General features: G+C 71.8%; 113 protein-coding genes (1 of these 113 only partly in view). 41 read left to right on the top strand and 72 right to left on the bottom strand.

What is annotated here, in order from left to right; translation table 11 throughout:
- Positions 1–6: 6 nt before the first annotated feature.
- Positions 7–342, bottom strand: coding sequence for an ArsR/SmtB family transcription factor (locus A4R43_RS07900; protein ID WP_113691715.1), 336 nt, complete (start codon positions 340–342; stop codon positions 7–9).
- A gap of 66 nt (positions 343–408) precedes the next feature.
- On the opposite strand from A4R43_RS07900, the gene A4R43_RS07895 reads away from it, so the two are divergent.
- Positions 409–2,346 carry a heavy metal translocating P-type ATPase gene (locus tag A4R43_RS07895; protein ID WP_113691714.1) on the top strand — a complete coding sequence of 646 codons (1,938 nt, stop codon included), beginning with the start codon at positions 409–411 and terminating at the stop codon, positions 2,344–2,346.
- Here the strand turns inward: A4R43_RS07895 and A4R43_RS07890 are convergent.
- The 4 genes from A4R43_RS07890 to A4R43_RS07875 are packed head-to-tail and all read right to left on the bottom strand — an operon-like array spanning position 2,343 to position 4,616.
- A complete protein-coding gene (locus tag A4R43_RS07890; protein ID WP_113691713.1) occupies positions 2,343–3,185 on the bottom strand; it encodes a class I SAM-dependent methyltransferase in 843 nt (280 codons plus the stop codon). The genes A4R43_RS07895 and A4R43_RS07890 overlap by 4 nt on opposite strands.
- Before the next feature lie 16 nt (positions 3,186–3,201).
- On the bottom strand, positions 3,202–3,579 hold the full coding sequence (locus A4R43_RS07885; protein ID WP_113691712.1) for a hypothetical protein: 378 nt from the start codon (positions 3,577–3,579) through the stop codon (positions 3,202–3,204).
- 3 nt (positions 3,580–3,582) lie between these two features.
- Positions 3,583–3,705 (bottom strand): type B 50S ribosomal protein L36, encoded by a 123-nt coding sequence (gene ykgO, locus A4R43_RS07880; protein ID WP_037360975.1) that lies wholly within the window; start codon positions 3,703–3,705, stop codon positions 3,583–3,585.
- Positions 3,706–3,728: 23 nt separating this feature from the next.
- Positions 3,729–4,616, bottom strand: a complete 888-nt coding sequence (locus tag A4R43_RS07875) for a GTP-binding protein (RefSeq protein WP_113691711.1) — start codon at positions 4,614–4,616, stop codon at positions 3,729–3,731.
- 137 nt (positions 4,617–4,753) lie between these two features.
- On the opposite strand from A4R43_RS07875, the gene A4R43_RS07870 reads away from it, so the two are divergent.
- The 3 genes from A4R43_RS07870 to A4R43_RS07860 are packed head-to-tail and all read left to right on the top strand — an operon-like array spanning position 4,754 to position 9,556.
- Positions 4,754–6,550, top strand: a complete 1,797-nt coding sequence (locus A4R43_RS07870; RefSeq protein ID WP_113691710.1) for an ABC transporter ATP-binding protein — start codon at positions 4,754–4,756, stop codon at positions 6,548–6,550.
- Positions 6,547–8,298: an ABC transporter ATP-binding protein gene (locus A4R43_RS07865; RefSeq protein ID WP_236808833.1), complete on the top strand. Its 1,752-nt coding sequence runs from the start codon at positions 6,547–6,549 to the stop codon at positions 8,296–8,298. Before A4R43_RS07870 ends, A4R43_RS07865 begins: the two co-directional genes overlap by 4 nt.
- A gap of 19 nt (positions 8,299–8,317) precedes the next feature.
- On the top strand, positions 8,318–9,556 hold the full coding sequence (locus A4R43_RS07860) for a TetR/AcrR family transcriptional regulator (RefSeq protein WP_113691709.1): 1,239 nt from the start codon (positions 8,318–8,320) through the stop codon (positions 9,554–9,556).
- A 6-nt stretch (positions 9,557–9,562) separates the two neighbouring features.
- Here A4R43_RS07860 and A4R43_RS07855 read toward each other — a convergent pair whose 3' ends face one another.
- The 3 genes from A4R43_RS07855 to A4R43_RS07845 form a co-directional block, all read right to left on the bottom strand.
- Complete coding sequence (locus A4R43_RS07855; RefSeq protein WP_205215266.1) at positions 9,563–10,609, bottom strand: quercetin 2,3-dioxygenase; 1,047 nt, start codon at positions 10,607–10,609, stop codon at positions 9,563–9,565.
- Entirely contained in the window at positions 10,606–11,508 is a 903-nt protein-coding gene (locus A4R43_RS07850) for an alpha/beta hydrolase (RefSeq protein WP_113697418.1), read from the bottom strand. The genes A4R43_RS07855 and A4R43_RS07850 overlap by 4 nt, the downstream gene beginning before the upstream one ends.
- A gap of 79 nt (positions 11,509–11,587) precedes the next feature.
- Positions 11,588–12,457, bottom strand: coding sequence for a LysR family transcriptional regulator (locus A4R43_RS07845; RefSeq protein WP_113691708.1), 870 nt, complete (start codon positions 12,455–12,457; stop codon positions 11,588–11,590).
- Positions 12,458–12,525: 68 nt separating this feature from the next.
- Here A4R43_RS07845 and A4R43_RS07840 point away from each other — a divergent pair, with 68 nt between their 5' ends.
- The gene (locus tag A4R43_RS07840; RefSeq protein ID WP_113691707.1) at positions 12,526–13,110 is read left to right on the top strand and encodes a CGNR zinc finger domain-containing protein; all 585 of its coding nucleotides are present in this window, start codon (positions 12,526–12,528) and stop codon (positions 13,108–13,110) included.
- Positions 13,107–13,541 carry a protein-tyrosine phosphatase family protein gene (locus A4R43_RS07835; RefSeq protein ID WP_113691706.1) on the top strand — a complete coding sequence of 145 codons (435 nt, stop codon included), beginning with the start codon at positions 13,107–13,109 and terminating at the stop codon, positions 13,539–13,541. The genes A4R43_RS07840 and A4R43_RS07835 overlap by 4 nt, the downstream gene beginning before the upstream one ends.
- 12 nt (positions 13,542–13,553) lie before the next feature.
- Here the strand turns inward: A4R43_RS07835 and A4R43_RS07830 are convergent, their stop codons facing one another.
- The 7 genes from A4R43_RS07830 to A4R43_RS07800 form a co-directional block, all read right to left on the bottom strand.
- Complete coding sequence (locus A4R43_RS07830) at positions 13,554–14,141, bottom strand: L-2-amino-thiazoline-4-carboxylic acid hydrolase (protein WP_113691705.1); 588 nt, start codon at positions 14,139–14,141, stop codon at positions 13,554–13,556.
- 100 nt (positions 14,142–14,241) lie between these two features.
- The gene (locus A4R43_RS07825; RefSeq protein ID WP_113691704.1) at positions 14,242–14,739 is read right to left on the bottom strand and encodes a DinB family protein; all 498 of its coding nucleotides are present in this window, start codon (positions 14,737–14,739) and stop codon (positions 14,242–14,244) included.
- Positions 14,740–14,947: 208 nt separating this feature from the next.
- Positions 14,948–20,044 (bottom strand): RHS repeat-associated core domain-containing protein, encoded by a 5,097-nt coding sequence (locus A4R43_RS07820; RefSeq protein ID WP_236808832.1) that lies wholly within the window; start codon positions 20,042–20,044, stop codon positions 14,948–14,950.
- A gap of 46 nt (positions 20,045–20,090) precedes the next feature.
- Positions 20,091–20,912 carry an IclR family transcriptional regulator gene (locus A4R43_RS07815; protein WP_236808831.1) on the bottom strand — a complete coding sequence of 274 codons (822 nt, stop codon included), beginning with the start codon at positions 20,910–20,912 and terminating at the stop codon, positions 20,091–20,093.
- Positions 20,913–20,924: 12 nt separating this feature from the next.
- Complete coding sequence (locus A4R43_RS07810) at positions 20,925–21,833, bottom strand: PDR/VanB family oxidoreductase (RefSeq protein ID WP_113691703.1); 909 nt, start codon at positions 21,831–21,833, stop codon at positions 20,925–20,927.
- Complete coding sequence (locus A4R43_RS43190) at positions 21,830–22,003, bottom strand: hypothetical protein (RefSeq protein WP_113691702.1); 174 nt, start codon at positions 22,001–22,003, stop codon at positions 21,830–21,832. The genes A4R43_RS07810 and A4R43_RS43190 overlap by 4 nt, the downstream gene beginning before the upstream one ends.
- On the bottom strand, positions 22,000–23,043 hold the full coding sequence (locus tag A4R43_RS07800; RefSeq protein ID WP_113691701.1) for an aromatic ring-hydroxylating dioxygenase subunit alpha: 1,044 nt from the start codon (positions 23,041–23,043) through the stop codon (positions 22,000–22,002). The genes A4R43_RS43190 and A4R43_RS07800 overlap by 4 nt, the downstream gene beginning before the upstream one ends.
- 157 nt (positions 23,044–23,200) lie before the next feature.
- Between A4R43_RS07800 and A4R43_RS07795 the strand changes: the two genes are divergently transcribed.
- Positions 23,201–24,655, top strand: coding sequence for an MFS transporter (locus A4R43_RS07795; protein WP_113691700.1), 1,455 nt, complete (start codon positions 23,201–23,203; stop codon positions 24,653–24,655).
- Here A4R43_RS07795 and A4R43_RS07790 read toward each other — a convergent pair.
- A complete protein-coding gene (locus A4R43_RS07790) occupies positions 24,645–25,604 on the bottom strand; it encodes a GlxA family transcriptional regulator (RefSeq protein WP_113691699.1) in 960 nt (319 codons plus the stop codon). The genes A4R43_RS07795 and A4R43_RS07790 overlap by 11 nt on opposite strands.
- Before the next feature lie 105 nt (positions 25,605–25,709).
- Here A4R43_RS07790 and A4R43_RS07785 point away from each other — a divergent pair, with 105 nt between their 5' ends.
- Positions 25,710–26,345 carry an isochorismatase family protein gene (locus A4R43_RS07785; RefSeq protein WP_113691698.1) on the top strand — a complete coding sequence of 212 codons (636 nt, stop codon included), beginning with the start codon at positions 25,710–25,712 and terminating at the stop codon, positions 26,343–26,345.
- 4 nt (positions 26,346–26,349) lie between these two features.
- On the opposite strand, the gene A4R43_RS07780 is transcribed toward A4R43_RS07785, so the two are convergent.
- Positions 26,350–26,937, bottom strand: a complete 588-nt coding sequence (locus A4R43_RS07780; protein WP_113691697.1) for a TetR/AcrR family transcriptional regulator — start codon at positions 26,935–26,937, stop codon at positions 26,350–26,352.
- 95 nt (positions 26,938–27,032) lie between these two features.
- Here A4R43_RS07780 and A4R43_RS07775 point away from each other — a divergent pair, with 95 nt between their 5' ends.
- Positions 27,033–28,067 carry an NAD(P)-dependent alcohol dehydrogenase gene (locus A4R43_RS07775; RefSeq protein ID WP_113691696.1) on the top strand — a complete coding sequence of 345 codons (1,035 nt, stop codon included), beginning with the start codon at positions 27,033–27,035 and terminating at the stop codon, positions 28,065–28,067.
- On the opposite strand, the gene A4R43_RS07770 is transcribed toward A4R43_RS07775, so the two are convergent.
- The 3 genes from A4R43_RS07770 to A4R43_RS07760 are packed head-to-tail and all read right to left on the bottom strand — an operon-like array spanning position 28,064 to position 30,196.
- Positions 28,064–28,285, bottom strand: coding sequence for a hypothetical protein (locus A4R43_RS07770; RefSeq protein WP_113691695.1), 222 nt, complete (start codon positions 28,283–28,285; stop codon positions 28,064–28,066). The genes A4R43_RS07775 and A4R43_RS07770 overlap by 4 nt on opposite strands.
- 55 nt (positions 28,286–28,340) lie before the next feature.
- Complete coding sequence (locus A4R43_RS07765) at positions 28,341–29,351, bottom strand: YdcF family protein (protein WP_236808830.1); 1,011 nt, start codon at positions 29,349–29,351, stop codon at positions 28,341–28,343.
- Positions 29,348–30,196 carry a phosphatase PAP2 family protein gene (locus A4R43_RS07760; protein WP_236808828.1) on the bottom strand — a complete coding sequence of 283 codons (849 nt, stop codon included), beginning with the start codon at positions 30,194–30,196 and terminating at the stop codon, positions 29,348–29,350. The genes A4R43_RS07765 and A4R43_RS07760 overlap by 4 nt, the downstream gene beginning before the upstream one ends.
- A gap of 190 nt (positions 30,197–30,386) precedes the next feature.
- Here A4R43_RS07760 and A4R43_RS07755 point away from each other — a divergent pair, with 190 nt between their 5' ends.
- Positions 30,387–32,012 (top strand): GMC family oxidoreductase, encoded by a 1,626-nt coding sequence (locus A4R43_RS07755; protein WP_113691694.1) that lies wholly within the window; start codon positions 30,387–30,389, stop codon positions 32,010–32,012.
- Between the two features lie 13 nt (positions 32,013–32,025).
- A complete protein-coding gene (locus A4R43_RS07750; RefSeq protein WP_113691693.1) occupies positions 32,026–33,600 on the top strand; it encodes a succinic semialdehyde dehydrogenase in 1,575 nt (524 codons plus the stop codon).
- Here the strand turns inward: A4R43_RS07750 and A4R43_RS07745 are convergent.
- From A4R43_RS07745 to A4R43_RS07735, 3 genes are read right to left on the bottom strand one after another with little or no spacing between them, the layout of a single operon-like run.
- Positions 33,593–34,774 (bottom strand): amidohydrolase family protein, encoded by a 1,182-nt coding sequence (locus tag A4R43_RS07745; RefSeq protein ID WP_113691692.1) that lies wholly within the window; start codon positions 34,772–34,774, stop codon positions 33,593–33,595. The two genes, A4R43_RS07750 and A4R43_RS07745, sit on opposite strands and share 8 nt — an antisense overlap.
- The gene (locus A4R43_RS07740) at positions 34,771–35,418 is read right to left on the bottom strand and encodes a response regulator (RefSeq protein WP_113691691.1); all 648 of its coding nucleotides are present in this window, start codon (positions 35,416–35,418) and stop codon (positions 34,771–34,773) included. Before A4R43_RS07740 ends, A4R43_RS07745 begins: the two co-directional genes overlap by 4 nt.
- Positions 35,415–36,593 carry a sensor histidine kinase gene (locus A4R43_RS07735; RefSeq protein WP_113691690.1) on the bottom strand — a complete coding sequence of 393 codons (1,179 nt, stop codon included), beginning with the start codon at positions 36,591–36,593 and terminating at the stop codon, positions 35,415–35,417. Before A4R43_RS07735 ends, A4R43_RS07740 begins: the two co-directional genes overlap by 4 nt.
- Before the next feature lie 208 nt (positions 36,594–36,801).
- Here A4R43_RS07735 and A4R43_RS07730 point away from each other — a divergent pair, with 208 nt between their 5' ends.
- Complete coding sequence (locus A4R43_RS07730) at positions 36,802–37,350, top strand: GlcG/HbpS family heme-binding protein (RefSeq protein WP_113691689.1); 549 nt, start codon at positions 36,802–36,804, stop codon at positions 37,348–37,350.
- 101 nt (positions 37,351–37,451) lie between these two features.
- Entirely contained in the window at positions 37,452–38,102 is a 651-nt protein-coding gene (locus A4R43_RS07725) for an ankyrin repeat domain-containing protein (protein ID WP_113691688.1), read from the top strand.
- Here A4R43_RS07725 and A4R43_RS07720 read toward each other — a convergent pair.
- The 4 genes from A4R43_RS07720 to A4R43_RS07705 all read right to left on the bottom strand — a co-directional run bounded on the left by A4R43_RS07720 (position 38,090) and on the right by A4R43_RS07705 (position 42,397).
- Positions 38,090–39,145, bottom strand: a complete 1,056-nt coding sequence (locus A4R43_RS07720; protein ID WP_113691687.1) for a DegT/DnrJ/EryC1/StrS family aminotransferase — start codon at positions 39,143–39,145, stop codon at positions 38,090–38,092. The genes A4R43_RS07725 and A4R43_RS07720 overlap by 13 nt on opposite strands.
- Before the next feature lie 7 nt (positions 39,146–39,152).
- Positions 39,153–40,535, bottom strand: a complete 1,383-nt coding sequence (locus A4R43_RS07715) for a glycosyltransferase (protein WP_113691686.1) — start codon at positions 40,533–40,535, stop codon at positions 39,153–39,155.
- A gap of 135 nt (positions 40,536–40,670) precedes the next feature.
- Entirely contained in the window at positions 40,671–41,828 is a 1,158-nt protein-coding gene (locus A4R43_RS07710; RefSeq protein ID WP_113691685.1) for an NADH:flavin oxidoreductase, read from the bottom strand.
- Entirely contained in the window at positions 41,825–42,397 is a 573-nt protein-coding gene (locus A4R43_RS07705; RefSeq protein ID WP_113691684.1) for a TetR/AcrR family transcriptional regulator, read from the bottom strand. The genes A4R43_RS07710 and A4R43_RS07705 overlap by 4 nt, the downstream gene beginning before the upstream one ends.
- 103 nt (positions 42,398–42,500) lie before the next feature.
- Here A4R43_RS07705 and A4R43_RS07700 point away from each other — a divergent pair, with 103 nt between their 5' ends.
- The 3 genes from A4R43_RS07700 (at position 42,501) to A4R43_RS44435 (ending at position 44,506) form a co-directional block, all read left to right on the top strand.
- Positions 42,501–43,172: a DNA alkylation repair protein gene (locus tag A4R43_RS07700; RefSeq protein WP_113691683.1), complete on the top strand. Its 672-nt coding sequence runs from the start codon at positions 42,501–42,503 to the stop codon at positions 43,170–43,172.
- Complete coding sequence (locus tag A4R43_RS07695) at positions 43,169–43,396, top strand: hypothetical protein (RefSeq protein WP_113691682.1); 228 nt, start codon at positions 43,169–43,171, stop codon at positions 43,394–43,396. The genes A4R43_RS07700 and A4R43_RS07695 overlap by 4 nt, the downstream gene beginning before the upstream one ends.
- 246 nt (positions 43,397–43,642) lie before the next feature.
- Entirely contained in the window at positions 43,643–44,506 is an 864-nt protein-coding gene (locus tag A4R43_RS44435; RefSeq protein ID WP_113691681.1) for an Asp23/Gls24 family envelope stress response protein, read from the top strand.
- 209 nt (positions 44,507–44,715) lie between these two features.
- Here the strand turns inward: A4R43_RS44435 and A4R43_RS07685 are convergent, their stop codons facing one another.
- Entirely contained in the window at positions 44,716–45,585 is an 870-nt protein-coding gene (locus A4R43_RS07685) for a manganese catalase (RefSeq protein WP_113691680.1), read from the bottom strand.
- A gap of 105 nt (positions 45,586–45,690) precedes the next feature.
- Here A4R43_RS07685 and A4R43_RS07680 point away from each other — a divergent pair, with 105 nt between their 5' ends.
- Complete coding sequence (locus tag A4R43_RS07680) at positions 45,691–45,921, top strand: hypothetical protein (RefSeq protein ID WP_113691679.1); 231 nt, start codon at positions 45,691–45,693, stop codon at positions 45,919–45,921.
- Between the two features lie 3 nt (positions 45,922–45,924).
- Here A4R43_RS07680 and A4R43_RS07675 read toward each other — a convergent pair whose 3' ends face one another.
- From A4R43_RS07675 to A4R43_RS07660, 4 genes are all read right to left on the bottom strand, one after another.
- Positions 45,925–46,656 carry a GAF and ANTAR domain-containing protein gene (locus A4R43_RS07675; protein ID WP_113691678.1) on the bottom strand — a complete coding sequence of 244 codons (732 nt, stop codon included), beginning with the start codon at positions 46,654–46,656 and terminating at the stop codon, positions 45,925–45,927.
- Positions 46,657–46,668: 12 nt separating this feature from the next.
- Positions 46,669–47,403 carry an ANTAR domain-containing protein gene (locus A4R43_RS07670; RefSeq protein ID WP_236808826.1) on the bottom strand — a complete coding sequence of 245 codons (735 nt, stop codon included), beginning with the start codon at positions 47,401–47,403 and terminating at the stop codon, positions 46,669–46,671.
- Between the two features lie 30 nt (positions 47,404–47,433).
- Entirely contained in the window at positions 47,434–47,733 is a 300-nt protein-coding gene (locus A4R43_RS07665; protein ID WP_113691677.1) for a DUF3040 domain-containing protein, read from the bottom strand.
- A gap of 78 nt (positions 47,734–47,811) precedes the next feature.
- Positions 47,812–48,639, bottom strand: a complete 828-nt coding sequence (locus tag A4R43_RS07660; RefSeq protein ID WP_113691676.1) for an SDR family oxidoreductase — start codon at positions 48,637–48,639, stop codon at positions 47,812–47,814.
- Between the two features lie 158 nt (positions 48,640–48,797).
- On the opposite strand from A4R43_RS07660, the gene A4R43_RS07655 reads away from it, so the two are divergent.
- Positions 48,798–49,493 carry a methyltransferase gene (locus A4R43_RS07655; protein WP_113691675.1) on the top strand — a complete coding sequence of 232 codons (696 nt, stop codon included), beginning with the start codon at positions 48,798–48,800 and terminating at the stop codon, positions 49,491–49,493.
- Positions 49,480–49,683: a CDGSH iron-sulfur domain-containing protein gene (locus A4R43_RS07650; RefSeq protein WP_113691674.1), complete on the top strand. Its 204-nt coding sequence runs from the start codon at positions 49,480–49,482 to the stop codon at positions 49,681–49,683. Before A4R43_RS07655 ends, A4R43_RS07650 begins: the two co-directional genes overlap by 14 nt.
- Here the strand turns inward: A4R43_RS07650 and A4R43_RS07645 are convergent.
- Both A4R43_RS07645 and A4R43_RS07640 read right to left on the bottom strand, forming a co-directional pair.
- Positions 49,672–50,658, bottom strand: a complete 987-nt coding sequence (locus A4R43_RS07645; protein WP_113691673.1) for an iron-containing redox enzyme family protein — start codon at positions 50,656–50,658, stop codon at positions 49,672–49,674. The genes A4R43_RS07650 and A4R43_RS07645 overlap by 12 nt on opposite strands.
- Positions 50,655–51,731, bottom strand: a complete 1,077-nt coding sequence (locus tag A4R43_RS07640; RefSeq protein ID WP_113691672.1) for a carboxylate-amine ligase — start codon at positions 51,729–51,731, stop codon at positions 50,655–50,657. The genes A4R43_RS07645 and A4R43_RS07640 overlap by 4 nt, the downstream gene beginning before the upstream one ends.
- A 72-nt stretch (positions 51,732–51,803) precedes the next feature.
- Between A4R43_RS07640 and A4R43_RS07635 the strand changes: the two genes are divergently transcribed.
- Positions 51,804–52,928: an ANTAR domain-containing protein gene (locus A4R43_RS07635; RefSeq protein WP_236808825.1), complete on the top strand. Its 1,125-nt coding sequence runs from the start codon at positions 51,804–51,806 to the stop codon at positions 52,926–52,928.
- A 45-nt stretch (positions 52,929–52,973) separates the two neighbouring features.
- Positions 52,974–53,768 carry an SDR family NAD(P)-dependent oxidoreductase gene (locus A4R43_RS07630; RefSeq protein WP_205215265.1) on the top strand — a complete coding sequence of 265 codons (795 nt, stop codon included), beginning with the start codon at positions 52,974–52,976 and terminating at the stop codon, positions 53,766–53,768.
- 3 nt (positions 53,769–53,771) lie between these two features.
- On the opposite strand, the gene A4R43_RS07625 is transcribed toward A4R43_RS07630, so the two are convergent.
- The 14 genes from A4R43_RS07625 to A4R43_RS07565 form a co-directional block, all read right to left on the bottom strand.
- Positions 53,772–55,052, bottom strand: a complete 1,281-nt coding sequence (locus A4R43_RS07625) for an aldehyde dehydrogenase family protein (protein ID WP_113691670.1) — start codon at positions 55,050–55,052, stop codon at positions 53,772–53,774.
- 9 nt (positions 55,053–55,061) lie between these two features.
- Positions 55,062–56,369 (bottom strand): UDP-glucose dehydrogenase family protein, encoded by a 1,308-nt coding sequence (locus A4R43_RS07620; protein ID WP_113691669.1) that lies wholly within the window; start codon positions 56,367–56,369, stop codon positions 55,062–55,064.
- Positions 56,369–57,304, bottom strand: a complete 936-nt coding sequence (locus tag A4R43_RS07615) for a glycosyltransferase family 9 protein (RefSeq protein WP_113691668.1) — start codon at positions 57,302–57,304, stop codon at positions 56,369–56,371. The genes A4R43_RS07620 and A4R43_RS07615 overlap by 1 nt, the downstream gene beginning before the upstream one ends.
- Positions 57,301–57,987 (bottom strand): SDR family oxidoreductase, encoded by a 687-nt coding sequence (locus A4R43_RS07610; RefSeq protein ID WP_113691667.1) that lies wholly within the window; start codon positions 57,985–57,987, stop codon positions 57,301–57,303. The genes A4R43_RS07615 and A4R43_RS07610 overlap by 4 nt, the downstream gene beginning before the upstream one ends.
- A gap of 29 nt (positions 57,988–58,016) precedes the next feature.
- Entirely contained in the window at positions 58,017–59,384 is a 1,368-nt protein-coding gene (gene rfaE2 / locus A4R43_RS07605; RefSeq protein ID WP_113691666.1) for a D-glycero-beta-D-manno-heptose 1-phosphate adenylyltransferase, read from the bottom strand.
- Positions 59,381–59,953, bottom strand: coding sequence for a D-sedoheptulose-7-phosphate isomerase (locus tag A4R43_RS42605; protein ID WP_162788362.1), 573 nt, complete (start codon positions 59,951–59,953; stop codon positions 59,381–59,383). The genes rfaE2 and A4R43_RS42605 overlap by 4 nt, the downstream gene beginning before the upstream one ends.
- Positions 59,950–61,005, bottom strand: coding sequence for a glycosyltransferase family 9 protein (locus tag A4R43_RS42600; protein ID WP_162788361.1), 1,056 nt, complete (start codon positions 61,003–61,005; stop codon positions 59,950–59,952). Before A4R43_RS42600 ends, A4R43_RS42605 begins: the two co-directional genes overlap by 4 nt.
- Positions 61,002–62,465: an HAD-IIIA family hydrolase gene (locus tag A4R43_RS07595; RefSeq protein WP_113691665.1), complete on the bottom strand. Its 1,464-nt coding sequence runs from the start codon at positions 62,463–62,465 to the stop codon at positions 61,002–61,004. The genes A4R43_RS42600 and A4R43_RS07595 overlap by 4 nt, the downstream gene beginning before the upstream one ends.
- Positions 62,462–64,084: a carbamoyltransferase family protein gene (locus tag A4R43_RS07590; RefSeq protein WP_113697411.1), complete on the bottom strand. Its 1,623-nt coding sequence runs from the start codon at positions 64,082–64,084 to the stop codon at positions 62,462–62,464. The genes A4R43_RS07595 and A4R43_RS07590 overlap by 4 nt, the downstream gene beginning before the upstream one ends.
- Before the next feature lie 187 nt (positions 64,085–64,271).
- A complete protein-coding gene (locus tag A4R43_RS07585; protein ID WP_113691664.1) occupies positions 64,272–65,480 on the bottom strand; it encodes a glycosyltransferase in 1,209 nt (402 codons plus the stop codon).
- Between the two features lie 19 nt (positions 65,481–65,499).
- On the bottom strand, positions 65,500–66,462 hold the full coding sequence (locus tag A4R43_RS07580; RefSeq protein WP_113691663.1) for a glycosyltransferase: 963 nt from the start codon (positions 66,460–66,462) through the stop codon (positions 65,500–65,502).
- Positions 66,463–66,513: 51 nt separating this feature from the next.
- Positions 66,514–67,401 (bottom strand): glycosyltransferase family 2 protein, encoded by an 888-nt coding sequence (locus A4R43_RS07575; RefSeq protein WP_113691662.1) that lies wholly within the window; start codon positions 67,399–67,401, stop codon positions 66,514–66,516.
- Positions 67,398–68,225, bottom strand: a complete 828-nt coding sequence (locus A4R43_RS07570) for a glycosyltransferase family 2 protein (RefSeq protein ID WP_113691661.1) — start codon at positions 68,223–68,225, stop codon at positions 67,398–67,400. The genes A4R43_RS07575 and A4R43_RS07570 overlap by 4 nt, the downstream gene beginning before the upstream one ends.
- Positions 68,222–69,109, bottom strand: coding sequence for a polysaccharide pyruvyl transferase family protein (locus A4R43_RS07565; protein WP_113691660.1), 888 nt, complete (start codon positions 69,107–69,109; stop codon positions 68,222–68,224). Before A4R43_RS07565 ends, A4R43_RS07570 begins: the two co-directional genes overlap by 4 nt.
- Positions 69,110–69,151: 42 nt before the next feature.
- On the opposite strand from A4R43_RS07565, the gene A4R43_RS07560 reads away from it, so the two are divergent.
- Both A4R43_RS07560 and A4R43_RS07555 read left to right on the top strand, forming a co-directional pair.
- Positions 69,152–70,138: an NAD-dependent epimerase/dehydratase family protein gene (locus A4R43_RS07560; RefSeq protein ID WP_113691659.1), complete on the top strand. Its 987-nt coding sequence runs from the start codon at positions 69,152–69,154 to the stop codon at positions 70,136–70,138.
- A complete protein-coding gene (locus A4R43_RS07555) occupies positions 70,135–70,329 on the top strand; it encodes a DUF2795 domain-containing protein (RefSeq protein ID WP_113691658.1) in 195 nt (64 codons plus the stop codon). Before A4R43_RS07560 ends, A4R43_RS07555 begins: the two co-directional genes overlap by 4 nt.
- A 55-nt stretch (positions 70,330–70,384) precedes the next feature.
- Here the strand turns inward: A4R43_RS07555 and A4R43_RS07550 are convergent, their stop codons facing one another.
- A complete protein-coding gene (locus A4R43_RS07550) occupies positions 70,385–70,855 on the bottom strand; it encodes a DUF4383 domain-containing protein (protein WP_113691657.1) in 471 nt (156 codons plus the stop codon).
- Positions 70,856–70,980: 125 nt separating this feature from the next.
- On the opposite strand from A4R43_RS07550, the gene A4R43_RS07545 reads away from it, so the two are divergent.
- Positions 70,981–71,223 carry a hypothetical protein gene (locus A4R43_RS07545; RefSeq protein WP_113691656.1) on the top strand — a complete coding sequence of 81 codons (243 nt, stop codon included), beginning with the start codon at positions 70,981–70,983 and terminating at the stop codon, positions 71,221–71,223.
- A gap of 13 nt (positions 71,224–71,236) precedes the next feature.
- Complete coding sequence (locus A4R43_RS07540; RefSeq protein ID WP_113691655.1) at positions 71,237–72,412, top strand: zinc-dependent alcohol dehydrogenase; 1,176 nt, start codon at positions 71,237–71,239, stop codon at positions 72,410–72,412.
- Positions 72,413–72,416: 4 nt separating this feature from the next.
- On the opposite strand, the gene A4R43_RS07535 is transcribed toward A4R43_RS07540, so the two are convergent.
- Genes A4R43_RS07535 through A4R43_RS07520 form a run of 4 tightly spaced genes read right to left on the bottom strand, consistent with a single transcriptional unit; the run spans position 72,417 to position 75,719 of the window.
- The gene (locus A4R43_RS07535) at positions 72,417–73,562 is read right to left on the bottom strand and encodes an NAD(P)/FAD-dependent oxidoreductase (protein ID WP_113691654.1); all 1,146 of its coding nucleotides are present in this window, start codon (positions 73,560–73,562) and stop codon (positions 72,417–72,419) included.
- Between the two features lie 26 nt (positions 73,563–73,588).
- Entirely contained in the window at positions 73,589–74,299 is a 711-nt protein-coding gene (locus A4R43_RS07530) for a GntR family transcriptional regulator (RefSeq protein ID WP_113691653.1), read from the bottom strand.
- Between the two features lie 26 nt (positions 74,300–74,325).
- Positions 74,326–74,844 (bottom strand): hypothetical protein, encoded by a 519-nt coding sequence (locus A4R43_RS07525; protein WP_113691652.1) that lies wholly within the window; start codon positions 74,842–74,844, stop codon positions 74,326–74,328.
- Between the two features lie 29 nt (positions 74,845–74,873).
- The gene (locus tag A4R43_RS07520; RefSeq protein WP_113691651.1) at positions 74,874–75,719 is read right to left on the bottom strand and encodes an SDR family oxidoreductase; all 846 of its coding nucleotides are present in this window, start codon (positions 75,717–75,719) and stop codon (positions 74,874–74,876) included.
- A gap of 90 nt (positions 75,720–75,809) precedes the next feature.
- On the opposite strand from A4R43_RS07520, the gene A4R43_RS07515 reads away from it, so the two are divergent.
- The gene (locus A4R43_RS07515; protein WP_113691650.1) at positions 75,810–78,458 is read left to right on the top strand and encodes an AAA family ATPase; all 2,649 of its coding nucleotides are present in this window, start codon (positions 75,810–75,812) and stop codon (positions 78,456–78,458) included.
- Positions 78,459–78,461: 3 nt separating this feature from the next.
- Here the strand turns inward: A4R43_RS07515 and A4R43_RS07510 are convergent, their stop codons facing one another.
- From A4R43_RS07510 to A4R43_RS07490, 5 genes are read right to left on the bottom strand one after another with little or no spacing between them, the layout of a single operon-like run.
- Positions 78,462–80,867, bottom strand: coding sequence for a sugar-binding protein (locus A4R43_RS07510; RefSeq protein ID WP_113691649.1), 2,406 nt, complete (start codon positions 80,865–80,867; stop codon positions 78,462–78,464).
- A 27-nt stretch (positions 80,868–80,894) separates the two neighbouring features.
- The gene (locus A4R43_RS07505; RefSeq protein WP_113691648.1) at positions 80,895–81,701 is read right to left on the bottom strand and encodes a carbohydrate ABC transporter permease; all 807 of its coding nucleotides are present in this window, start codon (positions 81,699–81,701) and stop codon (positions 80,895–80,897) included.
- On the bottom strand, positions 81,698–82,558 hold the full coding sequence (locus A4R43_RS07500) for a carbohydrate ABC transporter permease (protein WP_236808824.1): 861 nt from the start codon (positions 82,556–82,558) through the stop codon (positions 81,698–81,700). Before A4R43_RS07500 ends, A4R43_RS07505 begins: the two co-directional genes overlap by 4 nt.
- Positions 82,545–83,870 carry an extracellular solute-binding protein gene (locus tag A4R43_RS07495; RefSeq protein WP_205215264.1) on the bottom strand — a complete coding sequence of 442 codons (1,326 nt, stop codon included), beginning with the start codon at positions 83,868–83,870 and terminating at the stop codon, positions 82,545–82,547. Before A4R43_RS07495 ends, A4R43_RS07500 begins: the two co-directional genes overlap by 14 nt.
- Positions 83,867–84,931, bottom strand: coding sequence for a carbohydrate kinase family protein (locus A4R43_RS07490; protein ID WP_205215438.1), 1,065 nt, complete (start codon positions 84,929–84,931; stop codon positions 83,867–83,869). The genes A4R43_RS07495 and A4R43_RS07490 overlap by 4 nt, the downstream gene beginning before the upstream one ends.
- Before the next feature lie 167 nt (positions 84,932–85,098).
- Here A4R43_RS07490 and A4R43_RS07485 point away from each other — a divergent pair, with 167 nt between their 5' ends.
- On the top strand, positions 85,099–85,872 hold the full coding sequence (locus A4R43_RS07485) for a DeoR/GlpR family DNA-binding transcription regulator (RefSeq protein ID WP_236808823.1): 774 nt from the start codon (positions 85,099–85,101) through the stop codon (positions 85,870–85,872).
- The gene (locus A4R43_RS07480; RefSeq protein ID WP_205215263.1) at positions 85,869–87,203 is read left to right on the top strand and encodes a 6-phospho-beta-glucosidase; all 1,335 of its coding nucleotides are present in this window, start codon (positions 85,869–85,871) and stop codon (positions 87,201–87,203) included. The genes A4R43_RS07485 and A4R43_RS07480 overlap by 4 nt, the downstream gene beginning before the upstream one ends.
- Positions 87,204–87,260: 57 nt before the next feature.
- Here A4R43_RS07480 and fahA read toward each other — a convergent pair whose 3' ends face one another.
- The 7 genes from fahA to A4R43_RS07445 are packed head-to-tail and all read right to left on the bottom strand — an operon-like array spanning position 87,261 to position 94,008.
- Positions 87,261–88,424, bottom strand: a complete 1,164-nt coding sequence (gene fahA, locus A4R43_RS07475; protein WP_113691645.1) for a fumarylacetoacetase — start codon at positions 88,422–88,424, stop codon at positions 87,261–87,263.
- Complete coding sequence (locus A4R43_RS07470) at positions 88,421–89,206, bottom strand: hypothetical protein (protein ID WP_113691644.1); 786 nt, start codon at positions 89,204–89,206, stop codon at positions 88,421–88,423. The genes fahA and A4R43_RS07470 overlap by 4 nt, the downstream gene beginning before the upstream one ends.
- Positions 89,203–90,510: an MFS transporter gene (locus A4R43_RS07465; protein ID WP_113691643.1), complete on the bottom strand. Its 1,308-nt coding sequence runs from the start codon at positions 90,508–90,510 to the stop codon at positions 89,203–89,205. The genes A4R43_RS07470 and A4R43_RS07465 overlap by 4 nt, the downstream gene beginning before the upstream one ends.
- Positions 90,511–90,547: 37 nt before the next feature.
- The gene (locus A4R43_RS07460; protein ID WP_113691642.1) at positions 90,548–91,960 is read right to left on the bottom strand and encodes an FAD-dependent oxidoreductase; all 1,413 of its coding nucleotides are present in this window, start codon (positions 91,958–91,960) and stop codon (positions 90,548–90,550) included.
- Complete coding sequence (locus A4R43_RS07455; protein WP_113691641.1) at positions 91,957–92,751, bottom strand: SDR family NAD(P)-dependent oxidoreductase; 795 nt, start codon at positions 92,749–92,751, stop codon at positions 91,957–91,959. The genes A4R43_RS07460 and A4R43_RS07455 overlap by 4 nt, the downstream gene beginning before the upstream one ends.
- Positions 92,744–93,577, bottom strand: a complete 834-nt coding sequence (locus A4R43_RS07450) for an SDR family NAD(P)-dependent oxidoreductase (protein ID WP_113691640.1) — start codon at positions 93,575–93,577, stop codon at positions 92,744–92,746. The genes A4R43_RS07455 and A4R43_RS07450 overlap by 8 nt, the downstream gene beginning before the upstream one ends.
- A gap of 29 nt (positions 93,578–93,606) precedes the next feature.
- Positions 93,607–94,008 carry a nuclear transport factor 2 family protein gene (locus A4R43_RS07445; RefSeq protein WP_113691639.1) on the bottom strand — a complete coding sequence of 134 codons (402 nt, stop codon included), beginning with the start codon at positions 94,006–94,008 and terminating at the stop codon, positions 93,607–93,609.
- A gap of 95 nt (positions 94,009–94,103) precedes the next feature.
- Between A4R43_RS07445 and A4R43_RS07440 the strand changes: the two genes are divergently transcribed.
- The 4 genes from A4R43_RS07440 to A4R43_RS07425 are packed head-to-tail and all read left to right on the top strand — an operon-like array spanning position 94,104 to position 96,963.
- A complete protein-coding gene (locus A4R43_RS07440; RefSeq protein ID WP_236808822.1) occupies positions 94,104–94,808 on the top strand; it encodes an IclR family transcriptional regulator in 705 nt (234 codons plus the stop codon).
- Positions 94,809–94,832: 24 nt separating this feature from the next.
- Positions 94,833–95,336, top strand: coding sequence for a GNAT family N-acetyltransferase (locus tag A4R43_RS07435; RefSeq protein ID WP_113691638.1), 504 nt, complete (start codon positions 94,833–94,835; stop codon positions 95,334–95,336).
- 33 nt (positions 95,337–95,369) lie between these two features.
- The gene (locus A4R43_RS07430; protein ID WP_113691637.1) at positions 95,370–96,119 is read left to right on the top strand and encodes a polysaccharide lyase family 7 protein; all 750 of its coding nucleotides are present in this window, start codon (positions 95,370–95,372) and stop codon (positions 96,117–96,119) included.
- A gap of 46 nt (positions 96,120–96,165) precedes the next feature.
- Complete coding sequence (locus A4R43_RS07425) at positions 96,166–96,963, top strand: SDR family oxidoreductase (RefSeq protein ID WP_113691636.1); 798 nt, start codon at positions 96,166–96,168, stop codon at positions 96,961–96,963.
- 104 nt (positions 96,964–97,067) lie between these two features.
- Here the strand turns inward: A4R43_RS07425 and A4R43_RS07420 are convergent, their stop codons facing one another.
- Positions 97,068–97,979, bottom strand: coding sequence for an NmrA family NAD(P)-binding protein (locus tag A4R43_RS07420; RefSeq protein ID WP_113691635.1), 912 nt, complete (start codon positions 97,977–97,979; stop codon positions 97,068–97,070).
- A 104-nt stretch (positions 97,980–98,083) separates the two neighbouring features.
- Between A4R43_RS07420 and A4R43_RS07415 the strand changes: the two genes are divergently transcribed.
- Positions 98,084–98,656 carry a TetR/AcrR family transcriptional regulator gene (locus A4R43_RS07415; protein ID WP_113691634.1) on the top strand — a complete coding sequence of 191 codons (573 nt, stop codon included), beginning with the start codon at positions 98,084–98,086 and terminating at the stop codon, positions 98,654–98,656.
- On the opposite strand, the gene A4R43_RS07410 is transcribed toward A4R43_RS07415, so the two are convergent.
- Complete coding sequence (locus A4R43_RS07410) at positions 98,634–100,127, bottom strand: CocE/NonD family hydrolase (protein ID WP_113691633.1); 1,494 nt, start codon at positions 100,125–100,127, stop codon at positions 98,634–98,636. The genes A4R43_RS07415 and A4R43_RS07410 overlap by 23 nt on opposite strands.
- Positions 100,128–100,367: 240 nt before the next feature.
- Here A4R43_RS07410 and A4R43_RS42595 point away from each other — a divergent pair, with 240 nt between their 5' ends.
- The 3 genes from A4R43_RS42595 (at position 100,368) to A4R43_RS42590 (ending at position 102,085) form a co-directional block, all read left to right on the top strand.
- Complete coding sequence (locus tag A4R43_RS42595) at positions 100,368–100,826, top strand: bestrophin-like domain (protein ID WP_162788360.1); 459 nt, start codon at positions 100,368–100,370, stop codon at positions 100,824–100,826.
- Complete coding sequence (locus tag A4R43_RS07405; RefSeq protein WP_162788359.1) at positions 100,823–101,155, top strand: bestrophin-like domain; 333 nt, start codon at positions 100,823–100,825, stop codon at positions 101,153–101,155. Before A4R43_RS42595 ends, A4R43_RS07405 begins: the two co-directional genes overlap by 4 nt.
- Positions 101,156–101,473: 318 nt before the next feature.
- The gene (locus A4R43_RS42590) at positions 101,474–102,085 is read left to right on the top strand and encodes a hypothetical protein (protein ID WP_162788238.1); all 612 of its coding nucleotides are present in this window, start codon (positions 101,474–101,476) and stop codon (positions 102,083–102,085) included.
- A 3-nt stretch (positions 102,086–102,088) separates the two neighbouring features.
- Here A4R43_RS42590 and A4R43_RS07395 read toward each other — a convergent pair whose 3' ends face one another.
- Genes A4R43_RS07395 through A4R43_RS07380 form a run of 4 tightly spaced genes read right to left on the bottom strand, consistent with a single transcriptional unit; the run spans position 102,089 to position 105,793 of the window.
- Complete coding sequence (locus A4R43_RS07395; RefSeq protein WP_113691630.1) at positions 102,089–102,721, bottom strand: GOLPH3/VPS74 family protein; 633 nt, start codon at positions 102,719–102,721, stop codon at positions 102,089–102,091.
- Between the two features lie 17 nt (positions 102,722–102,738).
- Positions 102,739–104,175, bottom strand: a complete 1,437-nt coding sequence (locus A4R43_RS07390) for an alpha/beta hydrolase (RefSeq protein WP_113691629.1) — start codon at positions 104,173–104,175, stop codon at positions 102,739–102,741.
- Positions 104,172–104,891, bottom strand: a complete 720-nt coding sequence (locus A4R43_RS07385) for an ABC transporter permease (RefSeq protein WP_113691628.1) — start codon at positions 104,889–104,891, stop codon at positions 104,172–104,174. Before A4R43_RS07385 ends, A4R43_RS07390 begins: the two co-directional genes overlap by 4 nt.
- 14 nt (positions 104,892–104,905) lie before the next feature.
- Positions 104,906–105,793 carry an ABC transporter ATP-binding protein gene (locus A4R43_RS07380; protein WP_113691627.1) on the bottom strand — a complete coding sequence of 296 codons (888 nt, stop codon included), beginning with the start codon at positions 105,791–105,793 and terminating at the stop codon, positions 104,906–104,908.
- A 174-nt stretch (positions 105,794–105,967) separates the two neighbouring features.
- Here A4R43_RS07380 and A4R43_RS07375 point away from each other — a divergent pair, with 174 nt between their 5' ends.
- A complete protein-coding gene (locus A4R43_RS07375) occupies positions 105,968–107,077 on the top strand; it encodes a sensor histidine kinase (RefSeq protein ID WP_113691626.1) in 1,110 nt (369 codons plus the stop codon).
- Positions 107,074–107,676, top strand: a complete 603-nt coding sequence (locus A4R43_RS07370) for a response regulator transcription factor (protein WP_113691625.1) — start codon at positions 107,074–107,076, stop codon at positions 107,674–107,676. Before A4R43_RS07375 ends, A4R43_RS07370 begins: the two co-directional genes overlap by 4 nt.
- Positions 107,677–107,680: 4 nt before the next feature.
- On the opposite strand, the gene A4R43_RS07365 is transcribed toward A4R43_RS07370, so the two are convergent.
- Positions 107,681–108,013, bottom strand: a complete 333-nt coding sequence (locus tag A4R43_RS07365; RefSeq protein ID WP_113691624.1) for a VOC family protein — start codon at positions 108,011–108,013, stop codon at positions 107,681–107,683.
- Positions 108,014–108,120: 107 nt separating this feature from the next.
- Between A4R43_RS07365 and A4R43_RS07360 the strand changes: the two genes are divergently transcribed.
- The 3 genes from A4R43_RS07360 to A4R43_RS07350 form a co-directional block, all read left to right on the top strand.
- Positions 108,121–108,696, top strand: a complete 576-nt coding sequence (locus A4R43_RS07360; RefSeq protein WP_162788358.1) for a DUF3558 family protein — start codon at positions 108,121–108,123, stop codon at positions 108,694–108,696.
- 79 nt (positions 108,697–108,775) lie between these two features.
- Complete coding sequence (locus tag A4R43_RS07355) at positions 108,776–109,861, top strand: hypothetical protein (RefSeq protein WP_113691622.1); 1,086 nt, start codon at positions 108,776–108,778, stop codon at positions 109,859–109,861.
- Between the two features lies 1 nt (position 109,862).
- A protein-coding gene (locus A4R43_RS07350; protein WP_113691621.1) for a hypothetical protein crosses the window boundary here: on the top strand, positions 109,863–110,086 show its 5' portion. Its footprint extends 157 nt past the window's final position; the window shows 224 of its 381 coding nt (coding positions 1–224); the start codon lies at positions 109,863–109,865; the stop codon falls past the right edge of the window.

Raw genomic sequence — 110,086 nt, 5'->3', positions numbered from 1 at the left:
GCCGCGTCAGCCCGCCGAGCTCGACTGCTCGACGTGGTCCACATGGAACAGTGCCTGCCTGAGCAGGCTCTGCACGTGGTCGTCGGCGGCCGAGTAGTACACGAACGTGCCTTCGCGGCGGCCCTTGACCAGCCCGGCGAGGCGGAGCTTGGCCAGGTGCTGGCTCACCGCGGTCGGCGCGACCCCGGCGAGCTCGGCCAGGCAGGCGACCGACGACTCGCCCTGCAGCAGCGCCCACAGCACCTTGATCCGGGTGGGGTCGGCCAGCAGGCGGAACGATTCGGCCGCCAGGTGCACCTGCTCCTCGTCGGGCATGTCGAAGTCCGGCAGCGATGTGTGCATACGCCCACCCTACTTGCGTGCGCAACTACTTGCGTATCTGCATGACTGCGCAGATATGATGCCAGGGTGACCGCAGAGCTGAGCACCACGCCCGCCGCGCCGCCCGAGCCGACCGCCCCGCGCCGGAGCGGGGTGTGGTCGCTGCCGGAAGTGCGGTGGGCCGCCGCCGCGACCGCGTTGTTCGCATTGGGCCTGACCGCCCAGCTCACCGGCGGCCCGGCCTGGTTGTGGTGGGCGCTGTACTTGGCCTGCTACGCCACCGGCGGCTGGGAACCCGGCTGGGCGGGGCTTCAGGCGTTGCGGGAGCGGAAGCTCGACGTCGACCTGCTGATGGTGCTCGCCGCGATCGGTGCCGCGGCGATCGGCCAGGTTTTCGATGGCGGCCTGCTCATCGTCATCTTCGCCACCTCGGGCGCGCTGGAGGCGATCGCGACCAAGCGCACCGAGGACTCCGTCCGGAACCTGCTCGACCTCGCCCCCGACCAGGCCACCCGGCTCACCGCCACCGGCGAGGAGACCGTCCACACCGCTACGCTCGAAGTCGGCGACGTGATCATGGTGCGCCCCGGCGAGCGAATCGGCGGTGACGGCGAAGTCGTCGATGGCGCCAGCGAAGTCGACCAGGCCACCATCACCGGTGAACCCCTCCCGGTGGACAAGGCGGCCGGTGACGAGGTGTTCGCCGGGACGCTCAACGGCACCGGTGTGCTGCGCGTGCGGATCACCCGCCCGGCGGGCGAAACGGTGATCGCGCGGATCGTCGCGATGGTGGCCGAAGCCAGCTCCACCAAGGCCCGCACCCAGTTGTTCATCGAGAAGATCGAGCAGCGCTACTCGGTCGGCATGGTCGCCGCGACGCTGGCGCTGTTCGTGGTCCCGCTGCTGTTCGGCGCCGCGCTGGAGCCGACCCTGTTGCGCGCCATGACGTTCATGATCGTCGCGTCGCCGTGCGCGGTGGTGCTGGCCACCATGCCACCGCTGCTGTCCGCGATCGCCAACGCCGGGCGGCACGGGGTGCTGGTCAAGTCCGCCGTGGTGCTGGAACGCCTCGGCACCGTCACCCACGTGGCCTTCGACAAGACCGGAACGCTGACCGACGGCGCCCCTCGGCTGACCGAGCTGCGCGCGCTGCCCGGCACCGCGGAGGACGAAGTGCTCGCGCTGGCCGCCGCCGCGGAACACCCGTCCGAGCACCCGCTCGCGCGTGCCGTCGTGGCCGCCGCCCGCGAAGCCGGGCTGCCGCCGCGACCCGCCGAGGCGTTCACGTCCACGCCGGGACACGGTGTGAATGCCTTGGTGGACGGCCGTTTTGTCGAAGTGGGCAGCCCCGCCCGGCTGCTGGACGACGAGCAGGCGGCCGGTGTGGTGGCGGAGCTGGAACAGGCCGGGCACACCGCGGTGGTGGTCAAGGCCGACGGGCGGCCGATCGGCGTGCTCGGCCTGTCCGACCGGGTCCGGCCCGGCGCGGCCGGCGCCGTCGCCCGGCTCACCGCGCTGACCGGCGCGCGGCCGGTGCTGCTCACCGGTGACAACCCGCGGGCCGCCGCCCGGCTCGCCGCCGAGGTGGGCATCACCGACGTCCGCGCGGGCCTGCTCCCCCAGGACAAGGTGGCCGCCGTGCGTGAGCTGGAAGCCGCGGGCGGCAAGGTGCTGCTCGTCGGTGACGGCGTGAACGACGCACCGGCGCTGGCCGCCGCGCACACCGGGATCGCGATGGGCCGCGGTGGTGCCGATCTCACCCTGGACACGGCCGACGCGGTGATCACACGCGACGAACTCGCCACCATTCCCGCTGTCGTCGCGCTGGCCCGCCGCGCCCGCCGCCTGGTGGTCGCCAATCTCGCCATCGCGGGCGGTTTCATCGCCGTGCTGGCGACCTGGGATCTCGTCGGCACGCTGCCGCTGCCGCTCGGTGTAGCCGGGCACGAAGGCTCCACCGTCATCGTCGGGCTCAACGGCCTGCGCCTGCTGCGCCGCGCGGCCTGGCGGCGGGCGGCCGCCTAGGCTCCGGTAGCCAGGTGCCAGGTGGTCGCCTGGAGCACGAAGAGGTCCTGACGGTGGGTCAGCGCGACCGGGTCGGCGGGGTCGAGCAGCCGGGCCAGCGCGGCGGCGTCCTCAGTGGACAATTGGTCGCCGATCAACCGCTGGATACGGGTGAATCGGTCAATCACATGCCGCCGGACGTCGTCACCGGCCGGGGCTGGGAGGTCGAGCAGGAAGGTCTTGCTCGCCTGGTGCCGCAGACCGGCGTCGGCGAGCAGCAGCGGCCAGTCCCGGCCACCGCCGACGGCGGCGCCGGTCAGCGACCACGATTCGACGAAGTGGTCGCTCAACGTCGCTTCCAGCCGGTTCACGAAGCTGGGATTGCCGACGCCGTAACCACCGGGCAGGAACCGGGCTGGCAAGCCGCCTTCCGCGATGGCCAGTACCCCCGAGCCAGGAGTGAGCAAAGTGGACAGTTCACGCAGGGCGGCAACCGGGTCGGGCAGGTGGTGCACAACGTGCGCGCACCAGACCAGGTCGGCCGGAGCCAGCGCGGCCAGCGAGGAATCGCCGATCGCGCCGAACTCGGCTCGTACTCGATGGCCGAGGCCGTGTTCGGCGAAGCGCGCCGCGGCGCGCTCGACAAATCCCGGGGTGGGATCAACCGCGATCACCTCGCTCGCCGGGAAACCTTCGGCCAGCAACACCGTGCCGCAGCCCGGCCCGGAACCCACGTCCAGCACGCGGGAGCCCAGTGGATGCCGGTCGGACAGCCAGCGAACGGCCTGGCGCACCATCGGCTCGCTCACCGCGGCGTCACGCTCCACTGTGGCCAGTTCATCTTCCCAGGTGGCGGTCATAGCGGACTCCTTGGTTTCACGAGGTTCCCGAGACGGTGACCGGGCGCAGGTGCGATGGCAGTGGTTCCCCGGCGCCGAGGCCGGTGGCGAGCCAGTCGCACAGCGCCGCCGTGTCCGCGGCTTCGTGCAGCGGACCGGCGACAACGGCGGGACCGAGCGGCCTCCGCGCGGCATCACAGCGTTGCACCAGGACAAACGCGCCCGCTCCGCCACGCCCCCGGCAGCACGGCGCGTCCTCGTCAGCCAGTGCCTGGAAGAGGCAGCCCGCGCGCACCAGGACCCCGTGGCAGGTCGATCGCACGAACGCGCCCAGCGCACCCAGCACGTCGTGCCCGCCCGGTGCGCGGAGGCAGCCGCCGAGATCGCACACCACCAGGGTGAAGCCGCCCGTCACCGGTCAGCCCTGACGTGCCTTGAACTTCGGGTTCTTCTTGTTGATCACGAACGTCTTGCCGTGCCGGCGCACCACCTGCGAGCCCGGCTTGTTCTTCAGCGAGCGCAACGACTTCCGCACCTTCATCTGCGTTTCCTCTCTCTGGTTGATCACCTGTGCGCCGGAAGCAGTTCCGGCAGTCCCATCGGGTCGTGGTAGGCCGACCAGCCCGGCGGGCCGCTGTCGAACTCGGCCCAGGTCAGCTCGCAGTCCCGCAGCAGCGCGGTGATCTGCTGCTCGTCCACTTCGTCACCGGTGAACGCGAGCACCGTGCCCCGATCGGCGAAGCGGTGGTCCCAGTCGAGGGCCACCGCGGCGGGCACGGCTTCCCCGTCGGCCCGGTCGGCCGCCCAGACACCGCCGTCCTCGAAGGCCACGTGCGGTCCCACGCCACACCAGACCACCCGGCGCCGCGGCACCGAGGCGATCCAGAGCCTGCCCCGTGACCAGACGCTGCCCGCCGCCAGTTCCGGCATCGCGGCCGCCAGCCGCGCCGGGTGCAACGGCAGCCGGGCTCGGGCCAGCACCGTCCGGAAAGGACCCGACTCGGTCACCACCGGAACCGTGACCGCGCCCGGTGCGCACCGGGCGATCACCTCGTCCACGTCGTATCCCCCGGGCTCAAACGACGAACCGAGCCGGTGCACCCGCGCGCGTGGCGCCAGCTGGGACAGCAGGTGCTCCCCGCGTCCATCGCCCGCTCGCGGCAGCACGCACGTATCGGCACACGCGAGCGCGTCGATGAGGTGCTCCCCGACCAGCACCTCATCGATCTCGCGCCGGTCCCACAGCCGTTCTTCCAGCCGCGCGGGATCAAGCGCCACCACCACGTACCCGACCTCGGCGTCCGGGCGCTCTTCACCGAGGCGGTCGAGCACCTGCGCCAGGTCCACCCCGAACGGCACCCGGACCACCGGGTTGCCGGATCCGACCGCGTGCTCGGCCTCTCGCACCACGTCGTCGTCAGGACCGGTGAGCACGACCAACCGCGGGAACATGAGCGAAGCCTAGTACATAATGATTATCATTTTCAACACGCCGGACAACCTATGCGCCTTGACGAATATTCAGGTCAGCCTTACCTAAATCCGACAGCCTGTCGTAAAGTCGGCGCCAACGTCGGAAGGGGCACGGCATGACGGCGGTCGCGGAACGCGGAACCGAAGCGGCGAACAGCGCACGAACAAGCACTCCACCAGCACGGGAGGCCAGGCGGGCAGCCGAGGCGCTGGCCGAGCTGCGGCGCCCGGTGAGCTGGCGGATCCGGCTGGCCATGGCACTGGCCGCGGTCGGCGCGCTCGCCGCGCTGGTGCCGTTCGCCGCGCTCGCCGAACTGGCCGAGCTGCTGCTCGCACCCGGTCCGGTCGACCGGGACGCGGTGGTCACGGTGGCCTGGTTCGTGGTGGCCGGGATCGGGATCCGCGGCCTGCTGATCGGGCTCGCGCTGGCGATCACCCACTTCGCCGACGTCGATCTGCAGGCGGTGCTGCGGCGGCGCATCGTGCGGCGGTTGTCCGGGGTGCCGCTGGGCTGGTTCAGCGAGAACTCCTCCGGCGCCGTCCGCAAGGTGGCCCAGAACGACATCGCCGACCTGCACCACCTGGTCGCACACCACTCGGTGGACATGACCACCGCCGTGGTGCTGCCGCTGGGCGGGCTGGGTTACCTGTGCTGGCTGGACTGGCGGCTCGCGCTGCTCGCGGTCGGCACGCTGCCGTTCTTCGCCGCGGCCTACGCGTGGATGATGCGTGGTTACCACGAGAAGATGGCCGAAATGAACACCGCGCACGGGCGGATCAGCTCGGCGGTGGTCGAGTTCGTCAGCGGCATCGGCGTGGTCAAGGCGTTCGGCCGGGCCCGGCGGGCGCACGAGAGCTACCAGCGCGCGGCCGAGGCGTACGGCCGGTTCTTCGCCGACTGGGTGCGGCCGATGCTGCGCCTGGAGGCGATCAGCTCGATGCTGATCTCCGCGCCGGTCGTCGGACTGGTCAGCGCACTCGGCGTGGTCTGGTTTGTCAACCAGGGCTGGATCACGCCTGCCGAAGCACTGGCGGGCGTGCTGGTCGCGCTCGTCATCCCGACCACGGTCACGGCGCTCAGCTTCGGCGGCGAGGACCGGCGGGTCGCGGCCGCCGCGGCACTGCGGCTGCGTGGACTGCTCGACACCCCCGTGCTGCCCGTCGCCTCGCCCAGCCGGAAGCCCGCCGATCACCGCGTCACGCTCGACGACGTCCGGTTCAGCTACGACGGCAGCACCGACGTGCTGCGCGGGGTGAGCCTGGAACTGCGGCCGGGCACGGTGACCGCGCTGGTCGGCCCGTCCGGTTCCGGGAAGTCCACTTTGGCCACTCTGCTGCCGCGGTTCCACGACGTGACCGGCGGTGCGGTGCGCATCGGCGGGGTCGACGTCCGCGACATCGCGCCCGACGAGTTGTACCGGTGGATCGGGTTCGTGCTGCAGGACGTCGCGCTCGTGCACGGCACGGTCGCCGACAACATCCGCCTCGGCCGCCCCGACGCCGGGCACGACGAGGTGGTCGCCGCGGCCACCGCCGCCCAGATCCACCAGCGCATCACCGAGCTGCCCGGCGGCTACGACACCGTGGACGCCCAGTTCTCCGGCGGAGAGGCACAGCGGATCGCGATCGCCCGCGCGCTGCTGGCCGACACCCCGGTGCTCGTGCTGGACGAGGCGACCGCCTTCGCCGACCCCGAATCCGAGGCCGCCGTGCAGGACGCGCTGTCCGAACTCGCCGCGGGCCGGACGCTGCTGGTGATCGCCCACCGGCTGCGGACGATCGCGTCGGCCGACCAGATCGTCGTGCTCGACTGCGGGGTGGTCGCCGAGCGAGGCACGCACACCGAACTGCTCGCCGGTCACGGGCGCTACGCCGCCCTGTGGGCCGCCCAGGAAGAGGACTCGAACGAATGAACATCCGCCCGCTGCTGTCCGATCTCGCGGCCATTCTCGGCGACGGCCACCGCGCCAAGCTGCGTGGCTATCTGGCCTGGGTGCTCACCTTCGGCGTGCTGCAGGGCGTCGCCGCCGCGTTGCTGGTGCCGGTGCTGCGGCAGCTGCTCTCCGGTGAGCTGTCCGCGGCACTGGGCTGGCTCGGCGTGCTGGCGGTGGTCGTCGCCGCGGCCTGCGGTGCGCCCTACGTCCAGGCGATGAAGGCCTTCGAGGTCGCGCTCGGGGTGATCACCACCATGCACGAGCGGATCGGCGACCACGTGGGCGCGCTGCCGGTCGGCTGGTTCACCGGCGAGAAGATCGGCAGGCTGTCGCGGGTGGTCAGCAGCGGCACGGTGATGGTCGGCGGGCTGTTCGCCCACCTGCTCACCCCGCTGCTCGCCGGGGTGGTCACCCCCGCGACGATCGCGCTGGTCACCTTCGCCTTCGACTGGCGGCTCGCGGTCGCGATGCTGGTCTGCGCGCCCGTCCTGCACGTGCTGTTCACCTGGGCGGGCAAGCTGGTCGGCAAGGGCGAGGAACTGTCGGACGCGGCGGCGGTCACCGCGGCGAACCGGGTGGTCGAATTCGCCCGGCAGCAGCGGACCCTGCGTGCGTTCGGCCGCGGTGCCGAGGGGCACAAACCGCTCGACGACGCCATCACCGAGCAGCACACGGTCGGACGGCGTGCCATGTGGCTGTCCGTGCCGGGCATTCTCGCCGGTGGGTTCGGCACGCAGCTGGCGTTCACCGCGCTCATCGTCACCGGCGTGGTGCTGGCGCTCGGCGGCTCGGTCGATCCGGTGTCGCTGATCGCCGTGCTGGCGCTGGCCGCGAGGTTCACCGGGCCGCTCGCCGAGGTGTCCGCGTTGTCGGGCGCGGTCCGCATGGCGCACAACGACGTCCGCCGCATCACCGCCGTGCTGGCCGAGAAACCGCTCAGCGAGCCCGAAGTCCCCGCGCCGCTCCCCCGGCCCGGCGAGATCGAACTGGACGGCGTGTCCTTCGAATACACCACCGGGAAACCCGTGCTGCGCGACGTTTCGTTCACCGTGCCACCCCGCACGATGACCGCGCTGGTCGGCGCCTCCGGCTCCGGCAAGACCACGGTGACCCGGCTGATCGCGCGGTTCTGGGACGTCACCGGCGGCACCGTGCGCGTCGGCGGCGCCGACGTGCGCGACCAGCGCACCGAGGACCTGATGGCCCAGGTGGCGATGGTGTTCCAGGACGTCTACCTGTTCGACGACACCCTCGAAGCGAACATCCGCGTCGGCCGCGCCGACGCCACCGAAGCCGAGGTCCGCGAAGCCGGGCGGCTCGCCGGGGTGGACGAGATCGTCGCCCGGCTGCCGCGGGGCTGGGCCAGCCGGGTCGGCGAAGGCGGCACCTCGCTGTCCGGTGGTGAACGCCAGCGTGTGTCGATCGCCCGCGCGATCCTGAAGAACGCGCCCATCGTGCTGCTCGACGAGGCCACCGCGGCGCTCGACGCGGAGAACGAACGGTACGTGCGGGACGCGCTGCGCACCCTGATGAACCGATCGACGCTGCTGGTGATCGCCCACCGGCTGCCGACCGTGGTCGCCGCCGACCAGATCATCGTGCTGCACGACGGTGCCGTCGCCGAACGCGGCACGCACCCGGAACTGCTCGCCGCCGGCGGCCGGTACGCGGCGTTCTGGGCCGAGCGCAACCGGGCGAAGGGCTGGCGCCTGACCGTCGGCCGGTAGCGCCGGTAGCGTTGTCGGCGTGACCCCGAGGATCGGCCGCAAGACCGGCAGGCCACCATCGCTGACCAGGGACGACGTGGCCCGCGCCGCCATCGAGGAAGGCGTGGCCACGCTGAGCATGCCGTCCGTGGCGCGCCGCCTCGGGGTCGGCCACTCCACGCTCTACCACTACGTCCACGACCGCGACGACCTCGTGCTCGCCGCGCTCGACCTGGCGCTGCGCGAGGTCGACTGGCCCCCGGCGGAGCTGGGCTGGCGCGAACTGCTCACCGCGTGCGCCGACACGCTGTGGCAGTTCCTCCGCCAGCACCCCGGCACCGCCGAAGCGCTCCAGCGCGCGCCGAGGCAGCCGTCGGCCCTCACCGAACTGGCCACCGCCTACCTGGCGCGGCTCCAGGCCGAGGGCCTGACCGCGCACGACGCCACCACCGCGCTCGACGTCATCACCGACCTGGCCACCAGCACCGAAATCACCATCCGCGCCGCCTGGCAGGCCCTCGGCACCCCACGCGGCCAGCGCACCCTCGACGAAAGCGCGTCCCGGCTCGCGGAACTCACCGCCGATCACGGCCGCGCCTGGCTCGACGCCAAGCTCACCCTCATGCTCGACGCGCTCGCCGTCCGGCTCGGCGAGCCCGGCCAGGAACCCGCCGCCCCCGCCCCGAAGCACCTCGTCACGCCCGACCGGGCGGAGATCGTGGCCGCCGGTCGTGCCCTCGCCCGCCAGCGCGGCCTGGACGCGGCGACCATTCCCGCCGTCGCCGACGCGCTGGGCAGCACCACCACCGCACTGCGCCGCGAGATCGGTGACCGCGACGGCCTGGTGGTCGCCATGCTCGACGCCGTCGCCGCCGACATCGACGTGCCCCCACCGGCCACCGACCCGAAAACCGAACTGGTCGCGCTCGCGCTGGCCATTCACGACGCCCTGCGAGCCGATCCGTGGGCCGTGCCCGCGCTGGCCGTCGACGGGCTCGCCAGCCCGCTGATCCTGCCCGTGCTGGACCGCGTTTTCGCCGCGTTCCAGGCCGCGGGCGTGCCCACCGGCGAGGTCGCGGGTGCCAGCCGGGTGGTCTGGGAGCAGGTCTACGGCGCGGCGCTCGGTGCCGACCGTGGCAATGAGTTCAGCCGCCGCATGGTGCGCAGTGCGGAAGCACCGGCCGTCGCCGAAGTCGCGCACACCCCGATCGCCGGGCTCGACCGGGCCAGGCTCGGCATCACCGTCGTCGTCGAAGGCCTGCTCGACCGGCTCACCTGAGCGCCGTCAGAGCCCGGCGGCCCGCACCCGCTCCGGCGGTCCGCCGACCACCACGACGTCCAGGTCCGGATTGGCCGCCATGCCGCCCATCACCACCGACGGGTCGATCAGGCCTTCGGTGTGCACGTGGTCGCCGGTGGGCGCGCCGGTGACGTCGAAGAACGGCTCGAAGATGTCGGAGGTGAGCAGCCCGAGCAGCTGCGTGTTGTGCGCGGTGACCGCGAAGCTGTGCACGGTCCCGGCCGGGGCGTGCAGGAAGTCCCCGGCGGTCAGCAGGATCTCCTCGCCGTTGACCCACAGCCAGATCCGCCCGGACAGGCAGACGAAGTTCTCGGTGTGCCGCTGGTGGAAGTGCCGGATGATGTAGGGCTGCGGCGCGGCCAGGGTGTTCACCGCGAAGTACCGGCCACCGGTGTTCCGGCCACGCACCAGGAACGAGTTCACCGCGTCCGGCCAGCCCCGGCGATCCCCGGTGCGCGAGCGCAGGAAGTAGGCGTCGGCGCCGGACGGCAGGGTGTCGTCCCATTGCTCGCTCGCGGCGGCCTTCGGCAGGTCGTGGGGGACCGCGCCGTCCGGCAGCACCGGCCCGCCGATCTCGCCCGCCGAGTAGATGTGGTGTTCGACCGCGTTTCCCTTACCGGCCAACTCGTCCAGCGCGCCACCGGGTGCGGAATAACACAGCACCCGGGTGAGGTGGCTGAGCATCCGGTAGGCCACCGGTGTGCCCGGCGGCACGTGCACCGAATCACCCGGCACGAGCACGCGGCTCTCCCCCGGCAACCAGAACTGCGCGCTGCCCTCGAACACGTAGTAGGAACGCTGGTGCGCCGGGAAACTGTGGAACGGCACCTCCGCGCCACGCGGGCCGAGCACGAACGCCGCGTCGAACAGGCCGCCGGTGTCCCGGGTCCGGGCAATCACCGTCCACAGTAGACCGCCTTGTTCGAAACGCAGGCCCTCGCCGCTGGCGAGGTAGTACGGAACGGGCTCGCCGGGCAGTGAGTTGAGCACCGGCGCGAGGGTGTGCATCGCCTCGAGATCGGCTGGGATCACCGGTTTTCTCCTGTGGTGGACGGATTCCTGAGGTGCTTGCGGAAGAAGTTGTCGATGTCCGGGAAGCCGAACTCGACCGGCTTGTCGCCGTCGAGCGCCGTCCGGCGGACCGCGGACGCGGTGCTGAATGGCTCCGTAGCGGTGAGGAAGGCGTGCGGGTAGCTGTCGAGCAGGTACAGCTCGCTCGGCACACCACCCGCCACGAGCGCCGCGTGCAGCCGTTCGCTCTGCCGGTGCGAAACCAGCACGTCGCCGGTGCCGTGGGAAAGCTGGAACGGCGGTGCGTCAGCGGTGATCCAGGTCAGCGGGCTCGCTTGACGGGCCGCGTCGGGCCGGTCCACTGGATGTCCGCCGAGCAACCGTGCCTCCGGCGACGACTCCCCCGGCCTGCCCGCGGCCTCCGCGTCGGCGACCACCTCGGCGAGGTCCACCGGCGGATAGGCCGCGGCGACCGCGCGCACCGGCACGGCACCGGTCTCCCGCTCCCCCGGCACGGTGTCGAGCCGGCCGGTGAGCCCGGTGAGTGCGGCCAGGTGCCCGCCCGCCGACGCGCCCCACAGGCCGATCGCGTCCGGATCCAGGCCGTAGCGCGCGGAATTCACCCGCAGGAACCGGATCGCCGCCCGCACGTCGTGCCACTGGGCGGGGAACAACGCCTGCCCGGACAGCCGGTACTCGATGCTCGCCATCGCGCAGCCGGTCGCCAGCACACGCGGCGCCAGGTCGGGCGCCAGCTTCCGGTCGCCGGTGAACCAGCCACCGCCGTGCAGCCAGAGCACCACGGGCACCGGGCCGTCCGCACCGGGTGGGCGGTAGAGGTCGAGCACCAGGTCGCCGGTGTCGCGCCGGGCGAAGACCAGGCTGGGAGCACGCTGGACCGCTTCGGGGTGGGACGGCATGCCGTCCATCCTCGGGTCCACCGTGGACACACACCAGCGCGATTCTCCGGACGGCCGTTCGGCTGATCCGGATGATCGCTCAGTCCTCCCCGGTGGCGATCCGGGCGAACTCGTCCAGCGCGGCGGACCTGCGTTCCCGGCGCAGGTACAGATAGGTGGTCGCGGGCGGTGAGTCCGCGATCGGCACAAACGAGACCCCTGGCCGCGCGTAGGTTTCCGGCGCGGACTCCCCGGCGATGTTGACGCCCTGCCCGGCCCCGCACAGTTCCAGCACTTCCTCGAAGTTCCTGGCCACCGGCAGCAGCCGCGGCCCGGAGCCCTCCGCCGACAGCGCCGAGTACCAGCGCTCGGAAACCTCGTTGTCCTCCACCGAAATGAAGGTCTCCCCGGCCAGGTCGGCCAGCCGGACCGAACTCCGCCCGGCGAGCGGGTGCCCCGACGGCGTCACCAGCACACAGCCTTCCTCCCACAGCGGCACCGCTTCGAACGCGGGCGCCGGATTCCGCCCGATCTCGGCGACGAACGCGCAGTCCACCTCGCCCCCGGCCAGGGCGTCTGAGCAGCGGAGGAAGCCCAGTTGCCGGATCTGCCACCGCACGTGCGGCAGCCGACGCGCCGCGGTGGCCATGATGGCCCGGAACCTCGGGCTGGACACCATCAGGCCGACGCGGAGGCGCGGCTCGGCCACCTCGCCCTTGGCCCAGGTCACCACCTCGTCCATGGCTTCGAGCGCCTGCCTGGCCAGCGGCACCAGGTCGTGACCGTGCTCGGTGAGTTCGACGCTGCGGGAGGACCGGCGGAACAGCGGCCGGTGCAGCCGCCGCTCCAGCGACGAGATCTGCTCGCTCAGCGCGGAGGAGCTGACCTGCAACCGCGCGGCGGCGTGGCCGAAGTGCCGCTCCTCGGCGACAGCGAGAAAGCAGCGCAGGTGCTGGATGGTGAGGTCCACGAGGGGTGACGATAGCGCGTCCTGGTAATGGTTGTAAGATCACTTTTAGCCTTACGGGAAGGACGGGCGTGGACATCCCGCTGAACGACTACCCCACCGGCGCCGCCGTGGCGACGGATCTGGTCAACACCTCACCGACGGTCCGGCCGGACGGGGACGGCCTGCCCACGCCCGAAGCGCTCGCCGGCTTCCTGGCCGAGCACCACGTGTACCCGGACGCCGTCGCGGAGCGCGAGCCGACCGGCGAAGACCTCTTCGGCGTGCAGCTCCTGCGCCGCGAGGTGCGCGGCATTCTGGAGACCGAGACGGCCGACCAGGCCGTCGCGGGCGGGCACGTGCTCGCCCGCCGGGCCGCGCTCGGCCCGGTGCTGCGCCGGGACGGCGACGACCGGTGGCAGTGGCACGTGCCCACCGCACCCGGCGCCCCGCTCGCCGACGAACTGGCCGCGCTCTTCGGCGTCAGCCTGCTCGGTGTGGTCCGGGTGCTCGGCCACGACCGCTTCCGCGCCTGCGACGCCACCGGCTGCCGTGGCGTGTTCGCGGACACCAGCCGCGCGGGCCGCCGCCGCTACTGCACGCCGGACCGCTGCGGCAACCGCGTGAACGTCGCCAACCACCGTGCCCGTCAGCGTGCGGGGAGCGTGGCCCGATGAGCCTGCCCGGTAGTCTCCAGTTGCCGGACGGCTCGTGGGTCCGGGGACGTGGCCTCCGCCGCCCGCTGCCGCCCGGTCCGACACCGGATTTCGGCCTGTACCTGGGTTCCCGCCGCCTCCGCCGCGAGCACGACGCCGGGCTGCACTGGCCGCACACCTGGCTCCAGTGGCCGGACTTCTGGCTGCCCCGCGACCGCGACGCGGCCATCCGGGAGATCCGCGCCCTCCACGACCGGGCGCGCGCCGGCGAGGCGGTCGAGGTCGCCTGCGCGGGCGGTGTCGGCCGGACCGGCACCGTTCTCGCCTGCCTCGCCGTTCTCGCCGGCACCGACCCGGCGGACGCCGTGGCCTGGACCCGGCGGCACCACAGTCCGCGAGCCGTCGAAACGCCTTGGCAACGCCGATGGGTGCGCCGGTTCCCCAGGCCGTGAACCGCCTGCGGCTTAGGGCGAATCCGGCGTCACCCGGCGGAAGTGGAACGGGCAGGTCGCGCCGCCACGCGCGATCGTCGTCGGCCGCTCGAAGTCCACTCCGTGCCGGTCGCGGTCGATCGCGCTGATCCAGGCCGCGTCGAACTCGCAGAACACCGTGCCCAGTTCGGGCACGCCCGCGATTTCGAGCACCCGCACGTAGAAGCACCGGTGCACGTCGACGAGGTACCGCGAGGAGTCCTCGACCCGGCTGAACACGAAGTCGTCGCCGAAGTAGTTCTCCTCGCGGTCCTTGGAGAAGCCGGTGATCACGGTGAACGGATCGTCGGCGGCGTCCAGCGCGGCCTTGGTGCCGTCGTGCACGTAGGGCCGCATGGGCTCGTGGAACGCCTTGGCCACCAGCGACCGGGCCGCCGCCCGCGGCAACCGCCGCAGCAGCACCTGGTAGGCGCCCGCGACCAGCGCGGTCAACGGCAGGTGCGGGCTGGAGCCGCCGACGGCGGCCGTGATCCGCGCCGCCGCCGCGTCGACCTCGTCCAGCGGGGCGGACGGCGCGACGTGCTCGCGGAACAGGGCAATGAGCTGATCGTTTTCGTGCATGGGTGGTTGTTCCTCACGTTGTCCGTACCCGCGCACGCGCGGGACGGCCAGCACGCTCCAACCACCAACCTGGCGCTGACCAGGGTTTGCACTTACGGCGTCACACCTTACCCGACTGGGTTTGATCGAGTTGCTCGCGGAGGATGTCGCCGTGCCCGGCGTGCCGGGCGAACTCCTCGATCATCGCGAGCAGCGTGAACCGCAGGCTGATCGTGCCCTCGTCGGGGATTTCCCTGGTGTCGTCGAGGTCGAACCCGGCGGCGATCTCCCGTGACCGGCGGCTCGCGCGTTCGAACTCGGCGATCACGTCGGCCAGCGTTTCGTCGTCGCGGACGGCGAAGGTGCCCAGGTCGCGGGCGGCGTAACCGTCGCATTCGGACTCGCCGAGGCCGGCCCAGAACCGCTGGAACCAGATCCGTTCCGCGGCGGCGGCGTGCTTGAGCAGGGAAATCGGCGTGGTCAGCGAGGCGACCAGCCGACGGCGGGCGTCGGCTTCGGACAGCCCGCGGGCGGTCTCGATCAGCGCTTCGCGGTTGCGGTCGAGCGTGTTCTCGAGGAGCGTCCGCTCGGTTCCGCTGGTGATCCTGGTGGTGCTCATGGTTGTTCACTCCGTTTCGTGGGCATGCCGAACCACCCGTCCGGCCGGGACGGGTTGGGGGGTACTGCGACGGGTTCGCGGGCAGAACCGGTGCACCGCAACCGAACTCAGGCGCTGGGCAGACACCCTGACTCGCGCCGAGGCCGCCATCCTACGGCGACCCCGGCGATCAGGTCAACGGGCTTTCAGTAGCGCCGGCTCGACAGCACTAGTCGACGTCCATTGCGTCGAGGCGGTCGTTCAGGATGTCCCGGAACTCGTTGCGGCGGGCGGCCTTGGCCTCGGCCGCGTTGTACACGTTGCCGTCCGGGGTTTTCATTTCGCCGGTGACCGTGTCCAGCTTGGTGCCGGCGGGCGGGTACATCGGCATGGTGTTCAGCTTGTCCGGGTTGGCTGCCAGGTACGCCTTCGTGGCATCGCTCAGATCGTGCTTCCACTCCGCATTGAGCACCAGGTGGTCACGCAGTGACTGCTCGAATCCGTTGGTCGAGTTGGGGTACTTGTAGTCCTTGCTCAGCCCCACGTTGTACTCGGCCTCGAGCTTGTTCAGGTCCTCGCGAATGGTCTTGGCGTCCTTCTCGCCCCACTTCTTCGCCAGTTCCTCGTGGGACGGCAGGTTGTCCCGCATGTTGTTCAGCCAGCCGTCGGTGTTCTTCAGCGGCCCTTCGAACGAGCCCTGCATCTTCGAGTTGGCGTTGTGGCTCAACGGAGTCAGGTTGTCCGACGTGCCCGGCCCACCCAGGTTGTCGTTGCGCAGGTGGCCTCGGATGAACGGCTCGTCCCGTTTGGACAGTCCCATGTCGTCCATCTGCTTCTGCAGTTCCGGGTTGAGCTTCCCGTTGCGCGCGGCGTCGTTCAGCTCGATCACGTCGGTGTTCTCGCCCGGCTTCGGCTTGCTGCCCTGGTCGCCGTAGTTCTTGCTCCCGTCCAGGGTCTGCGGCTTGCTGTCCTCCAGCGCCCCGGCCTGCGACTGGGTCCGGCCGGTCGGGTGCTTCGGGCCGGTCGGGTTGTCGATCGAGTTCTGGTGCTGCCCGAACTTGCCCGGCGCCGCCGGCGGCGCGGAACCGGTGCCGCCCGCCGCGCCACCCTTGGCGGGCCTGCCGCCCATCGGGTTGAACCCGGGCCTCGGCCGCGGCTGCTTCTTGCACTTGCCACCACCGGAGCTGGGCGGACCGCTCTGCGTGGCCTGCTGGCCTTGCTGCGCGGCGTACTTCGCGGCCAGCCGGTCCGAACCGGACCCGCCGAAGCCGGTCAGGCCGAGCGGGTCCGAAGCCGTCAGCGGGTCCGCCACGTAGGTCAGCGGGTTCGGCGCCGGTTCGAGCCCGAGCGGGTCCGGCGAGAGGTAACGGCCGTTCGCCGGGTCGTAGTACCGGTAGACGTTGTAGTGCAGCCCGGTCTCGGTGTCGTGGTACTGACCGGGGAAGCGCAGCGGGGTCGCGTCGCCGTCGCCCGCGCGCACCAGGCCGAACAGGCTCGTGCGCAGCGGCCGCACCGCGCCGGTGTCCGCCGCGACCAGCTCGACCGGCGTGCCGACGTCGTCGGTGACCAGCGCCGCCAGCCGGGTGGTGCCGTCCGGCGCGGTGAACGCCTGCGCCACCGGCCGCTCGTCGTCGGGGTGGTGCACCCAGGTCAGCGTGCCCGCGGGCACCCCGCCCACCGTGTGCCGCGCCTCGACCAGCGCGTTGCCGTCCCAGGTGAACTCGACCTGCTCCGCGATCCCGCCCGCCGGGTCCAGCCGCTGCTTGGCCACGCGGCGGTCCAGCGCGTCGTACCGGTAACGCCACCGGCTGCCGTCCGGGGTGCGGACGCCGGTCAGGCGGTCCTGCACGTCCCAGGTGAAGGCCCAGGTCAGGGCGCCGCGTGCGGGGTCGGTGACGGTCCGCTGGACCAGCCTGCCCCGCGCGTCGTAGGCGTAGCGCACCGCGCCCGCGGCCCGCAGCTCGCCACCGGCGTACTGCCGCGGCCCGGCTTCCACCCCGGTTCCCGGCGACGACGAGATCAGGTTGCCGGTCACGTCGTAGGCGTAGCGCTCCACCCCGGCCGGGCTGTGCACCGCGGCGATCCGCCCCACCGGGTCGAACTCGTACCGCGCACCGCCCGCCGGGTCCACCCGCTCGGCGATGCTGCCGTCCGGGCGGCGGTGGTAACGCCGCTGCCCGGCGGGCGTGTGCTGCCCGGCCAGTCGCCCGGCGGGGTCGAACTCCTGCTGTACCAACAGGTTCGCCCCGGCGCTGACGGCCACCGGGCGTCCGGCGGCGTCCCGCTGGAAGCTCAGCGTGGCGCCCGCGACGGTCAGCGTGTCCAGGCCGTCCTGTCCGCGCACCCACTGAACGTCCACACCGGACGGTGTGCGCCGGGCGATGGCGGAACCGTCTTCGTAGGCGAAGGTGGTGGTGCGCCCGCCGGTGGTCTGCCGCACCACGCGGCCCTGCTCGTCGTGCTCCAGCACGAGTTCCACGTCGGTGCCGGTGGCGTGCACGAGCCTGCCCACCGGGTCGTAGCGGTAGCTCTCGGTGCCTCCGGCGCTGATGCGTTCGAGGAGGTTGCCCAGTGCGTCGTAGCGGTACTCGACGGTCTCCCCCGCCGGGTTCACCAGGCTCGTCAGCTGCCCGGCGGCGTCGTACGCGCAGCGCGTCACCCGGCCGTCGAAGTCACGCTGGGCCACCAGTCTGCCTTCGGCGTCGTAGGTGTACTCCCAGGTCTGCCCGGCGGGATTGGTCACGGCCAGCAGCCGCAGCTCGGTGTCGTAACGGCGCGTGGTGCGTGCCCCGGCGGCGTCGGTGGTGGCGGTGACGATGCCGAACGGGCCGTGCTCGGTCAGCTCCACCCGGTTCAGCGCGTCGGTGTGCGAAGCGACGTCGCCTTCACCGTCGTAAGTCCACTGCTGCCGAGCGCCGTCCGGGCCGATCGTCGCGCGCAGCTTCCCTTCGACGGTCCAGCTCAGCGTGGTCTGCCCAGCGGGCGTCCGCAGCACGCGTGCCCGGCCGAACAGGTCGAGTTCCGGCGCGACCGGCTCGGGACCGGGGTTCCGGCCTTCGTCCAGCGGCAGATTTTCGATGTCCTCGAACACCCCGAGCGGTTCGGTGTAGGGATCGGGTACCGGCGCGGTGTAGCGACGCCGGAACGCGCGGCCGTCCACGGTCACTTCGATGAGCAGCTCGGTGTCCGTGCGCTCGACGATCAGCACGCGGCTGCCGTCCGGACGACGCACCGCACGCAGGATCCCGGCTTCGTCGTGTTCGAACTCCGTCCGCCTGCCGAGCTGGTCCGACCGCGCCACCAGCAGGTTGTGCGGCCCCCATTCGCGGCGGACGACACCACCGAGCTTGTCGGTTTCGGCCAGCAGGTTCCCGGCCTCGTCGTACTCGAAGACCTTCTGGTGGCCCAGCGAGTCGGTGGTCGTGGTGCGGCCGTCGGCGTAGCTGAGCGAGCCGTCGAAGAAGCCCTGGTCGCCGACCGTGCGCACGCACCGGCCCGCGTGGTCGTAGAGGTAGCGGAACCAGGCGCCGTTGGTGTCGGTCCAGCCGAGCAGCCTGCCGTCCGCGTCGTGGTCGTAGAGCGTCGGGCGTGGCGTGGAGTTGGTGCGCCGCGCCAGGTGCCCGTACTGGTCGTAGTCGTAAGCGGCGACCGGCACGTCACCCGAATCCGACAGCGCGCGGACGGCACGGACCCGGCCGTCGGCGGTGTCGAAGGCGATCCGGGCACCGCCGGAATGCCGCAGCAGCACGGGAGCGCCGTCGGCGGCGCGGTCCAGCTCGACGAACTCGCCGTCCTCGGTGCGAACCTCGCGCAGCAGGTGCTCGTCGCCGACCCGGGTGAACCGGCGGTGCAGGCCGCGCCCGGGATCGGTGAGCACGTAGTCGGGGCCGTCGGCGTGCAGCAGGCGCAGCGGCCCGTACCGGGCGCTCACCTCGGTTCCCGGCACGGGCACCGGGAACAGCAGCTCCATCGCGTCCGCCGAGTGGTACCGCACCTGCCCGCCCGCGATCTCCAGCCGTTCGTCCACAAGGGACGCCCACGACCGGCCGAACCAGCGGCCCGCGCGGTAGGACGACACGTGGTTGCGGGTGATCAGCTCGCCGAGCGCGCCCGGCACCACCAGGTCGTCCTCGGTGAGCAGCACGTCGCCGGTCACCACGTCGATCGGGTCGAACTCGGTGGGCTTGCTCTGCTGCTCCCTGGTCTTCGCCGGGTCCTGGCCGTTGCCCTTGCCCGGGGCACCGCCCTTCGAGCCACCCTGGGCGCCCGACGGCGTGGTGGCCGGGCCGTCCAGCCCCCGGCTCGCCGGTGGCGGCTCCGGGGTGGGATTGGGCTTGGGCTGCGGAGGGCTCGGCGGCGGCTCGGTTTTCGCGCCGCTGGACGTGGTGGCGCCGTCGCCGTTGCTGTTGTTCGGCGGCGGGGATTTCGGCGTGTCCGGCGAGGAACTCGGCGAGGTGCTGCCACCGCCACCGCCGCCGTTGCTCTGGCCGGGCGGCGGTTTCGGGGTGGGCGGGGCATCGCTCGGCGTGGTGTCGGGGCCGGAGCGCACGGTGTCGGGCTTGTCGACCTTGCCGCCCTTGATGTTCTTCAGCGCCTGGGAGGCTTCACCGAAGGAATCGGTCAGCTTCTTCAACAGCGGCGACAGCTTGCGGATCGCGTCCACCAGCTTCTTGGTGATGTCGGCGATCTTCGCCGCGGTCTTGGCCACCGCCGCCACCACCTGCGGCACCACCCACGCCAACCCGATCCCCAGGGTGAACAACACCTGCAACGCCCAGCTGATCAGATGCCCGACCAACTCCGCGATGATGTCCCGCACCAGCGACCGCACCGCACCGACGACCTCACCCGCCGTACCGATCCCACTCGAAGCACCCTCGGCAGCCGACTGCGCCCCACTGATCAACGTCGCGGTATCAGCACCCCGCGTCCGATACGCATCCCCGGCCGGGCCGATCCAGGACGCCGTGTCCGCCTCGATCATCTTGGCCAGATCAGCACTGATCGAGGACAGCTCGGTGCCGACGTTCTTCCACGTCTCCGAATGCGCCTTGATCTCATCCGGGTTCCCGGTCAGCGCGTCCAGCGCATCCGACAACGGCCCGACATGCTCCATCAACCAGCCAACCCCGGCCGCCAAGATCGACCCGAACGGATCCATCGCCATGCCGAGGGCATCCAGCGCGGTCCCGGCGGCACCGAGCACTCCGGCCGCCCAGTCACCACTCTGGATCGCCTTGCTGGTCTCGTCGATCGACTCCAGGATCGGAATGCCCGAGATCGCCGTGGTCGAGTCCTGGACTTCGGCTACCAGCGGATTGCCCACGACCTGCCCTGCCCCCTGAATTCGGACCTCTGCCTTTCCCGGGCAGTCAACCCGAACCCGGCGGCCCGCCCGGCTCGCCACGGCGGGCGTTGCCCGATCCGCCACCGGAACCTGCCCGCCCGTCCCGCGACGGCAGCATCCGCGAGATCCCGCGCCCGGCGGCCTGCACGAGCGGCACGAGCGTCATCGGCTCGGCGGTTCCGGCGCGCACCACGATCGACACCGCGGCGACCACCTCGTCACCGTGGCCGCGGATGGGCGCGGCGACCGACAGCGCGTCGAGCGTCACCTGCCCGTCGCTCACCGCGTACCCGTTGCGGCGCACCGCGGCCAGCACCTCGCGCAGCCGGTCCGGCGCGGTCATCGTCTTCGACGTGTACGACCGCAGCGGCGCGGCCAGGGCCTGTTCCTGCACGTCCGCGGGCGCGTGCGCGAGCAGCACCAACCCGACGCCCGTCGCGTGCAGCGCGAACCGCCCGCCGACCCGCGTGCGCACGGGCACCGCCTGCCTGCCCGCGATGCGCTCGACGAACACGAGTTCGAGTCCTTCACGGACCGCGAGTTGCACGTTCTCGTGCGTCACCTCGTACAGGTCCTCGAGGAACGGCATCGCGACGTCACGCAGCCCGAGCCCGCGTGGCGCCAGCGACGCGACCTCCCACAACCGCAGGCCGACCCGGTACCGGCCGTCGGCGCCACGTTCGAGCGCGCCCCATTCCACGAGTTCGGCGACGCGCCGGTGCGCGGTCGGCAGCGACACCCCGGCACGGCGGGCCAGCTCCGACAGCGACAGGTCCGGCGTCGCCGGGGTGAAGGCGTCGAGCAGCGCGAGCACCTTGGCCGTCACCGACCGGGCCTCCTCGCCCATCGCCCTTCCCGTCTACAACTCGAGCACCAGCCGCGGCCCGCACGACCGCGACACGCAGATCATCATCGTCTCACCGGAGGCGCGTTCCGCCTCGGTGAGCAGCGAATCGCGGTGGTCGGGGGTGCCACCGAGCACCTCGGTCTCGCACGTGCCGCAGGTGCCTTCCCGGCAGGACGACAACACGGGCACGCCCGCCGCTTCGACCGTCTCGAGGATCGACCGGTCCGCGGGCACGTGCAGGGTGCGCCCGGAGTTCGCCAGTTCGACCTCGAAGGCCGTGCGCTCTCCGGTGTCCTGCTTCGGCGTGAAGCGCTCGACGTGCACGCCGGCGCACCGGGCTTCGACCGCCTGGATCAGCGCCTCGGGTCCACAGCAGTAGACCGCCGCGGTGCTGTCGAGCAGCGTGTCGAGCGGGAGCAGGCCGTGCTCGTCCTGCGGCAACACGGTCACCCGGTCGCCGTACTTGGCGGTCAGTTCGCCCGCGAACGCCATCGACGCGCGGGTGCGCCCGCCGTAGCAGAGCCGCCAGTCCGCACCACGCGCGTCGGCTTCGGCGACCATGGGCACGATCGGCGTGATCCCGATGCCGCCCGCCACGAAGAGGTACCGCGAAGCCGGGACGAGCGGGAAGTTGTTGCGCGGCCCCCGGACGCGCACGACGTCGCCTTCGGACAGTCCGTTGTGGACAAACGCCGAGCCGCCCCGGGAGTCGGGTTCACACAGCACGGCGATCGACCACGCCGAGCGGTCGGCGGGATCCCCGCACAGCGAGTACTGCCGCTCCAGGCCGCCGGGCAGGCACAGGTCGATGTGCGCGCCGGGCGTCCACGCGGGCACCGGCGCCCCCGAGGGGTCGCGCAGCGTCAGCCCGGCCACGTCCTCGGCGAGCTTTTCCTTGCGTGCCACCACCAGGCCGGTCATCGCTGTCCCTCCGGCCGATGGCCGTCCGGATGGGCGAGCAGCCAGTCCCACAGCACCACCGGATCTTCGAACTCCCGCTCGGCACCGCAGTGGCAGACCGCGCGCAGCCGGTCGGTGCCGAGCACCCAGTGGATGCGGTGGACGGAGTCGCCCCGCAGCACCGCGGTCATGTGCGCACCGCGGTGCCGCGTTCGACCATGCGCTTGAGGAACCGGCGCGCGGCGAGCCCGCCGGTGTCGATGTTGATCGACAGTTCCTGGTAGCCATCGGGTTCGCGCTGGATGACCTGCTCCAGGATGTCCAGCGCGGTGACGTCCTGCAGCACCACCGTGCGGTTGCTCTTCGCCAGGAAGTCCGACACGTTCTGGTCGTCCAGCGCGAAATCCCTGGCCACGAACCAGAAGTCGTGCGTCGAGTGGGCGGTTTCCGGGGTGATGGCGTAGCCGACCTCGACGTGGAAGGCGTCCGGATCGGACCCGTCGGGCTCCGGCACCGAACCGACCGGCGCGATCCGGCTGTGCAGCAGGTACAGGCACGGCGGGTGGTATTCGATGTCCTGCCAGCGGGTGATCCGGCCACGCAGGCCGGTCGACTCGGCGTAGAACGACGGGCATTCCGCGTCGTCCATGTGCCTGCTGACGTAGATGACCTCGTTCTCCTCGTCCACCTCGGTGGTGATCGGCGTGTTCGCCACCTCCGGCGTGCCGATGTACCCGCCGTGCAGGTAGGTCTCGTGGGAAAGGTCCATCAGGTTGTCCACGAGCAGCTCGTAGCGCGCCGCGAGCGGTTCCAGCCCGCGCACGGTGGTGTAGGCGGGATCGGCGAACCACGGCGCGCGCGGGATGCGCGCCGGGTCGGCCAGTTCCCGGTCACCGATCCAGACCCAGACGAACGAGTCCTGCTCGACCAGCGGATAACCGGGCACCCGCGCGGTGCGCGGAACGCGTTTCTGCCCCGGTACGAACACGCACGTGCCGGACTTGTCGTAGGTGAAACCGTGGTAACCGCACACGATGGTGTCGCCGTCGAGCCTGCTCTCCGACAGCGGGTACCGCCGGTGCACGCAGCGGTCGGCCAGCGCGACGGCCTCGCCGCTTTCCGTGCGGTAGAACACGATCGGCTCGTCGCAGATGGTCCTGCCGAGCAGTTCGCGGCCGACCTCGGCGGAGTAGGCGGCCACGTACCACTGGTTCCGGGCGGCGGTCGTCATCGACTCGGCTCCTTCGCTGCGTGGTGGGTATCCGCACTGTGCGGTCCCCGGCTTCCGGGGACCACGGCGGTTTTCACCTGGTGAAAGGCTTTCCCGCGTTCCGATCACCGGAATGCCGGGCAGGCGGGCCGGGTGATCTGTGGTTAGCTCCTGGCGCATGACACGGTCAGAGCCGACCACGTTCCTGTCCACGGACGACGCGCCGCGCAAGCCGTACCGGGCACTCTGGCTGGTCCTGCTGCTCGGCTGGATCGTCAGTTACGCCGACCGCACGCTGACCGGCCCGGTGATCAGCTGGATGATCGAGAACAAGGTCGGCTTCATCGGCGAGGCCAGCGATCCGCGCGCACTGGGCGGGCTCGTCGGCTCCCTGTTCTTCACCGGCTACATGCTCACGCAGTACCCGGGCGGGCGGCTCGGCGACCGGTTCGGGCATCGCGAGATGATCGTGCTGTCGCTGCTGTGGGCGGCCGTGATGACCGCGGTGTCCGGCATCGTCGTGGGGCTCATCGCCTTTGTCGGCGCCCGCGTGCTCACCGGGCTCGGCGAGGGCGTGTTCTACTCGAACGACCGCACGCTGATCCTCAACCACACGCCGCCGGCGAAACGGACGCTCGGCCTCGGCGTGGTGATCTCCGGGCTGTCCATCGGGCTCACGCTCGGCCTGATCTGCACCCCGCTGCTGATCGACTGGGGTGCCTCGCTCGGCATGGGGATCGGCTCGTGGCGGATGCCGTTCCTGGTGTTCGCGGCGGTTTCGGTGCTGGTGGCGCTGGCGTGCTGGTACTTCTTCCACCGGCACCTCGGCGGCGCGCTCCGGCTGGGACCGCCCTTGCTGCGCCTGCTCGCGGTGTCGGCGCCGCTGCTGGTCGCGGTGCTCGGGCTGTTCATCCTCGCCGACGAGCTGCGCTGGCCGACCTGGGGCACCGCGATCGGCTCCGGCCTGCTCGCGGTGCTGGTGATCGGCGTGATCGTGGCCAGGATCCGGCGCACCCCCGAAGCGTCCACTTTGCTCGGTCGCGACATCGTCATCATCTACGTGGCCTACATCGCGATCCTGTGGAACCTGTGGTTCTTCAGCTTCTGGTCGGTCGAGATCGTGCGGGAGGCGGCCGACAGCTCGCTGCTGGCCGCGGCGCTCACCGCCGCGTTCAACGCGGGCGCGGGCATCATCGGCTTCCCGGTCGGCGGCTGGCTCGCGGACCGGGCCCTGCGTCGCGGCGTGGGCCGCAAGCCGCTGCTGATCGTGTTCAGTGTGGTGTATTCGCTGCTGGTGTTTGTGTTCGCGCTGTCGATCAGCGGCGGCAGCGAGCCGTCGCTGCTGCTGCTCGGGCTGATCCTGTTCTGCTCCGGGCTGTTCTTCAACGCGCTGCAGCCGATCGCCCAGGGCATCACCGGCGACCTGGTGCCGGAGAAGCAGCGCGGGTCGGCCTTCGGCATGCTCAACCTGGTCTCCGAGATCGGCGCGGTGGCCAGCCCGGTCGTCAGCGGTGTGCTGCGGGACGCCACGGGCGACTGGGCCGTCGCGACCTGGGTGGCGGGCGGCATCATGCTGGTTTCGGCGGCCATGTACGGCCTGGTGCGCGAGAAGCGGCCCGTGCTCACCGGCTGAGCGCGGGTGCGGTGAACCGGTGCCGGTAGGACGTCGGCGTGGTCGCGTAGGCGGCGACGAAGTTCTGCCGGAAGGTCACCACGCTGCCGAACCCGCAGGTGCGCGCGACCCGTTCGATGGACCACGTGGTGGTCTCCAGCAGGCGGCGCGACTCGTCGAGCCGGCGCGCGAGCACCCATCGGGCCGGGGTAGAGCCCATCACCTCGATGAACCGGCGGGTGAAGTTCCGCCTGCTCATCCCGGCGTGCTCGGCGAGATCCTCCACGGGGAGCGGACGGTCGAGGTTCGCCAGCGCCCAGTCGATCGTGGGGCCGAGCGGGGTGCTGGCGTCCGGCTCGGGCACCGGCCGGTCGACGTACTGCGCCTGGCCGCCGTCGCGATGAGGCGCGACCACGAGGTGCCGCGCGACCCGCGCCGCGACGTCGGTGCCTGCCCGCGCGCGGAGCAGGTGGAGGCAGGCGTCGATCGCGGACGCCGTGCCCGCTGAGGTGAGCACGTCACCGTGGTCGACGTACAGCGCGTCGGGATTGACCTCCACCGCGGGCCGGCGCCGCGCGAGGTCGCTCGACGCGCCCCAGTGGGTCACCGCGCTGCGCCCGTCGAGCAAGCTGCTGTCGGCGACCGGGAAGGCACCCAGGCAGAGACCCGCGATCCGGGCACCGCGGCCGTGCGCGGACCGGATCACGTCGAGCAGGTCGCCCTCCGCCGGACGCAAGTCGGTGTGCCACGAGGGAAACACCAGCAGGTCGGCCGACGCCGTGGCTTCGCGTCCGGCGAGATCGTCGATGACGGCGCCTTCCTCGGTGCGCACCGCGCGCCGGTCGTCCGACCAGATGGTGGTCTCCCAGTCCGGCGCGAGCCCCTGCCTGCGGACCTCACCGAAGACGAGCAGGGGCGCGGAGAGGTGGAACATCGTGATGCCGTCGAAGGCGTGAATGGCGATCCGCATGCTGTCCCAAATCCATCGAAAGTCGTCTTCTGTGCCACTCACTGTACGCGGCCGGGGCCCGGAGGATGGAGGTACCAATCCGATCCAGCAAAGGAAATCCGCACCATGGCCACACCGCGCCGCGCCCTGATCGTTGTCGACGTCCAGCAGGAGTACTTCGACGGCGTGCTCGAAGTCCAGTACCCGCCCCGCGACCAGTCGCTGGCGAACATCGCCCGCGCGATCGACCTGGCCGAGGAGCAGGGCCTGCCGGTTGTCGTGGTCCAGCACGAGCTGCCCGAGGACGCGCCGCTGTTCGCCGCGGGCTCGCCGGGCTGGGAACTCCACCCGGAGATCGAGAAGCGCGCCAAGCCGTCCTGGCTGCGTGTCACGAAGGGCAGTTCCAGCGTGTTCACCGGCACCGAGGTGGCGGACTGGCTGGCCGGGCAGCAGGTCGACACCGTGACGATCGTCGGTTACATGACGAACAACTGCGACATCGCGACCGCCGTCTCGGCCGAGGCCCTAGGCCTGTCCGCCGAACTGCTGTCCGACGCCACCGGCGCGATCCACCTCGCCAACGACGCCGGGAAGGCCTCCGCCCAGCAGGTCCACGAGACGCTGCTCGTGTTGTTCAACTCGAACTTCGCCGCGGTCGCCACCACCGATGCCTGGGCCGCCGCCGTGCGCGCGGGCGAGCCGCTGCCCAAGAGCGACCTCGGCACGTCGGCCACCCAGGGACGGGCGGCCTTCTCCGCGTAACGGCTCAGTCCGGGGCCACCGCGCGGCGGACGCTTTCCCGCAGCAGCGCCCGGCGGCGGTCGTGAACGCCGTCGGGCTCGTCGGCGGTGGCCGCGTAGACGTTGCTGACCGGCGACCAGGCCATGGACATGGCGATGACCATCGCCATCAGGTCGAACGGCTCGCCCCGCCGGACCAGTCCGGCGGCCTGCGCCTCGGCGATGGCACGCAGTTTGCCGTCGTCGAGGCGCTCGTTGTCGTCGACGAGGTGGCCGCTGGGCCGCCGCTCGAGGCGGGCCCAGGTGGCGAGCCGGATGAGGTCGGGGCGGCGGAGGTACTCGTCGTAGAGCCGGACCGCCCAGTCCGCCAGGTCCGCGGCGTCGATGGGCACCACGTTGACGATCCGCTCGAGCGAACCGGCGAAGATCGCGTCGAACAGCCCCTCCTTGCTGCCGAAGTAGCCGTAGAGCTGGGCCTTGTTGGTGCGTGCCGCGGCGACGATCCGTTCGACGCGCGCGCCGGCGATGCCGTGCTCGGCGAACTCACGGGTGGCGACGTCGATGATGCGCTGCTTGGTCGCCGCGCCCCTGGCGGTCAGCTGCTGGTCGGACACCGCCCCAGCTTAGAGACAGACCAGTCGGTTGGCTTTCCGGCCGCCCCCGGTTACGCTGAGATAGACCGAACAGTCTGTTTATTCTGAGGAGCGGCATGAGAACCACCACCGGCTGGCGGGCCCAGGGCCCCGGCACCACCCTGCGCCGGACTTCGCTCCCCCGCCGCGACCTGCGTCGCGACGACCTCGCGGTGCGCGTGGACCACTGCGGGGTCTGCCACACCGACCTGCACGCCATCCGGGCGCACGGCGACGGCCTGCTGGTGCCCGGCCACGAGTTCACCGGCGTGGTGACCGAGACCGGGCCGGACGTGACCGGCTTCCGCCCCGGTGACCGCGTCGCCGTCGGCAACATCGTCGACTCGTGCGGCGAGTGCGCCCCGTGCGCGGCGGGCCAGGAGAACTTCTGCCGCGAGTTCCCGACGCTGACCTACGGCGGCACGGACCGCCACGACGGGACCCCCACCCTCGGCGGCTATTCACGCGAGTACGTCGTCCGCGACCGGTTCGCCTACCGGCTGCCCGCCGGGCTCGACCCCGCCGCCACGGCACCGCTGATGTGCGCCGGGATCACGGTGTGGGAACCGCTGCGCGCGCTCGGCGCCGGGCCGGGCACCCGGGTCGCGGTGTGCGGGCTGGGCGGCCTCGGCCATCTCGCGGTCAAGTTCGCCGTGGCACTCGGCGCGGAAACCACGGTGGTCAGCCGGTCGGCGGACCGCGCGGCCGAGGCGGCCCGCCTCGGCGCGCACGACTTCGTCGTCTCCGCCGACGACGGCGAACTGGCGGCGGCCAGGGACCGGTTCGACGTCGTGCTGGACACCGTTCCGGTGCCCCACGACCTCGGCCCGTACCTGAAGCTGGTCGCCATGGACGGCACGCTCAGCCAGCTCGGGCACCTCGGCCCGGTCACCGTCGAGACGCTCGATCTGCTCATCGGCCGCAAGAAGCTCAGTTCCGCGGGCAGCGGCGGCCGCCGGGAGACCGCCGGCATGCTCGGCTTCTGCGCCACGCACGGCCTCACCGCCGACGTCGAAGTCCTCCCGTCGGCCAGGGTGGGCGAGGCACTCGACCGCCTCGACCGCAACGACGTCCGCTACCGCTTCGTGCTCGATCTGTCCGATTTGGACTAGCGGGATTCGCCGTCCGGCCCGGCCTTGGCGCCGCGGCGGCGGAGTTCGGTGCGTTCCGCCCAGTTGTAGAGCGCGTCGTAACCGGCGACGCTGACGCCGAGCATGCCCAGGATGCCGATGACCACCGCCGCCGAGATCAGGTCCAGCACGGAGCACACCACGGCCGCCCCCACCAGGACGGCGCCGACGCTCAGGTTCCACTTGCCGATGCCGCTCACCCCATGACCGTAATCGACCTGGCACGCGCGCGGTGTGGTCCGTTCGACCCCGAGATCACAACGCGCCGAGCACGTGCGACACCACGATCAGCCCGCACACCGTGAAGTTGATCCCGCGGTGCGCGGCGAACACCGCGATGAACTCGCGGATGGTGGCGCTGGGCCAGAAGTACCAGGCGGTCGGCGCGCCGATCACCTGGCCGTTCAGCCTGGCCTTGCGCGCGAGCAGGGCGGCCCGCAGCACGTGGAAGTTGTTCGTCACGACCACGCACCGGTGCTCCGGCCGGTGCGTGGTCATCAGGTCCCTGCTGAAGGTCAGGTTCTCCCAGGTGGTCCGCGACCGGTCCTCCAGCAGGATCTTCTCGCGCGGCACCCCGCGCTCGGCCAGGTACGCGGCCATGGCGCGGGCTTCGGGCAGGTCCTCGTCCGGCCCCTGCCCGCCGGAGGTGACGATCATCGGGTCGGCACCGCGGGCGCGGGCGGCGTCGAACGCGCGGCGGCCGCGGTCCAGCCTGCCCGCCAGCAGCGGCGGAACCCGGTTGCCGCCGAGCAGCCCGGCGCCGAGCACCACGACGAAGTCCACCCGGCGGCGGCTGCGGATCCGGCCGTAGACGATCGAGTACAGCAGGAAGCAGACGAACAGGAACGACACGTAGAACAGCAGGGAGTTCACCGTCATGGTGAGCACCTCCAGCGGTTTCCAGCCGATCCGCCCGACCGCGAAGTTCACCGGGACGAACGCGATGATGCCGACCCCGGCGGCGAGCGAAAGCAGGTTGGCCAGTCGGCGTCCTTCGCGCCGGAGCATGGTGATTCCGTTGCAGATCAGGAAGATCCCGAGCGCCAGCACGGTCAGCGGGATCAGCGCGAGCCCCGCGAACAGCAGGACGGCGGCCGCGTCCTCGGACACCGAGGCGACCACCATCAGCACTCCCACGGCGAGGAACACCAGGGTGAAGAACAGGTAGAAGCCGTGCCGCAGCCTGCGCCGGTCACGCAGGAAGCTGACCAGGAACACCAGGAAGCACGCCGCCGCGGCGAGGAACGGCAGCACCAGCGGGTTCACGCGACCTCCAGCCTGCGCCAGGCCGCCAGGAACACCAGCGCGGTCGCGATGGAGAAGAACGACGCGAGCGAGTTCGCCGCCAGGTAGACGACGTAGGCGTCGCCGGACACCGTCGCGGCCAGGCCCTGCTCGGCGAGCGGCACGACGAGCAGGATTCCGCCCAGCACCAGGAAAACCAGTCCGGCCAGCACGGTGAACGCCACGATGAGCACCCGCGGGATCCGCCGCGGCCCGTCGTGGTGGCGCACCAGCCCGCGCCGGACCAGCCACCACGACACGAGGCAGGCCACGGCCAGCGAAAGGGCGTCGGCGGCCACGGTGTCGGACAGCCGGTGCCATTTCGCGGTGACCGTGTAGGCCCCGATGCCGACCGCCCACGACAGCACGAAGAACAACGCCACCCCGCGCCACCGGTAGGGCACCACGAGCAGCGCGGCGAACAACACGGTCATCGCGATCGTGGTGTGCCCGCTGGGCAGGCTGTTGGCCGCGTAGTCTTCGGACACCGGAACCAACGCGGGCCGCGGCAACAGGAACCGCTTGAGCACCTGCGTGACCGCCTGCCCGGCGACGATCAGCCCGACCGCCGCGAACGCGAGGGCGGGCCGCCGCCTCAGCATCCCGACCACGCCGACCGCCACCACGGCGACCGCCAGCGAGTACACCGTGATCTGCCCGAGGGCGTGGTCCGCGGCGTCGCGCTCCCCCGGATCGGCTTCGTCGGCACCACGCAGCGCCGCGTTCTCCAGCACCTGCCCGGTGGTCGTCCACACGGCGAGCAGGTACACCGCCACCGCCACCAGCACGCTCACCGCGGCGACGACCGCCCAACGCCGGACCGGCACCTCGCCACCCCTCCCCCGTGCTCGGACGCGAGCGATTACATCATACGGAGTAACCAGTCGAGCACAGGCCGTGGCCGCCGTCGCGCGCGCGTGCCGCCGCGGGCCATTGCGGACCGGGTGGGAACGCTCTACCGTAGGCAAAACTAGAACAGGTTACAGTTTCCGGTGGCGGCCGGACCGAGGAGCGCACATGGCGAAGAGGGCACCGCGCGGCGACGAAGCCGACTACGTGGTCGTCGGGTCGGGCAGCTCGGGGGCGGCGATCGCGGGCCGCCTGGCGGAGTCGGGGGCGAGCGTGATCGTGCTCGAAGCCGGTCGCACCGACCAGAAGATGATGGTCAAAAAGCCCGGCCTGGTCGGCCCGATGCACGCGGTTCCCCAGCTCAAGCGGCCGTTCGACTGGGGTTTCTACTCCGTACCGCAGAAGCACGCGCTCGACCGCAAGATGCCGGTTCCGCGCGGGAAGGTGGTCGGCGGCTCCAGTTCGATCAACGGCATGGTCTACGTCCGCGGCAACCGCGCGAACTTCGACTCCTGGGCCGCCGAGGGCAACACCGGCTGGGACGCGGACAGCGTGAACGCCGCGTACAAGCGGATGGAGGACTTCGAGGACGGCGAGAACGCGTTCCGGGGCGCGGGCGGGCCGATCCGGGTCACCCGCAACAAGATCCCGCAGGAGGGCTCGCTCCAGTTCGTCCAGGCGACCGCCGACACCATCGGCTGCAAGATCCTCGACGACTACAACGCGGAGTCACAGGAGGGCGTCAGCCGGATGCAGCAGAACGCCGCCGACGGCCTGCGTTACAGCGCCTCACGCGGCTACATCCACCACCTCGCCCCGCCGACGCTCGAACTCCAGTCCGGCGTGCTGGTGCGGAAGGTGCTCATCGAGCACGGCCGCGCGGTCGGCGTCGAGGTCGCCGACGGGCGCGGCACGCGGACCGTGCGCGCGGGCAAGGAGGTCATTCTCTCCGCCGGTTTCGTCGGCTCGGCCCAGCTGCTCATGCTGTCCGGGATCGGCCACGCCGAGCACCTGAAGAGCCACGGCATCGAGGTGGTCGCGGACCTGCCGGTCGGGGACAACCTGCACGACCACATGTTCCACGCGATGACCTTCCACGTGTCGTCGAGCCGGAACACCGGCACGCCACCGTACTTCGCGCGCGGCATGGTCCGGGAGCTGCTCCGGCCCGGCACCACCTTCCTGGCGAACTCGGTGTTCGAGGCGGTGGCCTTCCTCCGGACCTCGCAGGCGGACGCGGTCCCCGACCTGCAGCTGCACCTGCTGCCGTGGGCCTACGTCTCCCCCAACCAGGACGCGCCGATCCGGCACGACGTGGACAAGCGGACCGCGCTCACCGTGCTGGTCACGCTGATCTATCCGAAGAGCCGGGGCACGCTGCGGCTCGCCTCGGCGGATCCCGCGGCCGCGCCGCTCATCGACCCGCAGTACCTGTCCGACCCGGCCGACCTCGAAGTGCTCGGCGAGGGCTCGGAAATGGCCCGAGAGATCTTCGCCTCCGGCGCTTTCGGCGGCTCGGTCAAGGAAGAAATCCACCCGGGCAAGGACCTGCGCGGCCAGGAACTGCGCGACGCCATCCTCAACCGCGCGACGTCGGTGTACCACGGCGTCGGCACCTGCCGGATGGGCGTGGACGAACTCGCCGTCGTCGGCCCCGACCTCAGGGTCCGCGGTGTCGAAGGGCTGCGAGTCTGCGACGCCTCGATCATGCCGTCGATCACCGGCGGCAACACCAACGCGCCCTGCATCATGATCGGCGAAATGGGCGCCCAGCTCGTGCTCGGCACCAACTGACGGGGAGACCACCATGACCATCACCCCGCTCGCGCTCACCCGGCCGGCGTCGGTCACCGACGAACGGCTGCGGCGGCTCGTCGCCCGGGTACCCGGTTCGACCGGCGCGACCTGGAAGCTCACCGAGGTCTACACCGGTGAAACGCTCGTCGAGCTGCCTCAGTCGGCACCGGCGGACATCGAGCAGGCGTTTACCGTCGCCCGCGCCGCGCAGGAGAAGTGGGCCGCCACGCCGCTGAAGCAACGGCTGGCGGTGTTCAAGCGGGCCCACGCGCTCTTCGTCGACCGCGCGCCGCAGGTCACCGACCTGATCCAGGTGGAGAGCGGCAAGAACCGGCGCATGGCGATCGAGGAGACCTGCGATCCGGCGATGGTGATGAGCCACTACCTTCGGCGAGCCGCCAAGCTGCTCGCGCCGGTGCGCCGAGGTGGCCCGGTGCCGCTGCTGACCACCTCGACCGAGATCCGGCAGCCGAAGGGCGTGGTCGGCATCATCGCGCCGTGGAACTTCCCGTTCGCCACCGGCATTTCCGACGCCGTGCCCGCGCTGATGGCCGGGAACGCGGTGATCCTCAAGCCCGACAACAAAACCGCGCTCTCGCCGCTCTACGGCATCCAGCTGCTCGAAGAAGCCGGGCTGCCCGAAGGCCTGTTCCAGGTGGTCTGCGGTGAGGGCCCGGACGTCGGCCCGACGCTGATCGACAACGCCGACTACGTGATGTTCACCGGCTCCACCGCCACCGGCCGGGTGATCGGCGAGCGGGCGGGCCGCAACCTGATCGGCTGCTGCCTCGAACTCGGCGGCAAGAACCCGATGATCGTGCTCGACGACGCCGACCTGGCCGAAACCGTGCAGGGCGCGATCTTCGGCGCGTTCGGCAACACCGGCCAGATCTGCATGCACATCGAGCGGATCTACCTGCCGGAGTCGCGGTACGACGAGTTCAAGGACGCGTTTGTGGCCAAGGCGAAGGCACTCGACGTGCGGGCCGCCTACGACTTCGGGCCCGACATGGGCTCGCTGGTCTCGGTGGACCACCTGCGCCGCGTCCAGTCGCATGTGGACGATGCGGTGGCCAAGGGCGCCACCGTGCTCTGCGGGGGCAAGCCGCGTCCCGATCTCGGCCCGGCGTTCTTCGAGCCGACCATTCTCGAAGGCGTCACGAAGGACATGCTCTGCGGGGTCACCGAAACCTTCGGGCCCGTGGTCGCGCTGCACAAGTACCGCACGGTCGACGAGGCCGTCGCGCTGGCCAACGACACCGACTACGGCCTCAACGCCTCGGTCTGGGGTGGTGACCTCGGCGCCGCGCGTGCGGTCGCCGCGCGCATCGAGTCCGGCAACGTCAACATCAACGACATCCTGGCCACCGCCTACGCCTCCAAGGGCACCCCGTCCGGTGGTGTCAAGACCTCCGGGGTCGGCGCGCGCCACGGCGACCAGGGCCTGCTCAAGTACACCGACGTGCAGCAGGTGGCCGTGCTGAAGAAGCAGGTGATGGGCGCGCGCCCGGGACAGGACTACGACAAGTACGTCAAGGGCATGCTTTCCGGGCTCAAGCTGATGCGGAAGCTGCGCATCAGGTAGGGCGGCCGTCGCGGGCCACCACCACGCCGCCCTTGACCACCAGGCGGCGCGGCGGCCGGACCGCCACCGCCTCGGCGGGCACCCGTGCGTCCACAATGCACAGATCGGCCACACAGCCCTCGGCCAGGCCGTAGCCGTCGAGCCGCAGTGCCCTGGCACCACCGTGAGTGGCCGCGTCGAGCGCGAGTTCGATGTCCTCGTCGCGCCGGAAACCGCAGCCCTGCGCGAGGAACAGCGCGCGCTCCAGCATGTCGCCGGTGCCGTACGGCGACCACAGGTCACGCACCCCGTCGTTGCCGCAGGCCAGGTTCGCCCCGGCGGCGGCCATCCGGCGCAGCGGCGGGGCGGGCCTGGTCACCGGCGCCACCGTGGTCAGGCTGATGCCCAGTTCGGCCATCGCCGCCACCAGCTGTTCCTGCCGCCGCTCCGGAATCCCGCCGCACAGGCCGAACCCGTGGCTGATGGTGACCTTGCCGGTCAGCCCGAGCGCCCTGGTCCGCTCGATGATCAGGTCGAACTGCCAGGCGCCGAGCGGCCCTTCGTCGTGCAGATGGATGTCCACCCCGCAGCCGTGGCGGTCCGCGATGCCGAACACCGCGTCCAGCTGGCCGACCGGGTCGTTGTCGATGCCGGCCGGGTCCAGCCCGCCGACGTGCTCGACCCCGGACTTCACCGCCTCCTCCAGCAGGGCCAGCGTGCCCGGCTTGCTCAGCAGCCCTTCCTGCGGGAAGGCGACCAGCTCGACGTCGATCCGGCCCTTCCGCCGCGCCAGCGCCTCGCGCACCGCCTCCACCCCGCCGAGCCCGACGCCGGGATCGACGTCGACGTGGCTGCGCGCGTGCGTGGTGCCGTTCGCGATCATCGCGTCGAGCAGCGCTCCGATGTAGACCGGCGACGGAATGCCCAGCTCACCACGGCGGCGCCGCTCGTTCGCGATCACGTCGGCCAGCCCGCCCGACGCCGAGTGCGGCACCCACGGCCCGCCCCACAGCGTCTTGTCCACGTGGCAGTGCGCGTCCACCAGGCCGGGCAGCACCAGCGCGCCACCGCAGTCCTCCACCGGCCCGTCCGCGGTGAGGTCACGGCCGACCTCGGTGATGCGGCCCGCGGTGATCTTCAGGTCCGCGGCCGTGCCGTCCGGCAGCGTCACCGAGCGCAGGAGCAGGTCGTTCATCGTGGTGCCTCTCGCGAATCGATCCGGATGATCCGGCGCTCGGCGGCGACGGCCACGGCGGCCGCCCTGCTGTCCACGCCGAGCTTGTCGTAGATGTGGGTCAGGTGGGTTTTCACGGTGGCTTCGGAGATGAACAGCTTCCCGGCGATCCCGCGATTGCTCAGCCCGTCCGCGAGCAGCCGGACGATCTCGGTTTCCCGCGGGCTCAGCTCCGGCACGGGCGCGCGCATGCGGCCGACCAGCCGGGCCGCCACCTGCGGTGCCAGCGCCGTTTCGCTGCGGGCGGCCGCGCGGATGCCGCGGAACAGGTCGTCCGGCGGCCCGGCCTTGAGCAGGTAACCGGTGGCGCCGGCGTTCATCGCCCTGGTGATGTCCACTTCGGTGTCGTAGGTGGTCAGCACCAGCACCCGCGGGGCGTCCGGCAGGGCGGTCAGCCGCTTGGTGGCGTCCACCCCGTCCGGGCCGCCGCCGAGCTGGAGGTCCATCAGCACCACGTCGGGCCGGTTGGCCGCGGCGAACCGCACGGCCTCGTCCGCTCCGGCGCATTCACCGACGACTTCCATGTCGTCCTCACCGGCCAGCAGCGCGGCCAGCCCGGCTCGCACCACGGGGTGGTCGTCGACGATCAGGATCCGGATGGTCACCGTGCCTCCCCGGCGGGTGCGGTGACCGCGAGCGCGGTGCCCTCACCCGGCGCGCTCTCCACCACCAGCGAACCACCGAGCGCGGCCACCCGCTCGGCCATCATCCGCAGCCCGTACCCGCGCCCGGGCGCGGCCCGCACGGCGTCCGGGTCGAAGCCGGCGCCGTCGTCCCGGACGTCCAGCACCACCTGGTCGCCCAGGTAGGTCAGCGTCACCGCCGCCTCGGAGGCACCGGCGTGCTCGGTCACGTTGGCCAGCGCGCCCTGCGCCACCCGCAGCAGACCGGCCGCCACCTGCGGGTCCAGCGCGTGCGGGGTGCCGCTGGTGGCGAAGCGGACCGTCGGCCCGCCCGCCGCGCCCGCCTGCTCGGCCAGTTGGGAGAGCGTTCCGGCGAGGTCGGTGCCGTCGAGCCGTGGTGAGGCGAGGTCGCGGACGAACCGCCGCGCCTCCGCGAGGTTGTCACCGGCTGCTTCGACCGCGCGGGTGACGTGCGCGCGGGCCAGCTCGGGTTCCGCCGACCACGACCGCAGCGCCGCCTGCAGCAGCATCCGCATGCTGGACAGGCCCTGGGCGAGCGTGTCGTGGATCTCCCTGGCCAGCCGCTCGCGTTCCTGCACCACCCCGGCCACCCGCTGGCTCTCGGCCAGGTCGTCACGGGTGCGCAGCAGGTCGCGCACGAGTTGCTGCTGCTCGGTGCGGTCCCGGTCGAGTTGCAGGAAGGTGACCGTGGCCATCAGCGCGACCGCGATCGGGGCGAGCACCAGGCCGAGGTCGAAGCCGGTGGCGATCCGCAGCTGGGCGAGGATCACCGCGACGGTGAGCAGCGCCACCACCACGATCACCACCCGCGGCCGCAGCAGCTGCAGGCAGACGAAGAACAGCGGGACCGCGCACCAGGCGAAGCTCGGCGCGGCGACCACCAGCGCGAGCCAGGTCACGATCACCAGCGCGAGCCAGGCCTGCCGCCACCGGCCGAGCCCCGGCCAGGCCAGCACACCGGCCGCGTAGACCACCGCGAGCCCGGCGGTGAGCCCGAGGATCAGCGGGGTGGCGCCACGCAGCCCGTGCGTGCCGACGAACCGCGCCACCGAAGCGGCGAGCAGCAGGAAGAAGCCGGCGTGCATGGCGGCGTTGAGCCGCGCGCTGCGCGCACCGGCCGCGGCAGCCAGTGCCATCTCCGCTCCTTTCCGGCCCTTTCGGCGGTCACCCGAACGACCCGGTGATCGTAAGCGCGGCTCACCCGGGCCGCATCAATCGTCCGGATGATGCCGGGGTCGCCCGGACGACGCCGGAGCCCGCGACCCGCCGCCGATTCGCCGGGGCCCGCGACGCGGGAAAGTCGTGGCAGGACGGGAAAAGCCCGCCGGACGAAAGGGAAAACCGATGAAGACCACCACCACCCGCACCCGCCTGGCCCTCGGCATGACCGCCGGTGTGGCGACCGTCGCCATCGCCACCGGCTTCGGCGTGGCGCAGGCCCAGGACCAGCCCGCGCCGCAGCCGCAGCCCGCCGCCGCCGCGCAGAACGTGGTCCAGACCGGCACGCTGAGCATCGACGCGGCCATCCGCGCCGCACAGGCCACTCTGGACGCCGCCGAGCAGAACGGCCAGCGCGTCACGGTGGCCGTGATGGACCGCTCGGGCGTGGTGCGCGCGCTGCTCAAGGGCGACGGCGCGGGCCCGCAGACCGAGGAGTCGGCCAAACGCAAGGCGTTCACCGCGGTCTCGTTCGGGCAGCCGACCTCCGCGCTGGCCAAGAACGCGCAGGGCAACGGCCCGACCGTGCGGGACATCCCGGGCACGCTGTTCCTCGGCGGCGGGGTGCCGGTGGTCGCCAACGGCGCGCCGATCGCGGCGATCGGCGTCGGCGGCGCACCCAGCGGTGACCTGGACGAGCAGTTCGCCAACGCGGGCCTGCGGGCCATCCGCTGATGTCGTCGCGACGGAGGGCCGTGCTCGCGGCCCTCGCCACCACCCTCGTGCTCGGCGCCTGCTCACCCCAGGCGCCGGGCCCTTCGCCCAGTGGAGCGCCCATGAACACCCCGGAGACTGCGCGGTCGCAGCCGGTGCCCAGCCCGGCGCCGGTTCCGGCCGCCGACCTGCTGGCCGCCGCCGAACGCGGTGACGCGGACGTGGTCCGCGCGGCGATCACGGCCGGTGCCGATCTCGAGGTCCGCGACAGCGCTGGCCGGACGCCGCTGCTGCTCGCCGCCACCGCGGACCGGGTCGAGGTGGCGTCGCTGCTGGTCGCCGCCGGGGCGGAGCCCGACGCGCTCGACCACCGGCACGACACCCCGTGGCTGGTCACGGGCGTGACGGGCAGCGTGGCGATGGCGCGGGCGCTGCTGCCCGCGGAACCCGACCTGACCATCACCAACCGGTTCGGCGGCACGTCGCTGATCCCCGCCGCCGAACGCGGCCACGTCGAGTACGTCCGCTTCGCCTCGGGCACCGGGATCGACGTGAACCACGTGAACAATCCCGGGTGGACGGCCCTGCTCGAAGCCGTCATCCTCGGCGACGGCAGCGACCGCTACCAGGAGATCGTGCGGATCCTGATCGCCGCGGGCGCGGACGTGAACCTGGCCGACCGCTCCGGCGTCACACCGCTCACGCACGCCCGCGCGGACGGCCAGGCCGAGGTCGCCGCCATTCTCACCGCCGCCGGTGCTCAGGCGCCGTAGAAGCGGCGGATCTTCCCGATGATGTAGTCCTGGTCGCCTTCGGACAGGCCGGTGTAGGTCGGCAGGTAGAGCCCGCTCGCGGAGAACCTCGCCGCGTTCAGCGCCGGCCAGTCCGGGTCGCGGTACATGGGCTGCGCGCTCATCGGGATGAAGAAGGGCCGGGTGTCGACGCCTTCGCCCGCGAGATAGGCCCGCAGCTCGTCCCGGTCCTCGGCGAGCAGGTCGAACATCCAGAGCACGTCACGCGGTGGCAGCAGCGTGAGCCCGTCGACGCCTTCGAGACCGGCCTGGTAGCGCTTCTCGATGGCCGCGCGCACCGCGAGGATCTCGTCCAGTCGTTCCACCTGGGCGAGTGCCACGCTCGCCTGGAGATTGGTGAGCCGGAAGTTGTAGGCCAGCTTGCGGTGCAGGTAGTTGTGCTCGCTGCTGGCGCCCAGCCCGCGCAGGTGCGCCATCTGCGTGGCCAGCCACGGATCGTCGGTGACGCAGATCCCGCCCTCGCCGGCGGTGATGATCTTGTTGGCGAACAAGGAAAAGCAGGCGATGTCGCCGGACGGGCGGACCCCGTGGGCCTCGGCGGCGTCCTCGACCACCCGCAGCCCGTACTCGCTGGCCAGCCGCAGGATCGTGGTCATGTCGCACTGCCTGCCGAACACGTGCACCGGCATGATCACCTTGGTGCGCGCGGTGATCTGGTCCTCGATGCGCGTGACGTCGATGGTCAGGTCGTCGGCGCAGTCCACGAAGACCGGGGTGCCACCGAGATAGGTCACCGCCCACGCGGACGCCACGTAGGTCAGCTCCGGCACGAGCACCTCGTCGCCCGGGCCGACGCCCAGCGCCCGCAGCGCGACGGTCAGCGCGGCGGTGCCCGACGAGCACGAGACGCCGTGCGCCACGCCGTTGTAGTCGGCGAAGGCCTGCTCGAAGCGGGCGACGTTCGGACCCTGGGAGGAGATCCAGTTCCCGGTGACCGCCTCGGTCACGTAGGCCAGCTCGTTGCCGCCGAGGCAGGGCTTGGAGATCGGATAGGTGATGGCCATGCCGCGTTCAGTCCTGTTCCATCGCGGGGAGACCGAGGATCAGGTCGGCGGCGCGCTGCCGTCCGCCCGCCTCGGCGAACAGCCGGGCGTACTTCTCCGCGTTGACGCGGAAGGAGTCGTCGGCGAGCACGCGCTCGATCTTGTCCAGCAGGTCGCCGGCGTGCAGTTCCCACGGTTTGTCGAGGGTGAGCGAGACACCGAAGTCCTGGCCGCGGCGGGCCTGGTCGTAGGTGTCCACCCACATCGGGCGGAGCACCTGCGGCTTGCCGAAGTGAATGCCTTCGGAGAAGCCGTTCCCACCCGCGTGGCCGACGAAGAGCTTGACGTTCTCGTGGGCCAGTACGTCCAATTGCGATGGTACCCAGCTCTCGATCCGCACGTTGGCGGGGAGGTCGCCGGGCAGCCATTTCTGCTGTGACTCCGGCAGCTTCCACAGCACGTGGTACCGGCCCTCCAGGCGCCGGATCACCTCGACCACCGCGCCGACCTGGTCCGCGGTGAGCCGGGTGTTCGTGCCGAGTCCGATGTAGATCACCGAGTCGTGCGCGGACAGCCACTCCCCCAGCTCCGCTCCGGGCGCCTGCGGCAGCGGCGGCAGCACCGCGCCGACCAGCGCCATGTTGTCCGGAATGGACAGTGTCGGATAGTCCAGCTCGCGCACCGTGTGCACCAGCGCCAGCTCGGCGCGCTCGACGCGGGTGAACTGCCCGGCCACCTCGGGCGCGATGCCGAGTTCCTTGCGCACGGCGGCGTCTTCCATCCACTGCTTGCGCATCGACGAGGACAGGCCCATCGCGATCGTGCGGAACTGCATGAGCCGGTTCTGCAGTTTCTGCACCAGGTTCTGCCGGTGGGGCAGGCCGGAATGCGGCACCGGGAAATCGCGTGGCGCGTAGGACTTCCCGAACGGGACGTAGGAAACGAGCACGTTGCTGGGCAGGAACGGCACGTTGAGCACGTACGGGATCTTTTGGGTGATGGCCAGCTCGATGCCGTACTGGCACATGCAGTCGATCACCATCAGCGCGGGCTGGATCTTTTCGACGGCTTCTTCCAGCTTGCGGTATTTTGGCACGCGCTGGCGCGGATCGATGTTCTTGGCGATGATCGCCCGGCGGGCCTTGAACCGGGACCGCTGGGTCACCGCGCGATAGGTTTCCTCGTCCCAGTTCTCCGACAGCACGTCGGGGTGGTGCTCGCCGAGCGAAAAGAACTCCACCGGGGTGCCCGCGTCGATCGATTCCACATCGGACCGTCGCAGCTCGTCGGTGGCGAACCACAGATCCGGCACGTTCCGGCGGGAAAGCTCGCCTGCCAGCACCAGCATCGTGTTGATCAGCCCGCTGCCGACCGAGCTCACGAACAGAATCGGGTGCTGACTCGAACCCATCTGCAACTCCCCTTCGAGGTGACCGCCGGACGTCTTCGCCGCAGCATGCCGCAAGGATCGGCGCAGTCGCCCGATGTCGAGCAAAAACCCTAGTCGGAACGACCTACTTGTCGCTTAACGCACGATTTGCGGTGATCAGTCCGTCGCCAGTACGCAGTGGGTGCCGCGGTAGATGGTCGGCATGCACTTGTTGCAGTGCACGCACAATGAGCGGGCTCCGGCCCGCAGGCGCGACGGCAGATCGGGCTCGCGCAGCAATGCCCGTGCCATCGCGACAAACGCGAAACCCTCGGCCAGCGCCTGTTCCATCGTCTCCAGCCGGGTGATCCCGCCGAGCAGGATCAGCGGCAGGTCCAGTGCCGCGCGGAACTGGCGCGCCCGGTCCAGCAAATACGCTTCCTGGAACGGATAACTGCGCAGAAAGGCACCACCGGCCGCACGCACCCCCCACCGCACCGGACGCGGGAACCGCGCGGCGAACTCGCGCAGCGGCGCGTCCCCGGTGAACAGGTACATCGGGTTGAGCAGCGAGCTGCCCGCGGTCAGTTGCAGCGCGTCGACCGTGCCGTCGGCCTCCAGCCACCGCGCGACACGCACGCTCTCGTCCAGCCAGAACCCGCCCGGCACACCGTCGTCCATGTTGAGCTTGGCCGTCACCGCGATCCGGTCGCCCACCGCGTCGCGGACCGCACGCGCGATCTCCAGCGCCAATCGTGCCCGGTTCTCCAGCGAACCACCGTAGGCGTCGTCCCGGTGGTTCAACCGCGGACTGAAGAACGAGCTGACCAGGTAGTTGTGTCCGAAGTGGAGTTCAACGGCGTCGAAACCCGATTCGACCGCCAGCCGCGCGGCTTCGGCGTGCGCGCGGACGACGCGGCCGAGATCGTCCACTGTGGCCGGTCGGGTCAGCCGCATGCCCAGCGGATTGGGAAAGCGCCCCGGGGCCAGCGCGGGCAGCCGGTTGGACGCCGCGTTCGCCACCGGGCCCGCGTGCCCGAGCTGCGCGCTGACCGCCGCGCCCTCGGCGTGCATCGCATCGGTGAACCGCCGCAGGCCGGGCACCGCCTCGTCCCGCATCCAGAGCTGGTGCCGGTCGGTGCGCCCGTCCGGGGACACCGCGCAGTAGGCGAGGGTGGTCATCGCCGCACCACCGCGGGCGACCCGCCGGTGGAACTCGATCAGCCGATCGGTGACCAGCGCGTCCGGGGTGGCACCTTCGAAGGTCGCGGCCTTGATGATCCGGTTGCGCAGGCGCACCGGGCCCAGGTGAGCGGGCGCGAACACGCCGGTCACGAGCCCGCCAGTCCCGCCGTGACGAACGCGCGCAGCGTGGCCACCGGCACCTCGCCTGGCATGCCGTCGGCGAAGAACTGCAGTATCAGCCCGAAGGCGAGCAGCCAGCGCCGCGCGGCGTCCGCCTTCGACAGCTCCGGCCGCGCGTCCCGCAGCAGCTCGACCCACGGCGACAGCCCGAACCACCGCGAGGTCCACCCCGCTTCGCCACGGCCCAGCACAAAGCGCGCCAGCAGCCGCAGCCGCAGGTGCCCGACCGGGTCCGCGGCCAGCTCGGCGAGCGGGGTCACCACCAGGTCGACCAGCTCCGGCACCTCCGGTACCCAGCCGTCGCGGCGCCGCGCGGCGACCTCGTCCAGCCGCCGCTGCCACACCGGCGCGAGCCGGGCCTCGAGCAACGCGGCGATCAGCGCGTCCTTCGAGCCGAAGTGGTAGTGCACGGCGGCGGGGTTCATCCCGGCCGCGCTGTTGATCGCGCGCACGGACACCGCGTCGTAGCCGGACTCCAGCAGCAGCCGCTCGGCGACGGTGAGCAGCCGTTCTCGGGTGGTGGCGTCGGTGCCGGGCACCCAGTCAGCTCACCACAGCCGGGGTACGAAATCAATCACTGATTGAAACGGTGCTGGGGCATAAGCTGGTGGTGACACACCCGGAGGACGTGGAGGGACAACGGTGGCGGAAACGGTGCCCGCGTTGCTGGCGGAGCTGGCCGCGCTCGAAGACCCCAAGGCCCGCGCGGTGAACGAGAAGCACGGCGACGACCACGGGGTGAACCTCAGCAAGCTGCGCGCGATCGCCAAGCGGCTGAAGACGCAGCAGGACCTCGCACTCGAACTCTGGGCCACGGGCGACACGGCGGCGCGGCTGCTGGCGTTGCTGATCAGCCGTCCGAAGGCGTTCTCCCGCGACGAGCTGGACGGCATGCTGCGCGAGGCACGCGCGCCGAAGGTGCACGACTGGCTGGTGAACTACGTGGTGAAGAAGAGCCCGCACGCCGAAGACCTGCGGGTGGCGTGGTCGGCCGATCCGGATCCGGTGGTGGCGAGCGCGGGGTGGGCGCTGACCACCGAACGCGTGGCCAAGAAGCCGGACGGGCTCGACCTCGCCGGCCTGCTCGACGCCATCGAAGCGGAGCTGAAGGACGCGCCGGACCGCCTGCAGTGGGCGATGAACCACACGCTGGCGCAGATCGGGATCGAGCACCCCGCCCACCGCGCCCGCGCGCTCGACATCGGCGAACGGCTGGAAGTGCTCAAGGACTACCCGACGCCGCCGAACTGCACTTCCCCGTTCGCGCCCACCTGGATCAGGGAAATGGTACGCCGGAAGGAAACCGTGTCGTGACGGACGAGGAACTGGTGGTGGAGTTCGCGCTGGTCCGGCTGGACCACCCCGGGCTCGACCTGGAGGAGATCGCCGAACTGGTGGTGCGGCGGCTGGGCGAAGACCGGATGCTGGAGTTCGCCGGGCACACCCTCGCCGCGCGTGACGAGCTGCGGGGCGCCGCCTTCCCGGCCGCGGTCGAGCACGTGCTGCGGGTGGTCCTGACCGTTCGCGGCCCCGCCTAGGCTTGGGGTGAACCAGGCCAGTTCGTCCATTGTGGACATTTCTAACCTCGGCAAACGGTGACCGAGCCGACGGGTGAACTCTTGGCGAACGACGAGCGGGATCGTGACCAGGTCTCGGCCCGAACATGTCTGGGACACAAGGGAATCTCGAAGCCGGGGCCGCCGTCCGGGGGTGGCTTGTGGCCCCTATCATGGCGCCGTCTGCTCGCCCTGTCCCGAAGTCGTCGCTCCCGAAAAGGGGAAACCATGTCCGACGTCATCAACAGCATCTTCGGCCGCACGACCAGCTCCGACCCGCACCCCGCCACTCCCGGCAGCACCACCGTCACCACGACCGCCACTGCGGACGACGCTGCCGAAACCACCGAGCGCTCGCCCGAAACCGCCGCACCCGCCGAGACCGCCGCCGACGCCGAACCCACCGAAATCACCGGCGACGAGGCCACCACCGATGCCGCCGACGATGACGAAGTTGCCGCCGACGAGATCGCCGAGATCACCGAGGAAGACGAGGACGAGCAGGACACGCCGCTCGCCCAGGACGCAGACGCCGCCGCCGAAGAAGACGCACCAATCGAGCAGGACACCCCAGTCGACCAAGACGCCCACGCCGCCGCCGAAGAAGACGCGCCAATCGAGCAGAGCACGCCAGTCGACCAGGACGCACACGCGGCACTCGAAGAGGACGCGCCGGTAGAGCAGGACACGCCAGTCGACCAAGACGCGCACGCCGCCGCCGAGGAAGACGCGCCAATCGAGGAGGACGCGCCGGTCGCCCTCGCCGCGCCGGTCGCCGAGGCCGCCGCCCGGCCCGCGGCCGCCACTCGCGGCAGCACGTCGGTGGACGACGAAGTGGTCGAGAAGGTCGTCACCATGGTGGCCCGCAAGGTCGAAGGCGTGCACTCCCTCGGCGAAGGCGTCGCCGTCGACATCGAGGGTGAGGTCGCCACGATCCGGGTGCCGCTGGTGATCGAGTTCGGGCACGCGGTCAAGGCGCTGGCCGAGCGGCTGCGCGTCGACGTGATCGACGCCGTGGAGCAGTTCCTCGGGCTCGACGTGGCAGCGGTGGACGTGCGCGTCGCCGACATCCACCTCCCCGACGAGAGCTGACCTGAGAACATTCGTGTCCGCGGCAGCCGCTCTCGTGGTCCTGGGGTTCGCGCGGGCGGTCACTGTCGCCGGTCGCGTCACGAAAGCCACATTCGGGACGCGAAACGTCTCGAAAGCCACATTCGGGACGCGAAACGTCTCGAAAGCCACATTCGTGACATCGGGGCCGCCCCGGAAGGCGTGTGCATCCGGGGCGGTCCCTCAAAAGCTCACTTGAGTTTGTTCTTGGCTTCCTTCGCCTTGCCCTTCACCGTGCCTGCCGCGTCCTTGGCGGCCGAGTAGGTGCCGTACAGCGCCGGGTCCGGTTTGGGTGCGGTGCCCGGGCCGCCCAGTGGCTTGGGCTCCATCAGGTATTCGATCGCCTGCTCACCCTTGCTCCAGCCACCGGACGCACCGTCGGGCCCGTCCGAAAGGTGCCAGATCGTGTTGTTGTGCGTCTGGTCCTCTTCGTCGAACAACGTGTTGGGCGCGATCGGCGTGTCCTCGAGGCCGTCGGCCTCCAGTTCGGCGATCGCGGCCAGCCACTGCTTCTGGTGCACGGTGTCCCTGGCCAGGTTGAACTTCAGCATCTCCTTCACGCCGGGATCGTCGGTCATGTTGTACAGCCGCGCCGTCTGCAAGCGGCCCTGCGCCTCGGCAGCCGCGTTCGCGCGGAAATCGGCCAGCAGGTTCCCGCTGGCCACGATGTACGAGCCCATCCACGGCACGCCCTGCGCGTTGTTCGGCATCGCCCCGCCGCCGGCCACGATCGCCTGCTGCGGGTCCATGCCACCGAGCACCGCCGCCATCACCGGGTCCTTGACCGCCTCCGCGGTCGCCGTGGCGGGCGCGCCCTCGAGCAGCCGGGCCACCATGGTCGCGAGCATCTCCACGTGCCCGATCTCCTCGGTGGCCGTGTCCATGATCAGGTCCTTGTACTTCCCCTCCATCCGGCAGTTCCAACCCTGGAACAGGTACTGCATGGTCACCGTCATCTCGCCGTACGCCCCGCCGATCAGCTCCTGCAGCTTCCGCGCGTAGACGGCGTCGGGCTTTTCCGGTTTTGCTTCGAACTGCAGCAGTTTCGTGTGCCGGAACACCGTGGTTACCTCCTGGATTCGATGGCGATACCCCACGGGCTTCCCCCGGAAATCCCATCCATGCGAACCTGGCGTTTTCCCGCTTCGAAGAGGAACGTGGGCGGCATGACCTCCGCGCGAGAACAAGCCGTGGCCCGCAGGCTGGCCGCGGGCGCGGACCGGCGCGCCGCCATGGAGAAGGCGACCGGGGTGCTGTGCACGTGGCGCGTCTGCGGACGCGCGCTGGCCCGCGAAGGACTGGACGACGGTCAGGACGGGCCGCTCGCCGAAGCCAACCGCATCTCGGCGCAGATCGACGCGCGCGCCCACCAGGGCACCGATCCTGAACTGCTGTAGCGGCTACTCCCCGCGGAGAGCCTGCGCGCGAAGGGCGCCTTCGGTGACCGCCCGCGCCACCTCGTGCGGCGCCTGCCCGTGCCGGCCGGCGTGCTCCACCAGCAGGCTCTTCGCCTCGATCGGGTCGATGCCGAGCGTGCCCGCCACGATGCCGATGGCCTGGCCGAGGCGGACCCGGCTGTCCAGCGCGATCAGCGTGCGCTCGACGAGCAGGCCGGCCCGCCGGTCACCGCGTTCCTGCACCAGGCCGAGCAAGGTCAGGTCGGCCAGCAGGCGGCCCACCACGAGCCGCTCCGGCGACGGGTCCGACGGGGTGCGGTAGAGCAGGTTCAGCCCGCCCGCGCCACGGCCGTCCAGCAGCAGCGGGATCGCGATGACCGACCGGAACCCGAGTTCGAGCGCGCCGGGGACAAAACCCGGCCAGCGCTCCCCCTCGGCTTCCAGCTCGGCGGCCACCACGGTCTTGCCGGTGGCGACGCATTCCACGCAGGGCCCCTCGTCGATCTGCGCCTGCAGCGCCTCGACCAGGCGGGCCGGGATGTCCGAGGCAGCCACCACCTCCAGGCCGCCGCGCGGGTCGTGCAGCATCAGGCCGCAGGCGTCGGCCGCCATCAGGCTGGTGCCCGCCGCCACCACCTGGCGCAGCATGGTCTCGGCGTCCGGGCTGTGCACCAGCCCCGAGGTGATTTCGGCCAGCGTGGTCACCAGCGGGCTGCCCGAGGTGAGCTCAGACATGGTTCCTCCGTCTCACTCGGTCAACTCGTCCAGGGCGATGCGTCGGTCGATGACATCACGGGCGACCTCCAGCACGGACCGCCCCTGCCCGAACGCGTGCCCGCGCAGTCTGGCGAACGCCTCCTCCAAGCCGATCTGCAGCCGTGCCGCCAGCATGCCGGTGGCGACGTTGACGTCTTCGAACGAGGTGACCAGCCGCGGTTCGAAGTCCTCCCCGGCTCGTTCCGCCCGCTCGGCCTGCCGCAGCAGCCCGGCCGCGATCAGGTCCGCGGCCAGCGCGGCGTCGGTCAGTTCCTCCCCGGCGAGCGCACCGGGTGCACGGCGGAGCAGTTCGAAGGTGCCGATCCGGATCGCGCCGAACCGCAGCGGGAAGGCGAACATCGCCGCCACGCCCGCCCCGAGCGCCTCCTCCGCGAATCCCGGCCACCGCACCTGCTCCACGCGCAGGTCGGGCACCAGCACCCGGCCGCCGCCGCGCAGCGCTTCCACCCCGGGCCCTTCGCCCACGGTGTACTGCGTCTCCACCACCCGCGCCGCCCAGTCCTCGCTCGCGCCGAGGATCTCCTGCGCCCGCTCGGCCTTGGTCCACAGGGTGAGCATGGCCGCGTCCACGCCACGGAACCCGGCCACGGTCTCGACGCAGATCTCCTGTGCCCAGCCGGGCCGCTCCCCGCGCGGCTCCGCCCATTCCGCGATGGTGCGCCAGAGCCGGTCGCGCCTGCCATCCACCCGAGCGATCCTCTCCACCGGCAGCGTTCGTTCCGATGGTGGCCCAGCTTACGAGCTACCCCAGCGCGAGCGCTGGTCGTCGGCAAACGGCCGCTCGTCGCGCTTGAGCCAGTGCACGTAACCGAGGCAGCCCGCGGCCAGCAGTCCCCACAGCAGCAGGGCCGCGCCACCGCCCGCGGCGCCCACCGTCACCATCAGGACCACGGTGATGTCGGCGAGCACGAGGATCACGCGCCACTGCTGCGCCCGCACTTCGGGGCTGGTCCCGAGCTGAGCGGCCAGGCGCGGGTCGTCAGCGCGCAGGCCGTTCTCGATCTGCCGGAGTACTTGGGGGTCTGGCTCGCTCATGCCGTCCTCCTGGACTCAGGTCGTGATGGGTCCCCGTTCTCCGGCTTCCCCGCGAAAGCCGTCTCATGCACGGGCGGTTCACCCGATCGTGCGCCATTCGTGCGTGCCGAGCTCGCCCCCTGCCTGCGGTCCCATCAGCAGCATGCCGCCGTCGACCACCAGCGAGGCACCGGTGATGTAGGCGGCGGCCGGGGTAGCCAGGAACGCCACCGCGGCGGCGACCTCCCGCGCGTCCCCGGTCCGGCCGAGCGGCACGCCGGGGCGTTCCTGGGCTCGCGGGTCCGCGTCGGCCTGGCCGGTCATCGGGGTGGAGATCTCGCCGGGCGCCACGGAGTTCACCGTGATGCCGTGCCGGGCCAGCTCCAGTGCGAGCACCTTCGTCAGCGCGCCGGCGCCTGCCTTCGCCGCGCAGTACGGCGCGGCCCCGACACGCGGCGCGTGCTCGTGCACGCTGGTGATGGTGATGATGCGGCCACCCCGCCCGGCGGCGACCATTCGCCGCGCGGCACGCTGGCTGCAGGCGAACACCCCGTCGAGATCCACCGACACCACCTGCCGCCAGGTGTCGAAGTCCATGTCCAGCGCGAGTTCCGCGCTGCCCGTGCCCGCGCAGTTGACCAGCACGTCGACGCCGCCGAGTTCGTCGGCCAGCTCGTCGACGACCCCCGCGGCCTCGGGCAGCTCGGTCAGGTCGAGTCGCCGGACGTGTGCCGAGACGCCGTGCGAGCGCGCTTCCCGCGCGGTGTCCTCGGCTCCTTCCCGGTCACGGTGGTAGGTAACGCCGACGTCCAGTCCGCCGCCGGCCAGCGCCACCGCGATGGCGCGGCCGATGCCGGAGTCCGAGCCGGTGACGATCGCGGTGCGCGGGTCCGCGGTCTCCCCCGCGGTCGGTGCCGGAAGAGCCATGGTGGAGTGCCTCCGTGTCGATGATCTCCCTCTCCAGTCGGCTACCCGGGCCGCGCACGCGGAAACGCGCGCCGGTTTAACCGCGAACCGGCGGGTACTCCACGGTTGCCCGGCACGGTCGACGGTGGTCGTGTCACACGGAGTTCGAGGAGTGCCACATGGCCACCACGGCAGAATTCGCTGTCCGCACGCCAGCTGGCCCGGGGTCGCCGCGCCTGCCGCTGGTCCGGCTTCCCGGGGTCTACCGGCCGCAGGCCGACACCCACCTGCTCGCCTCAGTGGTGGCGCGGATGCCACCGCCGGTGGGCGCCCGGGTCCTGGACGTCTGCACCGGCACCGGCGCGCTGGCCCTGACCGCGGCGCGGCTGGGTGGCACCGAGGTCACCGCCGTGGACATCTCCTGGCGGGCCGTGCTTTCGGTGTGGCTCAACGCCTTCCGGCACGGCCTGCCGGTACGGGCGCGCCGCCAGTCCTTTATGGACACCGATGGCCGGTTCGACCTGGTACTGGCCAATCCCCCGTACGTGCCCGCGGCGGCCGCCACCGCCGATCGCGCCGCCCGGGCCTGGGACGCGGGCGCCGACGGCAGAACCTTGCTCGACCCGCTGTGCGACCTGGCACCCCGATTGCTGGCGCCGTCCGGCTGCCTGCTGCTGGTGCACTCCGATGTGTCCGGAGTGGACACCACGCTGGACCGCCTGCGGGCGGGTGGGCTGCGTGCCGAAGAGGTCGCGCGGCGCCGCAACCCGTTCGGGCCGGTAATGCACGCGCGGGCCGCCTTCCTGGAGGACGCGGGGCTCATCGAACGGGGCCGCCGCCACGAGGACCTGGTGGTGATCCGTGCCGAACGCTGACCGCCGCCGCGTTGTCGTCGAGCCGGGCGGGCCCGTGCTGGTCGAAGGCCCGGTGGACCTGGCCTTGCCTGATGGCGGGACGCTGCACTGCGACCGGTTCATGGTGGCGATCTGCGCCTGCCGCCGCAGCAAGCGGTTCCCGCTGTGCGACACCAGCCACCGCCGGAAGGTGCGCGAATCACCGGAGTGAAGACCGCCCGGCCGCCCACCGGCCCAGCACGTGGTCGGCGAAGCGCTGCTCGGCGAGTTCGGTGGCCTGGATGCCGAACACCAGGTCACCGGCCAGCTCCGGGTCCTGCTCGAGCAGCCCGCCCACCACCTCGTGACGCATCACCTGCTCGTGCACGGCGTCGGCCTCGATGTGCTCGGTGTAGAACCGGCGGCATTCCGGGGCACCGCCGAGACGCTCCAGCGCGCCGTCCATCCGCTGCGCGCTGGGGCCGGTGGTGATCTCCGCCGCGGTGAAGTGCCCCACCAGCGCCGCGCGCCACCGCCGGTGCAACCCGAACAACGACATCAGGTTCACCACGGCCAGCATGCACGCGGGCACGTCGTCCAGGTAGTGCAGGTAACGCGGCGAAAGCCCGGCGGCTTCGAGCAGGTCGGCGTACAGCTGGGCGTGCACGCGGTCGGGGTGGCCACCGCCGAACTCGTCGAACTCCACCGCGACCAGCGCCGCCTTCGGCCGCCCGTGCAGCCGCGGGATCACCCACGCGTGCGGATCGGCTTCCTTGAGGTGGTAGATCGAGCGGTGCACGAAGAACTCCCGCAGCTGCCACCACTCGGCATCGTCACGCAGGAAGTGGCTCAGGCCCCGGCCGGGCACGGTTTCCACCAGCAGCGCGTCCAGTTCTCCCGCCACGTCGTCACCACCGGCGACGCCCGCGCGCAGGTCGGCCAGGAACGCTTCCTCCAGTTCCGCCCGCAACCGCAGCAGCTCCGGGTCCCATTCCCAGCCCGCGTCGACGCCGTCGAAACCGCGGTAGTGCAGCTCGTAGCAGATGTGCAGCGCTAGCTGCGCGTCCTCGCCATTGCCATCGTCCACAGTGCACTGCCGGAGCGCGCCGGTGCCCTGGCGTCCCCGCAGGACGTCGAGCACCACAGCCGAAATCGGACCGCGCGCGGCGGGCAGGGTCGCGCCGAGTTGAACCAGTGTTTCCGTCACGCGGGCGGGGTACCCGGTTCGTGACCTTTCACCCGCATCAGGCGCCAGGCCCCGGTGAGGCCGCGCTCACGCTGCCGGTCGGCGCCGGTGCCGTGGTGCCACACCCACTCGACGAGCTGGTGCACCAGCGGCAGGTCGCCGTGCTCTTCCAGCGCGGGCGCGACCTCCGCGAGCAGTTCGGCGACCAGCACGCCGGCGGGCTTGGGGCGGGCGGCCCGGACGTCCACGCCCTCCCCGGCCAGGCCGTACCGCGCGGCCGCCCACACCGCGGCCGCGGCGACCTGCGGAGAGCACGGCCGGGCTTCGCGACCGGCGTCCAGCTCGGCCAGCGCCCTGGTCACCAGCGCGCGGCAGAGCAACGCCTGCAGCAGCGCTTCACCGGCCGTGCCCGCGGTGTCCGCGGTCCGGAATTCGACGGTCGGGAACTTGCCGGACAACCGCAGCAGCCAGAAGCTCATGTCCGCGTCGACCAGCACCCCGCAGTCCACCAGGCGGGACACCTCCCGCTCGTAGGCCTGGTGGCCGCTGAACCACGGCGCGATGCCCGAGCCGGGGAACCGGGACTGCTGCACCATGCGCCAGCTGCCGTACCCGGTGTCGAGTCCATTGTGGAACGGTGAGTTCACCGACAGGGCCAGCAGGCTGGGCAGCCACGGTCCCACGTGGTTCAGCACGGCCACCGCGGTCTCCTTGCCGGGCACGCCGACGTGGACGTGGCAGCCGCAGGCCTCGTAGTCGCCGACCACCCCGCGGTAGCGCTCGGTGATCGTCCGCGCCCGGCCACGCGCCGGGTGCGACGGCAGCGACCATCCACCAGGCGTGCCGGTCGCCAGCGGCACGGCCCCGGCGGTCGCCGCGGCCTTCGCGACCAGCTCGCGTCCAGCGCTCAGCTCGGCCGCGAGCGCGCCAGCCGTGTGGCACACACCGGTGGCCACCTCGATCTGCGTCGGCCGCAGCTCCCGCCGCACCACGTCGTTCGACGCCGCCCGCAGCACCTCCTCCGCGACGGGCGCGGCCGCTCCGGTTCCGGCGTCGGCGAGCAGGAACTCCTCCTCGACCCCCATGGTGACCATGTGCTCCGGCTACCCCCGCGCACCACCGGTCAACCGGGGTTTCGTTTCCGGCCACCGCGGTACCCCGTCGAGATGGCCGGGAACACGTCGTACGAGGTCCGGGTCCGTCCTGAGCGGGTCGAAGCCGCGCTGGTGCTGCGCCTGACCGGCTTGCTGCTGGGTGCGGAGGTGGAGCGGACCGCGGTGAAACTGGCCGATGTCACCGGTGTGCTGCCGCCGCCGAGGTGCGTGGTGCTGGACCTGCGTGACGTCGACGGCCTGTCCGCCGCGGGTGCCCGCATGCTCGGCGAGTTCGCGCGGCGCAACGCCAAGCAGGACATCCGGTCGGCCGCGGTGCTCGGCCGCGGCACCGCAGCCGGGCGGCTCGTGGCCTCGACGGTGGGCCCCGACCTGCTGCCGGTGCACGACACCGTGGACGCCGTGGTCCGCGGGCACCTCCCGGAGTCCCCCAAGTCCATGGAAGGGCTCGACGATCAGCTCGCCGCGCTCACCCGGATGCTGCTGGACGCGAGCACGCTCGAGCAGGTGCTGCGCCAGGTGGCGGCCGCCACCACCGTGTTGATACCGCACGCCGAGGTGGTCAGCGTGACCCTGCGCGACCCGGCGGGCCGCTTCTTCACGCCGGTGGAGACCGACGGGGTGGCGACCGAGCTGGACCGGACCCAGTACGAAACCGGCACCGGCCCGTGCGTCGACGTGGCCCGTCCCGACGGGCCCGGGTACGTCGTCGAACAGGACCTGGCCACCACCAGCGCCTGGCCCCAGTTCGCCGAGGCGGCCACCCGGAACGGGCTCGGCTCGGTGCTGTCCACCACGCTGCAGCCGTCACCGGAACCGGTCGCGCTGGGCGGCGCGCTCAACATCTACAGCCACCGCGACGGCATCACCGGCGACGACCGCCACCGCGCCCTGCTGCTGGCCACGCACGCGTCGCTGGCCATCGCCCGCAGCCAGGTGGCCGAGCTCGCCGCGATCGAAGCCGCGCACCTGAGGACGGCCGTCGAAGCCCGTGACGTCATCGGCCAGGCCAAGGGCATTCTGATGGCGCGGCAGGGGCTCACCGCCGACGAGGCCTTCGACCTGCTGCGCCGCACCTCGCAGGACGTCAACGTCAAGCTCGCCGACATCGCCGCCGCGCTCGTCGGCCACTGCGGTGAACACGGTGAACTCAGCCGCCCGGATTCCCGTCGCGGGTGATTCGCCGCCGTCGCGCCGGGTAGCCGGAAGGGCATGAATGCGACGATGGGAAAGCCCTTTGCCGTGGTGACCGGCGCGTCCAGCGGGATCGGGCTGGAACTGGCCAAGCAGTTCGCCAAGCACGGCTTCGACGTGCTGGTCACCGCCGAAGACAACGAGCTGGACGCCGCCGCGGACGAGGTACGCGAGTTCGGCACGCGGGTGGAAACCGTGCTGGCCGATCTCCGGACCGAGGAGGGCGTGGAGAAGCTGGCCGACGAGGTGGCGGGCACCGGCAGGCCGGTGGCCGCGATCGCGCTGAACGCCGGTGTCGGCGCCGGTGGCGCCTTCGTCGGCGGAAGCTCACTGGAGGACCAGCTGGCCGTGGTGGACCTCAACGTCCGCTCGTCGGTGCACCTGGCCTACCGGCTGCTGCCGCCGATGACCGAGCGCGGCGCCGGCCGCGTGCTGTTCACCTCCTCGGTCGCGGCGACCGCGCCCGGCCCGTTCCAGGCCGTCTACAACGCGTCGAAGGCGTTCCTCAAGTCCTTCGCCGAGGCGCTGCGCGAGGAACTGCGGGACACCGGGGTGTCGGTGACCACGCTGATGCCCGGCCCGACCGACACCGAGTTCTTCGACCGCGCGGACATGCTCGACACCAAGCTCGGGGCGGCGGACAAGGACAGCCCGGCGGTGGTGGCCAAGCAGGGCTACGACGCGCTGATGGCGGGCGAGGACCACGTGGTGGCCGGTTCGCCGAAGAACAAGGTGCAGGCCGCGGCGGGCAACGTGCTGCCGGATCCGGCGGTCGCCAGGCAGCACCGGCAGATGACCGAGCCGGGGACCGCCGAATCCGAATGAGCGTCAGGGTGCCGGTTCGAGGTGGACGACCTTGACCTGGGTCATCTCGTCGAGCAGTTCCGGTCCGTAACCGAAACCGCTGCCGCTCGCCCCGCGCGGGTGCGCGGCCCCGCCGGGCGCGCCACCGAACACCGCGTTCACCTTGACCGTGCCGACCGGCAGTTCCCGCCAGGCACGCTGCGCGTTGGCCATCGAGCGGGTCAGCACGGTGGCCGCGAGCCCGTACTCGCCGGTGGCGGCCTCGGCCATGCCCTCGTCGAAGTCGCGGACCACCTGGACGGGCGCGACCGGGCCGAAGGTCTCCTCCCGCATCACGCGCAGCTCGCCGGTGCAGCCGGTGAGCACGGTCGCCGGGTACTGCGGGCCCGCCGGGGCCTCCCCGCCCACCACCAGCCGGGCGCCCCCGGCCACCGCGTCGCGGACGTGCTCGTCCACCACGTCCCGCTGCCGGTTGTCCACCAGCGGCAGGAGACCACGCGAGCGGGCCTCCTCCGCCAGCGCCGCCACGAACGCTTCGGCCACCGCCTGGTGCACGTAGATGCGTTCCACCGCGACGCAGATCTGCCCGGAGTTGGCGAACGCGCCGAGCGCGGCCTGCCCGGCCGCCCACACCGGGTCCACGTCCCCGTCGACCACCAGCGGATCGTTGCCGCCGTTCTCCAGCAACGCCTTCGCGCCCGTGCGGGCGGTGGCCAGCGCGATCGAGCGCCCGGCTTCCACACTGCCCACGTGGGCGACCAGGTCCACCCCGTGGTGCCCGGCCAGTTCCGCGCCGATCAGGCCGTCACCCGGCACGGTCTGCAGCACGCCGTCCGGCAGGCAGCCCGCCAGGATCTCCCCGAGCAGCGAGCCGGTCATCGGCGCGCGCTCGCTCGGCTTGTGCACCACGGTGTTGCCGGTGACCAGCGCCGCGCCGAGCAACCCGCACGCGACGGCGACGGGATCGTTCCACGGGGTCAGCGCCACCACCACACCACGCGGCTCGGGCACCATGAAGTCGGTGGCCGAGAGGTCACCGCGCAGCGTGCGGCCGCGGTGCACCGGCCCGAGTTCGGCGTACTGCTCCAGGGTTCCGGCACCGGCCAGCACGCCCTCGGCGGCCTCGGCTTCGGGCCGCCCGGTGTCGGATTCGTTGGCCTTGGCCAGTTCGTCACTTCGCGCGCGCAGCGCCGCGGCGGCCAGCCGCAGCGCCTCACCGCGTTCGGTGACCGGCGTGGCCGCCCAGGCGCGCTGGGCCTGCCTGGCGACGGTGAGCGTCTCGGTGATCCGGTCGGGGTTGTGCACGGTTACTCCTCATCGGGTCGGGATGCCGATGCCGCGGCAGCTGAACCCGTGCCGCGCCAGGTCGTCGGCGTCGAGCAGGTTCCGGGTGTCCACCACCGCAGGACGGTCGGCGAGTTCGGCCAGCTGCGCCCAGTCGAGTTCGCGGAACTCGGGCCATTCGGTGAGCACCACCAGCGCCGCGGCGTCCTTGGCGACCAGCAGCGGGTCGTCGACCACGTGCACGTCGGCGACCGCGCCGCCCTTCGCCGCGGGCACCGCCGGGTCGTACCCGGTGAGCACCGCGCCGCGCTCGGCGAGCCGGGCGGCGATCGCCAGCGCGGGTGAATCACGCAGGTCGTCGGTGCCCGCCTTGAAGGTCAGCCCGAGCAGGCCGATCCGCGCGCCGGCCGGTGAGCCGTACGGCGAGCCGGTGAGCAGCTCCTGCACCTTGCGGACCACCCGCTCGTGCTGACCGGTGTTGGTGTGCTCGGCCGCTTGCAGCAGGCCGAACCGCATCCCGCGATCACGGGCCGACCGGCGCAGCGCGGCCACGTCCTTGGGCAGGCACGACCCGCCCCAGCCGGGGCCGGGCCGCAGGAACGCCGGGCCGATCCGGTCGTCCATGCCCATCGTGGTGGTCACGTGCCGCACGTCCGCGCCGACCTGCTCGCACAGCTCGGCCAGTTCGTTGGCGTAGGACAGTTTCAGCGCGAGGAAGGCGTTGCAGGCGTACTTGCCCAGCTCCGCACTCGCCGGGTCGGTGCGCACCACGGGCGCGCCGAGCGCCGAGTACAACGACTCCACCCGGTCGAGACCGCGGTCGCCGCCGAGCACGATCCGGTCGGGCTCCAGGAAGTCCCGCACGGCGAAGCCCTCGCGGAGGAACTCCGGATTGCTCACCGCCGGGAGGTCGTCGCGGCCGGTCAGCGCGGGCACCCGCGCGGTGGTGCCCACCGGCACCGTCGATTTCAGCACCAGCACGGTGCCGGGCGAAAGCAGCTCGCCCAGCTCCCGCAGCACCGCTTCCAGCGCACGCAGGTCGGCCTCGCCGCGCTCGCCCATGGGGGTCGGGACGCAGACAAAAACCACGTCGGTGTCACGGAGTCCGGCGGCCGAGGTGGTGAACCGGAGCCGGCCGGAAGCCAGCCCTCCGGCCACCAGTTCCGGCAGGCCGGGTTCGCTGATCGGCACCTCTCCCCGGTTCAGCCTGTCTACTTTGGACTCGTCGATGTCGGCGCAGCGCACCCGGTGCCCCAGGTGCGCCAGGCAGGCGGCGGTGGTCAGGCCGACGTAACCGGCGCCGACCACACCGACGCAGCGCTCAGCTTCCTCAGCCATCAGGCCTCACCTCCCAGTGCCAGCCGGGTCGCGGACAGCACGTCGGGGACCCCGATCCGGAGCAGGCCGGGGTCCGGGCGGTCGGCGAACGGGTCGCCGGTGGTGCCCGACCACAGCACGACGTGCTCGCCGCGGCCGGGCGGCGGTCCCCAGCGGGCCGGCGGGGTCGGGCCGAACAGCAGGACCGACGCGGTGCCGCAGGCCGAGGCCAGGTGCGCCACCCCGGTATCGCCGCAGACCACCAGTTCGGCATCGGCGACCAGCGCGGTGAGCTCGGCCAGGCCGGTCCGCCCGGCGAACACCGCGCCCTCGCCGAGTCCGGCTCCCGCGGCCACTTCACCGGCCAGCTCGCGTTCCGCCGCCGAACCGGTGATCACCACGCGGTGCCCGGCACCGGCCAGTTCCCTGGCCACGGTGGAAAACCGGGCCGCCGGCCAGCGGCGGGCACCGTAGGCGGCACCGGGATGGATCACCACCGCGCCCGGCTCCGGCGACGGCCGCGGCGGGCGGGCGATCCGCAGGTCGGCCGGATCCGCCTCGATCCCGTAGTAGGCCAGCAACCGGCACCAGCGCACGCGTTCCGGCAGCTCCTCGGTCCACTGTGGACCGTGATACGCCGGGAAGTCCGGGTGGGCGTGGGTGAACACCGGCGCCTCACCCGCCACCGCGGCCAGGTCGGCAATGCTTTCCGGCCCGCTGCCGTGCAGGTTGACCAGCAGCGACGGCGGTTCGGCCGGGGCGCGCAACGCGCCCAGCCCGGCCGTCGGCTGGAGGTCGTCCACCACGTCGAGCAGCGGGAGCAGTTCGCGGAACGGTTCGGGCGCGGCGAGGGTGATCCGCTCGCCGGGGCAGGCGCGGCGCAGCCCGCGCAGGGCGGGCACGGCGACCAGCAGGTCACCGAGCCCGAGCGCCCGCAGGACCAGGATCCCGCTCATGGCCAGGAGGATTCTTCGTCCGAGCAGACCACCAGCTCGCGCACCTGCGAACCGGCGGGCTGGCCGAGCGCGAAGACCACGGTCCTGGCCACGTCCTCCGGCCGGTTCAGCTTGGCGTCGGCCGGTGGCTTGTACCGGTCCTCCCTGGCGTCGAAGAAGGCGGTGTGCATGCCGCCGGGCACCAGCAGGGTGACGCCGACGCGCCCGGCGGTCTCCGCCGCGAGCGCCCTGGTGAAGCCGACCACGCCGAACTTCCCGGCGCAGTAGGCCGTCGCGTCGCTGACCGCCTTGATGCCGAGCGTGGACGCGCAGGTGACCACCGTGCCGCCGGAGCGTTCCAGGTGCGGCAGCGCGGCACGCACCACGGCGGCGGTGCCGAACAGGTTGACCCGGACCACGTTCTCCCAGGTGTCCACCGGCACCGAGTCGAGCGTGCCCGGCACGTCCACGCCCGCCGCGGTGAACACCGCGTCGAGCCCGCCCGCGCGCTCGGCCAGCCGGTGCACCGCCGCGGTGGTCGCTTCGGTGTCGGTGACGTCGACCCGCTCGTACGGCACGTCGTCGGCGGGCGGGTTGCGGTCGAGCACCAGCGGCGCACCACCGGCCTCCCGCACCGCTTCGACCGTGGCGGCACCGAGTCCCGACGCGCCGCCGGAGATCAGTACGTTGCCCAGCCCTGTCATGCTCCTCCTTCTCGTTGGACTCGCCGCGTTCATCGGGTGACCAGCCGCGTGGTCGAGTAACCGTCGAGCACCGGCACCAGCACGACCTCACCGCCGTGCCGCCGGACGACCTCGGCTTCGGGCAGGTCCGGTTCGGCGTAGTCCCCGCCCTTGACCCACACGTCCGGGGCGAGGCGGTCGAGCAGCCGTTCCGGGGTTTCCTCGTCGAAGACCACCACCGCGTCCACCGCGGCCAGCCCGTTCAGCAGCCGGGCCCGGTCGGGCGCGGCCAGGATCGGCCGGGTCTCGCCCTTGAGGCGCCGGACGGACTCGTCGGAGTTCAGGCAGACGATCAGCGCGTCGCCCATCGCGCGGGCCTGCTCCAGCAGGGTGAGGTGCCCGGGGTGCAGCAGGTCGAAGCAGCCACCGGTGGCCACCAGCCTGCCGCCGCGCGCGCGGACCTTCGCCGCCAGCGCGAACGCCGACGGCGCCGCGGTTTCGCGCGTTTCCCGCAGTGGTGGCGGGGTTTCCGACAGCGAGCTCGCCGCGCCGGCCGCCACGAACCGCGCGGCCGACTCGACCGCGACCTCCACCGCCTCGGCGACGTCCGCGCCGTCGTAGAGCGCGGCGGCCGCGGCGCTGGAGAACCGGTCGCCCGCGCCGCAGGTGTCCGGCCGGACCCCGGCGGAGACGCGGCAGCCGTCGGGCACCACGGTCATCCGGGTCTGCTCGGCGTCGGCGAGCACCGCGCCGTCGGCGCCCAGCGTCACGGCCACCGCCGAGCAGCCCCAGGTCGCGCGCAGCGAGCGGGCCAGGTCGTCGGGTGGCCGCTTGCCACCGGCGAACCGGGCGGCCTCGGCGTCGTTCGGGGTGACCAGCGCGCTGCCGCGCACCGGCTGGGCGCCGCGCGGATGCGGGTCCCACACCAACGGCACCCGGCGGGCGGCTTCGGCGAGCAGGCGCCGGATCATGCCGTTGCCCGCGACCCCGCGCCCGTAGTCGGCGACTAGCACCCCGGACGCGCTCTGCAGCAGGTCGGCCACCCCGGCGTGGGACCGGATGTCGGCCACGCGGCCGTCACCGTCGTCGAGCCGGGCGATTGGCTGACCACCCGCGCGGATCCGCTTCTTGCTCGGAGTTCCGCCGTGCAAGGGCAAGGCGAGCACATCGACTTCGGTGCGCAGCAAGGCCCGCAGCCGCTCCCCCGCCTCGTCGTCACCGAGCGCGGTGAGCAGCACGACCTCCGACGCCGAGCGCGCGGCGAGTTTCGCGGCGAGTCCCGCGCCACCGGCGCGGTGCCATTCACGCACCACGTCCACCACCGGCACCGGCGCTTCCGGGCACAGCCGGTCCGCCGTACCGTCCACGTCGATGTCGAGCAGCGCGTCACCGACGACCACCAGCGGCCCGCGGTTCACGCGACCATCCCGTCCACGCCGATCGCCCGGTCGAACACCGCGCACAGCGTGTGCACGATCGCCAGGTGGGCTTCCTGCACGGTGGCGGTGGAGTCGGCTTCCACCGCGATCGCGTCGTCGCACAGCGCGGCCAGGCTGTTGGGCAGCGGCCCAGTCATCGCCCAGGTGGTCACGCCGAGGTCGTGCGCGGTTTTCGCGGCGGCGCAGACGTTCTGGCTGCGGCCGCTGGTGGACAGCAGCACCAGCACGTCGCCTTCGCGGCCGTGGGCCTGGACCTGGCGGGCGAACAGCTCCTGCTCGCCGTAGTCGTTGACGATGGCGGTGCCGGCCGAGGTGTCCGCGTGCAGCGCGATGGCCGAGAACGGCGGCCGGTCGTGCAGGTACTTGCCGACCAGCTCACCGGTCAGGTGCTGCGCCTCGGCGGCGCTGCCGCCGTTGCCCGCGGCCAGCAGTCTCCCGCCGGAGCTCAGCACCGCGGCGAGGTGCCGCCCCCACCGGTCGATCGTCGGAGCCGCCGAACCCAGCCGCCCCAGCGCTTCACTGAGCGCCGTGAAATGTTCCGTGATCACGCTGCACCTCCCGTGTGCTCCAGTTGCCTCACTCGCCCCGCGCGCTTCGCGGTGAGCCGCCGCACGGCGGTCAGCACCTCGGCCGCGCCCACCCGGTTCAGGCAGGGGTGGCCCGCCACCGGGCACCGTCTGGCCCGGCTGTCGCGGCAGGCCGCGTCCTGGTCGCCCAGCAGTTCCACCGGCACGCCGTAGGGCGCCCAGCGCGCGGCGGGCACCACCGGGGCGAACAGCGAGACCACCGGCGTGCGCACGGCGGCCGCGAGATGGGCGGGCCCGGTGTTCGGCGCCACCACCACCGCGGCACCGGCCAGCACGGCGGCCAGCTCGCGGAGATCGGTGTGCCCGGTCAGGTCCAGCGCGCCGGGGCAGGCGATCCGCCTCGACAGCTCGCGGTCGCCGGGTGCCCCGGTGAGCACCACGCGGTACCCGTGCTCGACAAGTGCTTCGACCGCCTCCGCGTACCGCTCGGCGCCCCATTCCCTGGCGGGCGCGGAGGCCGCGGGATGCACCACCACGTAGCCGGGTTCGCCGGTCAACGCGGTGACGTCGGGCAGCGGGCCGGTGATGGCGAGCTTGCCGTCGTCGCCGGGCGGCAGCCGGAATCCGGCGGCCTCGGCCAGCGACAGCGCCCGCTCCGGCTCGGGCGGATCACCATCGACCCGGTGCCGCAGGTCGAGCAGCGAGCCCGGGTAGTCCTCGCTGATCGCGCCGATCCACGGCACCCCGGCCTCCCGCAGCGCCAGCGCCATCGGCAGCGGCGACTGGTGGAACGAGGTCAGCACGAGTGCCCGGTCCGGTCGCACCGCGCGGACGCGGTCGCGGAGTTCCCCCAGCGAGGCCGGGGTGGCCGCCGGTGGTTCCGGGTCGATCCAAGGCGCGCACCAGCTGAGCACGCGGTCCACGCCGGGCAGCAGTTCCGCCGCCGCCCGGCCGCGCGGGCCCGCGAGAAAGCTCACCTCGTCCGCGTTCGCGGCCACGGCACGCACGGCGGGCCCGGCGAGCAGCACGTCGCCGAGATTGTCCGACCGGACCACCAGCACCCGGCGGCTCACGAGAACACCAGCTCCACGGCGTCCTCCACGGTTTCCGCGACGCGGGCGTACCGGCGGGCGTGCTCGATCTCCTCCGGCCGGGTTTTCCCGGTGGGCACCAGCACGGCCTGCGCGCCGGCGGCCAGCGCCGCGCGCACGTCCGAACCGATGTCGCCGATCACCACGCACCGCCCCACCGGCACCCCGAGGTCCCTGGCGGCCTGCTCGACCAGTCCCGGCTCGGGCTTGCGGCAGGCGCAGCCGTCGGCGTCGCGGTGCACGCAGACCTGCCAGGTGTCGAACGGGCCGAGCAGTTCGTCCACTTTGGAGTTCACTTCGGCCAGCTGCTCCGGGGTGATCAGCCCGTGCGCCACCCCCGACTGGTTGCTGACCACGCCGACGCGCACACCGCGCGAACGCAGCCGCCGCAGTGCCTCCTCCACGCCCGGCAGGGGTTTCACCTGCTCGGCGTCGGCGAGGTAGGGCACATCCGCGATCAGCGTGTCGTCGCGGTCGAACAACACCGCGGCGGGACCGCGGGCCGAACGGACGCGCCACTCCCCCGCCAGCCGGTGCGCACAGGCGACCGGCGGGATGAGCACGCTGGTCACCAGCATGCGCGCCAGCTCGCCGGCGGTCTTCGGGCCCGGCAGGATCCGGCGCACCGCGAACTCCGCGGTCAGCCCGAGCCAGGCGCCCGCGGCGAACTTGGCCAACGGGTGCCTCGCCGCGGCCAGGCCGGCTGCCGCCGCGGCACAGGCGGTGGTCAGCGCGTGCCTGCCGGAACGGCCCGGTCCTTCACCGGTGTCCGCCCGCCAGTCACGGCCGAACTTCGCACGCATCAAGGCGTTGTCGGCGTTCCCGCGTTGCGCGCGGACGCTGGCGAAGAAGCCGGACCGGCGGGCGGGGTGGATGGTGGTCCGCTCCCCGACCGCGAGCCGGTAACCCGCCCGTTCCGCCCGCAGCGCCAGGTCGGCGTCCTCACGGAAGGCACGCGGGAACCGCTCGTCGAAGCCGCCCAGTGCGACCAGGACGCGGCGCCGGTAAGCCATGTCGGCGGTGATCCACCGCGCGGTGGCCAGTCCGGCGGTGCCGCGCTCGTCGTCGGTGGGACGGCGATCCGGCGGCAGGGGCACGTGAATGCGGCCCTGGGAGGCGTCAACAGCGTCGCGCAGGTCATCGGCCAGGTTGTGCCGCCAGTCCGCGGGCACCCGCACGTCATCGTCGAGAAAGGCGATCCATTCGGTGCTCGCGGCCTGCCAGCCCAGGTTCCGCGCGCCCGCCGGGCCACGCCCGCCGGTGCGCAGCACGCGGACCGGCAGGGTCAGCTCGGGCAGTTCGAGTTCGTTGTCACCCGGCCGGTCGTCCACCACGACGATCTCCGCCGGGGCGGGACCGTAACCGTGGTCGAGTCCACTGAGGAGGGTGTGCAGCGCCGGTCGCCCGGTGGTCGGCACCACCACGGTGTACTCGCCGGTCATCGCGCCCTCCGCACCACGTACGGGCCGATGGCCAGCAGGTCGATCGGGCTGGAGCCGAAGCATTCCAGCGCGTCACGCGGGTCGTCGACCATCGGGCGGCCCGCGGTGTTGAGGCTGGTGTTGACCACCACCGGAATCCCGGTGCGCTCGGCGAACGCGCCGAGCATCCTGGCCAGCAGCGGCTTTTCGGCCGCGTCCACGGTCTGGATGCGGGCGGTGCCGTCCACGTGCGTCACCGCCGGGATCCGGTCCGCCCACTCGGGAGCGACGTGGTGCACGAAGAGCATGTACGGGCTCGGCAGCGGCCCGCCGCCGAAGATCCCAGCGGCCCGTTCGGCCAGCACCATCGGCGCCACCGGGCGGAACTGCTCGCGGCCCTTGACGTCGTTGAGCCGTTCCAGGTTCTCCTGGTAACCCGGGTGCGCCAGCAGCGAGCGGTGGCCCAGCGCCCGCGGCCCGAATTCGGCGCGGCCCTGGAACCAGGCGACGATCTGGTTGTCCGCCAAGGCCTCCGCCACGGTTTCCGCCACGTCGTCCGGCCGTTCGTACCGCACCCCGGCGCGGTCCAGCCAGCCACGCAGCTCGCCGTCGGTCCAGCCGCGGCCGAGGTCGGCGCCGGGCATCGGCTCGATCGGCTCGCCGGCCTCGGCGGCCAGGTGCAGCGCCGCGCCGAGCGCGGTTCCCGAATCGCCGGAGGCGGGCTGCACCCAGATCTCGTCGAACGGGCCTTCGCGGTACAGGCGGCTGTTGGCCACGCAGTTGAGCGCGGTGCCACCGGCCAGCGTCAGGCGCTTCTGCCCGGTCTGCTCGTGCAGCCCGCGGGCCAGCTCCAGCAGCACGTCCTCGAGTCGCTTTTGGACGGTCGCGGCCAGGTCGGCGTGCGACTGCTCGAACCCGCCGGTGCGCCGCGGCGCGAACGCCTCCCAGTCCACCGGCTCGGTGCGGAAGCCACCGTCACCGGTGGCGTACACCAGCTCACGGAACTCCGGCTCGAACCGCGGCCTGCCGTAGGACGCCAGCGCCATCACCTTGTACTCGTCGCTGGACCTGGCGAAGCCGAGGTGCTCGGTGAGGTCCTCGTACAGCAGGCCCAGCGAGTGCGGCAACAGCTGCGTCGCCCATTCCACCAGCTTTCCGTCGCGGTATTCACCGGCCAGATAGGAAATGTTCTCCCCGCGGCCGTCCGCGACCAGCACCGCCGAATCCCCGAATGGCGCGGCGAGCCCGGTCGAGGCCGCGTGTGCCACGTGGTGGCGGACAAACCGGACGATTTCCGGATCAAGACCGGGAAGTGCGCTGGCCAGAAAGTTCGGTGCGCGCCGCGCAAAAGTCGTGCGCAGTTCCTCCCACGCCGGATCCAGCCCGTCACCGCCGTGATCGACCAGCGAGGGGTCGTAGGAGTACCCGACCGCGTCCAGCTCGGTCACGTCGATGCCGCCCTGCTCCAGGCACCAGCGGGCGGCCTGCTCCGGCTGCTCCCACGCGGAGAACGGCACCGGGCGCTTGCCGTGCTTGCGGCGGCTGGACCGCTCTTCCTCCGCCGCGGCCACCACTCGCCCGTCGATCACGAGTGCTGCCGCCGGGTCGTGGAATACGGCGTTGATCCCGAGTATCCGCACCCGGTTCACCTCCCTAACGCTGCGAGCCGTCTTCCATATCGCTACCCGGTGAAGCGACTCCCAAACGATTTCTTGCGACTTTCCGCTGTCCGGCCGGACAGTCGGTTACCTACCGACACAAAAAGGGGCGCGGCCACCGTGTGGTGACCGCGCCCCTATGTGCCCCTGTGTGCCGCTCTGACGCTGCTCAGACCTCGGCGCCCGCCACCGCCGAAGCGGGCACACCGGCGGAATGCACGTTCGAATAAACCCGCAGGGTGTCCCTGGCCACCCGATCCCACGAGTAGCGGGCACGCGCCCGGTCCGCCCCCGCCGCGCCGTAACCGCCGAGCGTGGTCGGATCGGCGAGCAACTCCCGCAGCTTCGCCGCCAGCGGCCCCGGCTGCCGCGGCGGCACCAGCGCGCCGGTGACCCCGTCCACCACGGTGTCGGTCAGCCCGCCGACCGCCGCGGCCACCACCGGCACACCACACGCCATCGCCTCCAGCGGCACGATGCCGAACGGTTCGTACCACGGCGTGCAGACCACCAGGTCGGCCGAGCGCAGCAGGGCGGGCATGTCCTCACGCGACACCGCGCCACGCAGGTGCACGCGGTCCGCCACGCCCATGCGCTCGGCGAACCAGCGCAGCCGGTCGGCCTCCTCGTCCTCGCCGTCCGAACCGCCGGCGATCACCAGCTCGGTGTCCGGCACCCCGCGCAACGCGGCGATGGCGGTGGAGAAACCCTTACGCGGCACCAGCCTGCCCACGGCCACCAGCCGCCGCCGCGCGCCCTTGCGCTCGGCGGGCCCGTCGGGGCTGAACCGGGTCAGGTCGACGCCGCACGGCACCACCGAAACGCTCGCCCGCGGCACGCCCATCCGGACCAGCTCGAACACCTCGTCCGAGCAGGTCGCGGCGATGCGCGCGGCGTGCTTGCCCACCATGCGCTCGATCCGGATCCGGTCCGGCGGGCTGGTGTCCGCGTCGCCCTGGTGCCGTCGCTTGACCACGCCCAGCGCGTGGAAGGTCTGGACCACCGGGACACCGGCGGACTTCGCGGCCAGCACCGAGGCCAGCCCGGACATCCAGAAGTGCGCGTGGACCACGTCCGGCGGGTCGGTCAGCCAGTCCTGCTCCAGGCGCAGCGCGAACTCGTTCATGTGCGGCAGCAACTCGTCCTTGGGCACCGGCCGCGCCGGGCCGGCCGTCACGTGCCGCACGGTGAACCCGGCCGAGGTGAGCACTTCCTCCGGCTGGTCCGGATCGTCCCGCCTGGTGTGCACGGTCACGCGATGGCCCGCCCTGACCAGCGCGGCGGACAGCTCCGCCACGTGCAGGTTCTGCCCGCCCGCGTCCACCCCGCCCAGTGCCGCCAGCGGGTTGGCGTGCTCCGAGACCATCGCGATCCTCATCGGCTACCTCCTAGCTCGTTCATGCCACCACCCGGCCGAAGAGCGTTTCCCAGTTGTGCAGGAACGCGTCGAGACCGTGGTTCGCCAGCGCGTGCTCCCGCGCGGCCTTCCCGGCGGACCGGGCCAGTTCGGGGTCGGCGATCAGCTCACGGACCGCCGTGGTCAGCGCGCCGACGTCGGTGGCCGCGAACCCGGCCTGCTTCGGCACGGTCACCGCGGCCTCGGTGGTCGCCAGCGCGACCACCGGCATGCCCAGCAGCATGGCCTCCAGCAGGGACAGGCCCAGCGAGGTCCAGCGCGCGGTGTGCAGGTAGAGGCGCCTGCTCGCCAGTTCCCGGTGCAGGTCGCCCATCGGCAGGTCACCCACCGGCCGCAGCCGGTCGGGGCCGAGGCCGAGGTGGTCGCCGAGGCCGTCCAGCCCCATGCCGAACACGTCGAGCGGCGCGGCCCGGCTGAACGCGGGCAGCAGGTCGGTCCCGGTCCGCCTGCCGCGGCGGACCGGTTCGTTGATCACCACCGCCGCGCGCTCGACGCTGCCGGTGTACTGCTCGCCGGGGTCGGGCACGCCGTGCGGGATGACCATCACCGGCGCCTGCCCGGAATCCCAGCACAGCTGGTTGAAGTGGGTGACGTGGACGATCGGGATCTCGGACTGGTCCGCCAGCGGGTGACGGGTGTCCGGCACGTTGCCGAGCGGGGTGTTGTGCTCGACAAAAACCGCGGGCACGTCGCGTCCCGGTTTCCGGCCCAGCAACCGTTCGGCCCGCTCGATCTCCTCGGGCCGTTGCAGCACCACGATGTCCACATCGGTGTCGGCGAGTTCCGCTTCGCCCGCTTCGACCACGTTGTCCGGCCACGGCCGCCCGGCCCGGCCGAGTCCCCACGGCCCGCCTTCGGGCAGCGTGGGCAGAACGTAGGTGTGCGGCCCGCGGACGAACGCGTTCATCCATGAGCCGTGAACATGCCAGGCGAGCACTTTCATGGTTCCGGAGTTGACGCCACCGTCCGGACTAAACACGAGTGATCGAAGAACTCACCCGACGTAGCGGCGCGCCACCGACTCCCGCTGCGACCGCTCCAGCTCCCGCAGCCCGGCCTCGACCGGATCGGGCACCACCCGCCGCGAGCGCAGCACCCACGGCAGCCCGCGCAGCGCCTCCAGCACCGCCGCCACCGTGTGCCGGTCGCGGGGAGCCGAGCCGAGCACGTCCACCGTGCGGCGCCACACGCTGCGCGCCGGGCGCCGCAGCCACAGCGTCCACAGGGTGTTGCGAATGCCGAGCTGCCGGCGCCGCCGGGAGTCCCGTGCCTTCGACGGCGCGTGGTGCACCACCACGTCCTCGGCCCAGCACATCCACCAGCCCGCGGCGGCGAGGTCCAGCGCGAGCAGTTCCTCCTCCCCGCCGAACCACATCCGCCGGGAGAAACCGCCCACCTCCTCGAACGCGCTGACGCGGAACATCGACAGCCCGGCCATCACCCCGAGCAGCGCCGGGCCGGGCAGCCAGTCCGGCCCGCGCACCGGCGAGTACCGCAGCTCGGGGGTGATCGGGTCCTCGGTCAGCTCCGGTTCGACCAGGCAGCGCCCGGTCACCGAAGCCAGGCCGGGGTACTGGTCGAGCAGGTCGGCGGCCCTGGTCAGCGCGCCCGGCTGCCAGCGGGTGTCGTCGTCGCAGAAGGCCACGTACGGGGTGGTGATCCGGCTCACCGCGAGGTTGCGGCCGAGCGAGCCGAGGTTGCGCCCGGCCCGGATCAGCTCGACCCCGGGGAACCGCTCGCGGACCGCGTCGGCGGTGCCGTCGGCGGAACCGTTGTCCACCACCACGATCGGGGCCGCGTCGGGCAGCGCGGTCATCCACGCCAGCGTTCTGAGCAGCTCACCGCACCGGTCCCTGGTGATGATCACGACCGTGCTTCTCATGGGGTTCCCTCCAGGAGCCGGACCCTGGCCTCCACCGCCCGCGGCAGCCGCTGCCGCCGCCGGAGCACGGCGGGCAGGCGGCGGGCGGCCCCGGCCAGCGCGCGGGGTGGCGTCGCGGCGACCGCGGCCAGGCACTGGCGTGGCGTGCGGCGGAGCCAGGTGATCAGCAGGTTGTTGCGTGCCTCCAGCCGCCGTCTGCGGGAGGCACGCATGCGCGACGGCGACGGGTGGTGGTGTGCCACGACTTCCTCGATGTAGCACAGTTGCCAGCCCGCCGCGGCCAGGTCGTAGGACAGCAGCTTCTCCTCCGCGCCGAAGTGCAGCAGCGGGTCGAACCCCCCGCAGTTCGCGAAGGCACGGGCCCGCACGATCGCCGAGCAGGCCAGGAAGCCCAGCACCGCCGGGCCGGGGCTGCCCTCGTCCCGCCCGAGCGGGCTCCGCGCCATCAGCTCGACCACCGGATCGGGCCGGTTTTCCGGGCCCACCAGGGTTTTCCCGGCGATCAGGCCGAGCCGGGCGTGCCGGTCGAACAGCAGTTCCGCCTTGGCCAGCGCGTCCGGCGCCCACCACGAGTCGTCGTCGCTGAAGGCCACGTAAGGGGTGCGCGCGGCGGCGACCCCGATGTTGCGTGCCGCCGCACCCAGGTTGCGCGGCAGCGAGAGCAGCCGCGCGCCGGCGGCGTGGACGACGTCGGCGGTGTGATCGGTGGAAGCGTTGTCCACCACGATGATCGGCGGGCGTGGGTGCAACTCGGAGAGTTCGCCCAGGGTTCGCGCCAGTTCGTCGGCCCGGTTCCGGGTGGCGATCACCACGGTTGTCTTCACCGGGCCTCCTTCAATCCCGTGACAAGTTCGGTGACGAGTTCGGTGAGCAGCCCGTCCTCGGGCGGACGGCGGTGCACGGCCGTGCGACCGCGCTCGGACAGGCACCACGACCACCAGTGGTCCAGCACCCCGGGTTCGGCGACGGACTCCGCGCCGACCAGTGCGGGCCAGCCCAGCGCGCGGGCCTGCGCGGTCACCTTGCCGCCGCCCTCGATCGGATCCACCGCCAGCACCGGGATCCCGGCACGCAGGCCGAAAACCAGGCCGTGCAGCCGGGTGGTGACCAGCGCGTCCAGCCGGGCCAGCAGCGAGCCGAACTGGTCCGGGGTGGCGCAGTTCCGCCAGTCGCGACTGTCCAGCCTGGTGTCCACCGGCAGCCGCACGCAGTCCAAAGTAGACAGCCAGCGGTCCAGTGCGCCGTGCACCAGCTCGTGGCGCCGCCGCCCGCCGTACTCCCGCTGCCCCGGCGCCAGCGCCACGCCGATCACCGGGGTCCGGGTGGTGCCGGCGTGCCAGGCCAGGTCGGGCCGCGCGCCGCCCGGCTCGTCACGCGCGAGCACCCGGTGGAACCCGGTGACCGCCGGATCCTCCGGGTCGATCACCGACACCCCGGCGGCGATGCGGTGGCAGTCCCCGAAGCGCTCGTGCAGCCGCCGCACCTGGGCGCCGTGCGCGGGTCCGCAGACAAAAACCACGTGGGAGTACCGCGACGGCTCGGCGTCCTCCAGCCGCATTGCGCCCGGCCGGAACACCGGGCTCCACGCCGTCTCGTTGTCGATCCGCGCCGAGGTCAGCGCGGAGCGGACCGAACGGAGGCTGAGCACGTCGCCCGCGGTCGCCTCGCCGTCGGGAAAGCTGGGCCACCCGGTGAGCAGAACACGCATGGCCCCCGCATACCCGGCCGGTCGCCGGGTACACCCCGCCCCATGGACTGGAACTTCACCAGGGCGGTGGTGACCGGGGGCGCCGGGTTCGTCGGCTCACACCTGTGCGAACGGCTGCTTTCCCTCGGCACGCAGGTGGTCTGCGTGGACAACTTCACCACCGGCGACCGCGAGAACCTCTGGGAACTGCTGAAAACGCCCGGTTTCAGCCTGCTCGAGGCGGATGTGACCCGGTGGCCGTCCGAACCGCCCGGCCCGATCGACCTGGTCCTGCACCTGGCGTGCCCGGCCTCACCGCGTGACTACCTCCGGCTGCCGTTCGAGACGCTGGCCGCCGGGTCGGCCGGGACCGCGTGGGCGCTCGACCTCGCCCGCCGCCACCACGCGCGCTTCCTGCTCGCCTCCACCAGCGAGGTCTACGGCGACCCCGAGCAGCATCCGCAGCGCGAGGACTACTGGGGCAACGTCAACCCGATCGGCCCGCGCAGCGTGTACGACGAAGCGAAGCGCTACGCCGAGGCGTACACCGCGGCGGCCCGGCGCGAATGGGAGGCCGACGTCACCATCGCGCGCATCTTCAACACCTACGGCCCGCGCATGCGTGCCGACGACGGCCGGATGATCCCGGCGTTCATCGGCCAGGCGTTGCGCGGTGAGCCGCTGACCGTGGCCGGATCGGGGACGCAGACGCGCTCGATCTGCTACGTCGACGACACCGTGTCCGGGCTGCTCGCGCTGGCGGCCGGGGCCCATTCCGGCCCGGTGAACATCGGCAACCCGCACGAGCTGACCGTGCTGGCCATCGCCGAAGAGATCCGGCGGCTGACCGGCAGTGAGTCACCGATCGCCCGCATCGCCGCGGCGGAGGACGACCCGCGGCGCCGGTGCCCCGACATCGGCCTGGCCAGGGCCGCGCTGGGCTGGGCACCGGAGATCGGCCCGGCCGAAGGGCTGGCACGCACCATCGACTGGTTCGCGGCGCGGACCAGCCCGGCCCGGGAAACCGAAAAGATAGGAGGAAACCGATGAGCAAGGCCAATCCCATCGAGGTCCAGCGTCATCTGTCCGGTGTGGACTACCCCGCCAGGCGGGACGACCTGGTCGAGGCGGCCAAGTCCAACGGCGCCGACGAGGGCACGCTCGACCTGCTCCGGAAGCTGCCGGACCGCGAGTACGAGGGGCCCAGCGGCGTGAGCAAGGAAATCGCCGGAGAAAGCTGACCGCGTGCTCCCGGGCGGCGGTGGTTCGGCTGAGCCACCGCCGCCCGGTTCCACGTCAGGCCGAGCGCAGGCCGCGGCCGAACGCCAGGCCGAAGCCGATCATGGTGACCGCCAGGCCGAGGTGCAGCCAGTTGTCCGCGGTGTTGACCGGCACGAAGTTCGCCGACGACCCGTGGTCGATGAGCAGCCCGTAGAGCCACAGCACCAGGTAGACCACACCACCGCCGATCAGGAAGGCGCGGGCGCCGGTCGGGGTGCGCGCCAGCACCAGTCCGGCGGCGCCGAACAGCAGGTGCACCAGGTTGTGCAGCACCGACACCGCGAACACGCCGAGCAGCAGCGCCGACGACTCGTGCCCGGCGAAGGTGAGCAGTTCGAAGTCGGTGGTCACGCCCGGGACGAAGCCGAGCACGCCGACCAGCAGGAACACCACGCCGTAGACGAGCGAGACCAGCTGGACCGGAGTGCGCCGGGCGGCCGCGGGGGTGGCGGCACCGGTTTCCGGGTGCTGGTAGGGGCGGGACATGGGGACTCCTTTCCGAGAGTCTTGGCGGTGAAAGAGAACACTGACCAAGCCGGGCTTCCCGGTGGGCCGCGGTTCACACGCGGCGGGCCGGGTTTTGCCCGGCTCGGACCGGGTAGCCCCGGCGCATGATCTGGACTTGGTTGCGTGAGCGGCTCGGGGCGCGGCAGGACCTGGAGGACACCGCCGTGACGCTGGGGCTGACCTGCGGTGGGCGGATCCGGCTGCGGCCGGGACAGCTCGAGGTGACCAGCCCGCCGGGCAGCCGGGGTGGGCCGATCACCACCCGGCTCGAGTTGTCCGTGGCCGAGACGAACGAACTGCGGGCGGCACTCGCCGCCGCGAACCCGGAAACCGCCGCCACCGCGTGAGGAGGCGTGGCAGATGAAAGCCGTCGTATGGCACGGAGTAGGGGACATCCGGCTGGACGAGGTACCCGATCCGAAGGTGCTCGAACCCAGCGACGCGATCGTCCGGCTGACCCGCAGCGCGATCTGCGGCACGGACCTGCACCTGGTGCGCGGCACGATGCCGGGCATGGTGCCGGGAACCGTGCTCGGGCACGAAGGCGTCGGGGTGATCGAGGAGGTCGGTCCGGCCGTGCGCGGGTTCACGCCCGGTGAGCGGGTGGTCATCCCGTCCACCATCGGCTGCGGCACCTGCTCGTACTGCCGGGCCGGGTACTACGCCCAGTGCGACACCGCGAACCCGGGCGGCGGGACCTGCTTCTTCGGCGGTCCCGAGTCGACCGGCCCGGTGGACGGGCTGCAGGCCGAGTACGCCAGGGTGCCGTTCGCGATGACCTCGCTGGTGCGCATCCCGGACGGGGTCAGCGACGACGAGGCCATCCTGCTCTCGGACATCTTCCCCACCGCGTGGTTCGGCGGCAGGCTCGCCGAGGTCGGCACCGGGGACAGCGTGCTGGTGCTCGGCGCGGGCGTGGTCGGCCAGTTCGCCATCGCGTCGGCCAAGCGTCAGGGCGCCGGGCGGGTGTTCGCCGTGGACGGCGTGCCGTCGCGGCTGGACGCGGCGCGGCGGCAGAACGCCGAGGTGGTGGACTTCAACCGGGAGGACCCGGTGGCCGTGGTGCGGGAGCTGACCGGGGGCATCGGCGTGGACCGGGTGATCGAAGCGGTCGGGGTGGACGCCGAGCAACCGGCGTCCTCGACCGCGGACTTCGAAGCCGAACGCGCCGAAGCGGCCCCGGAAACGGCCGCCTCCGGTGACCAGTGGGTGCCGGGAAGCGCCCCCAGCCAGGCGATCCGCTGGGCGGTGCAGGCGGTGGCGAAGGCGGGCACCATCGGCGTGATCGGTGTCTACCCGCCGGGGTTCGACCGCTTCCCCTTCGGCGAGGCGATGAACAAGAACCTGACCGTCCACATGGGAAACTGCAACCACCGGCGGTACCTGCCGAAGCTGATGAGCATGGTGGCCACCGGCGGGTTCGAGCCCACCGCGTTCATCACGCAGCACGCGGAGCCCACGGACGCGATCGAGGCGTACCGCACCTTCGACCGCCGCGAAGAGGGCTGGCTGAAAACCGTGCTGGACGTCGCCTGACGCCCTATTGCTCCCCCAGCTTCGCCGGGCGTGCCGGCGCCGGGACGGCCTGACCCGCGAAACGCCCCGGCCGGAACGGCTCGAGCAGTTCTTCTCGCTGATCCCCGGCGACTTCGGCCGCGACGAGCCTGCCGAGCAGCGGCGCGAGCGTGATGCCGCCGTGGGAGACCACGCAGTAGATCCGCTCGCCCAGGTAGCCGGTGATCGGGTTGCCGTCCGCGGGCAGCGAGCGGAAGCCGACTCGCAGCTCGATCTCCGGCACCTCGCCGGGATCGGGCAGCAGCGCGGCCAGGCGCGCGGCGATCGTCGCCGCCTGGTCGCTGCCGGGGCCGGGCGGTCTCGCCGGATCGACACCGGGATTCACGTCCAGTGCCTGCACGACCGCGGGCGCACCCGCACCGGGCCGCAGGTTCAGCCCCGGTGTGTGCAGCACGCACCGCAGGTCCAGCGGCGAGCGGACATAACCCAGCAACCCGATGACCGGGGACCCACGCTCCACATTGGACACCATCGGCACGTCGAAACCGGACGCGGCGGCCAGTTCACCGGTCCACCGCCCGGTCGCCAGCACCACGCGGTCGGCGGTGTGCACCTCTCCCCCGGCCAGCTCGACGCGCGCCCGATGACCGTCTGATATGGACACGACCGTGCCGGTGGACAGCGCCGCGCCGTGCCGGACGGCGTCGGCCAGCAGGTTCTGCACGAACCGGTCCGGCCGCACGTAGCCTTCCGCCGGGAAGTGCGCGATGACCGTGGTGCGCGCGGGGATCCGGATCCCGCCCGCCAGCGCCGAAGCTTCGTCACGGTCGATCCAGCGTGCCGGATATCCCAGGCCCTGCAAGCGTTCCACGTTCGCCGTCAGCCACGGCTCGGTCTCGGCGTCGGCGAACTGCAGGCCACCACTGGGAAAGTAGGCCTGCTCGCCGGGCAGCTCCGCGGCGAGTTCCCGGTGTTCGGCCATGCCCGCGAGAGTGATCCGGTAGTAGTCCGGGTCGGGCTTGCGGTTCGCGTTCGTCCACGCGAAGGTGGTCGAACTCGTTCCGGCGCCCGGGCCGGTGCGGTCCAGGATGAGGACCTCCGCCCCGGCCCGCGCCAGTGATCGCGCGACGCTGATGCCGAGCACTCCGGCACCCACCACGATGACCTTCATCGGCGTGCACTCCCTTCGATCGGCGGTCAAGCCGAGGGCGCGGGCAGTTCCACGAAGAACTCCACGCTGCCCGGCCGGACCAGTACCGTGACCACCTCGATCACGTTCCCGTCGTCCGCACGCAGTTCCCGGCGCCGGCGCAGTGCGGGCGTGCCCGGCTCGCTGCCGAGCAGCCCGGCGTCGTGCTCGTCGAGCACCACCGGGTCCAGGTAGATCCGCACGCGGTCGATCGGCACCCCCCGATCGCGGAGATAGGGCAGCGAGACGAACTCCGCGAGGTCCTCGGTCAACAGCTCGGGCGCGGCCGAGAACAGGATCACGTGCCGCTCGACGGTGCGCGGCCGGTCGAGCGGGTCCAGCTTGCGGCGCACCAGTTCCACCACCGCGGTGTCGTCGGCGGCGCCGGGCAGCGTCACCACGGCGTCGGCCGCGCGCACGATCCGCGCCGAGATCACCTCGTGCCGCCCCGGCACCCCCTTCGCCAGCCGGTCCGGCGACACGAAGCTGAGCAGGTTGACCTGCTGCCGCACATCGGCGACGAAGGTCCCCTGACGACGGCGGCGCACGGCGAGCCCGGCGTCGGCGAGGTCGTTGAGCACCCGCTGCGCGGTCGCGCGGCTGACCCCGTACCGCTCGCAGAGTTCCATCTCGGTCGGCAGCCGCGTTCCCGGCGGCAGCGTGCCGGCGTGGATCTGGTCCTCGAACTCCCGCCGGATGGTCTCGTGCAGGGTCGGCATGCTTGGACCGTACAAAACTTCAATTGTTAGGTCAATAGCGGAACCAGGCGCTCGACCAGTGCCGGGTAGTCGGGATCGGCGTTGAGGCTTGACGAGCCCGCCGGGAGTTCGCGGATGCCCGTCGGGCAGCGGCCGTGCCCGAGCAGCTCGAACTCCCCCAGCAGCCGCTTCGACGAGAATTCGTAGACCTTGTAGGCGTACCGGGTGGCCAGCAGCTTGGTCGACAGACCGCAGGACCCGAGTTCCTCGTCGCTTTCCCGCTGGTACTGGCAGATCAGCGCGTCCCTGGTGAAGGTGTTCGGCAGGCGGCCGTCGAGCTGGTCGCCGCGGTCGGTCATGTCACCGTTCCCGGCGACGTCGAACAACGCCACCCCGCTCCGCGGCGGCGCGCTCAGGGACGACACGTCCTCCGGCTCGTCGGAGTCCACGTCGTCCGGGCAGAACGCGGGCGGGGTCTCCAGCGCCTCGTCCAGCACGGCGGCTCCGGCCACCACCACCCCGGCCGCCAGCGCCGCGATGAGGACTGCCCGCCACGACAACGCCATGACCGCACGGTAGCGCGCCGCAGCCGGGGCTATGCCGGGATGAACGCGGTGGCGTGGTCGCGGGCGAACGCCGTGACCGCGCGCGCCGGGCGCCCGGTCAGGTCGGCAACGGAGGTGTGCACCTCGGCGGCTTCACCCCTGGCGTAGTGGGCGTAGTCCTCGACCAGCCCGTCGACCTGCCACGGCGGCAGGAGGCCGGACAACGCGGCGGCGAACTGCCCGGCGGGCACGTCCCGGAACGCGATGGCCCGCCCGGTGGCCACCGACAGCGCGTCGGCGATCTCGGTGTGCGTGATCGCGTGCGGGCCGGTCAGCGTGTAGGTGCGGCCGCCGTGCCCGTCGCCGGTCAGCACCGCCGCGGCGGCGTCCGCGATGTCCCTGGTGTCGATGGCGCTGACCGCGGCGTCGCCGATGGGCGCGGCGAACCAGCCCTGCGCGATGGTCCCGGCGAAGGCGAGCAGCGCCTGGAGGTAGAGGTTCGGGCGCAGCACGGTGTGCTCGAAGCCGAGCTCCCGCACGTGTGCCTCGACCTGGGCGTGCCAGCGGAGGAACCGCACCGGGGAGTCGACGCGGGCCGCGTACTGGGAAAGCAGCACGAGCCGGGGCACGCCCGCGTCCCGCGCGAGGTTGGCGAACCGGATCTGGATCGCGGCGGCGTCGGGTGCCGACGGGCTGTTGAGGAACGCCGCGTCCACGCCCTTCAGCGCGGCCGCGACGGACGCCGGGTCCTGGAGGTCGGCGACGACGTTCTCGACGCCGGGCACCGGCCGGTCGGGGTTGCGGATCATCGCTCGGACGGTGACGCCGCGGGCCCGCAGCGCGGGGACGAGGGTGGAGCCGATGGTGCCGGTCGCGCCGGTCACTAATACGTTCATGCCACCACGATCGCGGCAGGGCGCCGGTGTTCGCGTCGGTGACAATCGCCTAATCGGTGTCGGTAGGTGCCGGTGGATAGGGTGCCGACCATGCCCAGCTCGCGTTCGCTCGTCGGCAGGCGGGACGAGATCGGCCGCCTCGACGCGCTGATCTCCGCCGCCGGTCGTGGTGACGGCGGCATGCTCGTGCTCCGCGGCGAACCGGGAATCGGCAAGAGCACGCTGCTCGATCACCTCGAAGGCACGGCGGCCGAACGGTTCCAGGTCATCCGGGCGTCCGGCTCGGAGTTCGAGGGCGAACTGGCGTTCGCCGCACTGCACCAGCTGTGCCTGCCGGTGCTGCCGCACCTCGACGGGCTTTCCGCGCCGTACCGCGATTCGCTGCGGGTGGCGTTCGGTCTAGCCGACGGCGCGCCGGACCCGTTCCGCATCGGCCTCGCCACGCTCGCCCTGCTCGCGGCGGCCGCGGCGGAACGCCCGCTGCTGTGCCTGGTCGACGACGCGCACTGGCTGGACACCGCGTCGGCACGAGCGCTGACCTTCCTGGCCAGGCGCATCACCGCCGAGCCGATCGCGATCGTGTTCGCGGCCCGCGACGAGGGCGCCCGCTGGCTCGACGAGCTGCCCACGCTGACCGTCGGTGGCCTCGGTGACGCGGACGCGCGGGCGTTGCTCGCCGAAGAGAAGGCCGTGACGCTGGACGAACGCGTGCGCGACCGCGTGCTCGCCGAGGCACGCGGAAACCCGCTGGCCCTGATCGAACTGCCGAAGGCCGGTGGTTACGCGCCGCCGACCCCGTCACCGGTGGCGAGCCGGATCGAGCGCAGCTTCCAGCAGCGGCTGGCCGCACTCCCCGAACCGGCCCGCGCGCTGCTCATCCTCGCGAGCGCCGACCCCACCGGAGACCCGAGTCTACTGTGGACAGCCGCGCGTGAGCTGGGCCTCGAAGCCGCGAGCGCCGCCGCCGAAGCCTCCGGGCTGGTGACCTTCGGCACCCGCGTGCGCTTCTGCCACCCGCTGGCGCGCTCGGCCGGCTACCGCGCCGCCGAACCGGAACGACGCCGCGCCGCGCACCGGGCGCTCGCCGAAGCCACCGACCCGGCCACCGCGCCGGACCGGCGGGCGTGGCACCGCGCCCAGGCCACCACGGGACCGGACGAGCGGGTCGCGGCCGAACTGGAGTCGTCGGCTTCGCGGGCGCAGGCACGCGGGGGCGTGGCGGCGGCCGCGGCCTTCCTCGAACGCGCGGCGGCGCTGACGCTGGATCCCGGCAAGCAGACCGAGCGCACCATCGCCGCCGCGCGGGCCACGCTCGACGCGGGTGCGGCCGACGCCGCGGCGGACCTGCTGGCCAGCATCAACACCGAACCGCTGGACGACGGCGTGCACGCCTCGGTCGACCTCCTGCGCGGCCAGGTCGCCTTTGTCACCGGCGCGGACCAGGCCCCGGACCTGATCCTCCGCGCGGGTCAGCGGCTGGCCACCGTCGATCCGGAGCGCGCCCGCGAATGCTTCGTGGCCGCACTGGAAATGGCGCTCGTCGTGGCCAGGGCCGCCGGGGTGCAGGAACGGGTGCTCGACGCGGCCCGGTCGGCACCACCGGCCTCGGGCGGTCCGGATCTGCTCGACGCACTGGTGCTGCTGAACACCGGCGGCCCGCGCGAAGGCTATCCCGCGCTGCGCCGGGCGCTGACCGGCGACGGCTGGCAGCGCGTGCCCGCGCTGGCCACCGTGCTCGCGGGCGAACTGTGGGACCTCGGCCTGCACGCGAAGGTCGTGGACTGGCTGGCGCGGACCGGCCGGGAGACGGGCTCGCCGATCACCGTCCGGCTCGGCCTGTCCCAGGTGGCGATGGCCGCGGTGCTGGCCGGCGACCTCGGGCGGGCGATGGCCGTGATGGCCGAGGAAGCCGCCATCGCCGACGCGCTCGGTGACCCGCCGCAGCTGTACCCGCGCCTGCACCTGGTGGCGATGCGCGGTCGCCGCCAGGAGGCGCTCGACCTGTTCGCCGAGGCGACTGGCCGCGGTTCCGGGCAGCTGGTCGAGGGCGTGCACACGGCCGCGGCCGTGCTGTACAACGGTCTCGCCGACTACCCGGCCGCGTTCGAAGCGGCTTCGCGGGCGGTGGCGGGCGGAAACCTGTTCTCCGCGGGTGCCGCGCTAACGGAGCTGGTGGAGGCCGCGGTGCGGTGTGGTGAGCACAGCGCCGCCCGCTCGGCGCTGGCGTCGCTGCAGGAACGCGCGGAAGCCGCGGGCACCACCTACGCGCTGGGCATGGCGGCCGGGGCACATGCGCTGGTCGGGGATGCCGAGGACCAGTACCGGGCGGCCATCGAGCACCTGACGGACGACGCGCCCGCCCCGGAGCTGGCACGAGCGCACCTCCGCTACGGCGAGTGGCTGCGCCGCGAGGGCCGCCGCCGCGACGCGCGCGAACACCTGCGCGCTGCGCACGAACAGCTGTCGGGCATGGGCCTGGAGGCGTTCGCCGACCGGGCGGCGCGCGAGCTGCGCGCCACCGGCGAGGTGGCGCGCAGTCGTGCCGAGCACACCTACGACCGCCTGACCATGCAGGAAATGCACATCGCACGCCAGGTCGCGGCGGGCGCTACGTCGAAGGAGGTCGCCGCGCGCCTGTACCTGAGCCCGCGCACGATCGACGCGCACCTGCGCAACATCTTCCGGAAGCTCGGCATCACCTCACGCAGACAACTCCGCGACCTGCCCGACCTCGACTGAACCTCACCCCTTCGCCGCCGCCGTGTCGCCGTGGGTGTTGGTGAAACCAACCAGAACCGGACCGCTGGGCAGCTTCGTCCGGCCGGGAGTCACCTCGACGACGTGGCGGCCGTCCTCGGCGAACACCGAAGCGGTGCCCTTTTCGCTGGAGTAGAGCCAGCCATCGCGTGCGTGGATCGGGCGCGCAGGGGCCGCCGCGCCGGGTGGGAGGCCCAGCCGGATCGACTGCTCCAGCGTCTGCGGCGAGTCCACCGACGCCAGCGCTTCCAGCGGCAGCACCGGCTCCGGCGGCTCCACCGGCCGCCCCGGCGGCGGGCTGTAGCCAGCCACGGTCGCGCGGCCCCAGCGGTACGGGTCCCCCTGCACCCCGCCCCAGGTCGACCAGCCGATCCGCGTCTGCCCGGTTTTGTCCTGTGTGTCCGAGTCGTAGACCAGCACGTTCAGCCCCAGCGCCGCCGGATCGACCGCGCCCGGCAGCCGTTCCATCGGCACCGCCACTTCGACGGTGTACCCGCCTTCGCGTGGCTGCGCCGCGACGCGCACGCCGGGCGCGGGCCCCTGGGCGTTGTCGGCGTCCCGGAACGCGCACGGCCCACCGTCCGCTGTGGACGGAAGCACGGCCAGTTTGTAGGTGCTGGAGGTGTTTTCCGACTTGCCCCTCGGGTCGAAGGTCAGCTCGACCGCGTCGGTGCGCCAGTGCCGCTTGCAGTCCGCGGTGGACAGCTTCGTGCCAACCACGTCGTCGGTCACCTCGACCAGTGCATAAAGCGTGTCGTCGTGCCAGGACAACCGGGCTGCCCCGGAGCAGTCGGCCGCCGAAGCGCAGTCGTCACCCTCCCAGCGCGCCGAGATGTCCAGCACAGCACCGGGATACTCCCCCGCGCCCGCGCTGCCGTCGATCGCGGGCACCGCCTGCGCCTGCGGAATCACCGTAGACGGCACCACTTCCAGCGCGGCCGTGGTGACACCCTGCGAGGTGACCAGCTGATACGGGAAGTCCTTTCCCGACGGAAGCGTCGCGTCCGTGTTCCGGACGGGGAAATTCACCTGCTTCGTGGCCCCGGCCTCGAGTTCGTACGGCTGCGCCTCACCACCCTCGAACCCGGCGGGCAGCGCCAGTGACACCGCACCCTGCTGCGCCACAGGACTTTCGTTGCGCACGGTCACCGCGATGTCCCGCGTTCCCCCGGACGGCACGGTCAGCACCGGCAGCACGTCGTCCGCCCGCTCGGGGAACCCGACCTGCCGCGCCCAGTCCCCGTACTGCGCGACCTGCGGCAGTGGTTCCTGCGTGGCGGCCACCGGCGGCACCACCTCGACGATCGCCTCGGTGCTGTCCCCTGTGGACAGTGCGGCCCGGATGCGTGCCTTGCCCGGCTTGGCATCCGCGGGCGCGGTCACCATCCAGCCATCCACCGCCCAGCCTTCAGGCGCGGTCAGCGCGATCTCCCCCGGTTTCGAGGACTGCACGTCGATGCGCACCCGCTCACCGGGCGTGAGCCGGTACCGGTCGGCGGTAGCGGTCAGCGTGCCGTCCATCGGCACCGCGCCACCCAGCAATCCGTCGATCCCACGGACCTCCGGCCGGTACGGCACGCGACTGGCCGCCAGCGTGAAGTAGTCACAGCCGATCGCCGCCGGATCCGTTGGCGCGTCGGGGAAACCGGCCCAGCCCTGGCTGGCGTACTCGCGCTGCGCCTCGCGTTCGATCTGCGCCCAGGTTTTGCCGTCCGGACCGCGGTTCCCGGCCCACACACCCCACACCCGGTCGGTCGGCTCGGCCGGGGTGAACGCCGAGACGCAGTCCGGACCGGTGCTCCTCTCGCCGTCGAGGCCGGTGGTGAACAACTTCGCCACCGCCCACGGCTTTCCGGCGTCCGGGAACCGCGCCGGGTCCGCGGCCGCCGCGTACGCCTCGAAAGCCAGCCGAGCGGCGTACTGGTGGTTGCCGTGGTTTCCCGGTGACGGCGCCGGGTCCATGGTGAACACGATCTCCGGCCGCGTCTGCCGGACCACGCGCACCAGCTTCTCCAGCGTCGCCTGGTGCCCCCACGCCTGCTCGGTGAGCGGCGAGCTGACCGTGTAATAGAAGTCCGCGCGGTCGAGGTTGAACACGTCGGTGATCCCGGCGCGCCCGACGGCCTTGCGTTCCTCGGCTTCGCGGAGCAGGCCGAGTTCGGGACCTTCCTCCGGCCCGACGGCGTTGCCACCGCCCTCGCCGCGTGTCACCGTCACCACGCCGGCGTCCAGGCCCAGCTGCCCGATCGTGGACAGCGTGGACGCCTCGTCGTCGGGATGCGCCCCGACGAACAACACGTCCAGGTCCGCCCGCGACTCCGCCGCCGCGACCGGCGGGGCCAGCCCCGCCACCAGTGCCGCCCCCAGCACCCCGGCCACCAGTGTGCGCATAACCATGCCTCCCGAGCCTCCCGGGCTTCAGCCCTTGACCGAACCGTCCACCATGCCCCGGATGAAATGCCGCTGCAGGAACAGGTACAGCACCACGACCGGCAAGGCCACCAGTACCGAAGCCGCCGCCAGCAGCGGCACCGTGGTGGTCGCCGGGCCGGAGAAGAACTGCAGGCCCAGCGGCGCGGTCCGCAGCTCCTCCCCGGTCACCATCACCCTGGCCAGCAGGAACTCGTTCCAGGTCCACATGAACACCAGCACCGCCAGGGTGACCATCGCCGGGCGGCCCATCGGCACCAGGATCCGCCACAGCGTCTGCCAGTGCCCGGCGCCGTCGAGCCGCGCGGCCTCGACGATCCCGCGTGAGGTCGAGCGGAAGTAGGTGCGCAGCCAGAACACGCCGAACGCCACCGACTGCGCGACCTGCGGGAAGATCAGCGACGCGTAGGTGTTGGTCAGCCCGAGGTCGCGCAGGTCGAAGTACAGCGGCACCACCACCGCCTCGGCCGGCACGGTCAACCCCAGCAGCACCAGGTAGAACAGCACCCCGCTGCCGCGGAACCGCATGGTGCCGAAGGCGTAGGCGGCCAGCACGGACAGCACCAGCGAAAGCGCGACCACGCAGACCGACACCAGCACGCTGTTGAGCAGGTAGCTGCCGAACCGCGCCTGCGTCCACGCGGTGGCGAAGTTCTCCCAGTGGATCCCGCCCTGCCCGGCGACCTCCGACCGCAGCGCGGTCACCAGGATCGCGACCATCGGGTACAGCGCGAAAACCGTGAACACCCCGAGAATGACGTACGTGCCGGCGCGTTCGGCCGTGGAAACCCTCATCGGCGCTCCCCACCGGAGATCCGGGTGATCACGAAGGTGACGGCGAAGGCGAGCAGCGTGATCGTCACGCCCATCGCCGCGGCCGAGCCCACCTGCCCGCCGTGGAAGGCCCGCTGGTAGATCTCGTACGCGGGCACCGTGGTCGAGCCACCGGGCCCGCCCTGCGGCGTCATCATGTACACGAGGTCGAAGGTGCGCAGCGCGGCGATGACGGTCAGCGTGAGCGCCACCCCGATCTCCGGGCGCAGCGACGGCAGGATCACCGTGCGGAACTCGCGCACCGGACCGGCGCCGTCCATCCGCACCGCGTCGAACAGGTCACCGGAGATCTTCCCGATGCCGCCGAGGAACAACACCATGGCCAGGCCGGTCTGCACCCAGGTGCCGACCACGCCGACCGCGAGCAGCGCGGTGCTCTCGTCGCCGAGCCAGGCATGTCCGGGAGTGCCGAGCACGGCGTTGAGCACGCCGTCGGGCGCGAAGATCCGCTGCCACGCCACGGCGACCACCACCATGGCCACCACCTGCGGCAGGAACAGGGCGGTGCGGAAGAACGGCAGCCCGCGCACCCGCGTCCGGTGCAGCACGGTGGCCAGCACCAGCCCGATGCACACCGGCAGCACGGCGAAGAACAGCACCAGCACCGCCACGTGCCCGAACGCGGCCGCCGCGCCTTCCTCGGTGGCCAGCTCGACGTAGTTGTCCAGACCCGCCCAGGTGCCCGGGCTCAGCCCGTCCCAGTCGAACAGCGAAAGCCAGCCGCTGTGCAGCAGCGGGAAGAGCAGGAACAGGCCGTACACCGCCAGCGCGGGAAGCACATAGAGGTAGCCGACCCGCCTCGGCTCACCTGCCGCCACGGCCGGCGTCCAGATCGGCCTGCAGCGTGCCGAGGAACTTCTCGGTGTCCAGCGCCCCGCTCAGCAGCTGCTCGACCGCACCGCTGACCACCTCGTAGGCGTTCGGCGTGGCGTAGTCGAGGTAGGGCACCAGGCCCGCCGAAGCCGACGCCGACTGCCAGGCGTCGAAAACCTCCTTCTGCAGCCCGGTCGCGGGCTGCTGGGCGGCATCGAGCACCGGCAGGTTCGCCGTTTCGCCGAGTACCTTCATCGCCTCCGGTGAGGTGATGAAGTTGAGGTACGCGGCGGCCGCGTCCGGGTTCTTGCTCTTCGAGCTGATCGCCCACGGCAGGCCGGTGCCGCCGGTGATCGACTCGCCGGGCGGGCGCAGGAAGCCGGCCGAGTCGCCCATGGCGGCCTTGAGGTCCGGCGTCAGCCAGGTGCCGTTGATGTGGAAAACGCCCTCGCCCTTGGCGAAGTTGGCCCACGAATCGTCGTTCTTCAACCCGGCGAACCCCGGCGTCAGGTAACCCTGGCCCGCCCAGTCCAGCAGCTGCCGGGCGGCGGCCCGGTTGGCGTCGGTCGGCCAGCTCGCCTCCGGACGGCCGGTGGCCAGCGCGATTTCCGCGGCGGGCTGGGAATGCCGGTGCATGGCCACGCCGAACAGGTACGGCCCGGCGCTCTTCTCCAGGTTGCCGAACTGGATGGGCAGCTGCCCGGCGGCCTTCGCCTTGGCCAGCGCGGCGTCGAACTCGGCCCAGGTGGTCGGCGGCGTCAGGCCCAGCTCGGCCAGCTTCGTCTTGTTGTAGAAGATGCCGACCAGCTCACCGGTCTGCGGCACGCCGTACAACTTGCCCTCACCGAGGGCATCCCCACTGTCCGGATAGGACGCCAGGCGGCGCACGGACTCCGGGTAGCGGTTCGTCCAGCCGTACGCCTGCGCGTACCCGTCCAGCGGCACCAGCAGGCCGGCCTTGACAAACGCACCCATGTCCTGCTTGCCGTTGTTGACCTGCGCGATGTCGGGTGCCTCGTTGCCGCTCAGCCCCAGCTTCACCGTGTTGCGCAGGTCGTCGAACGACCGCGCCACGCGGTTGATCCTGATGTTCGGATGGGCGCGCTGGAACTGCTCGTTCAGCCGGGTGATCTGCTCTTCCTGGCCCGCCCGGGTTTCCTGGTCCCAGACGGTGAGCGTCACCTCGCCCATCGCGGCCACGTCGGTGCGGACCTCCCCGGCCGGGCGGTCGGCGGGCCGGTCGGACGAGCCGCCGGGCGCGCAGGCGGCCAGTGCGAAGGCCGCGAGAACGAGTGCGGTGGAGGAACGGCGTTTCACGATATGCCTCGCAATCCGATCGTGGCGCTGGCCCGGCGCACCTGGGTGCTGCCCCGCTCGGGCAGCAGTTCGCTGAGAAAGGCGTAACCCCGCAGATCCCGCTCGTCGCGGCGGCCGACCAGCCGCCACCACGCGGCGATGTCACCCCAGCCGGGTGCCGACTGGGAACCGCCGAAGTGCTGAACCGACAACGCGGCGCAGAGATTGGCGAAGTGCACCCGGTCGGCCAGCGGCCAGCCGGCCAGCGTGCCCAGCACGAACCCGGCGCCGAACACGTCACCCGCGCCGGTCGGGTCCAGCGCCGCCACGTTGAGCCCGCCGACGTCGGCTTCCTCGCCGGTGGCCGAATCCACCGCGTACGCCCCGCGCGGCCCGCGCGTGACCACCACCGCGGGCACGATCTCGGCAAGCTTGGCGGCCGCGCTGCGCACGTTGTCGGTGCGGGTGTAGCGGGTGGCTTCCACGCTGTTGGGCAGCACCACGTCGTAGCCTTCGAGCAGCTGGCGCAGCATCGCCGGTTCCCACCGCTGCGTCGGATCCCAGCCGACGTCGGCAAAAAGCAGCGCGCCGTTGCGCTTGGCGGTGCGCACCCACTCGTCGTCGTGCAGATCGACGTGGACGAAGCAGGCGCGCGTCGGCGGCGGCGGGTTGAGCAGGTCGTCGGCGCTGATCGGCGCGGGATGGCCGTGGGTGACCATGCTGCGGTCCTTCTCCACCGCCATGGACACGGTCAGCGGTGAGTGCCAGCCGTAGAACCGGCGCGAATGCGACAGGTCCACGCCCTCCTGGTTGGCCAGCACGTCCCAGCAGAAGTCCCCGTAGGCGTCCTCGCCGAACGCCGCGGCCAGCCCGGTGCGCATCTGCAGCCGCGACAACGCGACCGCCAGGTTCGCGATGCCGCCGGGGCTGGAGCCGAGCCCGGTGGCCCACACCTCGGTGCCCGGCTCGGGCAGCTGCGGCAGGCCGGTGAAGATGATGTCGAGGAACACCGTGCCGGACAGCAGGATGTCGAGCGCCGGCGGATCTCCCGCGCTCGTCCTGGCACCCGCGTCGAGATCGATCGTCACGTCACCGACCGTCCTGCCACCGCCACCGCCACCGCAGTCACCGTTGCCACCACCGCCGGCGGCACCGTTGTCGTCGTTCCCTGGAGTCACCGCGCCTCCTTCACCGGGTCCCGGCAGTCTGCACCCTTTTGAAAGGAAATGACAACTGCCCGTGCAGAGAAATGACTGATAATGTCCACCTCGTGCTACCCCAGCGCCGGTACTCGGAGATCGTGCGATGCCTGACCCGCGACGGGTCGGCGTCGATCGCCGTGCTGGCGGAGCAGCTGCAGACCAGCGCGGCCACCATCCGGCGCGACCTGATCTCGCTGGAACGCGACGGGGTGCTGACCAGGGTGCACGGCGGTGCCGTGCTCAACCCGTCGGCCGAGCTGCCGTTCGACCTGGTGGCGGGTACCGACCAGAGCGGCAAGGCGGCCATCGCGGCGGCCGCGGCGAAGCTGGTCCGCGACGGCGAGGTGCTGCTGCTCGACATCGGCACCACCGTGCACCAGCTGGCCAAGCACCTGCACGGCAGGCGGATCACCGTGGTGACCAGCAATCTGGCGGTCTACGACGAGTTCGCCGACGACCACGCGGTCGAACTGCTGCTGCTCGGCGGGCTGGTGCGGCGCAACTACCGGTCGATGGTCGGCTTCCTGACCGAGGACGCGCTGCGGCAGGTGCGTGCCGACCGGCTGTTCGTCTCGGCCTCCGGCGTCGGGCGGGACGGGGCGCTGATGGACGACACGGTGGTCGAGGTGCCCGGCAAGCGCGCCATGCTGGCCGCCGCCGGGCAGGTGGTGCTGCTGGCGGAGGCGCGCAAGTTCCCCGGCGCCGGCATGGCCAGGGTGTGCGGGCCCGAGGAGCTGGACGTGCTGGTGACCAACGCGGGGGCGAGCCCGGAGACGCTCGCCGTGATGCGTGAGGCGGGCGTGGAGGTGCACGAGGTATGAGGCTGGCGATCCTGGGTGGCGGCGGGTTCCGGGTGCCGCTGGTGCACGCCAGTCTGCTGGCCGATCCCGCGCGGCTGGTGACCGAGCTGGTGCTGCACGACGTGCGGCCGGAGCGGCTCGCCGCGATCGGCGCGGTGCTCGACCAGCAGGCCGCGGGCGCCGCGTGGCGGCCGCGCATCACCACCACCACGTCACTCGGCGAGGCACTGTCCGATGTGGACATGGTGTTCTCGGCGATCAGGGTGGGCGGGCTGGAGGGCCGCAGCGTGGACGAGCGGGTCCCGCTCCGGCACGGCCTGCTCGGCCAGGAAACCGTGGGGCCGGGCGGGATCTGCTACGCCCTGCGCACGGTGCCGGTCGCGCTGGACATCGCCAGGACGGTGGCCGAGCGCGCGCCCGACGCGTGGGTCATCAACTTCACCAATCCGGCCGGTGTGGTCACCGAGGCGATGTCGGCGGTGCTGGGCGACCGCGTGATCGGCATCTGCGACTCGCCCGTCGGGCTGTGCCGCCGGGTGGCCCGCGCACTGGGCGTCGACGCGGCCAGTGCGTCGTTCGACTACGTGGGCCTCAACCACCTGGGCTGGCTGCGGCGCGTGCTGGTCGGCGGTCGTGACGTGCTGCCGGGCTTGTTCGACTCGCCCGCGCTGACCTCTTTCGAAGAGGGCAAGCTGTTCGGTGCGCGGTGGCTGCGGACACTGGGCGCGGTGCCCAACGAGTACCTGCACTACTACTACTTCGCCAGGGAAACGCTGGCGCAGATGGGCGTCCAGGAAACCACCCGCGGCGAGTTCCTCCGTGAACAGCAACGCACCTTCTACGCCGACGCGGCGCGGGACCCTGGCTCGGCGCTTTCGCGCTGGCAGGAAACCCGCGCCGAACGCGAACGCAGCTACCTGGCGGAAGGCCGGGCCGTCGCGGGCGCGGGCGAACGCGACACCTGCGACACCGACGGCGGTGGGTACGAGGAGGTCGCGCTGCGGTTGATGCACGCGATCGCGGGCAACGAGGACGCGTCGCTGATCCTGAACGTGCGAAACCGGGGCGCGGTGGCAGGCCTGGACGAGGACGCCGTGGTGGAGGTCCCGTGCGTGGTGGACGGCAACGGCCCGCGCGCCCTGGCGGTCGGCCAGGTGCGCCCGACCGAACTGGGGCTGATGCAGCAGGTGAAAGGCGTTGAACGCGCCACCATCGAGGCCGCCGTCACCCGGCGCCGCTCGTCGGCTCTCCTGGCGCTGGGCTCGCACCCGCTGGTGGACTCGGTCGCCGCCGCCAGCCAAGTACTGGACGACTACGTAACCGCCTTCCCCGACCTCGCCGACCTGTCCTGAGCCGGTTTTCTTTGAGTGGCCGAGATGATGCGCTTTGAAGCGGTGCTGAATAGGGCGTTATACAGACGGGAGCACGCGGCCGGTCACCTCGCCGAACCCGATCCGGGTGCCGTTGGGGCCGGGCGCGCTGGCGGTGATCGTGACCTCGTCGCCGTCGAGCAGGAAGGTTCGGGCCTCCCCGCCGACGGTCAGGGGTTCCGCGCCGCCCCAGGCGAGTTCCAGGAAGGAGCCCCGCTCCCCCTTCGCCGCGCCGGAGACGGTGCCTGAGGCGAAGAGGTCCCCGGTGCGCGCCGAAGCACCGTTGATCGTCAGGTGCGCCAGCATCTGCGCGGGCGACCAGTACATCTCCCGGTACGGCGGGCGGCTGACCTCCTCCCCGTTCCACCGCACCACCAGCTCGACGTCCAGCCCCCACGACGCGCTCTCCCGCAGGTACGGCAGCGGCTCCGGATCGGCCTGCCCCGGCAGCGGCACCCGCGCGCCCTCCAGCGCCAGCACCGGCACCACCCACGGCGAGATCGAGGTCGCGAAGCTCTTGCCCAGGTTCGGCCCCAGGGGCACGTACTCCCAAGCCTGGATGTCCCGCGCCGACCAGTCGTTGACCAGCACCACCCCGAACACGTGCCGCGCGAAGTCGTCGGGCCGGATCGGGGTGTTCGGCGGGGTGCCCGTACCCACCACAAAACCGAGTTCCGCTTCGATGTCGAGGCGCGTGCTCGGGCCGAACACCGGCGCGGGCTCCGAAGGCGACTTGCGCTGCCCGGACGGGCGCACGATGCCGGTCCCGGACACCACCACCGTGCCCGCCCGGCCGTGGTAGCCCACCGGCAGGTGCTTCCAGTTCGGCAGCAGCGGCTCGGCGCCCGGCCGGAACAGCCTGCCCACATTGGACGCGTGGTGCTCCGAAGCGTAGAAGTCCACGTAGTCGGCGACTTCGAACGGAAGGTGCATCCGCACGTCGTCCACCGCGTGCACGACGTCGGCGGGCAGTTCCCCGCGAACCAGGTCGGTGATCCGCGAACGCACCGCCACCCACCGGTCGTACCCCTGCGCCATGAACGGGTTCAGGGTCGGCGCCGCGAACACGTCGTCACCCAGGGCGGCGGCCAGGTCGACGACGGAATCCCCGACACGCACGCCCACCCGGGGCGCCGAACCCCCGGCCGAGAACACCCCGTAGGGCAGGTTGTCCGGGCCGAACAGCGAATCGTGCGGGATCATCGTTCTCCTCGGTCCGGGCCCAGCAGGCCCAGTGCGGTCAGTTCGGCCAGTGGTTCCTCGATGCTGCACGTGCCGAACGAGGTGAACCACGAGCGGGCGATCGCGACCCGCTCCGGTGTCCACTCGCGAATCCGGGCGGTGACCACGTCGGCGTCCCGCTCGGCCAGGAGCGCTTCGACCCGTTCCTCTCCCCCGTTCCGCACCGCGGCGTCGGTGGCCAGCAACAGGTTCAGGAAGCCGTGCTGATCGAAGCCGGTCTCCGGATCGGTGTTGCGCAGCGCGTGGTGCAGACCGGCGGTGGCCTTGAACGGAACCCCGGCCCGGACCGCCGCGCACACCGAGGAAGCCAGTTCCGCTTCCGACGGGTAGAGATCCGCCGTCACCCCGCCGGTCCGGAACTTGGCCCGGTACGGCGTTCCCGCCAGCGAAGCCAGCACCTGGAGCCGCCGTTCGTCACGCGGGATCTCAACGTACACGTCACCGTCCAAACCGGACGGCAAGGCCCCGGCGATCTCCCAGGCCACCACGCGCACACCCATCGCCGCCGCCCGCGCGCGAACCGCCGGCACCCGGTCCGGGCCACCCGGGAACGTCAGCGCGACCGCGGGCCGGGCGTCGCCCAAGGAGTCCAACATGGACTCGGCCAGCACGAGCGGGCCGACCATTCCGGCGTACCACGCCCGGCGATGTCCGAAGTGGGCGGTCAACGCGTCGGGCAAACTGGCCGAGCCGGGCGGAAACACCGCGGCGTCGTCGAAAAGCCCCTCCGTCAGCGCTTTCATGCTTCCCTCGGGACCCGCAGGAACGACAGCATGATCGCCGAGACCACCAGGCAGCCGATCGGGAAGTACAGGCCGACGGTCACGTCGGTCTCCGTGGCCGCCAGCCCGATCGCGTACGGGCCGAAGAACCCGCCCAGCGCGGCGATCGAGTTGATCCCGGCGAGGCCGACCGCGGTGTGCTCCTTGGACAGCACCTTCGCGGCCATCGCCCAGTACGGCGCCAGGTAGCCGAGCACACCGACCGCCGCCAGCGACAGGCTGATCAGCGACAGCACCGGCGTGGTCTTGAACAGGATGGCGCCGAGGAAGCCGACCGCGGCCACCAGGACCAGCGCGATGACGTGCAGCTTGCGCTCACCGGTTCGGTCGGAGTTGCGTGCCAGCAACAACATCCCGACCGCGCCGACGACGTACGGCACCGCGCCCAGCAGGCCGATGTTGGTCGACGAGTACGCCGGGTCCAGCTGCTTGACGATCAACGGCAGGAAGAAGGTCAGCCCGTAGAGCCCGCAGGCGATGAACAGGTTCGCCACCGCCAGGTGCAGCACCTTGCCGTTGCGAACCGCCCGCAGCTGCCCGAGAAAGGTCTCCTTCCGTTCCGGCTGGTACTCCTTGTCGATCTCCGACTGCAACCAGCCGCTCTCCTCCTTCGAGAGGAACCGCGCGTCGGCGGGCTTGTTCGGCAGGTAGAGCAGCGTGAGCACGCCGATCAGCACCGCGGGCGCGCCCTGGAGCACGAAGACCCACTGCCAGCTGCTCATGTCCAGCCAGTGCACGTGGTCGAGGATCCAGCCGCCGCTCAGGCTGCCCAGCACCAGCGCGATCGGCTGAGCCAGCGCCAGCGTGGCGATGGCGCGGCCGCGCTCACGCCCGCGGAACCACAGCGTCAGGTACAGCAGCAGGCCGGGGAACAGCCCGGCTTCGGCGATGCCCAGCAGGATCCGGGCGATCAGCAACTGGGTCACGTCGGCGACGAACCCGGTCAGCACGGTGACGATGCCCCAGCTGATGGCGATCCTGGACAGCCACAGCCGGGCGCCCACCTTCTTCATGATCATGTTGCTCGGGATCTCGAAGACCACGTACGCCAGGAAGAAGATCGCCGAGGCGATGCCGAAGGTGGCCGCGTCGATGGCCAGCTCGGTGGCCATGCCGAGCTGGGCGTAGCCGATGTTGGCGCGGTCCATGTAGTTGAAGATGTAGAGCAGCCCGACGATCGGCATGATCCGCACGGCCACCTTGCGGATGGTGCGCTTGCCGAGTTCGGAGTCCGCCGCGGCGGCGGGGGTGGCGGGCAGGGACATGGGTTCTCCTCGACGTTGAGTGAAATCCGGGGCGGGCTCAGCCCGCGGCCGCGGCGTGGCCGGCGATCCGGCCGAAGGTGACGGCGTTGGCGACGGCGTTCCCGCCGCCCACGTAACGGTTTCCGAGCACACCGGCGCCCGCCTCGCCCGCGGCGTAGAGCCCGGGCACGCGGTTCCCGCGCTCGTCGAGCACGGCGGCACCGGCGTCGATCTCCAGCCCGGCGTGGGTGCAGACCAGTTCCGCGGGCACCGTGCGCGCGGCGTAGAACGGGGCCTGGCCGATGGGTTCCGGCGGTCGCGTGATGCCCTTCGCGGACAGGGACCGGTGCCGGAGGAACTCCGCGTCTTCCCCGCCCGCGGGCAGTCCGGCGTTCCAGCGGTCGAGCGTGGCTCGCAGCCCGGCGGCGGGCACGCCCATCTTCCCGGCCAGTTCCTCCGGCGTGTCCGCGCGCAGCGTGCGGCCCGCTTCGGCTTCGGCGAGCACGTGCTCGGCGTTCCAGTGCGCGTACCCGCCGGGCAGCCCGGTCCTGGCGCGCTCGTCGAAGACCATCCACACCGGACCCGGCTGGGCGTCGATGATCCCGCTCGACACGGCGTAGGAGGCGTCCTCGTCCATGAACCGGCGGCCGTGCCGGTTCACCAGCACGCGCGACACCGGCGGGAAACCGGACTGCCAGTGGTGCAGCCGCTGGAAGTAGGCGGTGGGCAGCAGCAGGCCCCAGCCCTCCCCCGCGATGGCAGCACCGACCTGGGCACCGAAGCCGAAGTGATCACCGCGCGAACCTTCCGCGGCGACCACAAAAAGGTCACCACCGGCCGCGACGGCCGACGGGTAGTACCGCTCCAGCAAGCTCGGCTCCCGCGCGAATCCGCCGCTGGCCACCACCACCGCGCCCGCGTGCACCTCGATCCCGTCCGCGACCACCCCGGTGACCCGGCCGTCGTCGACCAGCAGCCGCTCGACGCGGGTGTTCGGCACGATGTCCACTCCGGACTTCCGGCTCGCCCCGGCGAGCACCTGGACCACACCGTAACCCTGGTCCTTCGGCACGTGCCCGCGCCAGACGTCCTCCACCCCGGCCCTGGTCAGGCCGGGCGTGTGCGCGTCGTGGGACACCCGCGCCGGGATCTCGACGCCGAGTCCGATCAGCCATTCGACGGCGGGCCCGGCCTGCTCGCAGAAGGTGCGCACCAACCCGGGTTTCAGCTGCCACTGGTTGAGGTCCTGGTAGTGCTGGAAGAACTTCTCGGCCGAGTCGGTGATGCCGAGTTCGGCCTGCACGCTGGTGCCCGCCGCGGTGAGCATGCCCGCCGACAACTGCGTGGAGCCGCCGAGTTCGCGTTCCGACTCGAACAGCAGCACCGACGCACCACGCTCGGCGGCGGAAACCGCGGCGGCCAGCCCCGCGCCGCCACCGCCGATCACGACAACGTCGATTCGCTCCGTCATCCCAGCTCACCTCCCGATTCGGCGACGATGCGGTGGTAGAGGCCGTTGGACACCAGCCCACCGTCCACAGTGACCTCACTGCCGGTGAGGTAGGTGGACCGGTCCGACAGCAGGAAGAGCACCGCGTCGGTGATCTCGTCCGGCGTGGCCATGCGACCGGCCGGGATGCTGGCCACCGCCGCCGAGACGAATGTGTCAGCGCCGTCGAGCAACGCGGTCCCGACCAGTCCGGGGTGCACCGAGTTGACCCGGATGCCCCAGCGCGCGAAGTTGCCCGCGGCCGATTTGGACAGTCCGGTCAGCCCCCACTTGCTCGACGAGTACGCGGGTGAGAAGTAGCCGATCTGCCCGGAAATCGACGAGATGTTGACGATCGAGCCGCCGCCGGAGTCGCGCAGCAGCGGGGCCGCCGCACGCATGCCGTGGAAGGGACCCGTGAGATTGACCGCCAGCACCCGATCCCAGATTTCCGGGGTGGTGTCGAGGAATTCGAGCCGCCGCGAGATGCCCGCGTTGTTGACCAGCCCGCCGAGCGAGCCCAGTTCGGCGCGAATCCGCCCGACGACGGCAGTCCACTGAACCGGATCGGTCACGTCCAGCCGGAATTCCGAAACCGCACCACCAGCCGTGCGGATTTCCGCGGCGACCGGTGCGGTGTCGGCGACATCGGCGACGCAGACGTGAACCCCGCGGGCGGCCAGCGCGCGGGCGTGGTTGGCGCCCATGCCGCCCGCCGCGCCGGTGATCAGCACAACGTCCGGATAGGACACCGGCTCGTGGTGCTCAGACATGCCGTGAACCGCCGTCCACGGCCAGGCTGTGGCCTGTGACGTACCGGGCGCTGTCCGAGAGCAGGAACAGCAGCACACCGACGACCTCTTCCGGCGAGCCGATGCGGTGCAGCGGAACGGCGTCGAGCGCCTTGGCCAGCGCGGGCGCGTCGTCCTGGATCCAGCGGGTCATCTCGGTGTCGATGTACCCTGGCGCGATCGCGTTGACCCGGATGCCCTGGTCGCCCAGCTCGACGGCGAGCGATTCGGTCAGGTGCGCGACGGCCGCCTTGGACGAGCAGTAGGCCCCGCGGCCGCGGCGGACCCGCACCGCGGAGACCGACGACATGTTCACGATGGCACTGCCGGGATGCATGTGCGCGGCGGCGGCCTGCGCGCCGAACAACACGCCCTCGACGTTGACCGCGAGCGTGGCGCGGATCTGCTCCGGCGTGATGTCGGCGATTTCGGCGAACGGGAAGATCCCGGCGTTGTTGACCCAGAAGTCGATGCGGCCGAACTCGTCGATGGCGCGCTGCGCGAGCGCGACGTGGTCCTCGGCCTTCGTGACATCGAGCTGGGCGGCGATGATCCGGCCCGGCTTGGCTTCCAGCGCCTCGACCGGCGCCTGGTCGTTGAGTTCGGCGGCGGTGGCCGTCATCGCGTCACCGTCGAGGTCGCCACCGACCACGTCGACCCCTCGGGCCAGCAACCCGGCGGCGAAGCGCGCGCCCATCCCCCGTGCCGCGCCGGTGATCACCGCGACCTTGCCGGGGAACTCCGGGTACAGCGCGGTCACCGGCTGGTGCAGGACCCGTCCGGGGCCGGTCGGGACGAGGTCGGTCATCGGGTTTTTCTCCTTGTGGTGGTGGGGGTTCAGGCGTCGCGGTGCACGGCGCGCCGCCGGACGCGCCAGCCGTCGCCGGTGCGCGCGAGTTCGTCGGCGAGCACGGTCAGCCGGTGCAGCCGCGACGGTCCGGTGATCTGCAGGTAGGCACGCACGAGCAGGGTGTCCGGGTCGCCGCCGGGCCGGACCTCGATCGTGCTGACCACGTGCCGCAGCGTTTCGCCGGACTCGGCGCAGCTCTGGTGGAACCGCTCGGCGAAGGCGGTGAGCATGGCGGTGCCGATCGCCGGTTCGGGATAGCTCGGCGACCGGAATTCCCCGTCCGGGGTGAAGGTCGCCGCCCAGTCCGCCGCGCGGCCCTCGTCGATGGCGTGGCTCTGCGCGCCGTAGAGCTGGTGCACGGCCATCACCTCGTGTGCCGGCACGGTCATGCTTGGCTCCTTCACTGGAACGTGCTATATTCGCACGCGGCGTGCTAATATGTCGCAACGGTAAGCCGCACCCGGTTCGTCGTCAAGGGAGTCCTGTGTCCGTGGTCGACTCGAGTTCCGCCCGTGACCTGCCCGGATCGGGGCTGTCGAAGACGCTCCACAACGGACTGGAGGTGCTGGAGCTGCTGGTGGCGCACCCCGGCGGGCTCAGCCTCACCGAGATCGCCGACGGCATCGGCGTGCACCGGACGGTGGCGCACCGGCTGGTGCGGACGCTGGAGGCGCACCACCTGTGCCGCCGCGACCGGTACAAGCGGATCACCCTGGGCGCCGGGCTGGTGCGGCTGGCGGAGCCGGTCGAGCAGGACCTGCGGACGCTGGCGCGGCCGGTGCTGGAGGAGCTGACCGAGACCGCGCAGGCGTCGGCGCACCTGGTCGTGCGCGAAGGGCCGGACCAGGTGCGGATGCTGATGATCGTGGAACCGCGGCGGGCGCGGATGCACGTGTCGTTCCGGACCGGGCAGCTGGACCCGATCGACCGCGGCTCGGCGGGCCTGGCCCTGCTGGCCGCCGGGCCGCCGCGCGACGGGGAGCGCGAAGCCGTGACGCTGGCGCGCGAGCGGGGTTTCGCGGTGTCCAGCGGGGAAATCGCTTCGGGCATCACCGGCATCTCGGCGGTGGTGCCGACCGGCCGGGAGGACACCAGCATCGGCCTGTCGCTGTTCGACGCGCCCAACCCGGGGGAACTGGGCCGCCTGGTGGTCGACGCGGCACGCCGCCTTGGCGACCTGCTCCACTGAGCCGCGGTCCCGCAAGATGGGGACGTGACGAAGATCCGAATCCGTGCCGCCCGGCCCGCCGAGTTCGAAGCCGTCGCCGGGTTGCGGTGGCGCTGGGTGGCCGAGCAGGACGGCCTTCCTGACACCGGCCGCGACGCGTTCGTAGGCGAGTTCGCTCAGTGGACCAAGGAAAACGCGGCCACCCACCGCTGCCTCGTCGTGCTGCGCGAGGACGAGGTGATCGGGATGGGCTTTCTCGCGATCACACCACGCGTGCCGACGCCGCGGGCGTTCGAGCGGGCATCCGGTGACGTGCAGTGCGTGTACGTCGTGCCGGAAGCTCGCGACGGCGGCGTAGGCGGCCAGCTGATCGAGGCGCTCCTCCGCCTGGCCGACGACCTCGGCCTGGAGCGGGTCACCGTGCACTCGTCAGCACGCGCGATCCCGGCGTACGAGCGGTGTGGTTTCGCGGCCTCGCCGAAGCTCCTGCAGTTGACCGGTTCCGGCCATCGGGCCACCCGCTCCCCCGTCCGGCCCGAGAATTCCTGACCGGACGAGCAACCGGAAAGCGGGGAACGTGTGATGAAGCGGTGGGCGACGACCTTGGTGCCCCTGGTACTGGCCACGGGGCTCAGCGCCCCGGCGGCGGCCGCGCCGGCGAGCGCGGCCTGCCAGTACCCGGCCGAGGTGCTGGACCTGGCCAACTGGTACATCGGCCTCCCGATCGGCGACGACGAGAAGCCGCTCAACGTCGAGCAGCCCGAGCTGGCCACGTACGCGGTCGATCCGTGGTTCACCCCGACCGAGGCCTGCGACGGCGTCCAGTTCCGCGCCGCGGTCAACGGGGTGACCACCAGCGGGTCGAACTACCCGCGCTCCGAACTCCGCGAGATGGACGGCAGCGAGAAAGCCGCGTGGCCGGCCAAGTCGGGCACCCACACGATGACCATCGACCAGGCGATCACCGCCGTGCCCGCGGACAAGCCGCACGTGGTCGCCGGGCAGATCCACGACTCCGAGGACGACGTGTCGGTGTTCCGGCTGGAAGGCCGCAAGCTGTACGTCACCGACGGCGACACCAGCGACCACCACCTGATCACCGACGACTACGAGCTCGGCACCCGGTTCGAAGCGAAGTTCGTGGTCAGCGACGGCGAGATCAAGGCGTACTACAACGGCGAACTGCAGACCACCCTGCCCGCCTCCTTCTCCGGCGGGTACTTCAAGGCCGGCGCGTACACCCAGGCCAACTGCGACAAGTCGGCCCCGTGTGACGACGGCAACTACGGCGAGGTCGAGGTCTACGGCCTCACCGTGACGCACGAGGACTAGTCCTACGCTGGAGGTCCTCCTGCCCGGGCACCGAAAGCGAGGATCGATGGCACGTGAGCCGTTTCCGCTGCGAGGCCGGACCGCGCTCGTCACCGGGGTGAGCCGGCGGGCGGGCATCGGGTTCGCCATCGCCAGGACCATGGCTTCCTACGGCGCGAACCTGGTGCTGCACCACTACCGGCCGCACGACGAGCAGCAGGACTGGGGCGCGGACGACCTTGGTGCCGTGCTCGCCGGGGTCCGCGACCACGCCCTGCCGGACGCGACGATCACCGACCTGCACGCCGACCTCGCCGACCCGCTCGCCCCGGACCGGTTGCTGGCGGCGGCGGGCCCGGTGGACGTGCTGGTCTGCAACCACGCCCTGACCGGGGAGGACGGTCCGCTGGGCGCGCTCACCGCGCACGAGCTGGACCGCCACTGGGTGGTGAACGCGCGGTCGTCGATCCTGCTGGCGCAGGCGTTCGCCGCACAGCACGTGCCGGGGCGGGACGGCCTGGTGGTGTTCATGACCTCCGGCCAGGCACTGGGCCCGATGCCCGGCGAGGTCGCCTACGCCGCCTCGAAGGCGGCGCTCGCCGGTATCACCACAACGCTGGCCGACCAGCTGGCGGACGAGGGGATCCGGGTCAACACGGTCAACCCCGGCCCGGTCGACACCGGTTACCTGACCGAGGAGATGTGGCGGACCGTCCAGCCCATGTTCCCGTTCGGCCGCTTCGGCAAGCCGGACGACCCGGCCCGGCTCATCGCCTGGCTCGCCACGGACGAGGCCCGCTGGATCACCGGCCAGGTCCTCAATACCGAAGGCGGCTTCGCCCGCTGGCGCCCCCGCGGCAATTGACCGCTACCCAGCCCGCCACATTCGCGCCCTTCCCTGCCCCGGGCCACAGCCAAAAACACGGGAGTGGCCCAGGAGCGCAGGCAACATTTCCGGTGAGCCTCCGATTACCGTTCGCGTGAGCGTCGCGCCCAGTCGTCGAACTTGGTGAGCGGGAGGCCGAGTTCGGCCGCGAACTCCGGGCGGGCGGGCTGTCCCACGAGGTTCAGCCACTCGAGCGAAGCACCCATCGGCGGCATCCCGCCGGCGACGGCTTCGTCCTCGGTCATGTCCGGCGCGGACAACGGTGTTTCCCAAGCATCGGACAGGATTTCGGCGATCCGCTTCATCGGCAGGTAGTCGCCCGCCAGCTCCAGCTCGACCTGGTGGAAGCGCTCCGGCTCGGTGATCGCCGCGGCGGCCGCGGCGCCGATGTCGTCCACCGCGATCAGCGACAGGTGGGTCGTCGGCTTGAGCACGGTCACCAGCCCGCCCTCGAGGCCACGCGGAAACATGTACCGCATCGACGGCAGGAAGTTCTCCATGAAGGTCGCCGGCTTGAGCAGCGTCCAGCGGGCGAAACCGGCGTCACGAAGCCGGTCCTGGATCGTGGTTTTCGCCTGGAACGACGGTTCCAGCGTGCCCCAGCGGCCTTCGGCCCAGGCCGGTTCCGCGGTGTGCTGCCCGGCACCGGAAACGGAGGTGTGCACGAACTGCGGCACCCCGGCGGCCTTCGCGGCTTCGATCAGGTTGACACCCTGGGCCTGTTCCCCGGCGAAGTCGAAGCCGCCGTCGCGGATGCCGGGCATCTGCACGGAGAACACCGCACGGACGCCCTCGGCGGCCCGCCGCACGGACTCGCGGTCGTGCAGATCGCCGGTGACCAGTTCGGCGCCGAGCGCCTCGATCGCCTTGGCACGACCGGGATCGCGCACCAAGGCGCGGACGGGCACCCCGGCCGCGAGCAGGGCGCGGGCGGTGGCCCCGCCCTGCCCGCCGGTGGCGCCGGTGACCAGGACGGGGGCGGAATCAGTGGACATGACACTCCTCGAGCGAAGGGGTTCGACTAAACGGCGGGGCCCGCCACTTAGCTTCCGCTACGATACGGCGGGGCCCGCCACTTAGCAAACCCGGAGGTCAGGCCATGCCGGAACACCAGCGTGCGGACGCGAGGCGCAACTACGCGCGCATCCTCGCGGTGGCCGAGGAAGAGGTCGCCGCCCACGGCGCCGCGGCCTCGCTCGAACAGATCGCGCGCACCGCCGGGGTCGGCTCGGCGACCGTGCGCCGCCACTTCCCCACCCGCCACGCCCTGCTCGAAGCCGTGTCCCACCAGCGGATCGAGGCGCTGAGCGACCGCGCCCGCGAACTGACCGGCCGCGGCGACAGCCGGGACGCGCTGCTCGAATGGCTGGGCGAGGTGGTCGCCTACTCCGCCACCGCGCGGGGCCTGGCGGCGGCGCTGGCCTACGACGTGCCCGACCCGGTGCACGAGAACTCGTGCGCGGCCATGCTGGAAGCGGCGGCCGCCCCGCTGCTGGACCGCGCCGTGCGGGATGGTGCGGTACCGGCGGAGGTCACCTTCACCGACCTGATCACGCTGATCGTCGGCATCGTGCTCGCCACCGAGCACCGCCCCGACCCGGCCGCCGCGGACCGCCTGTTCCGGCTGGCCGTCGCCGGGCTGTCGCCGCTTACCGGAGGACGTCCACGGTGAGGGCGGAGCCACCGGCGCCGAGGCGCAGGGCGACCGAGCCCGCCGGTGCGTCCGAGTCGATCTCCGGGTAGTCGTCGCTGGCGACGGTGAGGCGCAGCGTGTGCCCGGCGGCGAGGCGGTGGTGCACCGGCCAGAGGTCCACTGTGGTCCGATACCACTGTCCTGAATGGACGGGGGCGGGCGCGGTGTGACCGTGGCGGTGACTGAGTTTCAGCCAGCCCGCGGAAACCCGGGTCGTGCTGCCGTCGGGCGCGACGTCCTCCAGCACCGCGGCCAGGTTTCCGTCCGAGGCCGTCACCGAGGCCTCGATTTCCGCCTTCGGCCGGCCCGCGAGCACGAGGTCCCGCCGCAGCGGCGGGGTGCCGAAGGTGAGCTTCTCCCCCGGTTCCGCGGGCGTGGTCTCCGTGTTGACGCGGTATTCGCGCGTGCCCGGCGCGCCCGGCGACCTGGCCAGTTCGCCCGCGGTGGTCAGCGCGAACCGGGTCCTGTCCGCTTCGGCGGGCGGCCAGTCGCTGAATGCCCGCCAGCCTTCGTCCGGAGTGCCGTGCGAGGTGACCTTCGCGGGCGGCAGTGGCGCGCGCCGTCCGCCGAGCCACCGGTCGAACCACGCCAGGTACTCGCCGGGGCCGATCCCGGCGGGCTGCCCGGCCGGGAGGCCGTGCTCCCACGGCCCGGACACCAGCCACACGTTTTCCCTGCGGGCCTGGAAGTTCTCCACCATGCCACCGCGGTACCGGTCGCGCCAGCCATTGATCTCCAGCACCGGAATGTCCAATTCGGACCAACGGTCCTTGACGCTGCGCTCGCGCCAGAAGTCGTCGTAGTACGGGTGTTCGGCGTAGGTGCGCAGGGTGTCCGGCGCGACCTGCCGCTGCCAGTCGCGAATGCGCGCCGAGTAGATGCCGCCGCGGTAGATGGTGTTCTCGTACCAGTCGGAGATGCCGTTGACCGGGATGATCGTCTCCAGGTGCGGCGGCTTGCTGGTGGCCACCAGCAGCGCCGCGTGCGCGCCGTAGCTGACGCCGAGCTGCCCGATCCGGCCGGTCGACCACGGGCGCGCGGCCAGCCATTCGATCACGTCGTGGTTGTCGGCCTGCTCCTGGGCGCTGAACGGGTCGATCCGCCCCGGCGAGGCACCGGAGCCGCGCGCGTTGCAGGACAGCACGTTGTACCCGCGCCGCACGAAATACGCCGATTCGGCGGCGAGCTGGTCGAGATTGTCGTACGCGTTGAAGTCGTAGACGATGCCGGGAAACCGCCCGGAGACGGGCTTCCCGGCCGCGTCCGCCGGGCGGTGCAGGCGGCAGGCGAGATGACCGCCGTCGCGCAGTGGCACCGGGAGCGCTTCGCTGTGCACCTCGTGGACGGCGGGCCGCTCGTACCCGAAGAACGACCGCGCCGCACCCGCCGGGGCGGCGCACAACGATCCGGCGGCCACGATCGTGGCCATCAGCACGAGCAGGCGCTTCATCGCATCTCCTCACCGTCGACAGCTCCCGACTCTGGGCGCCGGAACCAGCGAGGTCAAGCAAGGGTTTCGCATGCACTGATGCACCACGTGCATGAGTCCCCGGCTGCCCGCGCGGACTTCATTTCCGTTCCCGGACGCCTCCTTTTCCGGATTCGTGAATAAATCTCACCGAATACCGCTTGGGGTGAACACCCGCCGCAGCGGTATATCGCGGGTGCCTGACCTGCCTATCCTGAGCCGGTGCTGGTGACTTCCTTGCTCATTGTCGCGGCCGTGCTGGCGGGCTGGCTCGCGAATCGCCTCATCCGCGGGCGCACCGAGGACGACGACGTTCCTTCCCGCAAGGACATGACCAGTCCCATCGAAACGCTCGCCGTGCTGGTGCTGGCTTTTGTGCTGGTCGCCGCCGCCGAGTCGTTCAGCGAGGCGGACGAAGCCGCCACCGCCGAAGCCGGTGTGGTTGACCACATGTTCGAGACCGCGGACTACGCGCCGGAGCCGGTGCGGCAGCGCCTGCAGGCGGGCACGGTCTGCTACGCCCGCGCGGTGGGCGAGCTGGAATGGCCCGCGATGGCGGACGGGCGCAACTCCCCCGCGCCCAGCGTGTGGACCACCGGTTTCCGCGAAAGCTTCAAAGCATGGACAAGGGCGACGCCGTTTTCGAAATGCTCGTGCAGGCGGACAAGGAAAGGTCGGTGAAACGGCAGGCCAGGATAGCCGAGGCGAGTCCGTCCATTCCGGACGCGGTATTCTGGTTCATGGCGCTGACCCTGGCGCTGACCATCGGCGGGTTCGCGTATTCGATCCCGGTGAAACGCAACCTGTTCCACCTGGCCGCGGTGGTCACCACGGCGGCCCTGTTCATCGGTTCGCTGCTCGTGATCAACGACGTGGACGAGCCCTTCTCGGGGGCGATCGCCGTGGACAGCGCCGCCATCCACGACACCGCCGCCGACCTCGCGGACGACTACGCCGCCGTCTATGGTCCCGGCCAGCTGCCCTGCGACGAAACCGGGAAGCCTGTCTAGCTCCCGCCGAGGGTGGAGCCGCCTCCATCCCGAGGGGGAAGATCCGGCGCGGCCACGCCGCGAAGCTGGGGCGCACAGGCAAGCGACCGGGAGGAAACGAACGTGCGCAAGGGAACAAGGATCTGGCTGACCGGGGCACTCGTGGCAGCAAGCGCGGTGGGCACAGTGAGCGCCGCGGGGGCGGCACCGGGGGCGGCCGGAGCCGCGGGGATGGCGCCGAGCGCCGGTAACGCGGCGAGCGCCGCGGGGGCGGCGCCGGGCGCCGGTAACGCGGCGGGGGCCGGGAGCGCGCTGGGCACAGCGGCGGCCGGAAGCGCGGTGGGCACAGCGGCGGCGCCGGGGTCCGGGAGCGCAGCGGGTGCCGGGAGCACGGTCAGCGCCGCCGAGGCGGCTGGGGTGGCGCCGAGCGCCGCGGCCACGGCGGAAGCCGTGGGCGCGGCAAGCCCGGCGGGGGCGGCGCCGGGGGTGGCGGCGGCTGGGCCGCCGGGGACCAGGGTGGTGGGCAGCGGGGGTGCGCGACTGCCGGGTGAGCACGGGCGGCCCGGTGACCCGGTGCGCTTCACCGTGGACGGGCGGCTGTCCCCGGACGGGGTGCCGTCCGGGCGCTTCCACGTCAACCATCTCACCACCGAAGGCGAGCCGTTCGCCGACTTCGAGGGCCGGATCGACTGCGTGCTGGCCGCCGACGGGCTCGGGGTGGTGACCGGCGTCATCGAGCGGGGGGACTTCCCGGCCGCGCCGCCGGGTACCGACCTCGTGGGGCGGCGCGTCGGCATCAGCGTGCGCGACGGCAGGCACGGCCAGGACGCCATCGGGTGGAGCTGGAGCACCGGCGGGTTCGCGCAGGACACCCTCAAGTGCAACAGCGCCATCCCGTTCCTGCCCATCGAGCACGGCGGCTACCGGGTCACCGGCGTCCCCTTCGGCTAGGCACTAGGTCACGGTGGTGACCACCACCGTGTGCACCGCCGACGCACCCCAGTCGCCCTCTTCGAACTGCTTGGCGCGCTGGTACACCTCCCCCGACCACCTCGGCCGCGGGTGCAGCGACGGCAACGTGCCGCTCGCCGAAAGCAGCGCGATCACCGCCGCCGTGCGCGGGTCGGCGGCGGCGCCGTCCTCCAGCACGGCGCACACCTTCCGCCGCAGTTCCTCCTCGTGCCGCCCGTCGCCGATGGGCAGTGTGGTCCGGTTGAACACCCCCAGCAGCCGCTTGCTCTCCCGCCGGAGCAGGCCGCGCTCCACCAGCCGGTCGGTCAGCGGCTTCCAGAGCCCACCGCCGATCGCGAGCAGCAGCGACTGCACGTTCCGCGGCCGCTCGGCGATCTTGTCGTAGGCCCGCCGCGGCATCGGATCCGGCAGCGGCCCGTCCCCGATGGCGAGCACCTGGGGGCCGTTCAGCTTCGGGCGGTCACCGCCGGTCTCGACCCGGCCGAGCAGGGCGAGTTCGACAAGCAGCGCGCCGCCGAGGGTGTAGTGCAGGGTGCCCGCCCCGGCGGGCGTGCCCGACTTGTCGTCGAGCAGCAGCAGGAGCAGGTCCTCGGCGATGAGCGTGGTGTCGTCCATGGGTTCCCTTTCGGTGCTCAGCACGCCAGGTCACGCGGCGGGCGCTGCCCGGTGAGCAGGAAGTTCGTGCCGGCGTCGTTGAGGCAGCGGTTGTCCAGGTACAGGTAGCCCAGGTGCCCGCCCTGGTCGGCGGTGACCATCCGCGCGCGGTCACCGAAGGCGCGCCGCAACTTCTGGGCGCCGGCCAGCGGGGTCGCCGGATCACGCAGGTTCTGCAGGATGAGCACGTTCGGCGGACCGTCACCGGTGATCTCCACCGGCGGCTCGACCGGCTCCGAAGGCCAGAAAGCGCACGGCGTCACGTTGGCCGCGGCAGCGCCGAACATCGGGTGCCGGAACCGGTCGACCGCGACGTTGCGCTGGTAGTGCCCGATCCGCTCCGGCCAGTCGGAGTCGTTGCAGATCACGTGCAGCTGGCTGGCGAGGTAGTTGTCCCCGGCCGGTGCCGCGGCGGCTTCCGGCTGTGGCAACGGTTTCCCGGTGTCGAGCGCGTGCCAGGCCCGCGCCAGCGACGGGAATTCGTGGTCGTAGTAGAACTTGGCGAAGGTGAGCTGCCGGAACACCTGGCCGTTGATGCCTTCCGGCGTCGGTTTCGCGTCCAGCCGCGCGGCGATCTCGAAGTACTTGGCCGTCACCTGGCCGGGTGTGCTGCCGAGCCCGTGTTCCGGGTGCGCGGCGGCGTACTCCGCGAAGTCCGGGAACCGGTCCTCGAAGCCTTCACCGAACATCCGCGTGAACGAGGCGTCCCAGCCGCCCGGGCCGGTGGCGCTGTCGATGAGGATCCGGTCGCTGCGCTCCGGGAACAGCGTGGTGTACACCGAACCGAGATAGGTGCCGTACGAGATGCCGAAATAGGACACTGTGGACTCACCGAGCGCCTCGCGGACCCGGTCCAGGTCGCGGGCGGTGTTGGCGGTGGTGATGTGCGGCAGCAGCGGCGCCGTCGCCGACGCACCGCACTGCGCCGCCACCACCTTCGCCTGCTCGGCCTGCGCGGTGACGTCGGCCGGATTCCTTGCGTAGAGCGGAATGTTGGTGATCCACTGCGTCGGCTGCAGGTCGCAGGTCACCGGCGTGCTGTGGCCGACGCCGCGCGGGTCCATCCCGATGATGTCGTAGCTGTCCAGCACTTCCTGCGGCAGCTTCAGGTTGTCCCGCAGGATGGCCGGGAACGCCAGGCCCTCCCCGCCGGGACCGCCGGTGTTGGTCAGCAGCACACCCCGGCGCTTCTCCGGATTGGTGCTGGCCAGCCGCGAAACCGCGATCTCGATCGTTTCGCCATCGGGATTCCGGTAGTCCAGCGGCACCTCGAGCGTCGCGCATTCGAGACCGGCTCCGGTGACGTCCGCCGGGCACTCGCCCCAGCCCGGCGGTTCCGCCGTCGCCGCGGGCAGCGCCGCGACCAGCGACGCCGCGACCACCACGGGCACCAGGGAAATCCGCAGCAGCTTCATCGGCGCGGCTCCCAGCGGAACATGCGCGACGCGAGCGCGACCGCCACGACCACCCACGCCAGCGTCGGGGCCAGCAGGAGCAGCGAATCGGTCACCGCCACGCCGCCGTTCCAGGCGTTGACCGCCAGTTCGGTGGCGGCACCGCCGGGCAGCAGCCGCTTGAGCAGCGTGAGGTCCTCGGTCCCGCTGATGCCGACCCAGCTGGCCACCGCGATGGTGCCGAGGCTGATCGGCAGCGTGGTCACCTGCGCGTGTTCCGGCGAGTTGGTCAGCCCGGCGGTGGCCAGGCCCAGCCCGAGCATCATCACCAAGGTCGCGACCACGCCGGCGACCAGCAGCGGGATGTTGTCGGGCGTGGTGGTGACCACGGCCAGCACGGTCAGGATCGCGACCACCTGCACCAGTGCGATGACGGTGACCGGGAGCAGCAGGCCGGTGAGGATGCCCGCGTCGCTCGCGGCGGTGGAGCGCAGTCGCTTGAGGAACAGGTTCTGGCGCCGCGACGCCAGCGTGGTCACCGAGGTGGCGTAGAGCCCGAACCCGCACACGGTGAACATCACGATCGCCGCGATGTAACCGAGGCTGGCCAGCTGGGCGAACACCTCGTGCTGGTAGATGAAGAACGCGCTCACCGCGACCGGCATGACGAAGCTGGTGACCAGCACCAGGCGGTTGCGGAAGATCTGGATCAGCTCGCTCAGGGCGATCGGCAACATGGGGTCGGAGTCCTTTACTGGTCGTTGGCGCCGATGGCGCGGAACACGTCGTCGAGCCGCGTCGGCCCGGCCTCGAGATCACCCAGCTCCACCGCGTGGTCCTGCGCCCAGCCGAGCAACGTGTGCAGGTCCTTCTGCAGGCCGAAGGTCTCGATGGCGAACTTCCCGTCGGCGTCACGCGTGGCCCGCAGCGGCAGCGCGGGCGCGGTGGCCGGGAGGGTGAAGCGGATGGCGCCGGGCAGGGTCCGCGTCAGCTCCGAGACAGTCCCCTCCCGGTGGAAGGTGCCGCGGTGCATCAGGCCGATCCGATCGGCGCGCTGCTGGGCCTCTTCCAGGTAGTGCGTGGTGAGCACGATGGTCGAGCCCTCGTCGCGCAGCCGGTCCACCGCGTCCCACAGGTCGTCGCGGGACTGGATGTCCAGTCCGGTGGTCGGCTCGTCCAGGAAGATCAGCTCGGGCGTGCCGTAGACGGCGGTGGCGAAGTCCAGGCGCCGCTTCTCCCCGCCGGAAAGCTGGGAAACCTTGGTGCGGCCCTTGTGCCCGAGGTCGACCACGCCGAGCACGCGGTCGACGGTGTCGGTGCGCTCGGTGAGCTTGCCGATCAGGCTGACCGACTCGCGCACGGTCAGGTCCGGCGAGAACCCGCTCTCCTGCAGCATGATGCCCATTCGCGGCCGCACCGCACGGCGGTCACGCGGGCTCTGCCCGAACACCCGGACGGTGCCCGAGGTGGCGCTGCGGTGGCCTTCGATGGTTTCCAGGGTCGAGGTTTTCCCCGCCCCGTTCGTGCCGAGCAGCGCGTAGAACTCCCCGCGCCGCACCTGGAAGGAAAGGTCCTTCACAGCGTGGAATTCGCCGTATTTGAGGTTCAGGCCCTCTACCTCGATGACTGGTGTGGACATGGCGGTAAGCACAACAGCCGGGAGCGCGCCCAGCCAGTGCGGTCACGTCACCGATGCACCATGACGTTCTTTGGGGTGAACGTGTGACACGGTGTCACTGGTACCCGGCCGTGGAACGGCCACAATGGACTCCTGGGACAGCGGAGCAGGCGAGCGGGAGAGAACGGGTAGCGGATGAAGGACGGGCGCGACGAGGACGCCGACCGGCGCCTGCGCCGCCTCAACCTCACCATGCTGCTGCCGGTGGTCGCCGCGGGCGGCGCGGCGACGGTGGCCTTCGATGCACGGAGCTGGACCGACGCCGCCGTGCTCGGCCTCGGCCTGCTCGCCGCGCTGGTCGCCTTCGTGGCGTGGACGAAGGGCAAGCTCACCGCGGTCGCCGTCCCCTGCCTGGTCGTCGCCGTGGCGGTGTGGTGTTACGGCTCGCTGGTCGCGGGCACCAGCACCGCGTTCTACAGCATCGGTTTCGTCGGCCCGCTCGTGGTCCCGCGGCTGCCGCGGTACCGGGCCGTGGCGGCGGTCGTGCTGGTCTCCCTGGTCACCGTGATCGGCGCGGGCAGGCTGCTGTGGCCGTATGACGACCTGCTCGGTGTGCTCGTGCCGTTTGTGCTCGTGCCCGCCGGGGTGACCGCGGTGGTGACCGGGCTGATGTTCCCCAACAAGCGGTTCTACGACGTCGTCCGGGATCTGGAGGAGGCGCGGGACCGGGAAGGAGAGCTGGCGGTGGCACGTGAGCGGATCCGGTTCGCCAGCGACCTGCACGACATCCAGGGCCACACCCTGCACGTGGTGAAGCTCAAGACCACGCTGGCCCAGCGGCTGGTGCGCACCGACCCCGGCCGGGCGGAGGAGGAACTGCGCGAAATCCACGCGCTGGTCGCCGACACCATCAGCCAGACCAAGGACCTCGCCTACGCGCAACGTCGGCTCAACCTGTCCGCGGAGCTGGAGAACGCGAAGAACCTGTTCGAGGCGGCGGGCATCCGCGTGCGCGTCCACCGCGAAACCGAGGTCGAAGCGGGCGCGGGCGAGCTGCTCGGCCAGGTCCTGCGTGAGACCACCACCAACATCCTGCGGCACGCGCAAGCGCGGCAGGTGCGGATCACCCTGTCGCGGGCGGGCATCACCATCGTCAACGACGGCGCGCCCGCCGGCCCGCTGCCCGTGCTCAGCGGGCTGTCCACGCTCCGCGAGCGGCTGGCGGCCAGCGGTGGCGAGCTGACCGTGGAGCAGCGGGACGGCAGTTTCCGGACGGCCGCGGCGTTCCCGGAGGAGAACCGATGACCACCGTGGTGCTCGCCGACGACGAAGCCCTGCTCCGCAAGGCGCTGGCCGCGCTGCTCCCGCTCGAAGGGGAGATCACCGTGCTCGCCGAAGCGGAGGACGGCGCGACGGCGATCGACGCCACCCTGCGGCACCAGCCCGACGTGCTGGTCATCGACCTGGAAATGCCGGGCGTGGACGGGCTCGGCGCGGTCGCCGAAATCCGCCGGGCGCGGCCCGAGCAGGTGATCCTGATGCTGACCCGGCACGCCAAGCCCGGGGTGCTGCGCAAGGCGCTGAAGCTCGGTGTGCAGGGCTTCGTCAGCAAGTCCGCGGAACCGGCGCACATCACCTCGGTGATCAGGACGCTGCACGAGGGCAAGCGGTGGATCGACCCGGACGTGTCCGCGCTCGCCGTGGTCGACGACTGCCCGCTGACCGAACGCGAACTCGACGTGCTCCGGGTGACCGGCGAGGGGTACTCGGTCGCCGACATCGCCGCGCAGTTGCACCTCGCGCCGGGCACCGTCCGCAACTACCTCTCGAACGCGATGCAGAAAACGCAGACCCGCACCCGGCACGAGGCCGCCCGCTACGCCCGCGAGCACGACTGGCTTTAGTGGTTCAGCCGGTGAACACGATCCGGTTGCCGTCGGGATCGGCCAGGCGCAGGATCCGCGACGACGTCGCCTGCTCCGGCCCGTCGTGCTCGATGCCCGCCCGGTCCAGCTCGGCGGCGCGGGTGCCGAGATCGGCTTCGTCCAGGACGATGGTGCCGCGGCCCGCCCGGTCCGGTTCGGCCCACACCTGAACGCCGAAGGTCGCGGCGAGGTGCCATTCGACGAGGCCGTCCATCGGCCGCGCGTCCGGCTCGCGCCCGAACAGCCTCGTGTACCAGGAAACGGCCTGTTCGAGGTCGGTGACCGTGGCCTGGGCCAGCATGCGTGTGATCGCCATCGTGCTCGTCCTCCCTTGTTCGCCGGGCTCTCACCGAGGTGGACCGGCGGCGCACCGGAAACTCATCGGCGGGACCGCTCCCGGGCCGGGAATGGCAGCATGTCCGGGTGATCCCGAAAGCCCGGCAAGCCCTCGCCCTGACCGCGTTCCTCGTGCTCGGCGCGGGCTGCGGCACCGACGATGCCCCACCGCCCCCGGCTGCCTCGGTTGCCCCGGCTTCTTCGGTGTCCCCGGCACCGGTCACCTCCACGACGACCAGCGCGGTACCGCGTCCGGTGACGCTGGAAGCGCTCGCGGAACACCCGTGCCAGGCCCTCGACGAGCAGGAGATGGCCGACCTGTTCGTCATCGAAGGGCAGTCGCGCGAAGGCGGTGAGCAGGAAACCGGCTTCCGGCAGTGCCAGTGGCACAGCGCGCGAGGGACGCTGCTGTTCGGCCCGCACCCGGGCTTCGACATGACCGCCGATCCGCGCGTGGCGGACCTGGAACCCGGTGAACTCGACGGGCACCGCACCATGCTGGGCGTCGACACCAGCCGTGACCGCTGCATGATGTACGTGGCCGTCACCGAGGGGCAGTCGTCGTTCCAGGTCGCCATTCATCCGCAGGGCCAGCAGCTCGGCATGCTCGGCTGCGACATCATCAAGCAACTGGCCACGAAGATCCTGGGCAATCTCGCCTGATCCCGGCTCGCGCCTTTTCCCGACACGAGGGAGATCGCCCGGGTACGCTCGCCTGACCGAATGCCGGGAGGGGGACTCGATGGTCTCGTACGATCTCGCCATCCTGCGGGATGCCACCGAGGCGATCAGCCGCCTCGGCCGCGACCAGATCAAGATGAACGCCTATGCGGCCACCGTGGCGTCGCTGCCGCTGCCCGCCGAGGGGTCGGCCGCCGAGAAGGCGCTGTCGTGCCGCCCGATGGTGGTCTCCTACGTCGGCGACCTCGTGTTCGAGATCGACCGGCAGCTGACCGTGCTGGCGCAGAACCTGCACGACACCGCCGAGGCCTACCAGCGGGGCGAAGCCGAGAACGTGCTCAAGATCAACCGGTTCTGGGACGACCTCGGCGAGTCGCCGGCGCGCCAGCCCAGCGACCCCGGTGACTATCCGAAGCGCGAGAACCTGGACTTCGACGAGCCGTCGAAAGGCCTGACGGACCCGGTCGAACTCGTCGAGCCGAGCCTGCTGCCGAACCAGGTGATCGATCTCGTCGCGACGGTCACCGACATCCCGTCCGACGTCGCCGACTTCATGCTGATCTACTTCAAGTTCCTGCTGGTCGTCACGCCCGGCGAGGACCCGGAGAACAACGAATGGGCGAAGGCCGCGATGGGTGAGTACGGCCCCATCTCGAAGGTCGGGAACGGCTACAGCCAGCTCGGCCGGGCGTACTTCGAGCTGAGCAACCAGTTCGAGCAGATCGGCAAGCAGCTCAAGCACGGCTGGACCGGTGACACCGCCGAACTGGCCGCCGACTACCTGCTGGTGGTGCTGCGCTGGATTCGCAGCGACGTCGCCCACGGGATCGACTTCGTCGGCGGCCGCTACGAGAAGGCGGCCGCCGCGTTGTACCGCGACGCCGCGCGCGCCGCGGGGGCGATCTCCGGTTATCAGGACGTGCTCGAGGACCTGCTCGAAGACGTGACGCTCGGCCTGGCCGAGAAACGGAAACCCCACTTCATTCTCTGGCGGACCGTTTCGAAGGCGGCGGCGGTCGCGGCGAAGAAGCTCCTCGTGGTCAACACGGTCGCGAAGCTGCTGCAGGTGGCGGGCAACCTGCTCGACGACTTCTACACCAAAACGCCGATCGCCCCCGGCTCGGTGCAGCCACCGAGGCGAGCCTGACATGGACGAGAACACCGACCCGGACGACCGCACGCCCGAGCCCGGCGAGAACGAACCGGGCGGCGCCGGGCAGGACGCCGTCGCCGCCGTGCTGGCCGACGGCCCGCTCACCATGGCCGGCCTGTACCGCCTGGCCTCGGCCGCGGACCGGGCGCAGATCGAGGAAGCGCTCGGCGAACTGCTGCACACCCTCGACCGGATGCCGTCCAGTGTGGACGAACCGTG

Source organism: Amycolatopsis albispora, assembly GCF_003312875.1.
Taxonomy (GTDB): Bacteria; Actinomycetota; Actinomycetes; order Mycobacteriales; family Pseudonocardiaceae; genus Amycolatopsis; species Amycolatopsis albispora.
Note: the sequence above shows the minus strand (reverse complement) of the source record. Positions and strands in the feature narration are given on the sequence as shown.

Excerpts from the sequence above, each read along its gene's own strand:
- A4R43_RS07900 (WP_113691715.1), bottom strand. The coding sequence starts at position 342 with ATGCACACATCGCTGCCGGACTTCGACATGCCCGACGAGGAGCAGGTG.
- A4R43_RS07890 (WP_113691713.1), bottom strand. The coding sequence starts at position 3,185 with ATGACCGCCACCTGGGAAGATGAACTGGCCACAGTGGAGCGTGACGCC.
- ykgO (WP_037360975.1), bottom strand. The coding sequence starts at position 3,705 with ATGAAGGTGCGGAAGTCGTTGCGCTCGCTGAAGAACAAGCCGGGCTCG.
- A4R43_RS07875 (WP_113691711.1), bottom strand. The coding sequence starts at position 4,616 with ATGTTCCCGCGGTTGGTCGTGCTCACCGGTCCTGACGACGACGTGGTG.
- A4R43_RS07870 (WP_113691710.1), top strand. The coding sequence starts at position 4,754 with ATGACGGCGGTCGCGGAACGCGGAACCGAAGCGGCGAACAGCGCACGA.
- A4R43_RS07865 (WP_236808833.1), top strand. The coding sequence starts at position 6,547 with ATGAACATCCGCCCGCTGCTGTCCGATCTCGCGGCCATTCTCGGCGAC.
- A4R43_RS07850 (WP_113697418.1), bottom strand. The coding sequence starts at position 11,508 with ATGCCGTCCCACCCCGAAGCGGTCCAGCGTGCTCCCAGCCTGGTCTTC.
- A4R43_RS07835 (WP_113691706.1), top strand. The coding sequence starts at position 13,107 with ATGAGCCTGCCCGGTAGTCTCCAGTTGCCGGACGGCTCGTGGGTCCGG.
- A4R43_RS07830 (WP_113691705.1), bottom strand. The coding sequence starts at position 14,141 with ATGCACGAAAACGATCAGCTCATTGCCCTGTTCCGCGAGCACGTCGCG.
- A4R43_RS07825 (WP_113691704.1), bottom strand. The coding sequence starts at position 14,739 with ATGAGCACCACCAGGATCACCAGCGGAACCGAGCGGACGCTCCTCGAG.
- A4R43_RS07815 (WP_236808831.1), bottom strand. The coding sequence starts at position 20,912 with ATGGGCGAGGAGGCCCGGTCGGTGACGGCCAAGGTGCTCGCGCTGCTC.
- A4R43_RS07810 (WP_113691703.1), bottom strand. The coding sequence starts at position 21,833 with ATGACCGGCCTGGTGGTGGCACGCAAGGAAAAGCTCGCCGAGGACGTG.
- A4R43_RS43190 (WP_113691702.1), bottom strand. The coding sequence starts at position 22,003 with ATGACCGCGGTGCTGCGGGGCGACTCCGTCCACCGCATCCACTGGGTG.
- A4R43_RS07800 (WP_113691701.1), bottom strand. The coding sequence starts at position 23,043 with ATGACGACCGCCGCCCGGAACCAGTGGTACGTGGCCGCCTACTCCGCC.
- A4R43_RS07795 (WP_113691700.1), top strand. The coding sequence starts at position 23,201 with ATGACACGGTCAGAGCCGACCACGTTCCTGTCCACGGACGACGCGCCG.
- A4R43_RS07790 (WP_113691699.1), bottom strand. The coding sequence starts at position 25,604 with ATGCGGATCGCCATTCACGCCTTCGACGGCATCACGATGTTCCACCTC.
- A4R43_RS07785 (WP_113691698.1), top strand. The coding sequence starts at position 25,710 with ATGGCCACACCGCGCCGCGCCCTGATCGTTGTCGACGTCCAGCAGGAG.
- A4R43_RS07775 (WP_113691696.1), top strand. The coding sequence starts at position 27,033 with ATGAGAACCACCACCGGCTGGCGGGCCCAGGGCCCCGGCACCACCCTG.
- A4R43_RS07755 (WP_113691694.1), top strand. The coding sequence starts at position 30,387 with ATGGCGAAGAGGGCACCGCGCGGCGACGAAGCCGACTACGTGGTCGTC.
- A4R43_RS07750 (WP_113691693.1), top strand. The coding sequence starts at position 32,026 with ATGACCATCACCCCGCTCGCGCTCACCCGGCCGGCGTCGGTCACCGAC.
- A4R43_RS07745 (WP_113691692.1), bottom strand. The coding sequence starts at position 34,774 with ATGAACGACCTGCTCCTGCGCTCGGTGACGCTGCCGGACGGCACGGCC.
- A4R43_RS07735 (WP_113691690.1), bottom strand. The coding sequence starts at position 36,593 with ATGGCACTGGCTGCCGCGGCCGGTGCGCGCAGCGCGCGGCTCAACGCC.
- A4R43_RS07730 (WP_113691689.1), top strand. The coding sequence starts at position 36,802 with ATGAAGACCACCACCACCCGCACCCGCCTGGCCCTCGGCATGACCGCC.
- A4R43_RS07725 (WP_113691688.1), top strand. The coding sequence starts at position 37,452 with ATGAACACCCCGGAGACTGCGCGGTCGCAGCCGGTGCCCAGCCCGGCG.
- A4R43_RS07720 (WP_113691687.1), bottom strand. The coding sequence starts at position 39,145 with ATGGCCATCACCTATCCGATCTCCAAGCCCTGCCTCGGCGGCAACGAG.
- A4R43_RS07715 (WP_113691686.1), bottom strand. The coding sequence starts at position 40,535 with ATGGGTTCGAGTCAGCACCCGATTCTGTTCGTGAGCTCGGTCGGCAGC.
- A4R43_RS44435 (WP_113691681.1), top strand. The coding sequence starts at position 43,643 with ATGTCCGACGTCATCAACAGCATCTTCGGCCGCACGACCAGCTCCGAC.
- A4R43_RS07680 (WP_113691679.1), top strand. The coding sequence starts at position 45,691 with ATGACCTCCGCGCGAGAACAAGCCGTGGCCCGCAGGCTGGCCGCGGGC.
- A4R43_RS07675 (WP_113691678.1), bottom strand. The coding sequence starts at position 46,656 with ATGTCTGAGCTCACCTCGGGCAGCCCGCTGGTGACCACGCTGGCCGAA.
- A4R43_RS07665 (WP_113691677.1), bottom strand. The coding sequence starts at position 47,733 with ATGAGCGAGCCAGACCCCCAAGTACTCCGGCAGATCGAGAACGGCCTG.
- A4R43_RS07660 (WP_113691676.1), bottom strand. The coding sequence starts at position 48,639 with ATGGCTCTTCCGGCACCGACCGCGGGGGAGACCGCGGACCCGCGCACC.
- A4R43_RS07655 (WP_113691675.1), top strand. The coding sequence starts at position 48,798 with ATGGCCACCACGGCAGAATTCGCTGTCCGCACGCCAGCTGGCCCGGGG.
- A4R43_RS07640 (WP_113691672.1), bottom strand. The coding sequence starts at position 51,731 with ATGGTCACCATGGGGGTCGAGGAGGAGTTCCTGCTCGCCGACGCCGGA.
- A4R43_RS07635 (WP_236808825.1), top strand. The coding sequence starts at position 51,804 with ATGGCCGGGAACACGTCGTACGAGGTCCGGGTCCGTCCTGAGCGGGTC.
- A4R43_RS07630 (WP_205215265.1), top strand. The coding sequence starts at position 52,974 with ATGGGAAAGCCCTTTGCCGTGGTGACCGGCGCGTCCAGCGGGATCGGG.
- A4R43_RS07620 (WP_113691669.1), bottom strand. The coding sequence starts at position 56,369 with ATGGCTGAGGAAGCTGAGCGCTGCGTCGGTGTGGTCGGCGCCGGTTAC.
- A4R43_RS07615 (WP_113691668.1), bottom strand. The coding sequence starts at position 57,304 with ATGAGCGGGATCCTGGTCCTGCGGGCGCTCGGGCTCGGTGACCTGCTG.
- A4R43_RS07610 (WP_113691667.1), bottom strand. The coding sequence starts at position 57,987 with ATGACAGGGCTGGGCAACGTACTGATCTCCGGCGGCGCGTCGGGACTC.
- A4R43_RS07595 (WP_113691665.1), bottom strand. The coding sequence starts at position 62,465 with ATGACCGGCGAGTACACCGTGGTGGTGCCGACCACCGGGCGACCGGCG.
- A4R43_RS07585 (WP_113691664.1), bottom strand. The coding sequence starts at position 65,480 with ATGAGGATCGCGATGGTCTCGGAGCACGCCAACCCGCTGGCGGCACTG.
- A4R43_RS07580 (WP_113691663.1), bottom strand. The coding sequence starts at position 66,462 with ATGAAAGTGCTCGCCTGGCATGTTCACGGCTCATGGATGAACGCGTTC.
- A4R43_RS07575 (WP_113691662.1), bottom strand. The coding sequence starts at position 67,401 with ATGAGAAGCACGGTCGTGATCATCACCAGGGACCGGTGCGGTGAGCTG.
- A4R43_RS07565 (WP_113691660.1), bottom strand. The coding sequence starts at position 69,109 with ATGCGTGTTCTGCTCACCGGGTGGCCCAGCTTTCCCGACGGCGAGGCG.
- A4R43_RS07560 (WP_113691659.1), top strand. The coding sequence starts at position 69,152 with ATGGACTGGAACTTCACCAGGGCGGTGGTGACCGGGGGCGCCGGGTTC.
- A4R43_RS07555 (WP_113691658.1), top strand. The coding sequence starts at position 70,135 with ATGAGCAAGGCCAATCCCATCGAGGTCCAGCGTCATCTGTCCGGTGTG.
- A4R43_RS07550 (WP_113691657.1), bottom strand. The coding sequence starts at position 70,855 with ATGTCCCGCCCCTACCAGCACCCGGAAACCGGTGCCGCCACCCCCGCG.
- A4R43_RS07545 (WP_113691656.1), top strand. The coding sequence starts at position 70,981 with ATGATCTGGACTTGGTTGCGTGAGCGGCTCGGGGCGCGGCAGGACCTG.
- A4R43_RS07540 (WP_113691655.1), top strand. The coding sequence starts at position 71,237 with ATGAAAGCCGTCGTATGGCACGGAGTAGGGGACATCCGGCTGGACGAG.
- A4R43_RS07535 (WP_113691654.1), bottom strand. The coding sequence starts at position 73,562 with ATGAAGGTCATCGTGGTGGGTGCCGGAGTGCTCGGCATCAGCGTCGCG.
- A4R43_RS07530 (WP_113691653.1), bottom strand. The coding sequence starts at position 74,299 with ATGCCGACCCTGCACGAGACCATCCGGCGGGAGTTCGAGGACCAGATC.
- A4R43_RS07525 (WP_113691652.1), bottom strand. The coding sequence starts at position 74,844 with ATGGCGTTGTCGTGGCGGGCAGTCCTCATCGCGGCGCTGGCGGCCGGG.
- A4R43_RS07520 (WP_113691651.1), bottom strand. The coding sequence starts at position 75,719 with ATGAACGTATTAGTGACCGGCGCGACCGGCACCATCGGCTCCACCCTC.
- A4R43_RS07515 (WP_113691650.1), top strand. The coding sequence starts at position 75,810 with ATGCCCAGCTCGCGTTCGCTCGTCGGCAGGCGGGACGAGATCGGCCGC.
- A4R43_RS07510 (WP_113691649.1), bottom strand. The coding sequence starts at position 80,867 with ATGCGCACACTGGTGGCCGGGGTGCTGGGGGCGGCACTGGTGGCGGGG.
- A4R43_RS07505 (WP_113691648.1), bottom strand. The coding sequence starts at position 81,701 with ATGAGGGTTTCCACGGCCGAACGCGCCGGCACGTACGTCATTCTCGGG.
- A4R43_RS07485 (WP_236808823.1), top strand. The coding sequence starts at position 85,099 with ATGACTGATAATGTCCACCTCGTGCTACCCCAGCGCCGGTACTCGGAG.
- A4R43_RS07480 (WP_205215263.1), top strand. The coding sequence starts at position 85,869 with ATGAGGCTGGCGATCCTGGGTGGCGGCGGGTTCCGGGTGCCGCTGGTG.
- fahA (WP_113691645.1), bottom strand. The coding sequence starts at position 88,424 with ATGATCCCGCACGATTCGCTGTTCGGCCCGGACAACCTGCCCTACGGG.
- A4R43_RS07470 (WP_113691644.1), bottom strand. The coding sequence starts at position 89,206 with ATGAAAGCGCTGACGGAGGGGCTTTTCGACGACGCCGCGGTGTTTCCG.
- A4R43_RS07465 (WP_113691643.1), bottom strand. The coding sequence starts at position 90,510 with ATGTCCCTGCCCGCCACCCCCGCCGCCGCGGCGGACTCCGAACTCGGC.
- A4R43_RS07460 (WP_113691642.1), bottom strand. The coding sequence starts at position 91,960 with ATGACGGAGCGAATCGACGTTGTCGTGATCGGCGGTGGCGGCGCGGGG.
- A4R43_RS07455 (WP_113691641.1), bottom strand. The coding sequence starts at position 92,751 with ATGTCTGAGCACCACGAGCCGGTGTCCTATCCGGACGTTGTGCTGATC.
- A4R43_RS07450 (WP_113691640.1), bottom strand. The coding sequence starts at position 93,577 with ATGACCGACCTCGTCCCGACCGGCCCCGGACGGGTCCTGCACCAGCCG.
- A4R43_RS07445 (WP_113691639.1), bottom strand. The coding sequence starts at position 94,008 with ATGACCGTGCCGGCACACGAGGTGATGGCCGTGCACCAGCTCTACGGC.
- A4R43_RS07430 (WP_113691637.1), top strand. The coding sequence starts at position 95,370 with ATGAAGCGGTGGGCGACGACCTTGGTGCCCCTGGTACTGGCCACGGGG.
- A4R43_RS07425 (WP_113691636.1), top strand. The coding sequence starts at position 96,166 with ATGGCACGTGAGCCGTTTCCGCTGCGAGGCCGGACCGCGCTCGTCACC.
- A4R43_RS07420 (WP_113691635.1), bottom strand. The coding sequence starts at position 97,979 with ATGTCCACTGATTCCGCCCCCGTCCTGGTCACCGGCGCCACCGGCGGG.
- A4R43_RS07415 (WP_113691634.1), top strand. The coding sequence starts at position 98,084 with ATGCCGGAACACCAGCGTGCGGACGCGAGGCGCAACTACGCGCGCATC.
- A4R43_RS07410 (WP_113691633.1), bottom strand. The coding sequence starts at position 100,127 with ATGAAGCGCCTGCTCGTGCTGATGGCCACGATCGTGGCCGCCGGATCG.
- A4R43_RS07395 (WP_113691630.1), bottom strand. The coding sequence starts at position 102,721 with ATGGACGACACCACGCTCATCGCCGAGGACCTGCTCCTGCTGCTGCTC.
- A4R43_RS07390 (WP_113691629.1), bottom strand. The coding sequence starts at position 104,175 with ATGAAGCTGCTGCGGATTTCCCTGGTGCCCGTGGTGGTCGCGGCGTCG.
- A4R43_RS07385 (WP_113691628.1), bottom strand. The coding sequence starts at position 104,891 with ATGTTGCCGATCGCCCTGAGCGAGCTGATCCAGATCTTCCGCAACCGC.
- A4R43_RS07380 (WP_113691627.1), bottom strand. The coding sequence starts at position 105,793 with ATGTCCACACCAGTCATCGAGGTAGAGGGCCTGAACCTCAAATACGGC.
- A4R43_RS07375 (WP_113691626.1), top strand. The coding sequence starts at position 105,968 with ATGAAGGACGGGCGCGACGAGGACGCCGACCGGCGCCTGCGCCGCCTC.
- A4R43_RS07370 (WP_113691625.1), top strand. The coding sequence starts at position 107,074 with ATGACCACCGTGGTGCTCGCCGACGACGAAGCCCTGCTCCGCAAGGCG.
- A4R43_RS07365 (WP_113691624.1), bottom strand. The coding sequence starts at position 108,013 with ATGGCGATCACACGCATGCTGGCCCAGGCCACGGTCACCGACCTCGAA.
- A4R43_RS07355 (WP_113691622.1), top strand. The coding sequence starts at position 108,776 with ATGGTCTCGTACGATCTCGCCATCCTGCGGGATGCCACCGAGGCGATC.